Origin of the sequence: Mesorhizobium sp. M7A.F.Ca.US.008.03.1.1 (genome assembly GCF_003997495.1) — a bacterium.
Classification (GTDB): domain Bacteria; phylum Pseudomonadota; class Alphaproteobacteria; order Rhizobiales; family Rhizobiaceae; genus Mesorhizobium.
On the sequence record NZ_RZRU01000009.1, the window covers coordinates 1 to 111778 of the forward strand.

Annotated in this window: 113 protein-coding genes, 1 tRNA gene and 3 pseudogenes (1 of these 117 cut by a window edge); 80 read left to right on the plus strand and 37 right to left on the minus strand. The window is 62.0% G+C overall.

Annotation, left to right across the window (positions count from 1 at the left end; genetic code table 11):
- The 3 genes from EOA16_RS14110 to EOA16_RS14120 form a co-directional block, all read right to left on the minus strand.
- Nucleotides 1-825 (minus strand): TIGR01620 family protein (locus tag EOA16_RS14110; RefSeq protein WP_127258837.1); only part of this gene is annotated, 825 nt, incomplete at its 3' end.
- Complete coding sequence (locus EOA16_RS14115; RefSeq protein ID WP_127258839.1) at nucleotides 822-2300, minus strand: YcjX family protein; 1479 nt, start codon at nucleotides 2298-2300, stop codon at nucleotides 822-824. The genes EOA16_RS14110 and EOA16_RS14115, both read right to left, overlap by 4 nt.
- Before the next feature lie 63 nt (nucleotides 2301-2363).
- On the minus strand, nucleotides 2364-2867 hold the full coding sequence (locus EOA16_RS14120; RefSeq protein ID WP_127258841.1) for a histidine phosphatase family protein: 504 nt from the start codon (nucleotides 2865-2867) through the stop codon (nucleotides 2364-2366).
- 328 nt (nucleotides 2868-3195) lie between these two features.
- Here EOA16_RS14120 and dksA point away from each other — a divergent pair, with 328 nt between their 5' ends.
- A complete protein-coding gene (gene dksA, locus EOA16_RS14125; RefSeq protein WP_013531862.1) occupies nucleotides 3196-3612 on the plus strand; it encodes an RNA polymerase-binding protein DksA in 417 nt (138 codons plus the stop codon).
- A gap of 212 nt (nucleotides 3613-3824) precedes the next feature.
- Here the strand turns inward: dksA and EOA16_RS14130 are convergent, their stop codons facing one another.
- Nucleotides 3825-4571 (minus strand): flagellar biosynthetic protein FliO, encoded by a 747-nt coding sequence (locus EOA16_RS14130; protein WP_127258843.1) that lies wholly within the window; start codon nucleotides 4569-4571, stop codon nucleotides 3825-3827.
- 225 nt (nucleotides 4572-4796) lie between these two features.
- Here EOA16_RS14130 and EOA16_RS14135 point away from each other — a divergent pair, with 225 nt between their 5' ends.
- The 3 genes from EOA16_RS14135 (at nucleotide 4797) to EOA16_RS14150 (ending at nucleotide 8862) form a co-directional block, all read left to right on the plus strand.
- On the plus strand, nucleotides 4797-7370 hold the full coding sequence (locus tag EOA16_RS14135) for a PAS domain-containing sensor histidine kinase (RefSeq protein WP_127258845.1): 2574 nt from the start codon (nucleotides 4797-4799) through the stop codon (nucleotides 7368-7370).
- Nucleotides 7371-7456: 86 nt separating this feature from the next.
- Nucleotides 7457-8164: a purine-nucleoside phosphorylase gene (locus tag EOA16_RS14140; RefSeq protein ID WP_127258847.1), complete on the plus strand. Its 708-nt coding sequence runs from the start codon at nucleotides 7457-7459 to the stop codon at nucleotides 8162-8164.
- 260 nt (nucleotides 8165-8424) lie between these two features.
- Complete coding sequence (locus tag EOA16_RS14150) at nucleotides 8425-8862, plus strand: VOC family protein (protein ID WP_127258849.1); 438 nt, start codon at nucleotides 8425-8427, stop codon at nucleotides 8860-8862.
- Nucleotides 8863-8872: 10 nt separating this feature from the next.
- On the opposite strand, the gene EOA16_RS14155 is transcribed toward EOA16_RS14150, so the two are convergent.
- Nucleotides 8873-9178: a ribbon-helix-helix domain-containing protein gene (locus EOA16_RS14155; RefSeq protein ID WP_013531854.1), complete on the minus strand. Its 306-nt coding sequence runs from the start codon at nucleotides 9176-9178 to the stop codon at nucleotides 8873-8875.
- Nucleotides 9179-9386: 208 nt separating this feature from the next.
- Between EOA16_RS14155 and EOA16_RS14160 the strand changes: the two genes are divergently transcribed.
- From EOA16_RS14160 to EOA16_RS14170, 3 genes are all read left to right on the plus strand, one after another.
- Nucleotides 9387-9782, plus strand: coding sequence for a VOC family protein (locus EOA16_RS14160; RefSeq protein ID WP_127258851.1), 396 nt, complete (start codon nucleotides 9387-9389; stop codon nucleotides 9780-9782).
- Between the two features lie 81 nt (nucleotides 9783-9863).
- Entirely contained in the window at nucleotides 9864-10394 is a 531-nt protein-coding gene (locus EOA16_RS14165; protein WP_127258853.1) for a gluconate 2-dehydrogenase subunit 3 family protein, read from the plus strand.
- 46 nt (nucleotides 10395-10440) lie between these two features.
- Nucleotides 10441-12012 (plus strand): GMC family oxidoreductase, encoded by a 1572-nt coding sequence (locus EOA16_RS14170; RefSeq protein WP_127258855.1) that lies wholly within the window; start codon nucleotides 10441-10443, stop codon nucleotides 12010-12012.
- Between the two features lie 64 nt (nucleotides 12013-12076).
- Here EOA16_RS14170 and EOA16_RS14175 read toward each other — a convergent pair whose 3' ends face one another.
- Nucleotides 12077-12490 (minus strand): hypothetical protein, encoded by a 414-nt coding sequence (locus EOA16_RS14175; protein ID WP_127258857.1) that lies wholly within the window; start codon nucleotides 12488-12490, stop codon nucleotides 12077-12079.
- A 312-nt stretch (nucleotides 12491-12802) separates the two neighbouring features.
- Here EOA16_RS14175 and urtA point away from each other — a divergent pair, with 312 nt between their 5' ends.
- From urtA to EOA16_RS14205, 6 genes are all read left to right on the plus strand, one after another.
- Nucleotides 12803-14113, plus strand: coding sequence for an urea ABC transporter substrate-binding protein (gene urtA / locus EOA16_RS14180; RefSeq protein ID WP_127258859.1), 1311 nt, complete (start codon nucleotides 12803-12805; stop codon nucleotides 14111-14113).
- 98 nt (nucleotides 14114-14211) lie between these two features.
- Entirely contained in the window at nucleotides 14212-15825 is a 1614-nt protein-coding gene (gene urtB / locus EOA16_RS14185; RefSeq protein WP_127258861.1) for an urea ABC transporter permease subunit UrtB, read from the plus strand.
- Nucleotides 15822-17048 carry an urea ABC transporter permease subunit UrtC gene (gene urtC, locus EOA16_RS14190; protein ID WP_127258863.1) on the plus strand — a complete coding sequence of 409 codons (1227 nt, stop codon included), beginning with the start codon at nucleotides 15822-15824 and terminating at the stop codon, nucleotides 17046-17048. Before urtB ends, urtC begins: the two co-directional genes overlap by 4 nt.
- Before the next feature lie 6 nt (nucleotides 17049-17054).
- Complete coding sequence (gene urtD / locus EOA16_RS14195; protein WP_127258865.1) at nucleotides 17055-17801, plus strand: urea ABC transporter ATP-binding protein UrtD; 747 nt, start codon at nucleotides 17055-17057, stop codon at nucleotides 17799-17801.
- A gap of 71 nt (nucleotides 17802-17872) precedes the next feature.
- Nucleotides 17873-18568, plus strand: coding sequence for an urea ABC transporter ATP-binding subunit UrtE (gene urtE / locus EOA16_RS14200; protein WP_127258867.1), 696 nt, complete (start codon nucleotides 17873-17875; stop codon nucleotides 18566-18568).
- A 270-nt stretch (nucleotides 18569-18838) separates the two neighbouring features.
- Complete coding sequence (locus EOA16_RS14205; protein WP_081294751.1) at nucleotides 18839-19015, plus strand: hypothetical protein; 177 nt, start codon at nucleotides 18839-18841, stop codon at nucleotides 19013-19015.
- A 109-nt stretch (nucleotides 19016-19124) separates the two neighbouring features.
- Here EOA16_RS14205 and EOA16_RS14210 read toward each other — a convergent pair whose 3' ends face one another.
- The 9 genes and pseudogenes from EOA16_RS14210 to EOA16_RS14250 form a co-directional block, all read right to left on the minus strand.
- Nucleotides 19125-19394, minus strand: a complete 270-nt coding sequence (locus EOA16_RS14210; protein ID WP_127258868.1) for a hypothetical protein — start codon at nucleotides 19392-19394, stop codon at nucleotides 19125-19127.
- Nucleotides 19395-19458: 64 nt separating this feature from the next.
- Nucleotides 19459-20609: pseudogene (locus tag EOA16_RS14215) on the minus strand (GGDEF domain-containing protein).
- 115 nt (nucleotides 20610-20724) lie between these two features.
- The gene (locus tag EOA16_RS14220; RefSeq protein WP_127258871.1) at nucleotides 20725-21546 is read right to left on the minus strand and encodes a DUF72 domain-containing protein; all 822 of its coding nucleotides are present in this window, start codon (nucleotides 21544-21546) and stop codon (nucleotides 20725-20727) included.
- Nucleotides 21547-21572: 26 nt separating this feature from the next.
- On the minus strand, nucleotides 21573-22043 hold the full coding sequence (locus tag EOA16_RS14225) for a GNAT family N-acetyltransferase (RefSeq protein WP_127258873.1): 471 nt from the start codon (nucleotides 22041-22043) through the stop codon (nucleotides 21573-21575).
- 32 nt (nucleotides 22044-22075) lie between these two features.
- On the minus strand, nucleotides 22076-24997 hold the full coding sequence (gene uvrA / locus EOA16_RS14230; RefSeq protein ID WP_127258875.1) for an excinuclease ABC subunit UvrA: 2922 nt from the start codon (nucleotides 24995-24997) through the stop codon (nucleotides 22076-22078).
- Between the two features lie 721 nt (nucleotides 24998-25718).
- Entirely contained in the window at nucleotides 25719-26012 is a 294-nt protein-coding gene (locus EOA16_RS14235; RefSeq protein ID WP_127258876.1) for a hypothetical protein, read from the minus strand.
- An 88-nt stretch (nucleotides 26013-26100) separates the two neighbouring features.
- A complete protein-coding gene (locus tag EOA16_RS14240) occupies nucleotides 26101-26706 on the minus strand; it encodes an ATP-dependent Clp protease proteolytic subunit (protein WP_127258878.1) in 606 nt (201 codons plus the stop codon).
- A 21-nt stretch (nucleotides 26707-26727) separates the two neighbouring features.
- Nucleotides 26728-27216, minus strand: a complete 489-nt coding sequence (locus EOA16_RS14245) for an SRPBCC domain-containing protein (RefSeq protein WP_127258880.1) — start codon at nucleotides 27214-27216, stop codon at nucleotides 26728-26730.
- Nucleotides 27213-27527, minus strand: a complete 315-nt coding sequence (locus EOA16_RS14250; protein WP_127258882.1) for a metalloregulator ArsR/SmtB family transcription factor — start codon at nucleotides 27525-27527, stop codon at nucleotides 27213-27215. Before EOA16_RS14250 ends, EOA16_RS14245 begins: the two co-directional genes overlap by 4 nt.
- Before the next feature lie 226 nt (nucleotides 27528-27753).
- Between EOA16_RS14250 and EOA16_RS14255 the strand changes: the two genes are divergently transcribed.
- Together EOA16_RS14255 and EOA16_RS14260 are read left to right on the plus strand one after the other, a co-directional pair.
- A complete protein-coding gene (locus EOA16_RS14255; RefSeq protein ID WP_127258884.1) occupies nucleotides 27754-28278 on the plus strand; it encodes a single-stranded DNA-binding protein in 525 nt (174 codons plus the stop codon).
- Nucleotides 28279-28413: 135 nt separating this feature from the next.
- The gene (locus EOA16_RS14260) at nucleotides 28414-28839 is read left to right on the plus strand and encodes an OsmC family protein (RefSeq protein WP_127258886.1); all 426 of its coding nucleotides are present in this window, start codon (nucleotides 28414-28416) and stop codon (nucleotides 28837-28839) included.
- Nucleotides 28840-28872: 33 nt separating this feature from the next.
- Here EOA16_RS14260 and EOA16_RS14265 read toward each other — a convergent pair whose 3' ends face one another.
- The 3 genes from EOA16_RS14265 to EOA16_RS14275 form a co-directional block, all read right to left on the minus strand.
- Nucleotides 28873-29502 carry a MarC family protein gene (locus tag EOA16_RS14265; RefSeq protein WP_127258888.1) on the minus strand — a complete coding sequence of 210 codons (630 nt, stop codon included), beginning with the start codon at nucleotides 29500-29502 and terminating at the stop codon, nucleotides 28873-28875.
- A gap of 92 nt (nucleotides 29503-29594) precedes the next feature.
- Complete coding sequence (locus EOA16_RS14270) at nucleotides 29595-29972, minus strand: VOC family protein (RefSeq protein ID WP_127258890.1); 378 nt, start codon at nucleotides 29970-29972, stop codon at nucleotides 29595-29597.
- Between the two features lie 32 nt (nucleotides 29973-30004).
- The gene (locus tag EOA16_RS14275) at nucleotides 30005-30538 is read right to left on the minus strand and encodes a hypothetical protein (protein ID WP_127258892.1); all 534 of its coding nucleotides are present in this window, start codon (nucleotides 30536-30538) and stop codon (nucleotides 30005-30007) included.
- 86 nt (nucleotides 30539-30624) lie between these two features.
- Between EOA16_RS14275 and EOA16_RS14280 the strand changes: the two genes are divergently transcribed.
- Together EOA16_RS14280 and gyrA are read left to right on the plus strand one after the other, a co-directional pair.
- The gene (locus EOA16_RS14280; protein ID WP_127258894.1) at nucleotides 30625-31449 is read left to right on the plus strand and encodes an AraC family transcriptional regulator; all 825 of its coding nucleotides are present in this window, start codon (nucleotides 30625-30627) and stop codon (nucleotides 31447-31449) included.
- Nucleotides 31450-31670: 221 nt separating this feature from the next.
- Nucleotides 31671-34472 (plus strand): DNA gyrase subunit A, encoded by a 2802-nt coding sequence (gene gyrA / locus EOA16_RS14285; protein ID WP_127258895.1) that lies wholly within the window; start codon nucleotides 31671-31673, stop codon nucleotides 34470-34472.
- A 69-nt stretch (nucleotides 34473-34541) separates the two neighbouring features.
- Here the strand turns inward: gyrA and EOA16_RS14290 are convergent, their stop codons facing one another.
- A complete protein-coding gene (locus EOA16_RS14290) occupies nucleotides 34542-34694 on the minus strand; it encodes a hypothetical protein (RefSeq protein WP_081714296.1) in 153 nt (50 codons plus the stop codon).
- A 298-nt stretch (nucleotides 34695-34992) separates the two neighbouring features.
- Between EOA16_RS14290 and coaD the strand changes: the two genes are divergently transcribed.
- The 8 genes from coaD (at nucleotide 34993) to EOA16_RS14330 (ending at nucleotide 40050) form a co-directional block, all read left to right on the plus strand.
- Nucleotides 34993-35493: a pantetheine-phosphate adenylyltransferase gene (coaD, locus tag EOA16_RS14295; RefSeq protein WP_127258897.1), complete on the plus strand. Its 501-nt coding sequence runs from the start codon at nucleotides 34993-34995 to the stop codon at nucleotides 35491-35493.
- Between the two features lie 74 nt (nucleotides 35494-35567).
- Nucleotides 35568-36155: a peptidylprolyl isomerase gene (locus EOA16_RS14300; protein ID WP_127258899.1), complete on the plus strand. Its 588-nt coding sequence runs from the start codon at nucleotides 35568-35570 to the stop codon at nucleotides 36153-36155.
- A gap of 40 nt (nucleotides 36156-36195) precedes the next feature.
- Complete coding sequence (locus tag EOA16_RS14305) at nucleotides 36196-36708, plus strand: peptidylprolyl isomerase (RefSeq protein WP_127258901.1); 513 nt, start codon at nucleotides 36196-36198, stop codon at nucleotides 36706-36708.
- Between the two features lie 12 nt (nucleotides 36709-36720).
- Entirely contained in the window at nucleotides 36721-37170 is a 450-nt protein-coding gene (locus EOA16_RS14310; RefSeq protein WP_027036714.1) for a DMT family transporter, read from the plus strand.
- Complete coding sequence (gene queA / locus EOA16_RS14315; RefSeq protein ID WP_127258903.1) at nucleotides 37170-38258, plus strand: tRNA preQ1(34) S-adenosylmethionine ribosyltransferase-isomerase QueA; 1089 nt, start codon at nucleotides 37170-37172, stop codon at nucleotides 38256-38258. The genes EOA16_RS14310 and queA overlap by 1 nt, the downstream gene beginning before the upstream one ends.
- Complete coding sequence (locus tag EOA16_RS14320) at nucleotides 38248-38517, plus strand: hypothetical protein (RefSeq protein ID WP_127258905.1); 270 nt, start codon at nucleotides 38248-38250, stop codon at nucleotides 38515-38517. The genes queA and EOA16_RS14320 overlap by 11 nt, the downstream gene beginning before the upstream one ends.
- Complete coding sequence (gene tgt, locus EOA16_RS14325) at nucleotides 38510-39640, plus strand: tRNA guanosine(34) transglycosylase Tgt (RefSeq protein ID WP_127258906.1); 1131 nt, start codon at nucleotides 38510-38512, stop codon at nucleotides 39638-39640. The genes EOA16_RS14320 and tgt overlap by 8 nt, the downstream gene beginning before the upstream one ends.
- Nucleotides 39641-39759: 119 nt before the next feature.
- The gene (locus EOA16_RS14330; protein ID WP_127258908.1) at nucleotides 39760-40050 is read left to right on the plus strand and encodes a hypothetical protein; all 291 of its coding nucleotides are present in this window, start codon (nucleotides 39760-39762) and stop codon (nucleotides 40048-40050) included.
- Between the two features lie 484 nt (nucleotides 40051-40534).
- Here the strand turns inward: EOA16_RS14330 and EOA16_RS14340 are convergent, their stop codons facing one another.
- The gene (locus EOA16_RS14340; protein ID WP_127258912.1) at nucleotides 40535-40954 is read right to left on the minus strand and encodes a DUF4864 domain-containing protein; all 420 of its coding nucleotides are present in this window, start codon (nucleotides 40952-40954) and stop codon (nucleotides 40535-40537) included.
- 264 nt (nucleotides 40955-41218) lie between these two features.
- Here EOA16_RS14340 and EOA16_RS14345 point away from each other — a divergent pair, with 264 nt between their 5' ends.
- The 16 genes and pseudogenes from EOA16_RS14345 to EOA16_RS33630 all read left to right on the plus strand — a co-directional run bounded on the left by EOA16_RS14345 (nucleotide 41219) and on the right by EOA16_RS33630 (nucleotide 58036).
- A complete protein-coding gene (locus EOA16_RS14345; protein ID WP_127258914.1) occupies nucleotides 41219-41455 on the plus strand; it encodes an Lrp/AsnC ligand binding domain-containing protein in 237 nt (78 codons plus the stop codon).
- A 170-nt stretch (nucleotides 41456-41625) separates the two neighbouring features.
- On the plus strand, nucleotides 41626-43038 hold the full coding sequence (locus EOA16_RS14350) for a circularly permuted type 2 ATP-grasp protein (RefSeq protein WP_027036711.1): 1413 nt from the start codon (nucleotides 41626-41628) through the stop codon (nucleotides 43036-43038).
- Between the two features lie 140 nt (nucleotides 43039-43178).
- Nucleotides 43179-44120 (plus strand): alpha-E domain-containing protein, encoded by a 942-nt coding sequence (locus EOA16_RS14355; protein WP_127258916.1) that lies wholly within the window; start codon nucleotides 43179-43181, stop codon nucleotides 44118-44120.
- Nucleotides 44121-44199: 79 nt separating this feature from the next.
- Nucleotides 44200-44994 carry a transglutaminase family protein gene (locus EOA16_RS14360; RefSeq protein WP_127258918.1) on the plus strand — a complete coding sequence of 265 codons (795 nt, stop codon included), beginning with the start codon at nucleotides 44200-44202 and terminating at the stop codon, nucleotides 44992-44994.
- Between the two features lie 31 nt (nucleotides 44995-45025).
- On the plus strand, nucleotides 45026-45757 hold the full coding sequence (locus EOA16_RS14365; protein WP_027036708.1) for a peptidase: 732 nt from the start codon (nucleotides 45026-45028) through the stop codon (nucleotides 45755-45757).
- A 101-nt stretch (nucleotides 45758-45858) separates the two neighbouring features.
- Nucleotides 45859-47268 carry an aspartate aminotransferase family protein gene (locus EOA16_RS14370; RefSeq protein WP_127258920.1) on the plus strand — a complete coding sequence of 470 codons (1410 nt, stop codon included), beginning with the start codon at nucleotides 45859-45861 and terminating at the stop codon, nucleotides 47266-47268.
- Between the two features lie 78 nt (nucleotides 47269-47346).
- Entirely contained in the window at nucleotides 47347-48114 is a 768-nt protein-coding gene (locus EOA16_RS14375) for a DeoR/GlpR family DNA-binding transcription regulator (protein WP_127258922.1), read from the plus strand.
- A 126-nt stretch (nucleotides 48115-48240) separates the two neighbouring features.
- Nucleotides 48241-49767, plus strand: a complete 1527-nt coding sequence (gene glpD, locus EOA16_RS14380; RefSeq protein WP_127258924.1) for a glycerol-3-phosphate dehydrogenase — start codon at nucleotides 48241-48243, stop codon at nucleotides 49765-49767.
- 42 nt (nucleotides 49768-49809) lie between these two features.
- The gene (locus EOA16_RS14385; protein WP_127258926.1) at nucleotides 49810-50889 is read left to right on the plus strand and encodes an ABC transporter ATP-binding protein; all 1080 of its coding nucleotides are present in this window, start codon (nucleotides 49810-49812) and stop codon (nucleotides 50887-50889) included.
- A gap of 9 nt (nucleotides 50890-50898) precedes the next feature.
- Nucleotides 50899-51981, plus strand: a complete 1083-nt coding sequence (locus EOA16_RS14390; protein ID WP_127258928.1) for an ABC transporter ATP-binding protein — start codon at nucleotides 50899-50901, stop codon at nucleotides 51979-51981.
- On the plus strand, nucleotides 51982-52848 hold the full coding sequence (locus EOA16_RS14395; RefSeq protein WP_013531810.1) for a sugar ABC transporter permease: 867 nt from the start codon (nucleotides 51982-51984) through the stop codon (nucleotides 52846-52848).
- Between the two features lies 1 nt (nucleotide 52849).
- Nucleotides 52850-53773: a carbohydrate ABC transporter permease gene (locus tag EOA16_RS14400; RefSeq protein WP_127258930.1), complete on the plus strand. Its 924-nt coding sequence runs from the start codon at nucleotides 52850-52852 to the stop codon at nucleotides 53771-53773.
- 61 nt (nucleotides 53774-53834) lie between these two features.
- Entirely contained in the window at nucleotides 53835-54128 is a 294-nt protein-coding gene (locus EOA16_RS14405) for a DUF2160 domain-containing protein (protein WP_164754267.1), read from the plus strand.
- 78 nt (nucleotides 54129-54206) lie between these two features.
- Nucleotides 54207-55934 carry an ABC transporter substrate-binding protein gene (locus EOA16_RS14410; RefSeq protein ID WP_057145741.1) on the plus strand — a complete coding sequence of 576 codons (1728 nt, stop codon included), beginning with the start codon at nucleotides 54207-54209 and terminating at the stop codon, nucleotides 55932-55934.
- Between the two features lie 97 nt (nucleotides 55935-56031).
- A complete protein-coding gene (gene glpK, locus EOA16_RS14415; RefSeq protein WP_127258934.1) occupies nucleotides 56032-57525 on the plus strand; it encodes a glycerol kinase GlpK in 1494 nt (497 codons plus the stop codon).
- 21 nt (nucleotides 57526-57546) lie between these two features.
- Nucleotides 57547-58036 (plus strand): annotated as a pseudogene (locus EOA16_RS33630) (DUF6882 domain-containing protein).
- A gap of 72 nt (nucleotides 58037-58108) precedes the next feature.
- Here EOA16_RS33630 and EOA16_RS14425 read toward each other — a convergent pair.
- Nucleotides 58109-58576, minus strand: a complete 468-nt coding sequence (locus EOA16_RS14425; protein WP_127258936.1) for a BA14K family protein — start codon at nucleotides 58574-58576, stop codon at nucleotides 58109-58111.
- A gap of 257 nt (nucleotides 58577-58833) precedes the next feature.
- Between EOA16_RS14425 and EOA16_RS14430 the strand changes: the two genes are divergently transcribed.
- A tRNA-Lys gene (locus EOA16_RS14430) sits at nucleotides 58834-58909 on the plus strand.
- 51 nt (nucleotides 58910-58960) lie between these two features.
- On the opposite strand, the gene EOA16_RS14435 is transcribed toward EOA16_RS14430, so the two are convergent.
- The gene (locus EOA16_RS14435; protein WP_245455924.1) at nucleotides 58961-59710 is read right to left on the minus strand and encodes a hypothetical protein; all 750 of its coding nucleotides are present in this window, start codon (nucleotides 59708-59710) and stop codon (nucleotides 58961-58963) included.
- On the opposite strand from EOA16_RS14435, the gene EOA16_RS14440 reads away from it, so the two are divergent.
- Nucleotides 59690-61195 (plus strand): glycosyltransferase, encoded by a 1506-nt coding sequence (locus EOA16_RS14440; RefSeq protein ID WP_245455925.1) that lies wholly within the window; start codon nucleotides 59690-59692, stop codon nucleotides 61193-61195. The genes EOA16_RS14435 and EOA16_RS14440 overlap by 21 nt on opposite strands.
- 118 nt (nucleotides 61196-61313) lie before the next feature.
- Here EOA16_RS14440 and dprA read toward each other — a convergent pair whose 3' ends face one another.
- From dprA to EOA16_RS14460, 4 genes are read right to left on the minus strand one after another with little or no spacing between them, the layout of a single operon-like run.
- Nucleotides 61314-62447 carry a DNA-processing protein DprA gene (gene dprA / locus EOA16_RS14445; RefSeq protein WP_127259193.1) on the minus strand — a complete coding sequence of 378 codons (1134 nt, stop codon included), beginning with the start codon at nucleotides 62445-62447 and terminating at the stop codon, nucleotides 61314-61316.
- A gap of 38 nt (nucleotides 62448-62485) precedes the next feature.
- A complete protein-coding gene (plsY, locus tag EOA16_RS14450) occupies nucleotides 62486-63073 on the minus strand; it encodes a glycerol-3-phosphate 1-O-acyltransferase PlsY (RefSeq protein ID WP_127258939.1) in 588 nt (195 codons plus the stop codon).
- A gap of 58 nt (nucleotides 63074-63131) precedes the next feature.
- Nucleotides 63132-64418 carry a dihydroorotase gene (locus EOA16_RS14455; RefSeq protein WP_127258941.1) on the minus strand — a complete coding sequence of 429 codons (1287 nt, stop codon included), beginning with the start codon at nucleotides 64416-64418 and terminating at the stop codon, nucleotides 63132-63134.
- Nucleotides 64418-65371 (minus strand): aspartate carbamoyltransferase catalytic subunit, encoded by a 954-nt coding sequence (locus EOA16_RS14460; protein WP_127258942.1) that lies wholly within the window; start codon nucleotides 65369-65371, stop codon nucleotides 64418-64420. Before EOA16_RS14460 ends, EOA16_RS14455 begins: the two co-directional genes overlap by 1 nt.
- Nucleotides 65372-65564: 193 nt before the next feature.
- Here EOA16_RS14460 and EOA16_RS14465 point away from each other — a divergent pair, with 193 nt between their 5' ends.
- The 3 genes from EOA16_RS14465 (at nucleotide 65565) to EOA16_RS14475 (ending at nucleotide 68297) form a co-directional block, all read left to right on the plus strand.
- Nucleotides 65565-67193, plus strand: a complete 1629-nt coding sequence (locus EOA16_RS14465) for a DNA alkylation response protein (RefSeq protein WP_127258944.1) — start codon at nucleotides 65565-65567, stop codon at nucleotides 67191-67193.
- Between the two features lie 193 nt (nucleotides 67194-67386).
- Complete coding sequence (locus EOA16_RS14470) at nucleotides 67387-67956, plus strand: hypothetical protein (RefSeq protein WP_127258946.1); 570 nt, start codon at nucleotides 67387-67389, stop codon at nucleotides 67954-67956.
- Entirely contained in the window at nucleotides 67956-68297 is a 342-nt protein-coding gene (locus tag EOA16_RS14475; RefSeq protein WP_127258948.1) for a DUF6105 family protein, read from the plus strand. The genes EOA16_RS14470 and EOA16_RS14475 overlap by 1 nt, the downstream gene beginning before the upstream one ends.
- Here the strand turns inward: EOA16_RS14475 and ruvX are convergent.
- Entirely contained in the window at nucleotides 68215-68721 is a 507-nt protein-coding gene (ruvX, locus tag EOA16_RS14480; RefSeq protein ID WP_127258949.1) for a Holliday junction resolvase RuvX, read from the minus strand. The genes EOA16_RS14475 and ruvX overlap by 83 nt on opposite strands.
- Nucleotides 68722-68845: 124 nt before the next feature.
- Between ruvX and EOA16_RS14485 the strand changes: the two genes are divergently transcribed.
- From EOA16_RS14485 to EOA16_RS14515, 7 genes are all read left to right on the plus strand, one after another.
- Nucleotides 68846-69553 carry a metal-dependent hydrolase gene (locus tag EOA16_RS14485; RefSeq protein ID WP_127258951.1) on the plus strand — a complete coding sequence of 236 codons (708 nt, stop codon included), beginning with the start codon at nucleotides 68846-68848 and terminating at the stop codon, nucleotides 69551-69553.
- 54 nt (nucleotides 69554-69607) lie between these two features.
- Nucleotides 69608-69994 (plus strand): hypothetical protein, encoded by a 387-nt coding sequence (locus EOA16_RS14490; protein ID WP_164754268.1) that lies wholly within the window; start codon nucleotides 69608-69610, stop codon nucleotides 69992-69994.
- Between the two features lie 121 nt (nucleotides 69995-70115).
- Complete coding sequence (gatC, locus tag EOA16_RS14495; RefSeq protein ID WP_127258954.1) at nucleotides 70116-70403, plus strand: Asp-tRNA(Asn)/Glu-tRNA(Gln) amidotransferase subunit GatC; 288 nt, start codon at nucleotides 70116-70118, stop codon at nucleotides 70401-70403.
- Between the two features lie 8 nt (nucleotides 70404-70411).
- Entirely contained in the window at nucleotides 70412-70867 is a 456-nt protein-coding gene (locus tag EOA16_RS14500; protein WP_127258956.1) for a GNAT family N-acetyltransferase, read from the plus strand.
- Nucleotides 70867-72432, plus strand: a complete 1566-nt coding sequence (locus EOA16_RS14505; RefSeq protein ID WP_127258958.1) for an amidase family protein — start codon at nucleotides 70867-70869, stop codon at nucleotides 72430-72432. The genes EOA16_RS14500 and EOA16_RS14505 overlap by 1 nt, the downstream gene beginning before the upstream one ends.
- 1 nt (nucleotide 72433) lies before the next feature.
- Nucleotides 72434-72784 (plus strand): hypothetical protein, encoded by a 351-nt coding sequence (locus tag EOA16_RS14510; RefSeq protein WP_245455926.1) that lies wholly within the window; start codon nucleotides 72434-72436, stop codon nucleotides 72782-72784.
- 186 nt (nucleotides 72785-72970) lie between these two features.
- A complete protein-coding gene (locus EOA16_RS14515; RefSeq protein WP_127258959.1) occupies nucleotides 72971-73762 on the plus strand; it encodes a YdcF family protein in 792 nt (263 codons plus the stop codon).
- Here EOA16_RS14515 and EOA16_RS14520 read toward each other — a convergent pair.
- Nucleotides 73741-74454 (minus strand): DUF599 domain-containing protein, encoded by a 714-nt coding sequence (locus EOA16_RS14520; RefSeq protein ID WP_013531782.1) that lies wholly within the window; start codon nucleotides 74452-74454, stop codon nucleotides 73741-73743. The two genes, EOA16_RS14515 and EOA16_RS14520, sit on opposite strands and share 22 nt — an antisense overlap.
- A gap of 178 nt (nucleotides 74455-74632) precedes the next feature.
- On the opposite strand from EOA16_RS14520, the gene EOA16_RS14525 reads away from it, so the two are divergent.
- The 4 genes from EOA16_RS14525 to EOA16_RS14540 all read left to right on the plus strand — a co-directional run bounded on the left by EOA16_RS14525 (nucleotide 74633) and on the right by EOA16_RS14540 (nucleotide 78063).
- The gene (locus EOA16_RS14525; RefSeq protein ID WP_127258961.1) at nucleotides 74633-76036 is read left to right on the plus strand and encodes an L-serine ammonia-lyase; all 1404 of its coding nucleotides are present in this window, start codon (nucleotides 74633-74635) and stop codon (nucleotides 76034-76036) included.
- 76 nt (nucleotides 76037-76112) lie between these two features.
- On the plus strand, nucleotides 76113-76550 hold the full coding sequence (locus EOA16_RS14530) for a DUF1489 family protein (protein ID WP_127258963.1): 438 nt from the start codon (nucleotides 76113-76115) through the stop codon (nucleotides 76548-76550).
- 83 nt (nucleotides 76551-76633) lie between these two features.
- The gene (locus EOA16_RS14535; RefSeq protein ID WP_127258964.1) at nucleotides 76634-77365 is read left to right on the plus strand and encodes a VWA domain-containing protein; all 732 of its coding nucleotides are present in this window, start codon (nucleotides 76634-76636) and stop codon (nucleotides 77363-77365) included.
- On the plus strand, nucleotides 77365-78063 hold the full coding sequence (locus tag EOA16_RS14540) for a DnaJ domain-containing protein (RefSeq protein ID WP_127258966.1): 699 nt from the start codon (nucleotides 77365-77367) through the stop codon (nucleotides 78061-78063). Before EOA16_RS14535 ends, EOA16_RS14540 begins: the two co-directional genes overlap by 1 nt.
- A 46-nt stretch (nucleotides 78064-78109) precedes the next feature.
- On the opposite strand, the gene EOA16_RS14545 is transcribed toward EOA16_RS14540, so the two are convergent.
- Nucleotides 78110-79534 carry a D-alanyl-D-alanine carboxypeptidase gene (locus EOA16_RS14545; RefSeq protein ID WP_127258967.1) on the minus strand — a complete coding sequence of 475 codons (1425 nt, stop codon included), beginning with the start codon at nucleotides 79532-79534 and terminating at the stop codon, nucleotides 78110-78112.
- 285 nt (nucleotides 79535-79819) lie between these two features.
- Here EOA16_RS14545 and EOA16_RS14550 point away from each other — a divergent pair, with 285 nt between their 5' ends.
- From EOA16_RS14550 to EOA16_RS14565, 4 genes and pseudogenes are all read left to right on the plus strand, one after another.
- A complete protein-coding gene (locus EOA16_RS14550; RefSeq protein ID WP_127258969.1) occupies nucleotides 79820-80149 on the plus strand; it encodes a phasin family protein in 330 nt (109 codons plus the stop codon).
- A gap of 296 nt (nucleotides 80150-80445) precedes the next feature.
- A complete protein-coding gene (gene clpS, locus EOA16_RS14555; RefSeq protein ID WP_023812950.1) occupies nucleotides 80446-80775 on the plus strand; it encodes an ATP-dependent Clp protease adapter ClpS in 330 nt (109 codons plus the stop codon).
- Between the two features lie 6 nt (nucleotides 80776-80781).
- Nucleotides 80782-83250, plus strand: a complete 2469-nt coding sequence (clpA, locus tag EOA16_RS14560) for an ATP-dependent Clp protease ATP-binding subunit ClpA (protein ID WP_127258970.1) — start codon at nucleotides 80782-80784, stop codon at nucleotides 83248-83250.
- A gap of 59 nt (nucleotides 83251-83309) precedes the next feature.
- Nucleotides 83310-83937: pseudogene (locus tag EOA16_RS14565) on the plus strand (chloramphenicol phosphotransferase).
- Nucleotides 83938-83945: 8 nt separating this feature from the next.
- On the opposite strand, the gene EOA16_RS14570 reads toward EOA16_RS14565, so the two are convergent.
- From EOA16_RS14570 to EOA16_RS14585, 4 genes are all read right to left on the minus strand, one after another.
- Nucleotides 83946-84377, minus strand: a complete 432-nt coding sequence (locus EOA16_RS14570) for an HIT family protein (RefSeq protein ID WP_127258972.1) — start codon at nucleotides 84375-84377, stop codon at nucleotides 83946-83948.
- A gap of 88 nt (nucleotides 84378-84465) precedes the next feature.
- Nucleotides 84466-85680, minus strand: a complete 1215-nt coding sequence (locus tag EOA16_RS14575) for a GNAT family N-acetyltransferase (protein WP_127258973.1) — start codon at nucleotides 85678-85680, stop codon at nucleotides 84466-84468.
- Between the two features lie 50 nt (nucleotides 85681-85730).
- Nucleotides 85731-86459 (minus strand): glycerophosphodiester phosphodiesterase, encoded by a 729-nt coding sequence (locus EOA16_RS14580; RefSeq protein ID WP_127258975.1) that lies wholly within the window; start codon nucleotides 86457-86459, stop codon nucleotides 85731-85733.
- A 14-nt stretch (nucleotides 86460-86473) separates the two neighbouring features.
- A complete protein-coding gene (locus EOA16_RS14585) occupies nucleotides 86474-86938 on the minus strand; it encodes a RidA family protein (protein ID WP_127258976.1) in 465 nt (154 codons plus the stop codon).
- A 138-nt stretch (nucleotides 86939-87076) separates the two neighbouring features.
- Between EOA16_RS14585 and EOA16_RS14590 the strand changes: the two genes are divergently transcribed.
- The 5 genes from EOA16_RS14590 (at nucleotide 87077) to tsf (ending at nucleotide 91672) form a co-directional block, all read left to right on the plus strand.
- Nucleotides 87077-87904, plus strand: coding sequence for a cell envelope integrity EipB family protein (locus EOA16_RS14590; RefSeq protein WP_127258978.1), 828 nt, complete (start codon nucleotides 87077-87079; stop codon nucleotides 87902-87904).
- A 115-nt stretch (nucleotides 87905-88019) separates the two neighbouring features.
- Nucleotides 88020-89318 carry a hypothetical protein gene (locus EOA16_RS14595; RefSeq protein ID WP_127258979.1) on the plus strand — a complete coding sequence of 433 codons (1299 nt, stop codon included), beginning with the start codon at nucleotides 88020-88022 and terminating at the stop codon, nucleotides 89316-89318.
- A 59-nt stretch (nucleotides 89319-89377) separates the two neighbouring features.
- Nucleotides 89378-89656 carry a DUF4031 domain-containing protein gene (locus EOA16_RS14600; protein ID WP_127258981.1) on the plus strand — a complete coding sequence of 93 codons (279 nt, stop codon included), beginning with the start codon at nucleotides 89378-89380 and terminating at the stop codon, nucleotides 89654-89656.
- A gap of 203 nt (nucleotides 89657-89859) precedes the next feature.
- The gene (rpsB, locus tag EOA16_RS14605; protein ID WP_023777441.1) at nucleotides 89860-90642 is read left to right on the plus strand and encodes a 30S ribosomal protein S2; all 783 of its coding nucleotides are present in this window, start codon (nucleotides 89860-89862) and stop codon (nucleotides 90640-90642) included.
- Nucleotides 90643-90751: 109 nt separating this feature from the next.
- Complete coding sequence (gene tsf / locus EOA16_RS14610) at nucleotides 90752-91672, plus strand: translation elongation factor Ts (RefSeq protein WP_023812936.1); 921 nt, start codon at nucleotides 90752-90754, stop codon at nucleotides 91670-91672.
- A 21-nt stretch (nucleotides 91673-91693) separates the two neighbouring features.
- Here the strand turns inward: tsf and EOA16_RS14615 are convergent, their stop codons facing one another.
- Nucleotides 91694-92620, minus strand: coding sequence for a LysR family transcriptional regulator (locus EOA16_RS14615; RefSeq protein WP_127258982.1), 927 nt, complete (start codon nucleotides 92618-92620; stop codon nucleotides 91694-91696).
- A 116-nt stretch (nucleotides 92621-92736) separates the two neighbouring features.
- Between EOA16_RS14615 and EOA16_RS14620 the strand changes: the two genes are divergently transcribed.
- The 13 genes from EOA16_RS14620 to lpxB all read left to right on the plus strand — a co-directional run bounded on the left by EOA16_RS14620 (nucleotide 92737) and on the right by lpxB (nucleotide 105845).
- Nucleotides 92737-93264: a nuclear transport factor 2 family protein gene (locus EOA16_RS14620; protein ID WP_127258984.1), complete on the plus strand. Its 528-nt coding sequence runs from the start codon at nucleotides 92737-92739 to the stop codon at nucleotides 93262-93264.
- 44 nt (nucleotides 93265-93308) lie between these two features.
- A complete protein-coding gene (locus EOA16_RS14625) occupies nucleotides 93309-94418 on the plus strand; it encodes an aldo/keto reductase (RefSeq protein WP_127259194.1) in 1110 nt (369 codons plus the stop codon).
- Nucleotides 94419-94567: 149 nt separating this feature from the next.
- Nucleotides 94568-95290: a UMP kinase gene (gene pyrH, locus EOA16_RS14630; protein WP_013531760.1), complete on the plus strand. Its 723-nt coding sequence runs from the start codon at nucleotides 94568-94570 to the stop codon at nucleotides 95288-95290.
- A gap of 103 nt (nucleotides 95291-95393) precedes the next feature.
- A complete protein-coding gene (frr, locus tag EOA16_RS14635; RefSeq protein ID WP_013531759.1) occupies nucleotides 95394-95948 on the plus strand; it encodes a ribosome recycling factor in 555 nt (184 codons plus the stop codon).
- A gap of 34 nt (nucleotides 95949-95982) precedes the next feature.
- Nucleotides 95983-96717: an isoprenyl transferase gene (locus EOA16_RS14640; protein WP_027036662.1), complete on the plus strand. Its 735-nt coding sequence runs from the start codon at nucleotides 95983-95985 to the stop codon at nucleotides 96715-96717.
- Nucleotides 96714-97529 carry a phosphatidate cytidylyltransferase gene (locus tag EOA16_RS14645; RefSeq protein WP_127258985.1) on the plus strand — a complete coding sequence of 272 codons (816 nt, stop codon included), beginning with the start codon at nucleotides 96714-96716 and terminating at the stop codon, nucleotides 97527-97529. Before EOA16_RS14640 ends, EOA16_RS14645 begins: the two co-directional genes overlap by 4 nt.
- Before the next feature lie 103 nt (nucleotides 97530-97632).
- Entirely contained in the window at nucleotides 97633-98775 is a 1143-nt protein-coding gene (rseP, locus tag EOA16_RS14650; RefSeq protein ID WP_127258987.1) for an RIP metalloprotease RseP, read from the plus strand.
- Nucleotides 98776-98992: 217 nt separating this feature from the next.
- Entirely contained in the window at nucleotides 98993-101359 is a 2367-nt protein-coding gene (bamA, locus tag EOA16_RS14655; RefSeq protein ID WP_127258988.1) for an outer membrane protein assembly factor BamA, read from the plus strand.
- 75 nt (nucleotides 101360-101434) lie between these two features.
- Nucleotides 101435-102493: a UDP-3-O-(3-hydroxymyristoyl)glucosamine N-acyltransferase gene (gene lpxD / locus EOA16_RS14660; RefSeq protein ID WP_127258990.1), complete on the plus strand. Its 1059-nt coding sequence runs from the start codon at nucleotides 101435-101437 to the stop codon at nucleotides 102491-102493.
- Nucleotides 102486-102953 (plus strand): 3-hydroxyacyl-ACP dehydratase FabZ, encoded by a 468-nt coding sequence (fabZ, locus tag EOA16_RS14665; RefSeq protein ID WP_127258991.1) that lies wholly within the window; start codon nucleotides 102486-102488, stop codon nucleotides 102951-102953. The genes lpxD and fabZ overlap by 8 nt, the downstream gene beginning before the upstream one ends.
- A gap of 13 nt (nucleotides 102954-102966) precedes the next feature.
- The gene (gene lpxA, locus EOA16_RS14670; RefSeq protein WP_127258993.1) at nucleotides 102967-103800 is read left to right on the plus strand and encodes an acyl-ACP--UDP-N-acetylglucosamine O-acyltransferase; all 834 of its coding nucleotides are present in this window, start codon (nucleotides 102967-102969) and stop codon (nucleotides 103798-103800) included.
- A complete protein-coding gene (gene lpxI, locus EOA16_RS14675) occupies nucleotides 103787-104683 on the plus strand; it encodes a UDP-2,3-diacylglucosamine diphosphatase LpxI (protein WP_245455927.1) in 897 nt (298 codons plus the stop codon). Before lpxA ends, lpxI begins: the two co-directional genes overlap by 14 nt.
- Nucleotides 104673-105845 carry a lipid-A-disaccharide synthase gene (gene lpxB / locus EOA16_RS14680; protein WP_127258996.1) on the plus strand — a complete coding sequence of 391 codons (1173 nt, stop codon included), beginning with the start codon at nucleotides 104673-104675 and terminating at the stop codon, nucleotides 105843-105845. The genes lpxI and lpxB overlap by 11 nt, the downstream gene beginning before the upstream one ends.
- Before the next feature lie 31 nt (nucleotides 105846-105876).
- On the opposite strand, the gene gltA is transcribed toward lpxB, so the two are convergent.
- Nucleotides 105877-107205, minus strand: coding sequence for a citrate synthase (gltA, locus tag EOA16_RS14685; protein ID WP_109669032.1), 1329 nt, complete (start codon nucleotides 107203-107205; stop codon nucleotides 105877-105879).
- A gap of 185 nt (nucleotides 107206-107390) precedes the next feature.
- Nucleotides 107391-108815, minus strand: a complete 1425-nt coding sequence (gene gltX / locus EOA16_RS14690) for a glutamate--tRNA ligase (protein WP_127258997.1) — start codon at nucleotides 108813-108815, stop codon at nucleotides 107391-107393.
- 102 nt (nucleotides 108816-108917) lie between these two features.
- Here gltX and EOA16_RS14695 point away from each other — a divergent pair, with 102 nt between their 5' ends.
- Complete coding sequence (locus tag EOA16_RS14695; RefSeq protein WP_127258999.1) at nucleotides 108918-111380, plus strand: ComEC/Rec2 family competence protein; 2463 nt, start codon at nucleotides 108918-108920, stop codon at nucleotides 111378-111380.
- Here EOA16_RS14695 and lexA read toward each other — a convergent pair.
- Nucleotides 111374-111778, minus strand: the 3' portion of a protein-coding gene (gene lexA, locus EOA16_RS14700) for a transcriptional repressor LexA (protein ID WP_127259000.1). The gene runs 336 nt beyond the window's last position; 405 of the gene's 741 nt are visible here — the last part of the coding sequence; its start codon lies beyond the right edge, outside the window; the stop codon is at nucleotides 111374-111376. The two genes, EOA16_RS14695 and lexA, sit on opposite strands and share 7 nt — an antisense overlap.

Sequence of the window (111778 nt, forward strand, 5' to 3'; positions counted from 1 at the left end):
CGCCAGCACGCTGCGCGCCAGGCGGAAGAAACCCAATGTTCCCGGCCGCCCGCCATAGAGTTCCGAAAGGCGGCGAATGAGCCGCCCGGCCTCGAACACGACATAGGCGACATCGACCAGTGCGCGTGGACTGACCGCCGTCACCAGCGAAACGCGTTTGGCGGCTTCGAGAATCATCACCTTCGCCCTGGCATCGAGTGGGCCGAGAATTTCAGCCTCGGCCAGGCGCACGAGATTGCCGCCATCGATGATTTCGCCGCGCAGTTCGGCCAAGGCGCGCCGGCCTGCCGCGGTCTCGGGTTTGGCCGCGACAAAGGCCGACAATTCGTCGACGACAGATCGTGCAGCCTTGGGATCGTCACGCGCGATCGCGTCGAGCGCCCGCTTCTGCAGCTTTTCGACCTCGGCCAGGCGGGCGATCGCCAGGAACTCGCGGATCAGGATCGCCACAAGCGCCAGCACGGCAATGGCGGCCATGCCCGCCGCCACCCAGCCCAGCCATTCGGCGCGCGCGAAGAGATCGCGTATGAGCTGGTCGGTCCATAGGCCGACCGCCAGCGAAATCAGCACGCCGAAGGCGCCGAAGAAGATGCTGCCGAGCAGCGAGCGCTTCCTGGGGGCAATGGCCGGCGGCGGCTCGGCGGCAATGATGTCGGGCTCATCGAAGACGTCGACTTCCGCCGGTATGACCATCGCGACATCGGTTTTCATCGCGCGGGGTTTGCGCTGGGTGTCGGCCTGGGTACGGCGGGCCTCCGGCGCCTCTTGCCTTGGTTCGGCGTTCGGCTCGATGCGGAACGCTGCCGGCTTGCGGGGCGCGGTCATGCCAGATGATCTCCGATCAGGAACTGCAAGGCACGGTCGAGCCTGATATGCGGCAGCGACAGCGTAACGCCTTCGGCCGTGCGTTCGAGCTTTGGCGGACGGAAACGGACGAAGCGGATTGCAGGATCCGCGGCATCCTGCCTGTGATCGGCGCCCGAAACATCGAACACCGCATCAATTTTCTCCGGTAAATCACCGGGAAATATGGCTGTTTCAGTCTTTCCATCAAAGGTTTCGCCATTGATCTTCTCACCGGCTATCGGCGTGCCGATGATAACGGGAAGCGTCTCCCGGCCTTGCTTGACGGTGCCTTCGCGCGTCGCGCGCACCGCCGCCATGGCGACCACATCGACATCGGCGCCGGTGAAATTCGCCCGTGCCACGGCGCGGTCGGCAAGCCGCCGCACGATCGCCTGCAGCCGGTCATGGCTTTCGTGATGCAGATGGTCGGCCTTGGTCGCGGCAACCAGAATGCGGTCGATGCGCCGCGAGAACAGGTCGGTGAGGAAGCTGCCCCGGCCAGGTCGGAAACAGCTGAGGATCTCGGTCACCGCGCGTTCCAGGTCTGCCATGGCGCCGGGGCCGGCGTTCAGCGCCTGCATGGCGTCGATCAGCACGATCTGGCGATCGAGGCGGGTGATGTGTTCGCGGAAGAAGGGTTTGACGACATGCGTCTTGTAGGCCTCATAGCGCCTGTCCATCATGGCGTGCAGCGACCCCGCGCGCGGACGCCTGTCGCCAATCCCGGCCAGTGGCGCGAAGGTCAGGGCCGGTGAGCCTTCGAGATCGCCCGGCATCAGGAAGCGGCCGGGCGGCAAGGTCGAAAGCGCCCGCTCGTCGAGCTTGCAGGCCTTCAGATAGGCGGCGAAGCTTTCGGCCAGGCGGCGCGCCGTCATCTCGTCGGCGTCGGCGTTCGGGTCGATCCCGGCCGACAGCGCCCGCCAGGCTTGCGACAGGTCCTCACGCACCGGCAGAACGGCCATTTCGAAGGCTTCGTGGGAAAAATCGGCGAAAGACTTGCCGAGCAGCGGCAGATCGAGCAGCCATTCGCCGGGATAATCGACGATATCGACCGACAGTCTGCCCGAGGAAAACATGCGGCTCCAGCCGGAAGCCGATTCATATTCGATGGTCAGCCGCAGTTCCGATATGGCGCGCGTCGAATCGGGCCAGGCGCGGTCGTTGACCAGGGCGGCGATGTGGTCCTCGTACTGGAAACGCGGCACCGCGTCGTCGGGCTGCTGCTCGAGGAAGGCGCGGGCGATGCGCCCCGATTTCTGCGCTTCGAACAGCGGAAGGCGCCCGCCATGGATCAAATTGTGGACAAGGGCCGATATGAACACCGTTTTGCCGGCGCGGGACAATCCGGTCACGCCGAGGCGCAGCGATGGAGAAAAAAGCCCGGTGGCGCGGCCAGATAGCGTGTCGAGGGCAATCCTCGCCTCGTCGGTGAAGGTGGTCAGCGATGATGCCAAAATATGCTCTCTCGAACTTCGGTCCGTCCGATATAGGCTCTGTATCAGGGCTTTGAAATGGCTTCAGAGATCGGCCGGCGTCAGGAACGCTTCGAGATAGCCGGTGCCTTGGGCGGCGCTGGCAAGATCGCCGTCGAAGCGCACGACCGCCAGGCCCGCGGTCGGGAACCCATGGTTCAGCGTGGCCCGCGCAGTCTCGTCGCCGTCGCCCGAAACTGCCATGGTGAGGTCTTCCATCATCGGGTTGTGGCCAATGACCAGCAATGAGCCCGATCCGCCATTGTCGCGGATGAGGTGGAGGTAACCGGCCGCGTCGGCGCTGTAGAGCGTGTCGAAGAACAGGACCCGACCGGTGTCGGTCTGGCCGGCCAGGCCCTCCAGCGTCTCCTTGGCGCGTTTGGCATTGGAGCAGAGCGTCCGGTCCGGAACGTAGAGGCAGGAACGCATGGCGGCCCCCATCATTTCGGCATCGGCGCGGCCGGACGCATCGAGCGGACGGTCGAAATCGCGCATGCCGGGCAATGCCCAGCCAGCCTTGGCATGTCGCAACAGATAAAGCCTGCTCACCCAACCTCCTGACGCCGAAGCCTTCGATTAGCCACGAGAACGGCGTTGCGCACAATGGCCCGCGCTCTTCAAACACGGCGAATCACCCAATGCTGGCTGCCGCAAAAGGCTCTTGCGTATCAGCCCCGCGGTCACGGCGATCTCGGAAAGCATGTGCCACCGGATCCAAAGTGTCTCGGCGGAGTTTGTACCAAAGCGACCGTACGTGGCTGTAAAGACGCGTGCAGGGTACTTTAACAATTGCGTGAAACAGCGGCCGATTGCGCTTGTGCAGGCGTCGGACGACGAATATATAGGCGCCAAAATTGGGGCAGTTTGGGTGAGTCGAATGAACGACATCGTTACCGCCGATTACGTACCCTCCGAAGACGAGCCGTTCATGAACGAGCGGCAGAAATCCTACTTCCGCTCAAAGCTCGTCACCTGGAAGAATGACATATTGCGCGAAGCGCGCGAAACACTGGAAATCCTGCAGCAAGAGAACGCCAACCACCCCGATCTGGCCGATCGCGCCTCTTCGGAAACCGACCGCGCCATCGAACTCCGGGCCCGCGACCGTCAGCGCAAGCTCATTGCAAAGATCGATTCCGCCCTGCAGCGCATCGACGAAGGCACCTACGGCTATTGCGAAGAGACCGGCGAGCCGATAGCGCTGAAGCGGCTCGATGCGCGTCCGATCGCGACATTGTCGATCGAAGCGCAGGAGCGGCACGAGCGCCGCGAAAAAGTCTATCGCGACGACTGAAGGTCAAGGCCGGCGGCTCACGGCCGGCTGTCTCAAACGAACTCGATTCTGAAATGGCCGGTTTTCCGGCCATTTTTATTGGTGCGGCATCCACCGCTCAGGGCGCGCGAAGGCAGCGAACCCTTGATATTTGGCGCTTCGGACGAGCTGGTTCGGCAGCGGACCAGTGGACCGGCGACGATGTTTCGCGGGGATAGCGACCCAGGGGCCGCTCATCTCTTCTGACTGGAGAGTTCGCCGAGAAGCTTGGTCATCTCGTCGTCGAGCGACTGCGGCGCCGCCGGCTTGCCCACCGGGCCGCCCGAACGGGGCTGGTCCAGCGATACTTCGAGTTCTCTCATCAGCGTGTCGTCGATGCTGTCCTGCACCGGCTGCGGTGGTGGCGGCGCGTGCCGGGCGGTGTTGGCATTGGCAGAGCCGTAGGCGGGCAACGGCGTGACATTGGCCGGCTGGTAGCTTTGCGTTGCCGGCTTCGGTGCAGGTGCCGGCGGCGCTGTTGGACGCGGGCGGGCGGGCGGCGCGGTGTTCACCGGCTGTGGAGCGGGTGCCTGTCTTGGCGGGGGTGGCGCGGGTTGCGGCGGACGCGGCCTTGCTGCTGCCGGGGTCGCGGCGGCCGGGACCGGCTGCAAGCCGCCGTCTCCGGTCAATGCCGGCCGGCGCGGCGCCGAAAGCCGGATATCGCGCTCGACGACGACGTCGGTCGGGCCGCCGATCAGAAGCAGATGCTCGATGTCGTCGCGGCGTATCAACACCAGCCGGCGATGGCTATCGACGGCGGTGGCATCCATGACGGCCAGTCGCGTCTTGCGGTTGCGGCCGCCGGCGACGAAGGTTCCGAATGTCAGGTTGCGCACCAGCTTGATGATGACGAGAACGATGACCAGCAAAACAAGCGCTGCAAACGTCCACAACAATGCTGCGGCATAACCGGGACCTGCCACGCTATCGAGCCATTGCATTGGTTTCCCCTGATCGCCCCTTGGAAGTGACGAGACACTAGACCGTTGCAGCGGGCCACCGCAAGTTGCGTTTCACGCCGGTGAACAGCTTGAAAAACTCAGAAGGCCGAAAGACATCATTTTTATCCGACATTTGCCGCCCGGGCCTTTTCCGGACTAGGAGAATGTGATTCAACCCGGTACGGGGCGGGTGTCGGAACACCGGAATTCACGAGCAGGGGGCACATGGCCAAGGAAGCGCGCGGCGATTTCTATCCGGTACCGATCGTCGACCAGAATACGCGACCGGGCGCGGTCACCCGGCTTATCATTTTCATCGTCGTTCTGACGGGGGCGGCGATCGTCTTCGGGCTTTTCCGCGAGCGCCTCGGCGATCCTTTCCTGCTCGGCATGCTCGGCGTGCTGGCGATGATCGGCGTCGGCTTCCTGTTTGCGACGGCGATCGGCTTCGTGCAGGTCACGCCACGCTCGACAGGCGACGAACTGTCGAAATCCTTCGTCGATTCGATGTCGCAGGGGCTTCTCGTCACCGACACCAAGGGCCGCGTCGTCTACGCCAACCGCGCCTATGCGGATATGACCGGAGCATCGTCCGCTGCCGACCTGAAGACCGTCGAGGGATTGCTCTCGGATGTCCCCGAAGCCTCGGTGACGATCTATCGCCTGGCGTCCGGCTTGCGCGACGGCCAGCCAGGCGACGGCGAGTTTAGGCTCGCGCAGTCCATTCGGCCCGGTGCCGAGCCGGGTGCCCGCTGGTACAGGGCGCGCGCCCGCACGTTCAACGTGCCAGGCCAGCGGCTGCCGATGCTGGCCTGGCAGCTTGCCGATATCTCGCAGGAGCGGGCCGAGCAGGAGCGTTTCTTCCTCGATCTGCAGAAGGCGATCGATCATCTCGACCACGCGCCGGCCGGCTTCTTTTCAGCCGACCAGGAAGGCCGCGTCACCTACATCAACGCCACGCTCGCCGAATGGCTGGGCATCGACCTCACCAGCTTCACGCCCGGCGCCGTGTCTCTGTCGGAGATCGTGGCCGGCGACGGCATGGCGCTGGTCCGCTCGGTCAAGGCCGACCCCGGCACCACACGCAACGCGGTGATCGATCTCGACCTGACGACCATGACGGGCGAAGCGCTGCCGGTGCGCTTCATGCACCGCGTTTCGGCTAGCCGCGAAGGATTGAACGGGCCGACACGCACGATCGTGCTCAACCGCACGCAAGGCGAGGATGCCTCTGCCGATTTGCGGGCTTCGGAAGTGCGCTTCACCCGCTTCTTCAACTCGACACCGATGGCGATCGCCGGCGTCGACCATGATGGGCGCATCCTGCGCACCAATGCTCCGTTCCTGTCGCTGTTCTCGTCTGTCGTCGATCGCGACGCCGTCGACCGCCGCGTGCGGCTCGACACGGTGATCCACGAACGCGACCGGCCGGCCTTCGCGGCGGCCTTCGAGAAAGCGCAGCAGCGGCAGGCCGATATCGAGCCGATCGACACGCTTTTGCCCGGCAACGACGACCGGCACATCCGCTTCTACGTCAACGCCGTCGCTGACGGCACCGGCGGCGAGGGCGCCGAAGAGTCGGCCATCGTCTACGCCGTCGAGACAACGGAGCAGAAAGCGCTCGAAGGGCAGATGGCGCAAAGCCAGAAGATGCAGGCGGTCGGCCAGCTTGCCGGCGGCATAGCGCATGATTTCAACAATGTGCTGACCGCCATCATCATGGCGTCCGATCTTTTGTTGACCAACCACCGCCCGTCGGACCCCTCCTTCCCCGACATCATGAACATCAAGCAGAACGCCAACCGGGCGGCTTCGCTGGTGCGGCAGCTTCTGGCCTTCTCGCGCAAGCAGACATTGCGGCCGGAAGTGCTCAACCTGACCGACGTGCTCGCCGATCTCAGGATGCTGCTCGCCCGGCTGGTCGGCAACGACATCAAGCTGAAGGTCGACCATGGCCGCGATCTGTGGCCGGTCAAGGTCGATATCGGACAATTCGAACAGGTGGTGGTCAACCTTGCGGTCAATGCGCGCGATGCTATGCCGGCGGGCGGCGATCTCACCGTGCGCACCCGCAATGTCACCGCCGAGGAGTGCAAGGCCTTTTCCTATCGTGAACTCACCCCGGCCGACTATGTCGTGGTCGAAGTCGAAGACACCGGCAGCGGCATCGCGCCCGACGTGCTGAAGAAGATTTTCGAGCCCTTCTTCACCACCAAGGAAGTCGGCAAGGGCACCGGCCTTGGCCTGTCGATGGTCTACGGTATCATCAAGCAGACCGGCGGCTTCATCTTCTGCGATTCCGAAGTCGGCAAAGGCTCGACTTTCCGCATTTTCCTGCCGCGTCACATCCCCGAAGCGAAAAAAGCAGGCGAGCCCGGCGATGCGCCGGCGGCGCCGGCAAAGATCGCCGATCCGGCCAAGGATCTGTCGGGCTCGGCCACGGTGCTGCTCGTCGAGGACGAGGATGCCGTGCGCATGGGCGGCATGCGGGCGCTGACCTCGCGTGGCTACACCGTGCACGAGGCATCGTCGGGCGTCGAGGCGCTGGAAGTGTTCGAGGCGCTGGGCGGCAAGGTCGATATCGTCGTTTCCGACGTGGTGATGCCGGAAATGGACGGACCGACACTGCTTGGCGAATTGCGCAAGCGCCAGCCGGACATCAAGTTCGTCTTCGTGTCCGGCTACGCCGAGGACGCATTCGCCAGAAACCTGCCGGCAGATGCGCATTTCGGCTTTCTGCCCAAGCCGTTTTCGCTCAAGCAACTGGCGACGATCGTCAAGGACGTTCTGGAGTCCTAAAGCCTTCCCCATGTTCCTCCTTGCGCAACGCCGTGACAACGCCATGATTGCGGGTGAAACGGCAGGAAGGCTTGGGGGAGCAAGTGGTGACGCCGCACAACGAAGCGGACAAGGACGACTACGCCGACACGGTTTTGTTGCCGGGCGACCCGCAGCGCGCCGAATGGATGGCGCAAACGTTCCTGGAAGCGCCGCGCTGCATCAATCGCCGCCGCGGCGCGCTTGGCTTCACCGGGCTGTTTCGTGGCAAGTCCATCAGCATTCAAGCGACGGGCATCGGCGTTTCATCGTTTCTGATCTATGCGCATGAATTGCTGGACCATTATGGCGCCCGGACGTTGATCCGCACCGGCACCTGCGGCAGCCTGACCGCAAAGGCAAAACTGCGCAGCCTTGTCATCTCGCAATCGGCACAGGCGGAAAGCGCCCAGAGCGGCCAGGTTTTCGGCCTTTATGAACCGGCTGGCCCAGACCCGGCGCTCCTCGCATCGTCGCTGGCCAAAGCGGTAGAGTTTGGCATCGATCATCATGCCGGCCTGACGGTGTGCAGCGACATCTTCTATCACCCGGAAGGGCGCGCCCGTTTTGCCGATGCGCGGGCGGAAGGAGCCCTGGCCGTGGACATGGAAACCAGCGCGCTCTATCGCATATCAGAGCATTTCGGGGCGCGTGCGCTGTCGATGTGTGTCGTGGTCGACAACATCGAGACCGGCGAACAGACCGGCTATTCCGAGCGCCAGGAGTTGTTCGCAGACATGAGCCGGCTGGCGCTCGCTGTCGCAGCAGAGAGCTAGGGTGCGGGTCTACCGGGTCAGTCCCTTACGTACGGCAGTGACATCGTCTGAGGAGACCGCCGGGGCGGCGTTGCTCCAACTGGCGCACATAGACCAGGACTTCGGCGACCTCCTGGTCTTTCGGCGCCAGGCCAGGGAGGGCATGGCGGGCGGCGTCGGTAAGCGCACAGCAGCACCAGATCGGCCGGCTGGAAGTATTCCTCAACTGGCAAGCAGGCTGATGAGTTTACGACCTGGACGACGTCTTGTAGACTGAACACATGGCGCTCAAACGGATGGACAACATAGGAATCGTCGTCGATGACCTCGAAGGGACGATTGGTTTCTTTGGCGAGCTCGGCCTTGAGCTCGAAGGGCGGGCTACGATCGAAGGAGAATGGGCCGGACGTGTCACTGGACTGGGCGATCAGCGCGTCGAGATTGCCATGATGCGGACGCCGGACGGCCACAGCCGGCTAGAACTATCCCGTTTCCTCACGCCGCCTGTCGTCGCGGATCACCGCAACGCCCCGGTAAACGCCCTAGGCTACCTCCGCGTCATGTTCACCGTGGACGACATTGACGGGACGCTCGAAAGGCTCCGCAATCGCGGTGCGCGGCTCGAAGGCGAAGTCGTCCAGTATAAAGACGTGTATCGGCTCTGCTACATTCGAGGGCCTGGAGGGCTTCTGATAGGGCTCGCGCAAGAACTCAGCTGAGCGCAATGCGCTAAGCAGCCTCCCGCTTCGGCACCATCTGCTCATCCATCCCCGGCCGATGGCCGCGCAGATAGAGCGCGCAGGTGGTGCGTAGCATCGACGCGAAGTTCGGGATGGCGCCGTTGATCTCTATGGCTTCGTCATAGAGCTTGGAGATGAATTTCGGCGTCGTCAGGTTCTGGTTTTCGGCGATTTCGTCGAGCAACGCCCAGAATGTCGCTTCGAGCTGGATGCTGGTCGAATGACCGTCGATGCGAATCGAGCGGTTGATCTGGCGATAGCCTTCGGGGTCCTGGCCCGCAAACACCCTGCACATCCGACAAACCTCCCATGATTGTTGGTCTTGGGTGGACGGGCGTGCAGTTTGATACTGCTTGACCTGTCCCCGCATGCATTCTCGGTCAAAATTGCCGGTCCGGCAATCGGACTTTCGTCCCGTTCGCGGCTGCGGGCGTGGTAACCGGCTGCCACCACCTTTTGTCGGTGCCGCGCATAATCGCCTCCACACCAGCGCGGAGACTGATTTGGCCAAGGCGATACACAGTATGATCCGGGTTCTCGACGAGGCCCGATCGGTCGATTTCTACAGAAACGCCTTCGGGCTCGATGTGGCCGACAGGCTGGACTTCGAGACATTCACGCTCCTTTACCTCAGCAATGCCGAGGCAGGGTTCGAGCTTGAACTGACCGTGAACAAGGACCGGCAGCAGCCTTATGGGCTCGGCGATGGCTACGGCCACCTCGCGGTTTCGGTCGCCGACCTCGATAGCGAACATGACCGTCTCGGCGCGCTCGGGCTCAATCCGAAGAAGATCATCGAGTTCAACCGCGACGGGTCGCTGATCGCCCGCTTTTTCTTCATCGAGGATCCGGACGGCTATAAGATCGAGGTTCTGCAGCGCGGAGGTCGCTTCCAATAGGAGACATAGCAACCGCGCCGGTAGGTGCGGCGCCAGCAACGGCGCTTACCAGAGCGCAGATAGCAAGCAGGGAGGAATAAAATGGTCACGATCTATGACGCGAAGCCCGGGCTTTCACGTCGCGAGCTTCTCAAACGCGGTGGCATCGGCGCGCTGCTCGTCATCTCCGGCAGTGCCGTCATCAGCCCCGAACATGCCTGGGGGCTCGAGACATCGGCACTCAAGCCCGAAACCATGGCGACGCTGATCCAGATGGCGCGCGACATCTATCCGCACGATCAGGTCCCCGACAAATACTACGCCATTGCGGTGAAGGGCCATGACGAGCAGGCCGGCAAGGACACCGCCTACAAGGCGATGATCGAAGACGGCATCGCCGACCTCGACAAGAAGTCCGGTAACGGCGGCTACCGCGGTCTCGGCTGGGAGGACCAACGCGTCGGCGTGCTGAAGCAGATCGAGGCGACGCCGTTCTTCCAGGCCATCCGTGGCGGGCTCGTCGTCAGCCTCTACAACCAGAAGGAGGTGTGGCCGATCTTCGGTTACGAAGGCGAGTCCTATTCCAAGGGTGGCTACATCGCGCGCGGTTTCAACGACATAGAGTGGCTCTGAGCCCCGTCGTTCCTGAACCCGCAAACAGAAATCATGGGAGGAAACCATGGCAGCTTCATTTGATCTGAACAACGACGGTGTGGTCGTCATCATCGGCTCGGGCGCCGGCGGCGGCACGCTCGGCAACGAACTGGCGCAGAAGGGTGTCGACGTCGTCATCCTGGAAGCCGGCGCGCGCCACGAATATGAGGATTTCGTCAATGACGAGTGGGGTTCGTTCGCCCAGCTCGCCTGGACCGACAAGCGCACCACCTCTGGTGACTGGCGTGTGGCCAAGGATTTTCCGAACCTGCCGGCCTGGATCGTCAAGTCGGTCGGCGGTTCGACCACGCATTGGGCGGGAGCTTCGCTGCGCTTCCAGGAGCATGAGTTCAAGACGCTGTCGACCTACGGCAAACTGGAAGGCGCCAACCTGCTCGACTGGCCGATCACGCTGGTCGAGATGGAGCCTTATTACGCCAAGGCCGAAGCCAAGATGGGTGTCACCGGCACCAATGACTGGCCAAGGCTGCCGGGCAACAACAATTTCAAGGTGTTGAAGGCCGGCGCCGACAAGCTCGGCTACAAGGAATGCCACACCGGCAACATGGCGATCAACTCGGTCGATCGCGACGACCGCATGTCCTGCCAGCAGACCGGCTTCTGCTTCCAGGGCTGCAAATGGGGCGCCAAATGGTCGACGCTCTACACCGAGATCCCCAAGGGCGAGGCGACAGGCCATCTCGAAGTCAGGCCGAATGCCATGGCGATCAAGATCAACCATGACGCTAGCGGAAAGGTGACCGGCGTCGTTTATGCCGACAAGGACGGCAAGCTGCAGGAGCAGAAGGCGCGCATCATCGCCGTTGCGGGGAATTCGATCGAGAGCCCAAGGCTGCTGCTCAATTCGGCGTCGGGCAAATTCCCCGATGGGCTTGCCAACTCGTCGGGGCAGGTCGGCAAGAACTACATGCGCCACACCACCGGCTCGGTCTATGCCATCTTCGACAGACCGGTGCACATGTATCGCGGCACCACCATGGCCGGCATCATCCGCGACGAGGCGCGCCATGATCCCTCACGCGGGTTCGTCGGCGGCTACGAGTTCGAGACGCTGTCACTCGGCCTGCCGTTCATGGCGGCCTTCCTCGATCCCGGCGCCTGGGGCCGCTCGTTCACCACCGCACTCGACCACTACGATCACATGGCCGGCCTGTGGATTGTCGGCGAGGACATGCCGCGCGCGGAGAACCGCATCACGCTGCATGCCGACGAGAAGGACGCGCACGGCATGCCGATCGCCGACGTGCATTTCGACGACCATCCGAACGACACCGCGATGCGCAACCACGCCTACAAGCAGGCCACGGCGCTCTATGCGGCGGTTGGTGCCACGCGCACCTTCCCGACGCCGCCCTATCCGTCGACCCACAATCTCGGCACCAACCGGATGAGCGAAAAGGCGGCCGACGGCGTCGTCAACAAGCACGGCCAGACGCATGACATCAAGAACCTCTTCGTGTCGGACGGCAGCCAGTTCACCACGGGTGCCGCCGAAAACCCGACCCTGACGATCGTATCGCTGGCGATCCGCCAGGCCGACTACATTGCCGCCCAGATGTCGGCAAAGACGATCTAGTCACATCCTCCCGACAGACTGCTGGCGCGGAACCCGAAAGGTTCCGCGCCTTTTTCTTGCCGCCTCATTGCTTGGTGCAGGTCGAGGCGGTGAAGGCACCGTCGGGTTGCTTCATGATGATGTCGAAGGAGGGCACGCTCTGGCCGTCCAGCGTTGCCTGGGTCAGCGACAGCGAATTGCCGCCGGCAGTGTAGCCGCCCAATGGCCCCAGCCAGGAGATCACGCCGTTTGCATCCATTTGATAATTGTACCCCTGCTGCGCGGTGCCGAAGGTGCCAAGGCCGGTGTAAACTGGGCCGCTGTAGACGTTTCCCTTGATGGTGATGTCGCCGAGGCTGAGGAACATGCCGAGAAGGTAGACCTCGCAGTGATAGGTGCCGTCGGGCATCTTGCCGTCGCTGAAGCCGGCTCGTGCGGAGCCAGTCGCTGCCGCCAGAAGCAATATGCCGACAAAAATGCGTGAAATGCAGGAAGCCATGACGTCGCTCGCTTGAAGAGCGAGCTTGCCCTATTTTTGTACCGCGCCGCAACATCGGTCGTCGGTGATCCGCCTGAGAAGACCAAAATCTAGGCACTTGGCAAAATTGGGCGAAAAATAGGCAATTGCCCCGCGCGCTGCGCAAATTTCTCTCAGTCGATTTTAACCGGCTCTCTTTGTTTTGGTAAGCCTAATATTTCAAGCCGCTGATAATGCTTGATTTACTGGTCTCCCTTTGGCGTCCCCAAGCGGTTGGCATGGGGGTTGCATTGTACTGTTGCGTTGCAATCAACTAGCTTGGGAGTCTGTAATATGAGGGGTAATTTCTCGACCATAACAAAAATGTTTTCGGCGAGCGTGGTTGCCGCCGGCCTGTTGATGTCCGCTCCCGCCAAGGCTGCCGACGACACGATCAAGGTCGGCATTCTCCATTCGCTGTCGGGGACCATGGCGATTTCGGAGACGACGCTGAAGGACGCCATGCTGATGCTCATCGACGAGCAGAACGCCAAGGGCGGCTTGCTCGGCAAGAAACTCGAGGCGGTCGTCGTCGATCCGGCGTCCAACTGGCCGCTGTTCGCCGAAAAGGCGCGCGAGCTGATCTCCAAGGACAAGGTCGCGGCGGTGTTCGGCTGCTGGACCTCGGTGTCGCGCAAGTCGGTGCTGCCGGTGTTCTCCGAACTCGACAACATCCTGTTCTATCCGGTCCAGTACGAGGGCGAGGAGAGCGAGCGCAACGTGTTCTACACGGGTGCGGCGCCGAACCAGCAGGCAATCCCGGCGGTCGACTATCTGATGAGCGAGGATGGCGGTTCGGTGAAGCGCTGGGTGCTGGAAGGCACCGATTACGTCTATCCGCGCACCACCAACAAGATCCTCGAGGCCTATCTGAAGGCCAAGGGCGTGGCTGCGGAAGACATCATGGTCAACTACACGCCGTTCGGCTTCTCCGACTGGCAGACCGAGGTTTCGGCGATCAAGAAGTTCGGTTCGGCCGGCAAAAAGACCGCCGTCGTCTCGACCGTCAACGGCGACGCCAACGTGCCGTTCTACAAGGAACTCGGCAACCAGGGTATCAAGGCCGAGGACATCCCGGTCATGGCCTTCTCGGTCGGCGAGGAAGAGCTTGCCGGTCTCGACACCGCGCCGCTGGTCGGCCATCTCGCCGCCTGGAACTACTTTGAGAGCATCGACACACCCGAAAACAAGAAGTTCATCGCCGACTGGCACAAGTTCATCAAGAACGACAAGCGCACCACCAACGACCCGATGGAGGCCCACTATATCGGCTTCAACATGTGGGTGAAGGCGGTCGAGAAGGCCGGCACCACCGATCCGGACAAGGTGATCGACGCCATGATCGGTGTCTCGGTGCCGAACCTGACCGGCGGCTATTCGACGATGATGCCGAACCACCACATCACCAAGCCGGTGCTGATCGGTGAAATCCAGGCCGACGGCCAGTTCGAAACCGTGTCGCGCACGCCGGGCCTGGTGATGGGCGACGAATGGTCCGACTATCTGCCGGACTCCAAGGACCTGATCTCCGATTGGCGCGCCCCTCTGTCCTGCGGCAACTTCAACGTTGCCACCGGCAAGTGCGGCGGCAAGGGCACGAATTGATCCCTCCCAGGGCTGACCTAGTCAGACCGCGCGCGTCCGGACGGCTACTACCGCCGTCCGGACGCCCACTTCAACCTTCAAGGGGCTAACGGAAGCCGATGACCTTTATCCGCGCGGGCCTGACGCTGTTGTTCCTGCTGGCGACGCTGTCGTCTTCGGGCGCTGGCGAAGCCGATCTGCGCGGCATCATCGCCAAATTCGCCACGGCCAAGGGCTTTTCCGAGATCGGAGCCGTCGTCCACGAACTGGCTGCTGCCGGCGATCCGGCGGTGGAGCGGCCGCTTGCGGCATTGGCCGACGGCAATCTCTATCTCCGCAAGGCCGATTCCCTGGTGTTTGTCGGTAAGGAAGCGGGCGAAAGCGTCCAGCTTTCCGACCCGTTGAGCGGCGAGGCCTCGGGCGAGGCAGCCAAGGACGACATCACCAAGATCAAGGTCAACAACACGCTGCGTCGCGTCATCCGCGATGCGTTGGGCACGCTGACGCTTGGCGCCAAGGATCCGGCCGTGCGCATTGCCGCCGCCGACACCATGTTCAAGACACCCGACGCCGCAAACATCGGACCGCTCGATGCGGCAATCGCCAGCGAGACCGTGTCGAGCGTCAAGGCTCTTCTAGAACAGGCCCGTGCCGCCTCTGTGCTGGTCTCCGATCGGCCGGATGGCGACAAGCTGGCTGCTATCGCATTGATCGGCGCGCGTGGCGACCGCGATGCGGTTTCCCTGCTCACCTCGGTCGAGGCGAATTCCACCGACGCGGTCAGGCAAGCGGCGACAGCCGCGATCGCCAACATCAATTCGACATTGGCCTTCTGGGATGCCGGGCAGAACATCTGGTACGGCATTTCGCTGGGCTCGGTGCTGCTGCTGGCAGCAATCGGCCTCGCCATCACCTTCGGCGTCATGGGCGTCATCAACATGGCGCATGGCGAGATGGTCATGCTCGGCGCCTACACGACCTTCGTCGTCCAGCAGGTGATCCGCACCTCCTTTCCCGGCCTGTTCGACTGGTCGCTGGTCATCGCGCTGCCGCTCGCTTTCCTCGTCTCGGCCTTGGTCGGCCTGATCATCGAGCGCGGCGTCATCCGTTTCCTCTATGGCCGGCCGCTTGAAACGCTGCTGGCGACATGGGGCGTCTCGCTGATCCTGCAACAGGCCGTGCGCTCAATCTTCGGGCCGACCAACCAGGAGGTCGGCAACCCATCCTGGATGTCGGGCTCGTTCAATGTCGGACAGTTGGCGATCACCTGGAACCGCCTGTGGATCCTGGTTTTCGCGCTCGCTGTCTTCGCCATCCTGCTCTACGTGATGAAGCGCACGCCCTGGGGCCTGCAGATGCGCGCCGTCACCGCCAACCGGCGCATGGCCGCCTCGATGGGCATCAGGACGCCATGGGTAGACGCGCTGACTTTCGCGCTCGGCTCCGGCATTGCCGGGATAGCCGGTGTCGCGCTCAGCCAGATCGACAACGTCTCTCCCAATCTCGGTCGCGGCTACATCATCGACAGCTTCATGGTCGTCGTCTTCGGCGGCGTAGGCAATCTGTGGGGCACGCTGGTCGGCGCCTTCTCGCTCGGCATCGTCAACAAGTTCCTCGAGCCCTATGCGGGCGCGGTGCTGGGCAAGATCGTCGTGCTGGTGCTGATCATCCTGTTCATCCAGAAGCGCCCGCGCGGCCTGTTCGCGCTCAAGGGCAGGGCGGTGGAAGCATGATCACGGGACGCTTCTTTGCCGCCGGCGCGGACCGCCGCATCGCCATCACGATCTTCATCCTGCTGGCGGTGGCCGTCATCGTGCCGTTGCTCAACCTTGCGGTGTCTCCCACCAGCGCCTTCTACATCCCATCCTACATTGTCGCGCTGACCGGCAAATATCTCTGCTATGCGCTGCTCGCCTTGGCGCTCGATCTTGTCTGGGGCTATTGCGGCATCCTTTCGCTCGGCCACGGCGCCTTCTTCGCGCTCGGCGGCTATGCGATGGGCATGTATCTGATGCGCCAGATCGGTTCGCGCGGCGTCTATGGCAACCCCGTCTTGCCCGACTTCATGGTGTTTCTGAACTACAAGGAACTGCCATGGTTCTGGTATGGCTTCGACCATTTCTGGTTCGCCGGGCTCATGGTGCTGGCGGTGCCTGGCCTGCTCGCTTTCGTCTTCGGCTGGTTCGCCTTCCGCAGCCGCGTCACGGGCGTCTATCTCTCGATCATCACCCAGGCGATGACTTATGCGCTGCTGCTTGCCTTTTTCCGCAACGACATGGGGTTCGGCGGCAACAACGGCCTGACCGATTTCAAGGATATTCTCGGCTTCAACGTGCAGGCCGACGCGACGCGTTCGGCACTGTTTGCCGCCAGCGCCGTGATGCTCGCGCTCGCCGTCTTCGTCACCTGGGCGATCGTCGGCTCCAAATACGGCAAGCTCTTGATGGCGGTACGCGATGCCGAGAGCCGCACGCGCTTCCTTGGCTGGCGGGCGGAGAACGTAAAACTGTTCGCCTTCACCGTCTCGGCGGTCATGGCCGGCATTGCCGGCGCGCTCTACGTACCGCAGGTCGGCATCATCAATCCGGGTGAATTCGAGCCAGCCAATTCGATTGAAGTCGTCGTCTGGGCAGCTGTCGGCGGGCGCGGCACCATTGTCGGGCCGATCATCGGTGCGTTGCTGGTCAATGCCGGCAAATCCTGGTTCACCGGCGTGATGCCGGAATTCTGGCTGTTTGCATTGGGTGGGCTGTTCGTCGCCGTCACGCTTTTGCTGCCCAAGGGCATCATCGGCATGTGGGACAGCTGGCGCGGCAGGGCGTTGCGGGCAGCTTCCGTTGCCGAGGAAGCCGGCAGCGACCCCGACGTCCCGCCGCCGGCGAAAATCGTCCGCAGCGAGGCGAGAAAACCCGGCGATTGGTCCGCCAGCAACCCCGAACCGCAGCCGGCGGAGTGAGCGACGATGTCGAAGTCGAACACGATCCTTTATCTCGACGGCGTCTCGGTCTCCTTCGACGGCTTTCGCGCCATCAACAATCTGTCGCTGGTGCTCGACAAGGGCGAGATGCGCGCCATCATCGGCCCCAATGGCGCCGGCAAGACGACGATGATGGACATCGTTACCGGCAAGACGCGGCCCGACGAGGGCGAGGTGTTCTTCGACGGCCAGGTCGATCTCACCAAGCACGATGAGGCCGAGATCGCCATGATGGGCATCGGCCGCAAGTTCCAGAAGCCGACCGTGTTCGAAAGCCACACGATCGAGGAAAACCTGATGCTGGCGCTGAAGGGACCGCGCTCGATCTTCCCGGCGCTGTTCCATCGCCGCTCGGCCGCCGAGACGCGGCAGATCGACGACATCCTCGGCATCATCCGGCTTGGCGACAAGCGCAACGAATTGGCAACCAATCTCAGCCACGGACAAAAGCAGTGGCTCGAGATCGGCATGCTGCTGGCGCAGGATCCGAAGCTGCTTCTGGTCGACGAGCCGGTCGCCGGCATGACCGATGCCGAGACCGAGGAAACCGCGCGGCTGCTCAAGGATATCGCGCGCGACCATTCGGTCATCGTCGTCGAGCACGACATGCATTTCGTGCGCGAGCTAGGCGTCAAGGTCACCTGCCTGCATGAGGGCTCGGTGCTTAGCGAAGGCACACTCGATTTCGTGTCGGCCGACGAGCGCGTCGTCGAAGTCTATCTGGGGAGATGAGCATGGTCTGGCGGGTTCAATTCCATCGCTTCGATCTGTCGTTTCTCCGGTTCTGGAAAAGGCGCTGAGAGATGCTCGAAGTTTCGAATGCCACACTACACTACGGCGCCGCCCAGGCGCTGCGCGGCGTGTCGCTGAAAGCGGGCGCCGGCAAGATCACTTGCGTGCTCGGCCGCAACGGCGTCGGCAAGACCAGTTTGATGAGATCGATCGTCGGCCATCACCGGCTGACGAGCGGAAGCGTTGCCTTCGAGGGGAAGGCGCTCGACCGGAGCGCGGCGTATGACCGCGCCCGGTCGGGCATCGCATTCGTGCCGCAGGGCAGGGAGGTCTTTCCGCTGCTCACCGTGCGGGAGAACCTGGAATCAGGCTTTGCGCCGCTGAAACGGGCCGACCGCAACATTCCGGCGCATGTCTTCGAGCTGTTTCCGGTACTGAAACAGATGCTCGGCCGCCGTGGCGGCGACCTTTCCGGGGGGCAGCAGCAGCAGCTTGCCATCGGCAGGGCATTGGTGATGCGGCCGAAGCTGCTGGTGCTCGACGAGCCGACGGAAGGCATCCAGCCGTCGATCATCAAGGATATCGGCCGCGCCATCCGCTATCTGCGCGACCAGGCCGGCATCGCCGTGCTTTTGGTCGAACAATATCTCGATTTCTGCCGCGAGCTCGCCGACGAGGTCAACATCATGGACCGGGGTCTGATCGTCCATACCGGCCCGGCGGAAGATTTGGACCGTGCTGATGTCAGGAAGTTCCTGACGGTCTAGAATCGTCGTTGGACTTCAGTTGACGGTCCGAAATCCTTGGCAAGTCTAATATTTTTCCGATCCAGCCCTCTGCGTCACTGGCGCACCATGGGCTGCGTGCTAGTCTTTCCCATGGCTTTTGTGAGTCGGCCGCTTCCGTATCAGTCTGGTTATCGCAGATCGAGGGCGCGGCTAGCACCGGGCAAGTTTCACGCAAGCAAAGCTTCCTAGCTTCCCTCCTGCGATCTCTGTCGTTCAAACGCGTTTGGGCACACAGGCTAAGGGACAGCCATGGAACGTTACGTCGAGGACTACCAGAAGCGGCGACTTACCGAACGTGTCGATATCATCGCCGCCATCAACATCTTGAGGTCACAGGGCTGCGAATACGACGACCTGATCGAGGAAATCACGAAGGTTTTCTACGTCGATCTCGATGCCTTCAATGAAATCGTCATGGCGGCGTAGACGCTGCTTCGATCGCAATCAGTTCGTGCGACAGACGCGGCGAACAGATGGTCGCTCTGCGGCGGCTCAACCATCCGCCCAGAGCTCCAACATACCGTGATGCCTCCATCTAGTTGTCCTGCCGGCGCATCTCAATTTGGTAGGTCAGCCAGCGACAGAACATTCCGATGATGGATAGTGCCGCGCCGCCAATCAAACAGGCGATGAGAACAGGGCTTTTTGAGGCACTCGACCAGCTCACGATGGCGAGCAGGGCTACACTTCCGGTCGAGATCGAATAACCGATCCCCTTCAGAAGGTGCAGAGAAGCGTTTGTCATGCACGGGTTCTCCCGAAAGGTTTTATCCTTCGGAACATTCTCCACGTTGTGAAGTTCCATCGCGGCCACCGGGCCGTGCGAATTGCGCCGGATGATTGGCAATAAGATATCAAGGCTGACCAGTCTAACCCGCGCGCCGGAATGCCGAGGCGGTGACACGGTTGCGGCCTCCGCGCTTGGCGTCATAGAGCGCCTTGTCGGCGGCGTTGAGCACCTTGTCGAAGCCGAGGCCTTCCTTGGTGCCGAAAGCAAATCCGGCACTGACCGTGCATATCAGCGAGCCTGTCTCGGTTTCGATGCGGTGCGCGGCGAAAGCGGCCCGTATGGCCTCGGCGGTGGCCTCCACCGTTTCGGGCAAGGTCCGCTTCAGCACCAGCGCGAACTCCTCGCCGCCCATGCGCGCGGCGACGTCGGCCGGGCGGAGATTGCCGGCGAGTTCCCGCCCGAACACCTTCAGCACCTCATCGCCGGGGCGTGGCCGAATTCGTCGTTGATGGCCTTGAAGTTGTCGAGATCGAAGACGACCACCGCCGTGAAGGCGCCGACCGGCGCATCGCCGTGCAGGTCGAACAGGGCGCGGCGGTTGAGCAGGCCGGTCAGCGGGTCGGTCAGGGCATTGTGGCGGTGATGCCGGGCCAGACGTCCCTGGTTCAGGGCCAGGGAAAGCGCCCCGATCCCGGTCATGCTGGCGATGACGATGATGAGGCTCAGTTCCTCGGCCCAGTTGCTTGGCGCATGTCCAAGGACCAGCATTCCATCCGAGGCTAGAACCATGGCGCAGAGAGCGAAGGATGCGGCCGTGGCAGAATAGAGCGCGGTGATGCCGATCGTCAGGGCAGGGGCTTCGTCGCGGCCTTTCCAGTATTCGACCGCCGTTGCGAACAGAAGCAAGGCGGCGAAGGCATTTTCGAATAGGAAGCCCAGCCCGTCATAGCCTAGAGCCATGGGAGGCAACGTCACGGCCAGCGAAATGGCGCTGCCAAGCACCGTTCGCGGCACTGGCGAGCCGCCGGTTCTGAACTGGTAGGCCGCGCCCAGCATTGTCGAGAAACCGAGCAGGAGGAAAGCCAGCGTGGCGATGCCCAGCAGGCGCCCGGGCATATCGATATAGGCGTCATAGACAAAAATATCGCCGACCACGAACACCAGGCTGATCGCCCATGTCAGCAGGAATTTCTCCGAGCGAGCGGTCAGCCACATGCCAAACAATGTCAGGCTCAGGCAGGCAGCGGAAAAACCGACAGCCAGCAGAAGTGAAGTGTAGTCGAGCGACATGCCCCTCGTCCTTGCCCGCGGAGGTCCAGATCTGCGACTGGTTTAGCTGGATTCATGCAGCAAGGAAGTATCGATATGGTTACGACGGTGGCGAAGATGCCATGATTCCGCTGCGTCAGTGCACCGGCAGATCCTGGTCCACTCGCTTCATCAGTGCCATGGCGCCGAACGGCGCGCGCACCTTGCCCTCGGTGATGAAGTAGACGAACACGTCGCGCGGCTTTACCGGCGCATCGGTGGCGGGGTCGGCGCGCCGCAGGTCGGCCGGCTGCTTGCCTTGCGCCCAGGTCTTTACCCGCGCGGCCCATTCGTCGAGGCCTTTCTGCGTGTAACAGTCGGGATTGTCATCGCTGCCGGTCTGCAGCCGAGCGTAGACGAAATCGGCGGTGATGTCGGCGATATCGGGATATTTGGCATGGTCGGCGTAAACGATCGCGGCCTTGTATTTTCGGGCAAGTGCCGCGAATTCCGGCACGATAAAACTGTCGTTGCGGACTTCGAGCGCATGGCGCAGCGCAACGCCGTCCTGCCTTTCCGGCAGCAGTTTCAGGAAGGCTTCGAAATCGTCCGGATCGAATTTCTTGGTCGGCGCGAACTGCCACAGGATCGGCCCGAGCTTTTCGCCGAGCGCCGCCACGCCGGAGCCGAGGAAGCGCGTCATCGATTCGCCGGCCTCGCCCAGCACGCGCCGGTTGGTGACGAAGCGGTTGCCCTTGAGCGCATAGACAAAGCCGTCCGGCGCCTCGCTGGCCCATTTGACGAAGGTCGGCTCCTTGAAGCTCGAATAGTAAGTGCCGTTGACCTCGATGCTCGGCACCTGGCGAGTGGCGTAGTTCAGTTGCTTGGCCTTGGAAAGCTTGTCGGGATAGAAGGACGTATCCCAGGGCTCGAACGTCCAGCCGCCCATGCCGGCGCGGATTGTTCCCGATGTGCTCATTGTCATCCTCCAAGTGCTGAAAAAGATCAGGCCACGGTGATCTCATCGACGGTTTTGGCCATGTCGACGAGCACCCATCCTGCCCGGTAGGGATTGGGCCTGCGACCCGTTTCATGGAAACCGTAGGACAGATAGAGCGCGATGTTCCGCTCCATCCTGGCGTTGGTGTAAAGCTGCACCTCGGACAAACCCCACAGGCGCGTCTGCTCGTCCGCATGTTTGAGGAGTGCGATGCCGAAGCCTTTGCCCTGAAAGTCGGGGGAGACCGCGATGGAGAAGATCATCGCGTGATCGTCGTGCCGTTCCAGTGTGAGCACTCCGGCAATTTCGCTGCCGCTCTCCAACACCCACACCTCGCCGCCCTCAATGCGCGGCGCATAGTCCTCGGTGACCGGGATCGGCGGTGCGCCTAACTGTGCGGTGTAAGGCGCATAGGCCGCTTGCGTCAGCGAGACGACAGTTTGGAGATTACCGGCAAGCGCTTTTCTGATTGTCATTCAAAAGCTCCAGGCACCAACCGGTCCGATCATCACTCCGCCGCTTCGCGCTTGCCTCCCGGGCGCCGTTCCAGCAGTTCCTTGAGGAACTGGCCGGTGTAGCTGCGCTTCTCTCGCACGATCGCTTCCGGCGTGCCGGAGGCGACCAGCTCGCCGCCGCCGTCGCCGCCTTCGGGGCCGAGGTCGAGCACCCAGTCGGCGGTCTTGATGACCTCGAGATTGTGCTCGATGACGACCACCGTGTTGCCCTGGTCGACCAGTTCATGCAGCACTTCCAAAAGCTTGGCGACGTCGTGGAAATGCAGGCCGGTGGTCGGCTCGTCGAGGATGTAGAGCGTCTTGCCGGTCGCCTTGCGCGACAGTTCCTTGGCGAGCTTGATGCGCTGCGCCTCGCCGCCCGACAGCGTCGTCGCCTGCTGGCCGATGTGGATGTAGCCGAGGCCGACCTGCTTCAGCGTTTCGAGCTTGTCGCGCACGCCGGGCACGGCGGCGAAGAAGTCGACGCCTTCCTCGACCGTCATGTCGAGCACGTCGGCGATCGACTTGCCCTTGAACACGACGTCGAGCGTCTCTCTGTTATAGCGCTTGCCGTGGCAGACGTCGCAGGTGACGTAGACGTCGGGCAGGAAGTGCATCTCGATCTTGATGACGCCGTCACCCTGGCAGGCCTCGCAGCGGCCGCCCTTGACGTTGAAGGAGAAGCGTCCCGGCTGGTAGCCGCGCGCCTTGGCTTCGGGCAGGCCGGCGAACCAGTCCCGGATCGGCGTGAAGGCGCCGGTATAAGTGGCGGGATTCGAACGCGGCGTGCGGCCGATCGGCGACTGGTCGATGTCGATGACCTTGTCGAGGAATTCGAGGCCCTCGATGCGGTCGTGATCGGCCGGATGTTCGCGCGAGCCCATGACGCGGCGCGACGCCGCCTTGAACAGCGTCTCGATCAGGAAGGTCGACTTGCCGCCGCCCGACACGCCGGTCACGGCGGTGAAGGTGCCGAGCGGGATTTCGGCGGTGACGTTCTTCAGATTGTTGCCACGCGCGCCGACGATCTTGAGGCGCCGGTTCTTCTTCGCTTCACGGCGCACGCCGGGCGTCGCCACCTCGAGTGCGCCCGACAGATACTTGCCGGTGATCGAATTGGGGTTGGCCATGACCTGCTGCGGCGTGCCCTGGGCGATGATCTCACCGCCATGGATGCCGGCGGCAGGACCCATGTCGACGACATAGTCGGCATGCAGAATGGCGTCCTCGTCATGCTCGACGACGATCACCGTGTTGCCAATGTCGCGCAGGTGCTTGAGCGTGTCGAGCAAGCGGGCATTGTCGCGCTGGTGCAGGCCGATCGACGGTTCGTCCAGCACATAGAGCACGCCGGTGAGGCCGGAGCCGATCTGCGAGGCCAGCCGGATGCGCTGGCTCTCGCCGCCCGACAGCGTGCCGGAATTGCGCGACAGCGTCAGATAGTCGAGCCCGACATCGTTGAGGAAGCGCAGCCGTTCGCGGATTTCCTTGAGCACGCGCACCGCGATCTCGTTCTGCTTGTCGTTGAGCGACGCGGGCAGATCGGTGAACCACTGGTCGGCCTTGCGGATGGAAAGCTCGGTGACTTCGCCGATGTGCTTGCCGGCAATCTTGACGGCCAGCGACTCCGGCTTCAGCCGATAGCCCTTGCAGACCGGGCAAGGCGTCGCCGACATGAAGCGCTCGATCTCCTCGCGCATCCAGGCGGATTCAGTCTCTTTCCAGCGCCGCTCGAGATTGGGGATGACGCCTTCGAAGGTTTTCGTCGTCTTGTAGGAGCGCAGGCCGTCATCATACTGGAAGGTGATCTCGCGCTCGCCGGTGCCGCGCAGGACGGCCTCCTTGGCCTCTTCGGACAAATCCTTGAACTTGTCGCCGAGCTTGAAGCCATAGGCCTTGCCCAGCGCTTCAAGCGTCTGCGCGTAATAGGGTGAGGTCGACTTCGCCCACGGGCTGACGGCTCCGTCGCGCAGCGAGACGTTTTCGTCCGGCACGATCAGATTGCCGTCGATAGCGCGCTGGCTGCCGAGGCCGTCGCAGGTCGGGCAGGCGCCGAACGGATTGTTGAACGAGAACAGGCGCGGTTCGATTTCCGGAATGGTGAATCCGGAGACCGGGCAGGCGAACTTTTCCGAGAACAGGATGCGCTCATGCGTCTCGTTCTTCGACTTGTTGACCGAATCCTCGCCGGTCTGGCTGGAATCCAGCGGCTTGTCGGCGAATTCGGCCACGGCAAGCCCATCGGCCAGCTTCAGCGCCGTTTCGATGGAATCGGCAAGCCGCGTCGCCAGATCGCCGCGCACGACGATGCGGTCGACGACGACATCGAGGTCATGCTTGTACTTCTTGTCCAGCGCCGGCACGTCGGCGATCTCATAGAAGACGCCGTCGACCTTGACGCGCTGAAAGCCCTTCTTCTGCAACTCCAGCAATTCCTTGCGGTACTCGCCTTTGCGGCCGCGCACCATCGGCGCCAGGATGAACAGGCGCGTGCCTTCCTCGACCGCCAGCACGCGGTCGACCATCTGCGAAACCGTCTGGCTCTCGATCGGCAGGCCGGTGGCCGGCGAATAGGGGATGCCGACGCGCGCAAAAAGCAGGCGCATATAGTCGTAGATCTCGGTGACGGTGCCGACCGTCGAACGCGGGTTCTTCGAGGTGGTCTTCTGCTCGATGGAAATGGCGGGCGACAGGCCGTCGATCTGGTCGACGTCAGGCTTCTGCATCATTTCGAGGAATTGCCGCGCGTAGGCCGACAGGCTTTCGACGTAGCGGCGCTGGCCCTCGGCATAGATCGTGTCGAAGGCAAGCGACGACTTGCCGGACCCCGACAGGCCGGTCATGACGATCAGGCTGTCACGCGGCAGGTCGAGATCGACATTCTTCAGATTGTGTTCGCGCGCCCCGCGAATGGAAAGATATTTATGGTCGGCCATAGCCGGTCGCCGCCTCAGAATCTGGAATTTCCTGGAATGGCGGGTTTTCCCGGCCATCCCTTATGTAGGTAGTTTTGCCGCCACGTCGAGAGACGCCACAATTCCCGACAAAAGCGTTTAAGCGTCTTTCACGTGGCCGGGCAAGCGGAAAGAACAAAGGCTGAACACGCTCCTGACAAAGCTATGCAGAAACTGACTTGTACGTAACCTCCCCGCGATCACGTTTTTCGGTAACCGGCTATTGATGGTTGACGCGACGGACTCACGGGCGCAGTCTCCAGCAGTCAACGAAGCCGGCCGTCTTTCGATGGCCTCGCCGCCCAGAGGCGGCCTGCGAGACGCCGCAGGCATTCGCGATGTGTGCTTCGAGTTGACAACAATCGCAACGGACAGAGGAGCGGAGCTATGACGCCACCGGATCGTCCCCTAGGGTTCCAGTTGTCACTGGAGCCGAGGCAGGCATAAGTGCCAGGGTTCAGCGTTTTCGCCAGCCGGCAAACCGTGACCTGCCATCTTCCGTAAAAATCAGAGACTGCTAGTCGGATCGTCGGCTGAATGCCGCGGTGCATCCGAAATCAAACGCCGGCAGTACACTCCCGGCAAAATTGGATTTGAGATCCAAAAAGGCCCCGTCCGTTTGCCCCAAGGCACGGCGGGGCCGTTTTCATGTGCGGATTGTTGTTGACGATAGGCGCAACGCAGCAAGCGCCGGCACGCACTGTCAGTGGCGCGGCGGCCCGATCGAGCCGGCGCCGACATCGACGGTGATGCTGCCGGAAATCCTGACATCCGTATCGCCGATCTTGAATGTGCCGTTCTCGCCGGCTGGCAGCGCATCATCCGGCTCGGGAGCCGGCTTGGCGATGCGGTAGTCGCCGGTCACGCCGGGCAGGGCGCCTTTCTGCGCCGGCGAACTGTCCTCGGCGAGCGCCACGCCGCTCACGAGGCCGGCAAAAGCGAGCGCAGCAACGGCGATGACGCGGTGCAATGATCTGGACGAATGAGTGTCGGTCATCCCAGGACTATAGTGGCGCGCCCCCGATGGAACCAGACCGGCATCGTCAAATCTTCGACAGCCGGCCGGACTCCGATCCGGCTCTGGCTTACGCGGCCTTTTTTCGCGTATCGAAAACATGGTCGACGATGCCCCATGCCTGGGCCTCGCGGGCGGTCATGAAGTGGTCGCGGTCCAACGTTCGCTCGACCTCTTCATAGCTGCGGCCGCAATGCTGCGCGTAGAGTTCGGCCATGTGCTGTTTCGTCCTGCCGATGCGCTCGGCATGTCGCTGGATGTCGGAGGCCTGGCCCTGGAACCCGCCCAGCGGCTGATGCAGCAGGATGGTGGCGTTCGGCAGGGAAATCCGGCGACCCGGTGTGCCTGCCATCAGCAGGAACGAGCCCATCGATGCGGCAAAGCCCATGCATACGGTCGACACCGGGCAGCTGATATATTGCATCGTGTCGTAGATGGCGAAGCCGCTGGTGACCACGCCGCCCGGCGAGTTGATGTAGAGCGAGATCTCCTTGTCGGGATTGTCCGATTCCAGCGACAGCAGCTGCGCGCAGACCAGCGCCGAGATGTCGTCGTTGATCTCCCCGTTGATGAAGACGATGCGCTCGCGCAGCAGCCGCGAAAAGATGTCGAAGGCGCGTTCGCCGCGGCTCGATTGCTCGATGACCATCGGCACCAGACTGGCAACACCGCTCATTTCTCTTCTCCGATTTTCGTATTATGCCGCGCGCAGCAGGCGCGGTGCGTTCGCGGCGATGGGCTTTCCAATTGCGCGCAAACCGAGCGAAAGCCGGCAGCCGGCGCCTGCCATGGCGATGGCAGGCATGGCCTTGCGGGCAAAGCCGTCATGGACGACACGCAGATGCGTGCCGCCGGAAACGGTTCGGGCGAGTGTGAAGGTGACGGTACTGTCGAGCGGATCCTGCCTGGCTGCGTCGCCCGGCTGCTCCCGCCAGGAATAGCGCAGCAGCTTCTCGGGTTCGGCGTCGAGAATTTCGCATTCGATCGGCGCGCCCGTCCCTGCGAAGGCAAAACGGTTGCCGATTTCGGGTCTCATGTCGTTCGGCATCATCCATGCGGCGAGCAATTCCGGTACGGTCAGGGCCCGCCAGACCTTTTCCGGCGGTTCAGCAAGGTCGTACTCGAACTCGAGCGCATCCGCGGCGTCGCTTTGGCCTTCGTTGGTCGTTGATCCCGCCTTCTTCATTGATCGATGTCCTTCAAAACCGCCTTCAGCCTTTCAATGCGTTCCGGCCAGAAGGTCCGGTAGCGTTCGATCCAGGAGAGCAAGGGGACGAGCCCCTGCGGATCGGCGCGGTAATAGGCGTTGCGGCCGGCTCGCCGCTCGACCACCAGCCCGGCGCCACGCAGCACCGCCAGATGCTGCGACACCGCAGGCTGCGACACCGTCATACCGGTGCGCAATTCCGACACGCTCATCTCGCCGGCGGCGAGCCGCTCAAAGACGGCGCGGCGCGTCGGGTCGGCCAGTGCGCGAAAAATCTCTGCTTCGATCATGCCGAAAGCATAAGTGCATACTTATTGATTTGGCAAGCGGTCTTTTCAAACCCATATGATTAGCTTCAGCGTTGCTGCCATTCCTTGACAATAAGCAGCGATGCAGATAAGAACAAAAAGGGAACAAAAACCTTGTGGGTAAAGGCAGCCATGGCAAGCGGCGATCGCCTGCAGCCTGTAAGGTGCTGCGACAAAAATTTGTTTCGGATGAGCGCGGAGAAATATCATGGCGGGTAGCGTCAACAAGGTCATTCTGGTCGGCAATCTCGGCGCGGATCCCGAAATCCGTCGCCTGAATTCGGGCGAGCCGGTCGTCAACATCCGCATCGCCACATCGGAAAGCTGGCGCGACAAGAATTCCGGCGAACGCAAGGAAAAAACCGAGTGGCACAACGTCGTCATTTTCAATGAGGGCATCGCCAAGGTCGCCGAGCAATATCTGAAGAAGGGTATGAAGGTCTATGTCGAGGGTCAGTTGCAGACGCGCAAGTGGCAGGACCAGACCGGCGCCGACAAGTACACGACGGAAGTCGTGCTGCAGAAATTCCGCGGCGAGCTGCAGATGCTCGACGCGCGCGGCCAAGGCGAAGGCGGCCAGGTCGGCGGTTATTCCGGCGGCAGCAGCCGGGGATCCGATTTCGGCCAGTCCAGCCCGAGCGAAGGCTTAAATCGCGGTGGTGGCGGCAACGCGCCAAGGGGCGGCGGTGGCGGCGGCTCGTCGCGCGAACTGGACGATGAAATCCCGTTCTGATCGCAACAGCAGATGTTATTTTTGGCTTAAGTCAAACATTGCGCCCCGAGAGTCCCTCATGGACTTTCGGGGTTTTGCATTGTCGAATTGAACGCTGACTTGGCGATCAACGAAATATGGCGAAGGACGAGTTCGATGAAAGCACGCGTAAAATGGGTCGAGGAACGGACCTTCATCGGCGAGTCCGGCAGCGGCCACAAGGTCGTGCTCGGAACCGCGCCCGGACCGGAAGGCAGGACGCCGGGACCGAGCCCGATGGAGCTGGTGCTGATCGGCACCGGCGGCTGTTCGGCCTATGATGTCGTGCATATCCTCGAAAAGGGCCGCGAGGCGATCGAGGACTGCGTCGTCGAACTCGACTCCGACCGGGCCGAAACCGAGCCAAAGGTGTTCACCCGCATCCATATGCATTTCGTCGTCAAGGGCAGGGCGCTCTCCAGCGACAAGGTGAAACGCGCGATCGACCTTTCGATCGAAAAATATTGCTCGGCCTCCGCGATGCTTGCCAAGACCGCCACGATTACCCACGATTTCGAGGTCATCGACACGACGGCGAAATAGAACCGGCTTCGGGATTCTCGCCACGTCAGCCTGTCAGCCCGCTATCAGCGCCTTGATGCCGTCGGCGACGAATTGCACGGCCAGTGCCGCCAGGATGACGCCGAGCAGACGGGTCAGGATCGAGCGGCCGGTCTGGCCGAGGAAGCGGTCTATGCGTTCCGACAGCACGAACACCAGATAGGTGATGGCGAGGCAGACGAAGATGATGCCGACCAGTGCCGCCTGCGCGGCAAAGCCTTGAAACGAGCCGGAAAGCAGTACTGTTGCCGAAATGGCACCGGGGCCGGCGATCAGCGGGATCGCCAGCGGGAAGGCGGCGATGTTGTGGATCATGTCCTTGGTGATGGCGACGTCGCCGATCTTTTCCTTGCGGTCCTGCCGGCGCTCAAACACCATTTCGAAGGCGATGAAGAACAGCAGGAAGCCGCCGGCGACGCGGAAAGCCGGCAGCGTGATGCCGAACACCGACAGGATCGAGGCGCCTGCCACCGCAAACAGCGCCATCACCAGGAAGCCGATGATCGAGGCGCGGACGGAAACCTGCTGGCGCTCCTCGCGGTTCATGCCGCGTGTGACGGCGAGGAACAGCGGCGCCAGGCCGGGCGGATCGATGGTCACGAGAATGGTGACGAAGGCATTGAACAGGCTGTCGAAACTCGGCATCTCTGACCCTCCCGCCGGGCCGTGCCCGTACCAGGATAATTGGTAGAGCAAAGCCCGTTCGGTGGGAACTGTTCGTGAGAGCGAAACCGGGTTTAGCCGGGAGCGCTGCAATAGGCCTCGATGCGATAGCCGTCCGGATCGATGACAAAGGCGGCATAGTAGTTATCGCCATAGTCGGCGCGCAGACCCGGCGCGCCGTTGTCACTACCGCCTTCACGCAGGGCGCCGGCGTGGAAGGCGTCGACGCTGCCCCGCGTTGGCGCGGCGAAGCAGAAATGCAGGCCGGATTTGTCGTCGGCCGGCACAGGCCGCGCCGCGTCGTTCACCCATAACGCGACGCTCTGGGCTCCATAGCCCAACGAGCCCGGCGACTGGCTGAGACAGCTGTAGCCAAGCGACTGCAGCGCCGCATCGTAGAAGCGCTTGGATGCGGCGGCGTCGCGGACCCCGATCGAGATGTGATCAAACATGGTTTTCTCCATTGTTACAAGAGTTTGGGGTGTCATCTTGCAGATTGACGGCGCGCCAGGAACTCGACTTCGAGGTGCCAGTCCGCGCCGTCGTGCGAGCGCTCGCCCAGCCATCGGAAGGAGTTTTCGGTGATACGGGAAAAACTCCAGCGCACCGATGAACCGGTGCCGTCGGCGCCCACTTGCACGATCGTGCCACCCTCGGCACGGCCGAGCTGGCGGCTAAAGTACTGGTTGCGCGGATCGCTCCAGAAGATGTGCCAGGCGTCCTGGCCGGGATCATAGACACGCAGCGTCGTGCCGTAGAACGTCCAGGCGCCGAGCGAAGGCTGGGAGCCAGTGTCCCGCGCGGGCAGGATCCAGACGTCCTGGATCGCCCGGCCTTCCAGCACCCAGCCGAAATGCACCTCGCCACGCCCTGTCAGGACCGTACCGTCCTCGAGATGGCGCGAGGCGTCGAACGCCCAGGCGCCGACGAAGCGGCCGTAAAGGCTCAGCTTTTCAGCAAGCCCCTCTGGTGGTCCGGCGCTGTGCAGGGCTTCGGCAAACGAAGATTGATCGAACATGGTTGTGGCCTCTTCTTGTCAGGAGACTGGGAGGGAGTAGGCGGTGATGGGGTTCTGGGCTTGGGAAAAATTGCTATATTCGGGTCATGACAGCGACCACGCATAGGCTCGCATACGGACCCGGCTGGCATGTGACGGATGTGATCTGCACGGCTGGTGCCGGCGATCGGCCGTTCGAGGAAGCGCATCAGGATTTCTGTGTGGCCGCCGTCACCAGCGGCACGTTCCGCTACCGCGCCCAACAAGGCACGGCGATGCTGGCGCCCGGCGCGCTCCTGCTTGGCAATCCCGGCACATGTTACGAATGCGGGCACGAGCATGGTAGCGGCGACCGTTGCCTCTCGTTCCACTTCAGGCCGTCCTACATGGAACGGATCGCGGCTGGCGTGCCGGGCGCCAGGAAGCTGGCTTTCGAGGCGGCGCGCCTGCCGCCTTTGCCGGTCCTGGCGCCACTGCTGGCCGAGGCGGAGACCGCGCGCGAGATGGCCGACATCGACGCCTTCGAGGAACTCTCCCAGCGCATGGCCGGTGCTGCCGTCGCTACAGCCTCTGGCGCTACGCATGTCAGGCGCGCACCAAGCCGCCGCGATCAGAAGCGGGTGGCCGAGGCCGTGCGGCGGATCGAACTCGATGCCGACGGGACGGTCTCGCTTTCAGCGCTTGCCGATGACACGGCGACCAGCCCGTATCATTTCCTGCGCATCTTCCGGCAGGTAGCGGGCATGACGCCCTACCAATTCCTGCTCAAGACGCGATTGCACAGGGCCGCGGTGCGGCTGCGCATGTCGAACGATGCGGTTTCGGCGATCGCCTTCGACGCCGGCTTCAACGATCTGTCGACCTTCAATCGTCGTTTTCGACGGATCATGGGCGAGACGCCGGGCCACTATCGCAGCCGCCGTGGCGCATAGCCCGTTTCTGCTTCGTGAATCGGCCCCGTGCCCGCAAAAGGCAGACACGCAGGCTTTTGCGTCGGGGCGGCGAAAACCGCCTTGGCCATATCGTCGCAATCGGTGGTATCCATTTGAAATTACCATCAAAAATGACACTGGAAAACTGCCGTGAAGGTTGGAGTTTCTGGCTTGCTTCCTATATAAGCACCAAGTGATTCCTGATTAGATTGTGATCCGATTTGACCGACCAGAAGACACCGCGCGGCGCCGACGGCGGCCCCACCGGCATCGAGCCGATATCCATCGTCGAGGAGATGCAGCGCTCCTATCTCGATTACGCCATGAGCGTGATCGTCAGCCGTGCGCTGCCCGACGTGCGCGACGGCCTGAAGCCAGTGCATCGCCGCATTCTCTTCGCCGCCCATGAGAGCGGCTACCACTGGAACCGCAAATACGTGAAGTCGGCGCGTCCTGTCGCCGACGTGATGGGTAAATACCATCCGCATGGCGACGCCTCCATCTATGACGCCTTGGTACGCATGGCACAGGACTGGTCGCTGCGCGTTCCGTTGATCGACGGGCAGGGCAATTTTGGCTCCATCGACGGCGATCCGCCGGCGGCGATGCGCTACACCGAAGCGCGGCTGACCAAGGTCGCTCACGAGCTTTTGGAGGATATCGATAAGGACACTGTCGATTTCCAGGACACGTACGATGCGTCGGGCAGCGAACCGAAGGTTCTGCCGGCACGGTTTCCCAACCTTCTGGTCAACGGTTCGGGCGGCATCGCCGTCGGCATGGCGACCAACATCCCGCCACACAATCTCAGCGAAATCTGCAACGGCGCCATCGCCCTCATCGACAATCCCGCGATCGACCTGCCGGCGTTGATGGAGATCATTCCGGGACCGGATTTCCCGACCGGCGGCATCGTGCTTGGCCGTTCGGGCATCTACAACGCCTATTCGACCGGCCGCGGCTCCATCGTCATGCGCGGCAAGGTCAACATCGAACAGCGCGGCAACGACCGCGAGTCCATCATCATCACCGAAGTTCCCTACCAGGTGAACAAGTCGTCGATGATCGAGAAGATGGCTGAACTGGTACGCGACAAGCGCATCGAGGGCATTTCCGATATCCGCGACGAGAGCGACCGCCAAGGCTACCGCGTCGTCATCGAATTGAAGCGCGACGCCGTTGCCGACGTCATCCTCAACCAGCTCTACCGTTTCACGCCGCTGCAGACCTCTTTCGGCGCCAATATGGTGGCACTGAATGGCGGCAAGCCGGAAGTGATGAACCTGACCGATATGCTGAAGGCGTTCGTCGCCTTCCGCGAGGAGGTGATCACAAGGCGGACCAAATTCCTGCTGCGCAAGGCTCGCGATCGCGCCCATGTGCTGGTCGGTCTCGCCATCGCCGTCGCCAACATCGACGAGATCATCAAGCTGATCCGCACCGCGCCGGATCCGCAGACGGCACGTGAGCAGTTGATGGAGCGGCGCTGGCCCTCCGGCGACGTGGAATCTCTGATCCTCCTGATCGATGATCCGCGCCACCGGATCAACGAGGACGGCACCTACAATCTGTCCGAGGAACAGGCGCGCGCCATCCTCGAGCTGCGCCTGCAGCGCCTCACCGCGCTCGGCCGCGATGAGATCGCCGACGAGTTGAACACGATCGGCGCCGAAATCATCGATTATCTGGACATTTTGTCGTCCCGCGCGCGCGTCCAGCAGATCGTCAAGGACGAGCTTGCCGCTGTGCGCGACGAGTTTGGCACGCTGCGCCGCACCGAACTCTCGGAAGGCGGTTCGGACATGGAAGACGAGGATCTGATCCAGCGCGAAGACATGGTCGTGACGGTGAGCCATTCCGGCTACATCAAGCGCGTGCCGCTGTCGCTCTACCGGGCGCAGCGCCGCGGCGGCAAGGGCCGCTCCGGCATGTCGACCAAGGAAGAGGATTTCGTCACCCGGCTGTTCGTGGCCAACACGCATACGCCGGTGCTGTTCTTCTCCTCGCGCGGCATCGTCTACAAGGAAAAGGTCTGGCGGCTGCCGATCGGCAATCCGCAGTCACGCGGCAAGGCGCTGATCAACATGCTGCCGCTGGAGCAGGGCGAGCGCATCACCACCATCATGCCGCTGCCGGAGGACGAGGCCAGCTGGGGCGAACTCTACGTTATGTTTGCCACCACGCGCGGCACCGTGCGCCGCAACGATCTATCCGACTTCGTCCAGGTCAACCGCAACGGCAAGATCGCCATGAAGCTGGAGGAAGAAGGCGACGAGATCCTCGGCGTCGAGACCTGCACCGACAAGGACGACGTGCTGCTGACCGCCAGTTCCGGCCAGTGCATACGGTTCTCCGTCGGCGACGTGCGCGTCTTCCAGAGCCGCAATTCGGTCGGTGTGCGCGGCATAACCATGGCCGAGACCGACCGCATCATCTCGATGTCGGTGATCGAGCATGTCGATGCTTCGCCGGCGGAACGCGCCGCGTACCTGAAGCGCGCGGCGGCGGAGCGGCGTCTGGCCACAGAAACGGCCGGCGAAGAGGAAGAGATCGCGCTGACCAATGAGGAGATCGGCGAGGAGACGGAGCTTTCCGACAGCCGATACGAAGAGCTCAAGGCGCACGAACAGTATGTGCTGACGGTGACCGAATTCGGCTACGGCAAGCGTTCGTCGTCCTATGATTTCCGGCTGACCGGACGCGGCGGCAAAGGCATCCGGGCCACCGATGTGTCGAAGGCTGCCGAGATTGGCAGGCTGGTGGCGACGTTCCCGGTCGGCAATGACGACCAGATCATGCTGGTGTCGGACGGCGGCACCGTCATCCGGGTTCCGGTCAATGGCATCCGTTTCGCCAGCCGCGCCACCAAGGGCGTGACCATCTTCAACACGGCTGAAGGCGAGAAGGTGGTTTCGGTCGAGCGGATCTCGGAACCGCAAGCGGACGAAGAAAGCGAAGAGACGTTCGAGGGCGGTGCCGATGCCGCTCCGGCGCCTGACGCCGGTCCGGAGGTTGCGGACTAACTCCGGAACCCGGGTTTCGACATAGCAACGCCGGCCAGTTGGCCGGCGCGGCAGCAAGTTCAGGCTTTATCAGTAGTGGCGATATGGCTTGCGCGGGCCGAAGCCTTCGAAGCGCTTGGTGTTTGCCTTGACGCGGATGCGTTGTGCCTCCTGATGCAGCCCAAATACGGTGGCGATCAGCATGGCGACGGTCATTGCGGTGGCGAGCATGTAGATCAGCATGTGCGTGTTCTCCTGCGCCTAACAACGGATAGATGGGATTTTGGTTTCATCTTATTAAGGTGCAACCTAGTGAACGCTGCGTGAAGGCTTCGTGATCAGCGTGTTCATCTGTCGTTCATGCGCCGGAAAAGGTTCACGGCCGGCGCGCCGATCGGATTTGCCTTTGCGAGAGAGGCTCGCTAGAGCCTGTTCCATCTTGATGGACGGAAGATGGAACAGGCTCTAGCTTTCATTTGAGCATGATCTTTTCCAAAAACCGGTTTCCACTTTTTGGGATCATGCATTAGAAGCACCAGCCATGACTGAACGCATCGCCCTCTATGCCGGCTCCTTCGACCCGCTGACCAACGGCCATCTCGACGTGCTGAAGGCGTCGCTGGCCGTGGCCGATATCGTTTATGCGGCGATCGGCATTCATCCGGGCAAGCAACCGCTGTTTTCCTTCGAGGAGCGGGTGAAGCTGATCGAGACGGCGACGAAGACGGAATTCGGCAGCGACGGCGCCCGCATCCAGGTCGTCGCCTTCGACGGGCTGGTGATCGACGCGGCCAGGAAGCACGACGCCTCGATCATGATTCGCGGCCTGCGCGACGGCACCGACCTCGACTACGAGATGCAGATGGCCGGCATGAACGAGACCATGGCGCCTGAGCTGCAGACGGTTTTTCTGCCCGCCAGCCCCTCTGTACGCACCATTACCGCCACACTCGTCCGCCAGATTGCCTCGATGGGGGGTGACATCCGCCCCTTCGTTCCGGCGGCTGTCGCCGGCGCACTCACCGCCAAATTCAAGAAATGATGCATGTCGCTCAAAAGTGGAAGCCGGTTTTGGGGCAACGACATGCATAAACACAAAAATCCCCGGAGACAGATATGCAGCTGAAAAAGCTCGCCTCGTTCCTCGTTGTGCTTGCCGGCCTTGTGACCGCATCGGTCTCGGCCTTCGCCGCCGACCCGGAAAACACCATGATCATCACGCTGAAGGACGGCGACGTCACCATTGCGCTTCGGCCCGATCTGGCGCCCAAAAACGTCGCGCAGATCAAGAAGCTGGTGCGCCAGGGCGTCTATGACAACGTCGCTTTCCACCGCGTCATAGACGGCTTCATGGCGCAGACCGGCGACGTCAAGTTCGGCAACATCAAGAAGGGTTTTAGCGCCCAGGCCGTCGGCACCGGCGGTTCCGACCTGCCCGACCTGCCGGCCGAATTCTCGCAGAGCGAACACTACAAGCGCGGCGTGGTCGGCATGGCCCGCTCGCAGGACCCCAACTCCGCCAATTCGCAGTTCTTCATCATGTTCGCGCCGGCGCCGCCGCTCGATGGCCAGTACACCATCGTCGGCAACGTCGTCAGCGGTATGGAACTGGTGGACCAAATCAAGAAGGGCGACGCAGCGGACAATGGCACGGTCACCGACCCCGATCAGATGATCAAGGTGCGCATCGCCGCAGACAAGTAAAATTGTCAAATAACTCTGTTTTCTCAAAAGGATATCTGACATGGCCGAAATCAAGGACCGCGAGAACGCGCTCATCATGGAAACGACCAAGGGCACGGTCGTCATCGAACTTTTCCCCGACCTGGCGCCGGGCCATGTGGCCCGCATCAAGGAACTGGCTAGGGAGGGCGCCTATGATGGCGTGGTCTTCCACCGCGTCATCGAAGGCTTCATGGCGCAGACCGGCGACGTCAAGTTCGGCAATTCCTCGAAGCCTTCCTTCGCGCCGTCCCGCGCGGGCATGGGCGGCTCTGAAAAGCCGGATTTGAAGGCCGAATTTTCCAACGCCAACCATGCTCGCGGCACCTGCTCGATGGCCCGCTCGCAGAACCCGAACTCGGCCAATTCGCAGTTCTTCATCTGCTTCGACGATGCCGCTTTCCTCAATCGCCAGTACACGGTCTGGGGCCAGGTCATCGAAGGCATGGACAATGTCGACAAGATCAAGCGCGGCGAGCCGGTGCAGGATCCTGACAAGATCGTGTCGCTGAAGGTCGCGGCCGACGTCAAGTAAGGGCAAACGACAATGATGGGCGTCGTCTGGTCGCTTCTCGGCATCCTGTCCGGCGCCTTCATTGCCATTCAGGCGCCGATCAATTCGCAGCTCGCGCGCGGCCTGGGTCTCCCGGTCGCGGCGGCTGCGTTTTCGTTCCTGTCGGGCGCGATCGTGCTCGGCATCATCTCCGTTACGGTGGTCAAGCTGCAAGGCATCTCGCTCGACTGGAAGGCGCCGGCGCCCTGGCTGTTCGTGGCCGGCGGCATGCTCGGCGGCTTCTATGTCACGCTGTCGACGATCCTGACGCCACGCATCGGCGCCGCCGCGCTGATGGCGTTTCTGGTGGCCGGCCAGTTGCTGGCCGGCATGCTCATCGACCGCATTGGCTTCCTCGGCGTCGCGGTGCGTGAAATCTCGCTCGGCCGCATCGCCGGCGCGGTGCTGCTGCTGGCCGGAGCGCTGCTCGTCCGGCTCTACTGATGCGCGTCGATCTCTTTGACTTCGATCTGCCGGAGGAGCGCATCGCGCTTCGCCCGGCGGAGCCGCGCGACAGCGCCAAGATGCTGGTGGTCAAATCAGGCGAAGGGCTCGACGACCGCAGGGTTGGCGACCTGCCGTCCTTGCTCAGGGCCGGCGACGTGCTGGTGTTCAACGACACCAAGGTCATTCCAGCGCAGCTCAAAGGCATCCGGCGGCGGGGCGAGGCGACGGCGCAGGTCGAAGCCACACTGCACATGCGCATGGCGCCGGGCCGCTGGCTGGCCTTCATGCGGCCGGGCAAGCGCATCGCAGCCGGCGACCGCATCCATTTCGGCCATGACGGCAATTCCTGTTTCCTCGGTCAGCTCGACGCCACTGTGATCGAGAAAGGCGAGGGCGGCGAGGCGCTGCTTGGCTTCGACCTGTCGGGCCCCTTCCTCGACGAAGCGCTGCACGCGGTCGGCCACATTCCGCTGCCGCCCTACATCGCCTCGAAGCGCGATGACGACGAACGCGACCGAGCCGATTACCAGACTATCTATGCCCGCGAGGAAGGCGCCGTCGCTGCCCCCACGGCGGGCCTGCATTTCACGCCGGAACTCTTTGCGGCGCTTGATGCCAAGGGCATCGAACGCCGCTTCGTCACCTTGCATGTCGGCGCCGGCACGTTCCTGCCGGTGAAGGCGGACGACACCGCCGACCACAAGATGCATGCCGAAACCGGTTCGGTTAGCGCAGAAACAGCCGACGCGCTCAATGCGGCCAAGGCAAGGGGCGGGCGCATTGTCGCCGTCGGCACCACCTCGCTGCGTCTGCTGGAGAGCGCGGCGCGTGAGGACGGCACTCTGGCTGCGTGGTCCGGTCCGACTGATATCTTCATCACGCCCGGCTACCGTTTTCGCACCGCCGACATTCTGATGACCAATTTCCATCTGCCGCGCTCGACGCTGTTCATGCTGGTTTCGGCCTTCAGCGGCCTCGACACGATGCGTGCGGCCTATGCCCATGCGATCGAGAACCGCTACAGGTTCTATTCCTATGGCGACGCAAGCCTGCTTTTCCGAGCGGAGACGAGCGATGGACGATGATCTGCAAGCCTTTGACCGCGATGCGCTGATCGCGGAGGTGAAAAAACTGCGCGCCGGTATTCGCCAGCATCGCGACGCAACCGGCCATGAACTGTGCTGGCATCACCCCGATCTGTGGGACCTCCTGCCGGAAAAAACCGAACCGGCAATCGCCGTGCCGCCCTGGCCAAAATTCATGCGCGGCTGCATCCACTACCGCCAGTCGCTCGACAATCAGGCGCCGGACGCCCCGATCCACGACAAGGAATTCAATGGCTAAGCCGTTCAGCTTCAAGGTTCTGGCAACCGACGGCAAGGCGCGGCGCGGCGTGATCGACATGCCGCGTGGCGAAATCCGCACGCCGGCTTTCATGCCGGTCGGCACCGGCGGTACCGTCAAGGCGATGTATATGGACCAGGTGCGCGGTGTCGGCGCCGACATCATCCTGGGCAACACCTATCATCTGATGCTGCGACCCGGCGCCGAGCGCGTGGCGCGGCTCGGCGGCTTGCATGAATTTGCCCGCTGGCCGCATCCGATCCTGACCGACAGCGGCGGTTTCCAGGTGATGTCGCTGTCGAAGCTGAGGAAGCTGACGGAAAAGGGCGTCACCTTCCGCTCGCATATCGATGGCGCCGCCTACGAGATGTCGCCGGAGCGGTCCATCGATATCCAGGGGCTGCTCGATTCCGACATCCAGATGCAACTCGACGAATGCACGGCGCTGCCGGCCGAATTGAAGGAGATCGAGCGCGCCATGGAGCTGTCGCTGCGCTGGGCCGAGCGCTGCAAGACGGCGTTCGGCGACCAGCCTGGCAAGGCGATGTTCGGCATCGTGCAGGGCGGCGACAATGCAGCGCTGCGGGTGCGTTCGGCGCAGGCGCTGAGCGCGATGGATCTGAAGGGGTATGCGGTCGGCGGCCTGGCCGTCGGCGAGCCGCAGGCAGTGATGCTCGAAATGCTCGACGTCACCTGTCCGGAACTGCCGGCCGACAAACCACGCTACCTCATGGGTGTCGGCACGCCGGACGATATTTTGAAATCGGTGGCGCGCGGCATCGACATGTTCGACTGCGTGATGCCGACGCGGGCCGGCCGCCACGGCCTTGCCTATACCAGGCGGGGCAAGGTCAATCTGCGCAACGCCCGCCATGCCGACGATCCTAGGCCGCTCGACGAGGAAAGCGACTGCCCTGCCGCCCGGGACTACTCACGCGCCTATCTGCATCATTTGGTGCGCTCGCAGGAGGCGCTCGGCGCGATGCTTTTGACCTGGAACAACCTTTCTTACTATCAAAAGCTGATGCAGGACATTCGCGCTGCGATCGAGGCAGGCGCCTTCGAGGCGCGCGGCGCGGAAATCACCGAGGGCTGGGCGAGGGGCGATTTAGCAGCTCTATGAATCGTATGTGGTACCACCAGTCGTCTAAGAGGCGACAATTCCCTTGAATTGTGTAAAGCTTTTACCGATCTAGGATTGACGATGGGTTGTGCCAACGCCTCCCGAGGAAAGTACCCGCTATGGTAGCCGACGAAAAAGTAAAATCTGCGATCTCAAAGGTAGTTCGAGACAAAATTCACAGCGGAAAGATTCTGAATGTCGTGGTTAACCGTGATACTACGACCGATGGAGACAATATTCTAAACGTTTATGTGATATTTGATAGCAAAAATAATAAGATAGATGCAAGAGAGACAATAGGAATTACTCGCCAAGTCCGAAATAATCTATCTGAAATTGGTGAGGATAGCTTCCCTATTTTCTTCTATGTGGCGAAATCGGAAGCGGGAGATTTAGCTGAAGCCAAGTGATCTTCTCAATACGGCGAAATCTCTAGCAACTGCCGGGAAAGGCAAGCCGTCTCAGGTCAATCTGCGGCGTTCAGCCAGTACGATATATTACGCAATGTTTCATTGCTTAGCTGGTACCTGTGCGGACCTGTTGATAGGAGGCAGTGGCTCGGAGAGGAGCAAACACGCTTGGGTCGAAGTTTACCGCTCGCTTGCGCATGGAACTGCTAAAAGTGCTTGTGAAGATAAAAAAACGATCGGCAAATTCCCTGCGTCGATTGACGATTTCGCCAATAAATTTGTAGAGACCCAAAGCAAGCGGCATGAGGCGGATTATAATCCGTTGGCAAGGTTCTACAGGTCTGACGTCCTTGCTGACATAGAAAGCGTTAAAATTGTAATCGAGAATTTTTCGAAGGCTCCTGCAAAGGACCGGAGAGCGTTCGCTTCCTGGGTTCTTTTTAAAAATACCAAAAGGAATTAGCGCGGGGGGAACATCGCTGCCTCAAGTGCTGAGCGAATTCGAGGCGCGCAGGCTGCAGCCGGTGATCTGGAACGTGCCGTCGGGCTGTTGCTGCAACGTATAGACCGCTTCGTAATCCTTGCCGTCCGGTCCGACGATCAGCACCTGCTGGACGATCGAACCCGGAGTGGTCTCCTCGACCTTGCCGAAGGAATAGGTCCGCGGCTTGCGCACCGGCGGGTAGCCATTGGTCACCATGTTCATGAAGGCATCGACGGTCGGGAAGATCCGTTTCACATTCGGAGCGGCGAAGCTGTAGGCGGTGGCGCCGTCATTGGCGATGAGGGCCTTTAGCTGACCGTCGATGACAGACTGGCCTGCCTTGATCTCGGCATCGCCGGCCAATGCCGACGACACAAAGAGGAATGGAACGACTGCAATTGCGAAAAAGGCGCGGCGCATGGCCTGTCTCCGTTGTCCCGCGAAATATCTTCCCTCGAAATAGCGCTGTCCGAAGGCGCATCATAACATACGCTTGGCAGCGCATCGCGGTTTCAGCGATTGCGAATAATCGTTGGCGATCGGCGGCAGGTTGCATGCTGGTGCAGAGCTGCGGCAGGTCGTAGCCCACGTCGCGGGTCGACTGAGCATTCATTCCAGCGCTTGAAAGCCCGCCTCCAGTCTGCCAGAAGGGCGCTGGACTTGGACGTTTAGCGGGACGAAGCCATGAAGGCGTTTTTCGTGCAGATCAAATGCGAGCTGGGTAAATCCTATGAGGTTGCCAGCGCGCTTGCCGATGCCGAGATCGCCTCGGAAATCTACTCCACCGCCGGCAACTACGACCTGCTCGCCAAATTCTATGTCGACGACGAGGAAGACGTCGGCCATTTCGTCAACGAAAGGGTGCAGATTCTCCCCGGCATCAAGGACACGTTCACCGTCGTCACGTTCCGCGCTTTCTAGCCGCTAACCCACTTGCCCGGACACAAGGCAAAGCCTGACTACTGTCATATTTCGACTGCCTCAATTTTAGGCAGGCGCAACATACTGATCGCCCGTATCTCCCAAATCACCGATTGCGCTTGATTTTCTCCGGCGAGGCCAGTGAAATGGCGTCACAGGGGAGTATGCGATTGGCAGCGTTCGATGAAATGCTTCCGGAAGTCTCCGGATTGAGAAGACCGTATTCGGCTTATGATCGCTGGCTGAAGGAGCAGGATCCGGCCAGGTTGACCGAGAAGATGCAAGACGCCGAACGCGTCTTCCGCAAGACCGGCATCACCTTCGCCGTTTATGGCGAGCAGGAGGCTTCCGAGCGGCTGATCCCGTTCGATATCGTTCCCCGCATCATTTCAGGCAATGAATGGCGGCGCCTTACGCAAGGCATCGAGCAGCGCGTGCAGGCGCTGAACGCCTTCCTCGACGATATATACCATCGGCAGGAGATCCTGCGGGCAGGGCGCGTTCCCAGGGAGTTGATCGCCAGGAACGAGGCATTCCTGCCGGAGATGATCGGGGTAAGGCCGCCGGCCGGCGTCTATACCCACATCATCGGCGTCGACATCGTCCGCATCTCGGAGGACGAGTTCTACGTGCTGGAGGACAACGCGCGCACGCCGTCGGGTGTCTCCTACATGCTGGAGAACCGCGAGACGATGATGCAGCTGTTTCCCGAGCTGTTCCAGAAGATCAAGGTGCGACCGGTGGAAAACTACCCGCAGCTTCTGCGCCAGTCGCTGGCGGCGGTGCGGCCGCAAAGCACCAAAGGCGCGCCGACCATTGCGGTGCTGACGCCCGGCAGTTTCAACTCCGCCTATTTCGAACACGCCTTCCTCGCCGACCAGATGGGCGTGCAGTTGGTCGAAGGCCAGGACCTGCGCGTGGTCGACGGCCATGTCGCGATGCGCACGACCGAAGGCTACAAGCAGATCGATGTGCTTTACCGCCGCGTCGATGATTCTTATCTGGACCCGCTGACGTTCCGTCCGGACTCCGCTCTTGGAATACCCGGCATCATGGATGTCTATCGCGCCGGCAACATCACCATCGCCAATGCGCCGGGCACGGGCATTGCCGATGACAAGGCGATCTATTCCTACATGCCCGAGATCATCGAATTCTACACCGGCCGCAAGGCGATCCTCGGCAACATTCCGACCTGGCGCTGCTCTGAGCCGGACAGCCTGAAATACGTGCTCGAACACATCGACGAACTGGTGATCAAGGAAGTGCACGGTTCCGGCGGCTACGGCATGCTGGTCGGACCGGCGGCTACCAAGAAGGAATGCGAGACGTTTGCCAAGAAACTCCAGGCAAAACCCTCGAATTATATCGCCCAGCCGACGCTGGCGCTGTCGACATGCCCGATCCTGACGGAAAAAGGGTTGGCGCCGCGCCATGTCGATCTCAGGCCTTATGTGCTGGTCTCCGATCGCATCCAGATCGTGCCCGGCGGGCTGACCCGCGTCGCGCTCAAGGAAGGCTCGCTGGTCGTGAACTCCTCGCAAGGCGGCGGCACCAAGGACACATGGGTACTGGATGATTGAAGTTAGTGAGTAGGGAATAGTCAGTAGTCAGTAGTGACTGGTGGAAGTAGAGGAACAGGAAATGCCATATTCCATTGAGATTCAAACCCATACTATTCCCCACTCACTATTCCCTACTCACTAGCCCGAAGGGCCATTCCATGCTTCTCGGCCGCACTGCCAACGGGCTCTATTGGATGAATCGCTATATCGAGCGGGCGGAAAACATGGCACGCTTGGTCGATGCCGGCCTGCGCATGGCGCTTACCCGCACCCAGAGCGCCTCGGAAGAGTGGAATTCGGTGCTGCTCAGCGCTGGTTCCGACGTCACCTTCAGCCAGAAATACTCTGACTATACCGCCGCCAACGTCGCCGACTTCCTGTTGCGCGACACGTCGAACCCGTCGAGCACGATGGCGTCGATCGAGACAGCCCGCAACAATGCCCGCATGGTGCGTACCGCGCTGACGCGCGAGACCTGGGAGAGCATCAACGAAGCCTGGATGTCGCTGAAGCGGATGCTGGCCAGGCCGATCGACGAGCGCGACCTGCCCAGCGTGCTCGACGCTATCAAGCGCGAGACGGCGCTGATCCGCGGCTCATTCTACGGCACCATGCTGCGCAACGAGATCTTCGATTTCTCGCAGCTCGGCACTTATGTCGAGCGCGCGGACAACACGGCGCGTATCCTAGACGTAAAATATTATGTGCTGCTGCCGTCGATCTCCTGGGTCGGCTCGACGCTCGACAATTATCAGTGGGAATCGATCCTGCGTTCGGTCTCGGCGCATCGCTCCTATCGCTGGGTCTACGACGCCGATTACAAGCCGACCAACATTGCCGATTATCTGATCCTCAATGTCCGCATGCCGCGTTCGCTGATGTTCTGCTATCGCTTCCTGTCGGAGCATCTGGAATTCCTCGGCGACGATTACGGCGAACGCCATGCCTGCCACGCAACGGCCGAGAAGACGCAGACAATGCTGAGAGCCGGGTCGATCAAGGGCATATTCGACGCGGGCTTGCATGAGTTCCTGGCCAATTTCATTCGCGACAACACCAAGCTGGGCGAAGAGATCGCACAAGATTATCGGTTCAATTGAGCATGGTCCCGAAAGGTGGGAGCCGGTATTCTCAGACAACCGTTTGTCCGGAGATCGTGCTCACAAACGGAATAGAAGCATGCGGCTGAAGATTACCCACCGGACCGAGTACCGTTACGATGCGCCGGTGCACTATCTGTTGCAGCGGCTGCGGCTGCTTCCAGTCAGCGGGTCGACGCAGACCGTTCTGTCCTGGGCTCTGGCGATCGAAGGCGCACGCGAAGAGGTCCGCTTTGTCGACCATTTCGGCAACGACACAAGGCTGTTGAGCGTCGAGGGCGAGCGCGACTTCATCACGGTGGAGGCGTCGGGCGAGGTGGTGACGCGCGACACCGCGGGTGTCTCGGGACCACACCAGGGCTTTACGCCGCTCTGGCTGTACAGCCAAGAGACACCATTGACGACGATCGGCAGCGGTGTTCGCGATCTCGCCGCATCGGTCGACAAGGGCAGCGACATTGAAAGGCTGCACCGGCTGATGGCCATCATTGGCGAACGCGTCGCCTACACGCCCGGCACCACCAATGCGACGACGCCGGCGGAGGAAGCCTTGGCGCTGAAAACCGGTGTCTGCCAGGATCACACCCATATCTTTGCCGCCGCGGCGCGCGCCATGGGCTTTCCGGCTCGCTATGTCAGCGGCTATCTGATGCTGGATGCCACGGTCGAGCAGGCAGCCAGCCATGCCTGGGCCGAAGCGCACGTTTCGGGTCTCGGCTGGGTTGCCTTTGATGCCGCCAATGGCATTTCACCCGACGAGCGTTATGTAAAGGTGGCAACGGGCTGCGATTACCGCGACGCCACGCCGGTGTCGGGAATTCGGCTGGGACAGGCGGAAGAACAGCTTGCGGTCACCGTCACGGTGGAGCAGTAATCCGCCAGCATTTGCCGTTAGAAGAGATTCCATGACTTATTGCGTTGGCCTGAAGATCGATCGCGGGCTCGTGTTCATGTCGGACACGCGCACCAATGCAGGCATGGATTCCATCTCCACCTTTCGCAAGATGCATGTCTGGGAAGAGCCGGGCGAGCGTGTCATCGTTTTGATGTCGGCGGGCAATCTGGCGACGACGCAGGCCGTGGTCAGCCTGCTTGACGAGCGCACCAAGGCGATCTCCGAAAGACATTCCACGCTGCTCGAAACGCCGTCGATGTACCAAACGGTCCGCATTGTTGGCGACACGGTCAAGGAGGTCATCGCCAATTCGTCACCCGCTGGCGAGAAGGCGGATTCCTATTTCAATGCGTCCTTTATCCTAGGCGGCCAGATCAAGGGCAGCGAGCCGCGCCTGTTCATGATCTATCCCGAAGGCAATTTCATCGAGTCGACCGATGACACGCCGTTTTTCCAGATCGGCGAGACCAAATATGGCAAGCCGATCATCATCCGCGCCTACGAAAGGACGATGAGCCTCGCCGAGACGGTGAAGCTGCTTTTGGTGTCGTTCGATTCGACGTTGAAGTCGAACCTGTCCGTCGGCCTGCCGCTCGACCTGCTCTTCCTGGAGAAGGACGCCTTCAAGGTCGGGTTGAAGAAGCGGATTGGCCAGGACGACCAGTATTACCGCACGATCTCCGACGGCTGGTCGAATGCGCTGAAGACGGCTTTCGCCAGCCTGCCGGATTTTCCTGGCTGAGGCACGCCGCATTCGCTGGCGGTTGCATATATTTCACGCGTTAATTAGTAAAGAAGCCAGCCGCGATGGGTGGCGGCGAGGGATCATGTCGGGAGGACAGGATGAACAACGATGAGTTCCGGCAATGGTCGCGGCGCGCCGCCGACTGGGGCGCCGACTACCGCAACTCGCTGCGCGAGCGGCCGGTGCGGCCGCTGGTCGAACCGGGCGACATTTTTCGAAGCATAGAGGTTTCGCCGCCCGAAGACGCCGAACCGATGGACCGGATTTTCGCCGATTTCGAGGAGAAGATCTTGCCGGGGATGACGCATTGGCAGCATCCGCGCTTCTTCGCCTATTTCCCGGCCAATGCGGCGCCCGTCTCTGTAGTGGCGGAGTATCTGGTCTCGGCGATGGCCGCACAGTGCATGCTTTGGCAGACGTCGCCGGCGGCGACCGAGCTGGAAATGCGCACCGTCGACTGGATGCGCCAGGCGCTCGGCCTGCCGAAAGGTTTCTCGGGCGTAATCCAGGATTCAGCCTCATCGGCGACGTTGGCCGCGGTGCTGACCATGCGCGAACGGGCACTCGACTGGCAAGGCAACAAACAAGGCTTGGCAGGGCAGGCGCGGCTGCGCATTTATTCCTCCGACCAGGTCCACACTTCGATCGACCGGGCGATCTGGGTGTCAGGCATCGGCGAGGACAATCTCGTGCGCATTCCGGTAGGCGGCCGCTTTCGCGCCATGGACACGGCAGCGCTCGAGGCGGCAATCATCGGAGACCGGGAAGCCGGCATGCTGCCGGCGGGCATCATCGCTTGCGTCGGCGGCACCAGCACCGGCGGCACCGACGACATCGCGGCGGTGGCAGAGGTGGCGCGGCGGCATGGGCTTTATCTCCATGTCGACGCCGCCTGGGCGGGATCGGCGATGATCTGTCCGGAGTATCGGCATTTCTGGACAGGCGTCGAAGGCGCCGATTCGATCGTTTTCAACCCGCACAAATGGCTGGGCGCACAGTTCGACTGCTCGATCCAGTTCCTGCGCGATCCACAGAGCCATGTCAGGACGCTGGCTATCAAACCGGACTATCTGAAGACGCACGGTCATGACGGCATCATCAACTATTCAGAATGGTCGGTACCGCTCGGCAGGCGATTTCGCGCGCTGAAATTATGGTTCCTGCTGCGCGCCCATGGCCTGGAACGCCTGCGCACGATGATCCGCAATCATGTCGCCTGGAGCGAAGGGCTGGCAGCGCGGCTGGCAAGGGAGCCGGATTTCGAGATCGTCAGCGAACCGATGCTGTCGTTGTTCTCGTTCCGGCACAAGACCGCAACCGACGCGGACGAGCACAACCTGCGCCTTGTCAATGCGATCAACGACGATGGCCGCATCTACCTGACGCAGACGAAGGTTGATGGACTGATAGCGATCCGTTTCCAGGTCGGACAGTTCGAGGCGACCGCCGCCGATGTCGAAACGGCTTTTGTGGTAATTACTGAAATGGCACGTGGCTTGGATCGCTGATTTCGTTAGCCGGCTTATGCCTTTTCATCGGTTTCGTTTTCGACTATAGACAAGAAAAACGAAAACGGGAGGTTGCCCATGTATCTTTCGCCGCGCCATGCCGAGATTATTCAGATGGCCAAGGATCATGGCCGCGTACTGGTCGATGATCTGGCCACCCACTTCAATGTGACGCCGCAGACCATACGCAAGGACCTCAACGATTTGTGCGACCAGCGGCTGCTCTCGCGCATCCATGGCGGCGCGCTGTACCCCTCCGGCATCGAGAACATGGAGTATGAGGCGAGACGCAAGATCGCCGCCGACGAGAAGGAGGCGATCGGCCGCGCCGCCGCCAGGCTGATCCCCGACAACGCCTCGCTGTTCATCAACATCGGCACCACGACCGAGTCGGTCAGCAAGGCGTTGCTCGATCATAACGGTCTCATGGTCATCACCAATAACATCAATGTTGCCAATAGGATGCGGATATATCCGTCGATTGAGGTGGTGATTGCCGGTGGGGTCGTGCGCGGTTCCGATGGCGGTGTGGTGGGCGAGGCGGCGGTCGACTTCATCAGGCAGTTCAAGGTCGATTACGCGGTGATCGGCGCATCCGCCATCGACCATGACGGTGCCTTGCTCGACTTCGATTTTCGCGAGGTCAAGGTGGCGCAGGCGATCATCGCCAATGCAAGACATGTCATCCTGGTTTCCGACCAGACCAAATTCGAGCGAACCGCACCGGTGCGCATCGGCCATCTGTCGCAGGTCAACACCTTCATCACCGATCGTTGCGACATCCCGTCGGTGCGCAAGATCTGCCAGGAGGCTGAGGTTCAACTGATCGAGACGTCGCTCGCCTAGGCGGTTTTCACCTGATATCACGCGCTCGTGATATTTCGTTTGACATTCGTTATCATTTCGAAATAATTCCGACACGGTTTCGTAAAAGCCCAAAAATGGTGCAATGCGAAATCGCTGGAGGAATTTGTGGACGCATCTCCGATCCGTGACATTTTCGTCATTGGTGGCGGCATCAATGGCTGCGGTATCGCCCGCGATGCCGTCGGGCGTGGCTTTTCCGTCTTTCTCGCCGAGATGAACGATCTCGCCAGCGGGACCTCGTCGGGTTCGACCAAATTGATCCATGGCGGCCTGCGCTATCTCGAATTCTACGAATTCCGCCTGGTGCGCGAGGCACTGATGGAGCGCGAGGTTCTGTGGAAGAACGCGCCGCACATCATCTGGCCGATGCGCTTCGTGCTGCCCTATGCCAAGGGCCTGCGCCCGGCCTGGCTGATCAGGCTCGGTCTCTTCCTCTACGACCACATTGGCGGGCGCAAATTGCTGCCGGCGACCCGGACGCTGGACATGGCCAGGGATCCGGCCGGCAAGCCTTTGAAGCCGCTGTTCAAGAAGGCCTTCGAATATTCGGATGGCTGGGTCAACGATGCGCGGCTGGTGGCGCTGAACGCGCGTGATGCCGCCGACCGCGGCGCAACGGTCCGCACCCGCACGAAAGTGACCGGCGCGCGCCGCGAAAACGGCCTGTGGACGATCCAGATCGAGGATCTGCAGACCGGCGAGACCGAGGAGATCAAGGCGCGACTGCTGGTCAATGCCGCCGGCCCCTGGGTCGATCATGTGCTGTCCGGCGTCGTCGGCCTCAACGATGTGCACAATGTCCGCCTTGTGCAGGGCAGCCACATCGTCATCGCCAAGAAGTTCGACGATCCGCGCGCCTATTTCTTCCAGAACAGGGATGGCCGCATCATCTTCGCCATTCCCTATGAGGAAGAGTTCACGCTGATCGGCACCACCGATCAGGATTATCCCGGCGATCCGCATGACGTGAAGATCAGCGACACCGAGATCGACTACCTCTGCGCCGCGGCAAGCGAATATTTCGCGCAACCGGTCAAGCGCTCGGACATTGTCTGGACCTATTCGGCCGTCCGTCCGCTCTATGACGACGGAGCCTCCAAGGCGCAGGAAGCGACGCGCGACTATGTGCTCAAGGCCGATGGCGGCGAGGGCGCAGCCCCGATCGTCAACGCCTTTGGCGGCAAGATCACCACCTATCGCAGGCTGGCGGAATCGATGCTGGACAAGATCGAGGGTTTTCTTGGCAAACGCGGCAAGCCGTGGACGGCGAACGCGCCGTTGCCGGGCGGCGATTTCCCGGCCACCGGTTTCGATGCCGAAGTGGCGAAACTGAAGACCGCCTATCCATTCCTCGACGCGCGCCTCGCCCGCCGGCTGACCCGGCTCTATGGCACCCGCGCAAGGATGCTGTTGGGGCTGGCCAAATCGAACGTCGATCTCGGCCGCAACTTCGGCGCCGATCTCTACGAGGCCGAGGTGCGCTATCTCGTTCAAAACGAATGGGCCGTCACGTCAGAAGATGTATTGTGGCGCCGGACCAAGCGCGGTCTGCATCTCAGCCGCGAGCAGGTGGTGGCTCTTGATGAATTCATGCGCGGCATAAGCCGGCGCCATGTCGCGGCTGCCGAATGAAGAGGGGTTTGAGCTGATGCGGAAGGCCTGGGAGGAGGCATCATGCTGGAACTGAGAAACGTCACCAAAGCGGTCGGTGCGGTCGCGCATATAAGCGACGTGTCGCTGACGCTCCAGCACGGCTCGCTCAACGTCCTGCTCGGGCCTACGCTCTCGGGCAAGACCAGCCTGATGCGGCTGATGGCCGGTCTAGACGTGCCGACCTCCGGTTCCATCTGGTTCGACGGCCAGAACGTCACCGGCGTGCCGGTGCAGAAGCGCAAGATCGCCATGGTCTACCAGCAGTTCATCAACTATCCGGCGATGACCGTTTATGAGAACATCGCCTCGCCGCTCAGGGTGGCGGGAACCGATCAGGCGAAAATCGACAAGGAAGTGCGCAATGCCGCCGCGCTTCTCAAGCTGACGCCCTATCTCGACCGCACGCCGCTCAGCCTGTCCGGCGGCCAGCAGCAGCGCACCGCGCTCGCCCGCGCCATCGTCAAAAACGCCAGCCTGGTCCTTCTCGACGAGCCGCTTGCCAATCTCGACTACAAGCTGCGCGAGGAACTGCGCGCCGAATTGCCCAGGATCTTCGCCGCCGCCGGCACCATCTTCGTCTACGCCACGACCGAGCCGCATGAGGCCCTGCTGCTCGGCGGCAACACAGCGACGCTTTCTGAAGGGCGTATCACCCAGTTCGGACCGACCATCGAGGTGTTCCGCAAGCCGGCCGACCTAGTGACAGCCCGGACGTTTTCCGATCCGCCGCTCAACACCATCGTGCTCGCCAAGAAGGGCCGGGATTTCCTGCTGGAGGGTGGCGTGAACCTGCCGGTGCCGGCCGAGCTCTCCGGCATTGCCGACGCCATCTATACGGTCGGCTTTCAGCCGCATCACCTGTCGCTCGATCGGCCCAACGCGGCGGCGGTGCCGGTGCGGGCCAAGGTGACGATCACCGAGATCACCGGGTCGGAGAGTTTCATCCATCTCGATTTCGCCGATGCGCGCTGGGTCATGCTGACCCACGGTATCAGGCATTTCGAGCCGGACGAGGTGGTCGAGGTCTTCATCGATCCACGCCACATCATGGTTTTCGACGAGCACGGCCGCGCCGTGAGCACGCCGAAGCTGGCGGCTTGAGGGAAAGAGATGGCGCGCATCGACGTCAACCATGTCAGGCATTCCTATCTGCCGAACCCGCAGAAGGATGCCGATTTCGCGCTGCGGGAAGTGCATCATGTCTTCGAAGACGGCGGTGCCTATGCGCTGCTCGGGCCTTCGGGCTGCGGCAAGACCACGCTGCTCAACATCATTTCGGGATTGCTTCATCCCTCGCATGGCCAGTTGCTGTTCAACGGCAAGGACGTGACCAGTCTGTCGACTCAGGAGCGCAACATCGCGCAGGTATTCCAGTTCCCGGTCATCTACGACACCATGACCGTCTACGACAATCTGGCCTTTCCGCTGCGCAATCGCGGCGTGCCGGAAGCCGATGTCGACCGCAAGGTGCGCGAGACGCTGGAGATGATCGACCTGGCGTCATGGGCCAAGAAGAAGGCGAGGGGCCTGACCGCCGACCAGAAGCAGAAGATATCGCTCGGCCGCGGGCTAGTGCGCTCCGACGTCAATGCCATCCTGTTCGACGAGCCGCTGACCGTCATCGACCCGCATATGAAATGGGTGCTGCGCTCGCAGCTGAAGCAACTGCACCGCCGGTTCGGCTACACCATGGTCTATGTGACCCACGACCAGACCGAGGCGCTGACCTTCGCCGACCAGGTCGTGGTGATGTATGATGGCGGCATTGTGCAGATCGGCACGCCGGCCGAACTGTTCGAGCGGCCGCGCCATACTTTTGTCGGTTATTTCATCGGCTCGCCCGGCATGAACGTCATGCCGGTGGCGATCGACGGCAAGACGGCGACGCTCGGGTCGCAGCGGATCGAACTGCCCGGTGCGCCCAAGGCTGCTGCCGGGAAGGCGGGCAGCGGCGCCATCGAACTCGGCATCCGCCCCGAATATGTCAGGCTCGGCAATGACGGCATGCCGGTGACGATCAGCAAAGTCGAGGATCTCGGCCGCCACAAGGTGGTCCGCGCCAAGCTCGAAGGCCGCGACATCGCGGCCGTCATCGGCGAGGATGAGAGCGTTCCCGCCGATCCGAAGGTGCGCTTCGATCCGGCCGGCATCAACATCTACGCCGATTCCTGGCGCGTCGAGATGGAGGCGTAGATGGAAAAGACCTGGAACAACAAGGCCTGGTTCCTGGTGCTGCCGGTGCTGGTGCTGGTGGCGTTCTCGGCCGTTATCCCGCTGATGACGGTGGTCAACTATTCGGTACAGGACACTTTCGGCAACAACGTCTTCTTCTGGGCCGGCACCGAGTGGTTCGAGGAACTGCTCTCTTCAAGCCGCTTCTGGGAGGCGATGGTCCGCAACCTGATCTTCTCCTTCATCATCCTCGCCATCGAAGTGCCGCTCGGGATCTTCATCGCCCTCAACATGCCGAAAAAGGGCTGGGGCGTGCCGGTCTGCCTGGTGCTGATGGCGCTGCCGCTGTTGATCCCGTGGAACGTCGTCGGCACCATCTGGCAGGTCTTCGGGCGCAACGACATCGGCCTGCTCGGCTATTACGTCAACGCGCTGGGCATCGACTACAACTACGTGCAGGACCCGTTCGACGCCTGGGTCACTGTCATCATCATGGATGTCTGGCACTGGACCAGCCTCGTCGTGCTGCTCTGCTATGCCGGTCTGGTCTCCATTCCGGACGCCTTTTATCAGGCAGCCAAGATCGACGGCGCCTCACGCTGGGCCGTGTTCCGCTACATCCAGCTGCCGAAGATGAACCGGGTGCTGCTGATCGCCGTGCTGCTGCGCTTCATGGACTCATTCATGATCTACACCGAGCCCTTCGTGGTGACGGGCGGCGGCCCCGGCAACTCGACGACGTTCCTGTCGATCGACCTCGTTAAGACCGCGCTTGGCCAGTTCGACCTCGGTCCGGCCGCGGCCATGTCGCTGGTCTACTTCCTCATCGTCCTTCTGCTGTCATGGGTCTTCTACACCGTGATGACCAACTACGACGCGGAGCGCTGAGATGAGCGGCGCCAATGAAAGAACGACGAGGCAGGACAGAGTGAGCGAAACGACGGCTTCGGAAGGACTTGCCAGCGCAATGTCGCAGGACCAGATCGCGCGGCTGATGCGCCGTCGCGGCGAGGAATCGCGCTGGTGGTGGATCGTGCCGACGGTCTACATCATCGTGCTTTTGCTGCCGATCTACTGGCTCATCAACATGAGCTTCAAGACCAATGCGGAGATCGTCTCCTCGCTGACGCTCTATCCGCATGCGCCTACGATCGCCAACTACGTCACCATCTTCACCGATGCGTCCTGGTATTCGGGCTATATCAACTCGATCACCTATGTGGTGATGAACATGGTGATCTCGGTGGCAGCGGCGCTGCCGGCGGCCTATGCTTTCTCGCGCTACCGGTTCCTCGGCGACAAGCACCTCTTCTTCTGGCTGTTGACAAACCGCATGGCGCCGCCGGCGGTGTTCGCGCTGCCGTTCTTCCAGCTCTATTCGGCATTCGGCCTGATCGACACCCATATCGCGGTGGCGCTGGCGCACTGCCTGTTCAACGTGCCGCTGGCAGTGTGGATCCTCGAAGGCTTCATGTCGGGTGTGCCGAAGGAAATCGACGAGACCGCCTATATTGACGGCTATTCGTTCCCACGCTTCTTCGTCAGGATCTTCATGCCGCTGATCGCGAGCGGCATCGGCGTCGCCTGCTTCTTCTGTTTCATGTTCTCGTGGGTGGAACTGCTGATCGCCCGCACGCTGACCACCACCGACGCCAAGCCGATCGCCGCCACAATGACCCGCACCGTTTCGGCCGCAGGCATGGACTGGGGCCTGCTCGCCGCCGCCGGCGTGCTGACGCTGATCCCCGGTGCACTCGTCATCTGGTTCGTGCGCAACTACATCGCCAAGGGCTTCGCCCTGGGGAGGGTATGATGAAACAAACGCACCAGTTCATCCGCAACACCATCGCCGAGGGCTTCGCCCTTGGGAGGATATGACCATGAATTTCGACCTCACCTGGATGGCGTGGACGTGGCCGACGGCGGCCTTTTTCGGGACCATTCTTCTGCTGCTGTGCGGCATGGCGGCGTGGGAATACGCCTCGCCGGGCGGCAATCCGCGCGTCGGCGTGCTACGCTTCGAGACGACGCGCGGCGATCGTCTTTTCCTGTCGCTGCTTGGCAGCGCCTTTATCCATCTCGCTTGGTTGGGTCTTGTCGGATCCAATTTGTGGTGGGCTCTCGCTCTCTCCGTGGTCTACGCCGTTGGCGTGTTCCGCTACGTATAGAGGGGGAAACTGTTGGAGCGACCGCGTGCCGGCGGCCGCTCCAGATCGCACTTGAAACCTGTAACGTGGAGGAAACACATGCGACGGCAATTTTTAACATCAACGACCGCCCTTGTCCTGTTGCTCGGGGTCGGCAATGCCTATGCCGGGATGGACGAGGCAAAAGCCTTCCTGGACAAGGAAATCGGCCCGCTTTCGACGCTCGACCGCGCCGGCCAGGAAGCCGAAATGCAGTGGTTCATCGATGCCGCGAAGCCTTTCGCCGGCATGGACATCAAGGTCGTTTCGGAAACCATCGCCACCCACCAGTATGAATCACAGGTGCTGGCCCCTGCCTTTACCGCCATCACCGGCATCAAGATCACGCATGACGTCATCCAGGAAGGCGACGTCGTGGAGAAGATCCAGACCCAGATGCAGACCGGCCAGAACCTCTATGACGGCTGGGTCAACGATTCCGACCTGATCGGCACCCACTGGCGCTACCAGCAGGTGCGCAACCTGACAGACTGGATGGCGGGCGAGGGCAAGGATGTCACCAACCCGAACCTCGACCTGAAGGACTTTATCGGCACCTCGTTCACGACGGCTCCGGATAAGAAACTCTACCAGCTTCCCGACCAGCAGTTCGCGAACCTCTACTGGTTCCGTTACGACTGGTTCAACGACGAGAAGAACAAGGCGGACTTCAAGGCCAAATACGGCTACGACCTCGGCGTTCCCGTCAACTGGTCGGCCTATGAGGACATCGCCGAATTCTTCACCGGCCGTGAGATCGACGGCAAGAAGGTCTATGGCCACATGGACTACGGCAAGAAGGACCCGTCGCTCGGCTGGCGGTTCACCGACGCCTGGCTGTCCATGGCCGGCAATGGCGACAAGGGCCTGCCGAACGGTCTGCCGGTCGACGAATGGGGCATCAAGGTCGACGAGAACTCTCGGCCCGTCGGCTCCTGCACGGCGCGCGGCGGCGACACCAACGGCCCTGCCGCCGTCTATTCGATCCAGAAGTACCTCGACTGGCTGAAGGCCTACGCTCCGGCCGAAGCGCAGGGCATGACCTTCTCTGAATCCGGCCCGGTTCCGGCTCAGGGCGCGGTTGCCCAGCAGATCTTCTGGTACACCGCCTTCACTGCCTCGATGGTCGATGCCGGCGCAAAGGCAGTTCTGAACGACGACGGTACGCCGAAGTGGCGTATGGCGCCGTCGCCGCATGGTGTCTACTGGAAGGACGGCATGAAGCTCGGCTATCAGGACGTCGGTTCCTGGACACTGATGAAGTCGACACCGACCGACCGCGCCAAGGCCGCCTGGCTCTACGCGCAGTTCGTGACCTCGAAGACCGTCGACGTGAAGAAGAGCCATGTCGGCTTGACCTTCATCCGGCAGAGCACGATCGACGACAAGAGCTTCACCGAGCGCGCTCCGAAGCTCGGCGGCCTGATCGAGTTCTATCGTTCGCCGGCCCGCGTGCAGTGGTCGCCAACCGGCACCAACGTGCCTGACTATCCGAAGCTGGCACAGCTTTGGTGGCAGGCGATCGGCGATGCTTCGTCGGGTGCCAAGACAGCGCAGGAAGCGATGGACTCGCTCTGCGGCGAGCAGGAAAAGGTGATGAGCCGCATCGAGAAATCGGGCGTCCAGGGCGATATCGGCCCGAAGATGGCCGAAGAACATGACCTTGCCTACTGGAACGCCGACGCGGTCAAGAAAGGCAATCTCGCTCCTCAGTTAAAGATTGAGAACGAGAAGGAAAAGCCGATCACCATCAACTACGACGAACTGGTGAAGAGCTGGCAGAAGTAATCTAGGTGTTGGCGTTCGCGCCCGCATCATGAGAATAGGGGGAGGCGGCATCTTGCCGTCTCCCCTGTCTGTGTAAAAGACTAAGCGGGGAGGCATAATGACCGGATATATCCTTGCCATCGACCAGGGCACGACTTCGACCCGGGCGATCCTGTTCGATGGCCAGATGAAGCTCGCCGGCAGCGGGCAAAAGGAATTCATCCAGCATTATCCGGCCTCCGGTTGGGTCGAGCATGATCCCGAGGATATCTGGGCGAGCGTGGTGTCGACCGTGAAGGCGGCGCTGAAGCAGGCCGGCCGGAATGCATCCGAAGTGGTCGCGCTCGGCATCACCAACCAGCGCGAAACCGTCGTCATCTGGGATGGGGCGACCGGCAAGCCGATCCACAATGCCATTGTCTGGCAGGACCGGCGCACCGCGCCGCTGTGCCAGAAACTCAAGAAGCAGGGGTTGGAGAAGAAGTTCACCCGCAAGACCGGCTTGCTGCTCGATCCCTATTTTTCCGGCACCAAGATCGCCTGGATGCTCGACAAGGTGAAAGGCGCGAGAAAACGCGCCGAGAAAGGCGAATTGCTGGCCGGCACCATCGACAGCTTTTTGATCTGGCGGCTGACCGGCGGCAAGGTTCACGCCACCGACGCCACCAACGCCTCGCGCACGCTGGTCTACAACATCGCAGAGAATGCCTGGGATGACGAGCTGCTGGCTATTCTCAACATCCCGGCAAAAATGCTTCCTGAGGTAAAGGACTGCGCCGATGACTATGGAATCACTGAGAAAAATCTCTTTGGCGCCGAAATAAAGATCCTCGGTGTCGCCGGCGACCAGCATGCCGCGACCATTGGCCAGGCCTGTTTTGAGCCAGGCATGATGAAATCCACCTATGGCACCGGCTGTTTTGCACTGCTGAACACCGGCAGCGACCTAGTGCGTTCGAAGAACCGGCTCTTGACCACCATTGCCTACAGGCTGAACGGCAAAACAACCTATGCGCTGGAAGGCTCGATCTTCATTGCCGGAGCGGCCGTGCAATGGCTGCGCGATGGCATCAAGGTGATCGGCAAGGCCGAGCAGAGCGGCAAACTGGCTGATGAAGCCGATCCGACCCAAAATGTCTATCTGGTGCCGGCCTTCGTCGGGCTCGGCGCGCCGCATTGGGACGCAGAGGCACGCGGCGCCATTTTCGGGCTGACGCGCAATTCCGGTCCGGCGGAGTTTGCCCGCGCCGCGCTGGAAGCCGTCGCCTACCAGACGCGCGACCTGCTCGACGCCATGCGCAAAGACTGGAAGAGCGCTTCGGCCAAGACTGTGCTGCGGGTCGATGGCGGCATGGTGGCGTCGGACTGGACCATGCAGCGTCTGGCCGACATCCTCGATGCACCGGTCGACCGCCCGACCATTCTCGAGACGACGGCGCTCGGTGCCGCCTGGCTGGCTGGCTCGAAAGCAGGTGTGTGGCCAGATGCCAAGAAGTTCGCGAAAAGCTGGGCACTCGAACGGCGCTTCCAGCCTGACATGGATGCCCCAAAGCGCGCAGCTAAGCTCGCTGGCTGGCGCGATGCTGTGCGCAGGACGCTGAGCGTGCCATAAGCAGCTATCAGGTGGTGAGTGATGGGGCCGAGGGGGTTGAAGCCAGACTGGTATCCTGCGTGGCGCGACGAGGCTATCGAACAGCTGAATGCCAAGAATGCACGCTTGAACAAAGATTTCCACCTCGGCAGCTGGTCGCGCTATGATTATGACCTTACGGCCGGAAAGCTCCTGTTCTCGGATGAAGGAGGCGTCAAGATCGTCACCGAGATCCAAATTGCGGACTCTACGAGCCAAGGCCAGCAACTGGCTGTGGGCTTGGGCAAATTCGAATTTGCCCGGCGAGCTTCTCAGCGACGCCAAGCTGGTTCGCTCCTTCGGCGAGAAGAACAGTATAGATGAGTTGACGCAGGCCTACGTGACCGACGCCGGCAATGACCTGGAAGCGCTGGGCTGGGAGTTGACTGGAGCGACGGCTCGAATTTGCGATGCTCTTGGGGCGTACCGTTCACCGCGTGGTGAGGGTGGAGCGCTATATTTGATTTTTAAGAGCATCGACTGGGCGATCTGACAACGACTTTCCTCGATAGAAAGCCCGCGCTGTTTCCGACGCGGGCTTTTTACTCACCACCCACACTTTGGATCAGTAAGGCGAACGGCACTCTCGGCGAGGGCCGTAATTCGGCTGGAACGTGTTGTCCGAAGCGCGGTAGCTGCGATAGTGGTCATAGCACCACTGCACATGCGAGTTGCCTTCATAGACACGGTTGTTTTCGCTGTTGACGATCGCGCCGGTGATCAGCGCGCCGGTGGCGAATGCAGCCAGCGGAAACCAATGATCGCCATGGCGGCGATAGCCGGGGCGATATTCGCGATAGCCGCGATGGCCATTCCAATACGCGCCGCGATTGCGGGAAAAACTGCGGTCACGCGAAAAATTGCGATTGTAGCGGTCCTTGCGCCACTCCCGGTACTGGACTGTCTGCACATCCGGCACCGCGGCCTGGGACTGCGGCACATAGTTCGGCTGGGCGTTAACCGACGCCGCCTCCGCCGCAACGAATGTGACGGAGAGAGTGGCCGCCAGCAGGCTCGTTGTGATTCTGTTCATTGGTCTTCTCCTCGATGGTTGGCGGACGTCCCTGTGCCGGGAAAACGAGCGGCGCATACAATTGTTCCCCAGACTGGATGCCGCTGTCTGGAAGAAATGGTAGTGTTTCTTGGCAGTTCTCCCACCGGCGGCGCGGCGGGCAAGTGTCACAACAGGGCGAAGCCCCCGTGGTTGCGAGCCCTCTTTTTCCGGTTGACCGGTCGCGGCACTCTCCCTATGTTCCGCGCAATTTCGAGGGCCGCCTTTCGCGCCCGAGGGAGCGCGTAGCTCAGCCGGTAGAGCAACTGACTTTTAATCAGTAGGTCATGGGTTCGAATCCCATCGCGCTCACCAAAAATCCGGGTGACTGCAGATCGTCTGGAAGACGGAGAGCTTGGCTCTTTGCTACGTGTGGTTTCGGTCGTTTCCCGACAAGAGTTGCTGCGCAAGCGGCTGCACATTTTCCCAGTAGGTAATGCACCTGTCGTAAACTTTGTTCGCCACGCGCTCTCTGCCAATTCGCTCCCACTCCGGCGTCCAGGGCGTATCCCAGTCAAAGTGCTGCGAGATGAGCAGTTCCCTGTCAAAGCACCGCGGATCCCGCTCTAGAATCTGGCGGGCCTCGTCCGCCAATGGTGTATAGGCTTTGACCGCAGCCATCTTCCTGGCGCGAGCAGCAGAATCCAATTGAATGTCCACTTCGACAAGCCCCGGCACGTTGGGAACCGCGGCAGTGCAAAGCTGCTTGTGCCCCGGCCGTATGCTTTGCAGCATCCCGTTGAGGGCATTGCCGAATGCATATGCCAGATCGTGCATCGGATTGTAGCCATCAACCGCGTCCGAGACGATTTGCACGTCCTGCATATCCGACACATCGACGCTGATTCTTTCCAGCACATCGGCAAAAACGACAAAGTCCCTGGCCAAAAGCGCCTTATACCAAGCGCTGTCCGGAATATCGCCAAACACCGCCCCAGCGGTTGCGCCAGCCGCTTCCACCACGTCGCGTGAATATTGGGTTCGCGCAGAGTGGCGACCGCCTGAACCATCCGTCAGAAGGTAGATTCGCGGTTTCTTAAGCTCAAGCCAGTGATGAATCCTAAGCTCATGCCCTGGATGTGCAAGGATCAGCACATGTTGCAATTTTTCGGGCAAGCAACGGCTCCAATCCAGGTTTCGGCATGCATCCGCGTTTCAGATTGCATCCAAGGCGGCGACCAGGCATCAAGGGTTCCCAACATCGAGTTGGCGCCAAGTCAATTTGCCCAAACTTGTCTGGTCAATGCCTTCAAACTAAGAACGCTGCGTAGCATCTGTTATCCTCGCCGCCAATGCGGCGATTGCGAAACAGGCAGGAGGCGGCATTTGCGGGTTCTCATCACCAATCTGTTCGTGTCGCATAACAGCGGTACCGAAGCCGTTGTCGAATTGCTGGCCGACGGGCTTCGCGGCGCCGGTCATCAAACCATGTTGCTGGCTCCAACCCTTGGCGACATGGCCGACAGAATGCGCAGGCGAGGACACCATGTGGTGGACCGAATTGCGGAGATCGTCGAAAAGCCCGATATAATCCATGGTCAGCATTTGACGCCTTGCCTGACCGCGCTGGCGCGGTTTCCCGATGTGCCAGCCGTGTTTTCCTGCCATAGCGCTTTCTTTGAGGTCGAAGCTCCCATGCTTCATCCGCAAATACGCCGCTGGATCGCGGTCGACGAAGCGTGCAGGGCCAAATGCCTGTCGCGCGGTGTACCTGCGGACAAATTGGACCTCATCTACAACGCGGTCGACCTTCAACGTTTCAAGCCCCGCCTGCCACTGCCTTCCAGACCCGCCAAAGGGCTGCTGCTGACCAAGAATCTTGAACACCAACAGGCGGTGCGCGAAGCCTGCTCGAAACGCAGCATTCAACTGGATGAGTTGGGTCCGGCCACGGGACGTTTTTCCCATCAGCTCGAAAAGGATTTGCTCGAATACGACATCGTGTTTGCAACTGCGCGCATGGCCATCGAAGCCGCCGCGGTGGGATGCTCGGTCGTCGTCTGCGACGCGCGTGGCTTCGCCGGCCTTCTGGATACGGCAAACATGCAGGCATGGCGGCAAATGAACCTTGGGGTTGGTCTCCTGACGAGGCCGACCACCGTCGAAAATCTGACGGATGCGATTTCGCGGTTCGATGCCGGCGATGCCGCCAAGGTTTCCGCCTATTTTCGTGACGTGGCTGATGTCTCGCACTTCGTCGAAGAGCATATCAGGGTCTACAGCCTGGCCATCCAGGCCGGTACGAACACGACCGCTGACGAGCGGTCACTAGCAACCGCGTGCTGGATCGAGGAAATCGGCGTGTCGCTTTCGCCGCGCAGATGGGCCTCCATCGTGAAGGAGATGCATGGATGGGAAATTTCGCCGGATCAGGCCGCGCTTGTGGAATTGCTGCGATCAAACACAAAAACGCTAGAGAGCAATGCCGCGTCGTTGATGGTGCTTGGCGAGCAGGTCAAATCCATTGGACCCGAATTTGCAAAAATTGATGCAGAGCTTTTGGTCCTTTCAAATTTCGTCAATGAGAGCAAACGGCTCTACAACGGTATGATCCCGTTGTTTATGAGAAAAATGTTTCTTCGGGCTCGCCGGCGAGGTTAAAGCTGCGGTGGCCTGCGCGGCTGCTCAATTTGTACAATCCACATACGCTGGATCTTGCATAGAGTTGCCTGCTGCGACGGTGATGAGCGTCGAATGGATCAGGGATCGACGCTACCCCTCAGGAACCTTCGAACACCAGCGATACATTGCCTCCCGCATGGCGCTCGAGGCGGCCGGCGAGGTCGAGTTCCAGCAGCACCATGAAGACCTGGGCTGGGTGCAGGCCGGTATGGCGGATGATCTCGTCGACCGACACTGGCGTTGGGCCGAGCGCCTCGATGACGCGGGTGCGGTCGCTTTCGCCGGGCGGTGGCGTGGCCAAGAAGTCGGGCGGCTCTTCGAATGGTGGCACGTCGGGCGCCCGCATGCCGGTCAGCGGGGCGATAGCCCGCGAAATGTCCGAGGCCTCGGTGACCAGGGTGGCGCCATCCTTGAGCAGGCCGTTGGTGCCGGCGGCACGTGGATCGAGCGGTGAGCCCGGTACGGCGAAGACCAGCCGGCCCATTTCGCCGGCAAGCCTGGCGCTGATCAGGGATCCCGAGCGTTGCGCTGCCTCGACCACCACCAGCCCAAGGACCGCACCCGCAACAAGACGGTTGCGGCGCGGGAAATCCTGCGCGCGCGGCTGCCAGCCGAACGGCATCTCCGAAACGATGGCGCCGCGCTCGGCAATCTCGTCGCACAGGCCGGCATTTTCAGGCGGGTAGGGCAGGTCGAGGCCCCCGGCCAGCACGCCGATCGTGCCGGTCGCCAGACTGCCCTGATGCGCCGCTGTGTCGATGCCGCGCGCCAGCCCGGAGACGATTGCGTAGCCGTCGCGGCCAAGATCCGCCGCCAGCATGCGCGCCATCTTGATGCCGGCCAGCGATGCGTTACGCGCGCCGACGATGGCGACGCCCGGCAGCCGGAAGACAGCGGCATTGCCTTTGACCGCCAGCAGCGGCGGCGGATGGTCCATGTTGCGCAAGAGCTGGGGATAGTCTGTTTCACCGATGCCGACAAAGCGTGCGCCAGCCTTTCGGGCTGCTTCCAGTTCGGCCTCGGCTTCGGCGACCGAAGGGATGCGGGCGATCCGGCGGGCGCCGCCCGAAATCATCAGTTCCGGCAGCATTTCGAGCGCCACCTCGGCCGAACCGAAACGGTTGATCAGGTCGCGAAAGGAGGCGGGGCCGACATTCTGGGTGCGGATCAGCCGAAGCCAGTTCAGCCGCTGCCGGTCGCTGAGGCGCGGCCCGGCGGCCGGCTCGCTCACCGCGGTGGCGCGATCGCTCACCTCGGTGGCGCGCTCGCTCACCCCTTGGCTCCGATCTTGCCCTCGGTGCCGGCAAGCAGGCGCGAAATGTTTTCCCGGTGCTTGATGAAAACGATGATGCTCATCACCACGAACAGGGCCGCATTCTGCGGTGTGCTCAGGACATAGAGAACGATCGGCACGATGACGGCTGCCGTCAGCGCCGCCAGCGAGGAGTAACGGAACAGGAAAGCCATCACCAGCCAGACGACGGCGAAGATCAGCGCCACCTGCCAGGCAAGGCCGATCAGCACCCCGAGATAGGTTGCGACGCCCTTGCCGCCCTTGAACCCGAGCCAGACCGGGAAGAGATGGCCGAGAAAGGCCCCGAGACCGGCCGAGATCGCCAGGTCAGGCGCGAAATGGCCTGCTATCAGCACGGCGGCCGTGCCCTTCAGCGCATCGAGCAGCAGCGTCGCGGCGGCAAGGCCTTTGTTGCCGGTGCGCAGAACATTGGTGGCGCCGATATTGCCGGAGCCGATCTTGCGTACATCGCCAAGCCCGGCGGCGCGGGTGAGCAGGAGCCCAAAAGGAATCGAGCCCAGGAGATAGCCAAACACGAGCGCTGGGATGAGGCTGTAAGTCATTGGTTCCCCTGCATTTCCCCTGACGGACCGGCGTCAGGCGCGATGCGCGGTGGCCGGCTCAGACGGAGAACACTGTGCGGCCCGCAACCAGCGTTTGCAAGACCTTGCCTTGCAGTCGCGCGCCTTCGAAACAGGTGTTTTTCGAGCGCGAACGAATGCCGCTTTCGCTGACGATCCAGGGTTCGTCGAGGTCGACAAGCGCAAGATCGGCGACAGCGCCGGGCTTCAGCGTGCCGCCGGGCAGTCCGAACAGTTTTGCGGGAGCGGTGGACAAGGTCTCGATCAGCCGGAGCAACGGCACATCGCCATTGTGGTAGAGCCGCAATGCGGCGCCCAGAAGCGTCTCCAACCCGACGGCGCCAGCCGCCGCATCGGCGAAGGGCAGGCGCTTGGTGTCGACGTCCTGCGGATCGTGCGAGGAGACAATGATGTCAATCGTGCCGTCCCTGACCGCCTCGATCATCGCGAGCCGATCTTCCTCGGCGCGCAAAGGCGGCGTCAGGCGGAAGAAGGTGCGGTATTCGCCGACGTCGTTTTCATTGAGCGACAGATTGTGGATCGCGACGCCTGATGTGACGGCCGCACCATCTGACTTCGCACGCGTGACGGCGTTTGCCGCCATCGCCGTCGAGATCTTTGCCGCGTGGTACGAACCGCGCGTGAGCCGCGCCAGCGCAAGGTCGCGCTCCAGCGGGATGGATTCGGCTTCACGCGGAATGCCGGAAAGGCCGAGCCAGCTTGCGTAGAGCCCCTCGTTCATCACGCCGGATGAACCGAGGTCCGCATCCTGCGTCTCATGCACGATGGTGGCGCCGAAGTCGCGCGCATAGGTCAGCGCGCGGCGCATCACCAGCGCACTCGATATGGTGTGGCGGCCATCGGTGAAGGCGACAGCGCCGGCTTCGCGCAGCAGGCCGAACTCGGTCATCTCGCGCCCGTCGAGGCCCTTGGTGATCGCCGCAGCCGGAAAGACATTGACGATCGCCGTGTCCTTGGCGGTGCGCAGCACGAATTCGACCAGCGCGACATTGTCGATCACCGGGTCGGTGTCGGGCATCATGACGAGGGAGGTGACGCCGCCGGCCGCCGCCGCGACACTTGCCGATGCGATGGTCTCGCGGTGCTCGCCGCCCGGCTCGCCGATGAAGACGCGGCCGTCGATCAGGCCTGGAATGATCGCCTTGCCGGCGCAGTCGATGACGGTTGCGCCCTCGGGGACGCCCTGGTTCAGCGCTGCCTTGCCGGCGGCAACGATCTCGCGGCCATCGACGATGACAGCGCCGATCTCGTCAACGCCGCGCGAGGGGTCGACAATGCGAGCGCGCTCAAAGACCGTCGTGCTCATCACGCAACCTCGCGATTGCGACGGGGGTCGAGCAGCGCTTCCATGACCGCCATGCGCACGGCGACGCCCATCTCGACCTGTTCCTGGATGGCGCTTTGAGGACCGTCGGCGATTTCCGAGGCGATCTCGACGCCGCGGTTCATCGGCCCGGGATGCATCACCAGCGCGTCGTCCTTGGCCGCCTTCAGCTTCTCGGCATCGAGGCCGAAATAACGGAAATATTCGCGCACCGAAGGCACGAAGGCGCCTTCCATCCGCTCGCGCTGCAGGCGCAGCATCATCACCACATCGGCGCCCTTGAGACCCTCGGCCATCGAGCGGGTGACGATGACGCCCATCTTCTCGATGCCGGTGGGCAGCAGCGTCGACGGCGCGACGACGCGCACCTGCGCGCCGAGCGCGTTGAGCAGCATGATGTTGGAACGCGCCACGCGCGAATGCAGGATGTCGCCACAGATGGCGACGATGAGCTTCGACAGCGGACCCTTGGCGCGGCGGATGGTCAGCGCGTCGAGCAGCGCCTGTGTCGGGTGTTCATGCGCGCCGTCGCCGGCATTGACGACAGAGCAACCGACCTTCTGCGCCAGAAGGGCTGCCGCACCGGCCGATTGGTGGCGGATGATCAGAATGTCGGGGCGCATCGCGTTCAGCGTCATCGCCGTGTCGATGAGCGTTTCGCCCTTCTTCACCGAGGAACTCGCAACCGACATGTTCATGACATCGGCGCCAAGCCGCTTTCCGGCCAACTCGAACGACGACTGCGTGCGCGTCGATGCCTCATAGAAGAGGTTGATCTGGGTGCGGCCGCGCAGCGTCGAGGTTTTTTTCTCTGACTGCCGCGAGATCGCGACCGCTCGATCCGCCCTGTCGAGCAACAGCTCGATGTCGGCGGGAGAAAGATCGCGGATGCCCAGAAGATGGCGGTGAGGGTAGGGGGACGAAGCGTCGGTCATCTCAAGGCGCTGCTATAGGGTGGAGACTTTGCGGCTGCAAGCGCCAGCTTTGCATTGGAGCCGTTCTCCTCTATTTTTTCGCGTAGATGGCCGATTAAATCGGCCGGTATTTTCGTCGCGCGCGCTGCATGGCTTGGCTATATCTAGCCGACAGCCTCGGATTCGTGGCTTTCTGACGATAGAAGGATTGGGCGTGACCGACGACGTGACGAACCAGCCGCCGCCGCTGACGGGCGGCAACGCCTGGCGGGGCGATCCGTTGCTGATCCAGCTCGCGGAGCGTTTTTCCGAGCCGGTGCGCAAGGAACTCGACGGTCTCGGCCGTTTCGTGCTGACACAGGAGGCGCAGGAACTGGCGCGCCTCGCCAATGTCGAGACGCCGAAGCTGAGGACCCATGATCGCCAGGGACGGCGCATCGACGTGGTCGAGTTCCATCCCGCCTATCACGCCTTGATGCGCCGCTCGGTGGCCAACGGGCTGCATTCCTCGGTGTGGGAGAACGGCGACACCGAGATCGGCCGCCGCCATCAGGTCCGTGCCGCCCGGTTTTATCTGACGGCTGAGCTCGAGACTGGGCATCTGTGCCCCATCACCATGACCAACGCTTCGCTCGCCGCCCTGATGGCCAGCCCAAAGCTGTTTCGCGAATGGGCGCCGCGCGTGACGACGCGCAAATATGACCAGAGCCAGAAGCCGCCCGTCGAGAAGACCGGGCTGACGCTCGGCATGGGCATGACGGAGAAACAAGGCGGCACCGATGTGCGCGCCAATGTGACGAGGGCGGAACGCGCCGGCAGCGGTTTTTATCGGTTGACCGGGCACAAATGGTTCATGTCGGCGCCGATGTCGGATGCCTTCCTGGTGCTGGCGCAGGCGCCGGAGGGGCTGTCGTGCTTCCTCGTGCCGCGCGTTCTCGGTGACGGCTCGGGCAACGGTTTCCGCTTCCAGCGGCTGAAGGACAAGCTCGGCAACCGATCCAACGCATCCTCCGAAGTCGAATTCGTCAATGCCATCGGCGAGATGGTCGGCGAACCCGGTGCCGGTGTGAAGACGATCATGGACATGGTCACCCTGACCCGGCTCGATTGTGCCATCGCATCGTCGGCGATCATGCGCGCGGGCCTCGCCGAGGCCGTTCATCACGCCCGCCATCGTCAGGTGTTCGGTTCAACCCTGATCGAGCAGCCGTTGATGCAGCGCGTGCTGGCCGACATGGCGCTCGATGTCGCCGCCGCCACCGCGCTGTCGTTCCGGCTGGCGCGCTCCTTCGACGAGGCGGCCAGCGATCGCGGCGAGGCGGCGTTTGCCCGCGCCATGACGCCGGTCGTCAAATACTGGGTCTGCAAGATCGCCCCCCCGCTGCTCTATGAGGCGATGGAGTGCCTCGGTGGCAATGGCTATGTAGAGGAGGCGCCACTCGCCCGCTACTATCGCGAGGCGCCGGTGAACGCGATCTGGGAAGGCTCGGGCAATGTCATGGCGCTCGACGTGCTGCGCGTTCTTGGCCGCGCGCCCGGCCTGTTCGAGGATGTGCTGGCCGGCATCGACCGTGATCTCGGCGCCGGCGGACGCGGCACGATCGGCGTTCTGAAGGCGGCGATGCAGGTCGCTTCAACCGACGAAGGTTCGGCCCGCCTGCTGACCGAGCAACTGGCACTGTCGGCTGCGGCAGCGGAGTTGCGCCGGCTGGGGGCAGGGCGGATCGCCGACGCTTTCGTCGAGACGCGATTGGCCGGTCAGTGGCGCAACACCTATGGCATGCTCGATTCGCGCCACGATGCGCGCATGATCATTGACACGCTCTATCCGCCGGTGAATTGAGCCGCGATCGTCGCAAAAACCGGCGCCATCCACAGCTTTGAGGCGTTGGTGGGTACCCTCACGCGTATGGCTAATCGCCGTTAACCTTAACAAATGGTTTCCGTTGCAGCGACGAGCGGCAAAGCCCACTGTCCTGGCGAAGCAGGGAATGGCTCAAATTGGTCGTCCCTTGCTTGGCGAAGCAGGAACACCGATGCGACAGGTACTAACCTCTTTTCTGGCCTTGCACTGGGCGATCGTTTTCGCCCTGCTTGCGCTCATCTGCATCGACGGAAACCGTGGTGTGGCGGCGGCGCTGGGCGTGCTGGGTGCCACTATCGAGGGTACCCGCTTCATCGACCTCGACAACGTCGTTGTCGTGGCGCCGCTAGCCACCGCATTGCTTGTCGTCGCGGTTCTGTTTTTCTGGGCCTTTGTCGAAGCCCTGGTCAACGACGCGACCAGCGCGGGCGCCGACAGCGTTGCCCGCATCGCCTTCATCTGCGCGTCCGGCGTGTTGTCGCTGATCGTCATCGGTGGCACCGCACAAGGCATCAACGGGCTGTTCATGGCTGTCGCCGTGCAGCTGACAGCACTTCTGGCGTCCTATGTCGCCATGCTTGCCGAACGGCGATCCGTGGTTGCGACAGCGGCTTCGGGCGAAGGCGAGATCCATGCCATCGCGCACGGCATGGCAAAAGCCGCAGCCCACAATTCTCTGCTTTCACTTATATCAGGCCGAACGGTGTCCAAGACCGGCTCCCATCCCAGGGGAGGCCGCTGATGCGCTACATCTTCGGATTCTGGGCGGCGCCGATGGCGATTTTCTGGGGCTGGTTCTATCTGTCGGCCAATGACATCAATTTCGGCTACACGATGCTCAGCCGACAGATGCACGACTTCTTCTTCCAGCTGTATGGTCAGATGCTCGGCATCGACCCGGCGATCATCCCCGGCATGGTGGCGAAGACGTGTGTCTTCGACGGGTTTCTGCTGATGGCGCTTTGGGCCTTCCGCCGTCGCCGCGAAATCGCCGGCTGGGTCAGACAGCGCTCGGCGGGTCGGGTTCCGTTCGAGCGGATGCGTGGAGCGACTGAAGCCGGTCCAAAACTCCCTGCAGAATAAACGCGGCTGCCGCCGAATCGATCTTGCCGGCGCGCTTGCGGCGCGAGAAATCCATCTCGATCAGCGTCCTTTCGGCCGCGACCGTCGATAGTCTTTCATCCCAGAGCACGAACGGCAGGTCGCTCATCTGTGCCATGTTGCGGACGAAGGCGCGCGATTTCTGCGCACGCGGACCTTCCGAGCCGTCCATGTTGATCGGCAGCCCAATCACCACCGCGCCGGCATTCTCTTTCTGCAGCAAGGCGAGCAGCACCGCCGCATCGAGCGAGAATTTCCTTCGCATGATGACCGGACGCGGATGGGCGAAGGAAAACCTCTGGTCCGAGACCGCGACGCCGATCGTCTTGTCGCCGAGGTCAAGCCCCGCCAGCGTCTTGCCGCCGGTTAGCCGCGCCGGCAATTCCTCGATCGTGATAATCCCCACCGGCCGTCCTTCGTCCTTTCACCACCACGTGTTTTGTCAAACGCGTGGCGGACACAGTAACCCTTTGATCTCGGGGCCATCGGCGTTCTATCCTTTGGCAAGCCAAAAATCGAGGAATGCATTCATGAAACTGACCTGGTACGGCCACTCGGCCTTTCGCATCGAAACGGCCGACGCCAAGATCCTCGTCGACCCCTATCTGATCGGCAATCCGTCCTGGACGGGCGGCTGGGAGGGACCGGCCGAGGGGATCACGCACGTGCTGCTGACGCATGGCCACAGCGACCACATCAGCGGCGCGCTGGAAGTGCTCGGCAAAAGCGGCGCGCAGCTGGTCGCCAATTTCGAGATCTGCATGTATCTGGTTGGCAAGGGCGTCAGCGACAAGAAGATCAACCCGGGCAATATCGGCGGCACCGTCGATTGCGGCAGCTTCACCACCACTTTCGTCCAGGCGCTGCACTCATCCTCGTTCCCGGGCGAGGGCGGCCAGAACACCTATCTCGGCAATCCGGGCGGCCTCGTCCTGCATTTCCCGGACGACAAAACGCTCTATCACATGGGCGACACCGACATCTTTTCCGACATGGCGCTGATCAACGAGTTGCATGAACCGAAGGTCGGCCTGGTGCCGATCGGCGACCGCTTCACCATGGGCGGCGCGGTGGCGGCACTTGCCTGCCGCCGCTTCTTCAAGTTCGACACCGTGGTTCCCTGTCACTTCGGCACGTTTCCGATGATCGACCCGACCGCCGACAAGTTCGAGGCCGGCATGGAAGGGTCCGGCGTAAAGGTGGCATTGCCTGGCATCGGTGAGACGATTACGATCTAGGCGCGGCTAAAGTGAAATAAAACCATGGCTTTAAGGCAATCTCTTTGTGTATCGATGCTGGTCGCGGCGTCGCCCGCGCTCGCCGCGGATGATTTCATCGAAGGCGTCTACTTGCAGTCCGAAGAGCTTTGCAAACAGGCCAAAAAGGACACGCTGCAAACGCTGATCGACGCCGGCAACATCGTGCTTTCGGCGCACGGCCTGCAGAGCGTCGAATACAATTGCGAGTTTCTGCAAATCAGCAAGGCGACGGCTTCGCCGAGCTGGGCGGTGACGGCCATCTGCCAGGAACCGGGCTATGTCTTCCCGGATGTCCTCTCGGTGACGCAAATGAACGCGAAGCAGATCGATCTCGTGTCGGTCCGGCGCGTCGACGACGAAAGCGAAGCAAGCGGCAACAGCGGCAGCTACTATCTATGCGAAGGCGTTGCCCTGCCATAGACAGCACCCTGTAGACCACTGACCGAAGAGCCGGCCGCCAACACGGCCTGCCGCACGATGCATGTTGCGCAGCGCGCGCGGCGCCGCTATAGCCCGAACTGGTTTTCCCCGAGGCAAAAACATGTCCGTAGATCTTCAGACAGTGAAGCGCGTCGCGCATCTCGCCCGCATCGCGGTGAGCGAAGAAGATGCCGAACGGATGACCGGCGAGCTGAACGCCATTCTGGGCTTCGTCGAACAGCTGAACGAGGTGGATGTTTCCGGCGTCGAACCAATGACCTCAGTGACGCCGATGGAGATGAAGAAGCGCAGGGATGTTGTCACCGAGGGCGGCAAGGCAGCCGACATCGTCGCCAACGCGCCGGCGACCGAAGAGAATTTCTTCCTCGTGCCGAAGGTCGTGGAGTAAAACGGCCGATGGCAATCGACATCGCCATTGAAACGCCATTGCAGGACGACGTGCGCGGTCTGGTCAAGGAACTCAACGAGACCTTGCTCGAACTGACGCCGCCGGAGCATTGCTACCATTTGACGGTCGAGCAGATGGCCGGTGTGGATACGACTGTTTTCATCGCCCGCGACAATGGCATGGCCATCGGCTGCGGCGCGCTGAAGCGCCATGATGGCGCCATCGGCGAGGTCAAGCGCATGTACACGCGGCCTTCGCATCGTGGCCGCAAGATTGGCGCTAGCATCGTCGAGCGGGTCGAGGCGCTGGCGCGAAATGAGGGGCTGAAGCGTCTGGTGCTGGAGACGGGCGATCGTCATCCCGCGGCGTGGACAGTCTATGAACGTGCCGGGTTCTCGCGCTGCGGCCCGGTGCTGGATTATCCCGATTCCGAGTGGTCGGTGTTTTACGAAAAGAGCCTTTGATGAGCGACCTGACCCAGCTGACGATTTCACAGGCCCGCACCAAGCTGCGTGGCAAGGAAATCACCGCGACCGAGATCACCGAGGCCTACCTCTCGGCCATCGATCGCGCCAATCCCGCGCTCAATGCCTATGTCGCTGTGACCGGCGACAAGGCGCGCGACATGGCCAAGGCGTCCGACGCAAGGCTGGTCAAGGGCGAGGGCGGTGCGCTGGAAGGCATCCCGCTCGGGATCAAGGACCTGTTCGGCACCGAAGGCGTCCATACGCAGGCCTGCAGTCATGTGCTCGACGGGTTCAAGCCGCGCTACGAATCGACCGTTACGTCAAATCTGTGGGCCGACGGCGCCGTTATGCTCGGCAAGCTCAACATGGACGAGTTCGCCATGGGCTCGTCCAACGAGACGTCCTACTATGGCCCGGTCATCAATCCGTGGCGGCGTTCGCGCGTCGACACGGTGGTGATGCCGACGACGCATCAGGGCGACGGCGGCTTCGTCTCGTCCGGTGGCATCAGGACCGCGCGCAGCCTCGACAATGCGCAGCTGGTGCCGGGCGGTTCTTCCGGCGGTTCGGCAACCGCAGTCTCCGCCTTCCTGTGTGCCGGCGCGACCGCGACGGATACCGGCGGTTCGATCCGCCAGCCCGCCGCCTTCACCGGCACGGTCGGCATCAAGCCGACCTATGGCCGCTGCTCGCGTTGGGGCATCGTCGCCTTCGCTTCGTCGCTCGATCAGGCCGGACCGATCGCGCGGGACGTGCGCGACGCCGCGATCTTGCTGAAGTCGATGGCCTCCGTCGATCCGAAGGACACGACGTCGGTCGACCGGCCGGTGCCGGATTATGAGGCGGTGATCGGCAAGCCGATCAAGGGCATGAAGGTAGGCATTCCCAGAGAGTACCGCGTCGACGGCATGCCCGAAGAGATCGAGGCGCTGTGGCAGAAGGGCATTGCCTGGCTGAAAGACGCCGGCGCCGAGATCGTCGACATTTCCCTGCCGCATACCAAATATGCGCTGCCGGCCTACTATATCGTGGCGCCGGCCGAGGCTTCGTCCAACCTCGCCCGCTACGATGGCGTCCGTTACGGATTGCGCGTGCCGGGCAAGGATATCGTCGACATGTATGAGAAGACCCGTGCCGCCGGTTTCGGCCGCGAGGTCAAGCGCCGTATCATGATCGGCACCTATGTGCTGTCGGCCGGCTACTACGACGCCTACTATCTGCAGGCGCAGAAGGTGCGCAATCTGATCAAGCGGGATTTCGAGACGGTCTTCGCCTCCGGCGTCGACGTCATCCTGACCCCGGCAACGCCGTCCGCCGCCTTCGGCGTTGCCGATGAGGACATGGCAGCCGATCCGGTCAAGATGTACCTGAACGACATCTTCACGGTCACCGTGAACATGGCCGGCCTGCCGGGCATTGCCGTGCCCGCCGGGCTCGACGCCAAGGGCCTGCCGCTCGGCCTGCAACTGATCGGCCGGCCGTTCGATGAGGAAACCCTGTTCCAGACCGCTGCCGTCATCGAGCAGGCCGCGGGCACCTTCCAGCCGGAGAAGTGGTGGTAGCATGCCGCCCCCGTCTCGCATTTCCATCGTCGAGACGGGAGACGAACTGCTGATAACCAACCCACCACGCACGTCGGATTTCAGGACGGCCTTCGCCCTGATTGGGGCCGGGATCGTTGCCTACACCGGCTACATGGGATTGACCGACACGTCGCCCGCAACCGTCGCCAGCGGCACTCTCGGACTGCTGTCGTTCACGGCGATCATTGCCCTCTTCACCTATTTCCTCGGCAAGGATTTCATCTGGCTGGTATTCGGCAAGGAAACCCTGCGGCTAACCAACGCCGCAGCCGTGCGCGACGTCAGGGGGGGTGCGAAATCGTTCGTCATTGCCTTTGAAAGGGCACCTTGAGGCCGAAATCCTCGACCATACCTATCCAACGGATGAAGCGGGTCTGTCGGAAGTCATCAGGTTGACCAACACCAACGGCGTCCTTGTTTTCGGCAGGGAGTTGAGTCGGCCCGAGGCCGAGGCTGTGACGAGTGCCGTCGAGCACTTCATCGATCGCCAGAATTCGAGTCGACGATAAGGCAGCCAATGTTCTTCTACCTTTCAAAGATATTCTGGTTCTTCATCCAGCCGCTCAACCTGGCGATCTTCCTGCTGCTGGCGGGACTGCTTTCAGCCATGATCGGCCGCCGGCGGCTGGCGGCCACCGGGAGCGTGCTGGCATTTCTGGTCCTTGCGCTGTCAGCCTGGACGTCGCTCGGCGCCATGATGCTCAATCCGCTCGAAGAGCGCTTCGCCCGCCCGCCGCTGCCGGAAAAAGTCGACGGCATCATCGTGCTCGGCGGCGGCTTCGAGGGCGCCATCAATCTGGTGCGCGGCGGCTATGAGTTGAACAGCAGCGGCGATCGGATGGTCGAGACCGCGATTCTCGCCCGGCGCTTTCCCACCGCCAAGGTGGTCGTGTCCGGCGGCACCGGCGCGTTGTTTCTTGATGGCGAGGGCGATGCGGCAACCGCGCCGCGCCTGCTCACCGCGCTTGGCGTGGCCGCCGATCGTCTGATCCTGGAGAACAAGTCCCGCAACACCTATGAGAACGCGGTCTTCTCCAAGGAGTTGGTAACGCCGAAGCCCGGCGAGACCTGGCTGCTGGTCACCTCGGCCTTCCATATGCCGCGCGCCAAGGCGCTGTTCGACAAGGCCGGCTTTGCGACGGTTCCCTGGCCGGTCGACTATCGCACCTCGGGCAAAGAAGGCATTGGCCTGTTCCGCGACAATCCAGCCGATTCGCTGCAGGCCACCAGCATGGCCATCCGCGAATGGATCGGGCTTTTTGCCTACTGGCTGTCAGGCCGGATCGATCAGCCTTTTCCGGGCGGCTGACCGATCACCGCCTGCCTGGCGGCCGAGAAGAACTGGCGCCGCACCAGCACGGCCAGCAGCAACAGCGTCGACAACACGAACACCATGGGGTCGACGAACCAGCCAAGATAACCGATCGAGAAGAACACGCCGCGCAGGCCGGAATTGAAGTGCTTTCCGGCGAGCATGTTCATCTGTGCAGCCCGCCACACCGCCGTTTCGGTGACCGGATTGCGTGAGGCTTCGCCATGCGGGATCGGCACGGCGCCGATCAGGATCGTGCAATAGTTGAACAGCCGGTATGCCCAGCCGAATTTGAAGAACGAAAACGCCAGGATCAGCACCAGTCCGAACACCTTTATCTGAAAGGCCGCGCGCGACGGCGCGCCACCCAGGGGCAGGTCGCTGAGCACTTCAAGAACCCGGTCGGACGCGCCGAGCAGGGCAAAGCAGCCGCCGATGGCGATCAGCGAGCTGGAGGCGAAGAAGGCGGTGCCTTGCTGCAGCCCGCTCATGATGGCGGTGTCGACGATGCGGATCTCGCGCTCGGCCATGGTCCGCATCCAGGCTTGCCGCTGTGCATTCATCGCCGTCGTCAGCGACACGCGGCTGACCAGCTTGCCGTCGGAGGCAAACGTGTGCAGCAGCCACGCGACGAGAAAGAAGGCCAGCGCCGCGAGATCGGCTGTCGAAAGATCGAGGGAATCGCCCATGGCCTGAATTTATCACATTCAGCGCGATCGCTTCGATGTCCGCATACAGCGATCGTACCAATGTCGCTGCCGGAGCAAACAAGGTCGGCGGGTGCAGCGCCGCGATTTCCAAAAGAGCGGAAACATCGTGGGAATTCCTATATATAGTCCTCGCCCTGACTCCAGGAGACTACGCCGCGTGTTCCTTTCGGTTTTCGACCTGTTCAAGATCGGCATCGGACCGTCGAGTTCTCATACGATGGGGCCGATGACCGCTGCGGCGCGGTTTCTCGACGAGGTCGCGGGAAATGACTGGCCGCGCCCGGCGGGTGTGAAGGTCGACCGGCTTGGCGCCAGCCTGCACGGATCGCTCGCCTACACCGGCATCGGCCACGGCAGTGATCGGGCCGTCATGCTCGGCCTTGCCGGCCTTACGCCGCAGACGGTCGATCCCGACCAGGCCGATGGCATTGCCAGCCGCATCGCCGCCGAAAAGCGCATTTCGCCGGCCGGCCATCCCGCCTATCGCTTCGATCCGGCCACCGACCTCGTGCTGGACCGCAAGACGCCGCTCACCGGCCACGCCAACGGCATGGCGTTCTACGCCTATGATGCCGGCGGCCGCCTGCTGCTCAAGCGCATCTATTATTCGATCGGCGGCGGCTTCGTGGTTTCGGAAGAAGAACTGCAGCGGATGAAAGCCAAGGGATCGGTAACGACAGAAGGCAAGAAAGTGCCTTATCCGTTCAAGAATGCGGTCGAGATGCTGGCCATGGCCGGCAAAAGCGGTCTTTCCATCGCCGACATGAAACGCGTCAACGAGGAGACGCAGATGACGCGCGAGGAGCTCGACGCCGGCCTCGACGGCATCTGGAGCGCCATGAAAGGCTGCATCGACCGAGGCCTGTCGCAGGACGGCATCATGCCGGGCGGGTTGAAGGTGCGCCGCCGTGCCCGCATGCTGCACGACAAGCTGCAGGAGCAATGGCAGCAGAACAAGCCCAATCCCTTGCTCGCCAATGACTGGCTGTCGATCTACGCCATGGCGGTGAACGAGGAAAACGCCGCCGGTGGCCGGGTCGTCACAGCGCCGACTAACGGTGCGGCCGGCACGCTGCCGGCGGTGCTGCGCTACTGGCTGCATTTCCATCCCGAAGCGGACCAGCCGAGCATTCGTGATTTCCTGCTGACGGCTGCTGCCGTCGGCGGCATCATCAAGACCAATGCTTCGATCTCCGGCGCCGAGGTCGGCTGTCAGGGCGAGGTCGGGTCGGCATCGGCGATGGCGGCGGCCGGCCTGTGCGCCGTCATGGGCGGCACGCCCGAGCAGGTCGAGAATGCCGCCGAGATCGCGCTCGAACATCATCTCGGCATGACCTGCGATCCGGTTGGCGGGCTGGTTCAGGTGCCTTGCATCGAGCGCAATGCGCTGGGTGCGGTCAAGGCGGTGACGGCGGCATCATTGGCCATCAAGGGCGACGGCACCCATTTCGTACCACTCGACGCGGCGATCGAGACCATGCGCCAGACCGGCCTCGACATGAACGAGAAGTACAAGGAAACCAGCCTTGGCGGGCTCGCCGTCAATGTCGTGGAATGCTGAAGGCTGGCCTAAACCGCCACTGTGGAGAAGTCGATCCGGTCGTTGACGCGTCCGCGTGCGGGACTAACCTTAAGCGATGTCTCTCAATCTCATAAAACTCTGTGTCGGCTGCGACAGCGTCGAGGATCTCGAAGATTGGATCGCCTTCCGCCTCGACGAGCGGCGGCGCGCCGGTGAGCCGGTCGAGCAGTATCACACCACCCGCATGATGCCGACGCGCGGCGCCGAGGTCACCGATGGCGGTTCGCTCTATTGGGTGATCAAAGGCAATGTGCAGTGCCGCCAACTGATCACCGAGATCCGGCCGTTCACCGACAGTGAGGGCATCGGCCGCTGTCACCTGATTCTCGACCCCGAGATTGTTCGAACCGACTGGCAGCCGCGCCGGGCATTTCAGGGCTGGCGCTATCTGAAACCGGCTGACGCGCCGCTCGATCTCGGCAAGGGCAAGGCCGGACTGATCGAGATGCCGCCGAAACTCAGGCGCGAGCTTGCCGATCTCGGCCTGCTCTGACCCCAGGTGGCATCACCGTCTGGCCCTTCGTGCCACCCGATGTGGGGCTTGCAAGCGATGTAACAACGCCACATCTTGCTTTCATGAGCGACAAGAAGCAGCCCGTGCCCGCGAGGGCCAATCCTGCGCCGATCAAGCCTCAATCCAACGCCGGCGAGATCGACGCCTTCATTCGTCAGGCGAAGACACTTGCCGCGTCGGCGACCGGTTCGGGCAGGCTGATTCTTGCCGTCGACGCGACGATGAGCCGCCAGCCGACATGGGATCTGGCCTGCACGCTGCAGGGCCAGATGTTCGACGCCGTCGGCAAGGCCGGAACCCTCAGCGTGCAACTGGTTTATTTTCGCGGTCTCGGCGAGTGCCGTTCGTCCGCTTTCGTGAGCGACACCAATGCCTTGAAGCAGCTGATGACGCGGATCGAATGCCGCAGCGGTCACACCCAGATCGGCAAGGTGCTGGCGCATGCGCTGAAACAGACGGCGGCCGCCAAGGTCAATGCGTTGGTCTATATCGGCGATGCGATGGAAGAGAATATCGACGATCTGGCCGTAAAGGCCGGCAGCCTCGGTCTGCATGGCGTTCCTGTCTTCGTCTTTCAGGAAGGCCATAATTCTAGCGCGGAAAAGGCGTTCAAGGAGGTTGCGCGGCTGTCCAAAGGGGCATGGTTCCGATTTGATCGGCGGGCTGCCGCGACCCTGGCAGGACTGCTTTCGGCCGTCGCCGTGTTTGCGACCGGCGGGTTGAAGGCCCTCGAAGCCAGGGGCAGGCCGGAAGACCGGCTGATGATCGAGCATCTGCGGGGCGGCGGAAAATAATGGGCGCAACCATCGCTCTTGTCGCGTTGCTGCTGCTGCTTCTTGGCGCGGTGACGATCTTTCTGCGCGCCGAGCCAGCGAAACTGGCGGGCACGCTGCGAACGCTCGGGCCGGCTCTTCTGGCAGTTGTCGGCGTCGCCGTGCTTGTGGTCGGCCGTGAAGGCGTCGGCGGCATAATCCTCACTGCGGCAATCGCCTGGTATGGGTCCATGCGCATGAAACGCCAGCCGGCCGGGCTGGCACCGGGCAAACGTTCGACGGTGCGCACAGCGGCATTGGAAATGGAGCTTGATCACGATACCGGCGGCCTCGAAGGACTGGTCCTGGCTGGCCGCCACGAAGGCAAGATGCTTGGTGCAATGGGGCTGACGGAGTTGCAGCATCTCTACCGGGAACTCTCCGGCGATCCGGAGAGCCGGCAGCTGCTAGAGACGTATCTTGACGGCAGATTTCCCGTCTGGCGCAAAAACACTGAGACGAACGGTGGCGAAGGGCTGGGTGTTGCGCCAGGTTCGGGCGCCATGACTAAGGAGGAGGCCTACAAGGTCCTTGGTCTTGAAGCGGGGGCCGCCGCGGCGGATGTCCGCAAGGCGCACCGCCGCCTGATGCAGCGCCTGCACCCCGATATCGGCGGCACGTCTTTCCTGGCGGCGCGGATTAACGAAGCCAAGGACGTCTTGCTCTCCAATCACAACTAGTCTCCTTCGATGCAGAACTTTTCCGGGAGATGACTTCCACGCCGTCCTATTGCTGGACGGCGTAGCACTCGATGTTCTTCTTCTTCAAAGCGGTGCAGGCCTTCCAGGCCGCGGTCTTCGAACCGAAGCCGCCGAAGCGGGCGCGGTAGTAGGTGACGCCGTCCTTATCGAAGGCGACGGTGAAGCCGGACGCGTCGGCCAGCACCTTGGGTGCCTGCTTGGTGGTCTTGTCGAGGAAGGCCTGGGCCTCGGCCTGCTTTGGCGACGAGGCGACCTGAATGGCCCAGCCCGACGGCACAGACGCCGTATTGACCGGGTCGACGGCCGCTGGCGTTGGCTCGGCGTAGGCAGCGACGACCTGGGCAGTGGCGACCTGGGGGGCGGACACGATCACGGTCTTGACCTTCCTGGTCTTGACGACAGGCGCTGTCTCCTCGACAGCATCTGTTGTCTGCTCGTCGGCCGCGGCGTCCGTGGCCGTCGGATCGTCGTTGGACGCCACGGCATCGTCTTCGACCATCGGCTTGTCGTCCGGCGTCGGCGCGTCATGCTTGGGCAGCAGCACCTTGGCAAGGGCTGTGATCGGGTTGTTGCCGCCGGCCTTGGCCACAAGGTCGCCACCGCCACGCGTCGAAGCCCTCGGCAGATAGGTGTTGATCAAGCTGGCCATCTGATTGTCGCGGCTGCCGCCGGAGGTGCCGCCCATGACCACGCCGACGATGCGGCGATTGCCGTCGGAAACCGACGAGACGAGGTTGAAGCCGGAAGCGCGGGTGTATCCCGTCTTGATGCCGTCGACACCCTTGATGCGTCCGAGCAGGCGATTGTGGCCGTTGATGCGCTGGCGTCCATAGAGAAAGGAGCGCTGCGAGAAATAGCCGTAATACTGGGGAAAATGCTCGCGCAGCGCGATGCCGAGCGTCGCCATGTCGCGCGCGGTGGTGAACTGGCCGGGGTCGGGCAGGCCATTGGCGTTGCGGAACACGGTGCCGTTCATGCCCAGCGCACGCGCCTTGGCGGTCATCATGCGGGCAAAGGTGGTTTCATTGCCGCCGAGCATTTCGCCGAGCGCGGTGGCCGAGTCATTCGCCGACTTGGTGACGATCGACAGGATCGCGGTCTCGACCGTGACCGAACCGCCCGGCTTCACGCCAAGTTTCGTCGGCGCCTCGGCGGAGGCCTTGGCGGAAAACACCACTGGCGTGTTCCGGCTGATCTTGCCCTTCGCCATCGCTTCGAAGGTCAGGTACAGCGTCATCATCTTGGTCAGCGAAGCCGGATAGCGCCTGCCGTTGGCATCTGCGGAGTAAAGCACCTTGCCAGTCTTGGCATCCACGACGATGGCCGCCTGCCTGGCCGCCAGCGACGAGGCGACGTCGCCAAAAACGAATGTCATCGCCAAGGCGATGATCATCATCGTTTTGAGAGGGGAGGTGGATTTGGAAACGATGCCCAACAACGCCTTACGCACTGGTACTTCCCTTGGATTTCTTCGTTGCGTTGGAGGCGGCAAAGGGTCCTGCCTCGCTTCCGGTCAAGCTACCGGCGCAGCGTTACCAATCCGTTTATGGTAACCGCCGCGTTCACCATTTTCTTCGGGCTTGAAGCTCTCTTTATTCGATTTTTAGCCTTTGGCTGCGCAGGCGGGTCCGCAAGCCCGCGAAATCTTGACTTTTGTGCGGCGCACAATATATTACCTTGCATTGCACAAGGGCGCCCCGAAGAAGGACGTCTCAACCGTCAAGGGAATCGTGAAATGACCCAGACCTATGAGGACTTCAGCAAATACGGCAAAGAGTTCGCCGACACCGGATTGAAGAGCTTCGCGTCGCTCTCCAAGGGCGCACAGGCGATAGCTACCGAGGCTGGTGAATACACCAAGAAGAGTTTTGAAACCGGCAGCGCCACTGTGGAGAAGCTGTTTTCAGCCAAGTCGCTGGAAAAGGCGATCGAGATCCAGTCGGACTATGCCAAGCAGTCCTATGAGGCGTTCGTCGCCGAGGCCACCAAGATGGGCGATCTCTATGCCGAACTCGCCAAGGAAGCTTACAAGCCATTCGAATCGATCGTTGCCAAGGCGAAGTAATTTCGCCCGGGCGAGCTAATTTCGCCTGACGTGACCCGGATTGAGCCTTTGAACCCGAGAAAAAGCCCGGCCGTGGAAACGCGGCCGGGCTTTTTCGTGTCAATTTCCGTTCCAGAGCCTCGCGCCCCTTCACGATTGCGAAAATCGTCCAAGTTTGGTGACCTAGCCATATTGTCAGCTAACCAGAAGGGCTTAAAATCGTACATCGAACACCTACATGTCGAACTCGCATGGGGAATCGAAAGAGGCAGGAATACGTGACGATCGGTTTGACTGCCACGAGACGAGTGGTGCGGATGCAAGACGGCGACGGTAACGGCAATGGGGCCGGCCGTGGGACGGCCGTCATCACGCGCACCAAAACCAAGACCAAGAAGCCCAGCCTTTATCGGGTCCTCATCCTCAACGACGACTACACTCCGATGGAGTTCGTGGTTCACGTGCTGGAGCGTTTTTTCCAGAAGGATCGCGAAGCCGCCACACGCATCATGCTTCATGTTCACAATCATGGAGTGGGCGAGTGCGGGGTCTATACATTCGAGGTGGCCGAGACCAAAGTGTCCCAGGTCATGGATTTCGCCCGACAGAATCAGCATCCGCTGCAATGCGTGATGGAGAAGAAGTGAGGTAACATGCCGGCTTTCTCCCAAGGCCTGGAAAAGGCGCTTCACCAGGCGCTGACGCTCGCCAATGAGCGGCACCATGAATATGCAACCCTAGAACATCTGCTGCTCGCGCTCATCGACGACACGGAGGCGGCCGCCGTCATGCGCGCCTGCAATGTCGATCTCGATGAGCTCAAGCATACGGTTCTCACCTATATCGACACCGAGCTCGATAACCTCGTCACCGGTTACGACGAGGACTCCAAGCCGACGGCCGGTTTCCAGCGCGTCATCCAGCGCGCGGTGATCCATGTACAGTCGTCTGGCCGCGAGGAAGTGTCGGGCGCCAACGTACTCGTTGCCATCTTCGCCGAGCGCGAGAGCCATGCCGCCTATTTCCTGCAGGAACAGCAGATGACCCGCTACGATGCGGTCAACTACATCTCGCACGGTATTGCCAAGCGTCCGGGCGCGTCGGAGACACGCTCGCCGCGCGGCGCTGACGACGAGCAGGGCGGCCAGAACGGCGCCGAGCCGCAAGAGGAAGGCGGCAAGAAGAAGCAGCAGCAGGACGCGCTGACAGCTTATTGCGTCAATCTCAACAACAAGGCCAAGGCCGGCAAGATCGACCCGCTGATCGGCCGCGAGTCCGAGATCAACCGCACCATCCAAGTGCTGTGCCGCCGCTCCAAGAACAACCCGCTCTATGTCGGTGACCCCGGCGTCGGCAAGACGGCGATCGCCGAGGGCCTGGCCAAGCGCATTGTCGAGGGCGACGTTCCCGAAGTGCTGCACAATGCCACCATCTTCGCGCTCGACATGGGCACGCTGCTCGCCGGCACGCGCTATCGCGGCGATTTCGAGGAACGGCTGAAGCAGGTCGTCAAGGAGCTCGAGGATTATCCTGGCGCCGTGCTCTTCATCGATGAGATCCACACGGTCATCGGGGCAGGGGCTACATCAGGCGGCGCCATGGATGCGTCCAACCTGTTGAAGCCGGCGCTGTCGTCGGGTGCGATCCGCTGCATCGGCTCGACCACCTACAAGGAATTCCGCCAGTTCTTCGAGAAGGACCGTGCATTGGTGCGGCGCTTCCAGAAGATCGACGTCAACGAGCCGACCATCGAGGACGCCATCGAGATCATGAAGGGCCTCAAGCCCTATTATGAGGAGTTCCACAAGGTGAAGTTCACCAACGAGGCGATCAAGGCCTCGGTGGAGCTGTCGGCGCGCTACATCAACGACCGCAAGCTGCCGGACAAGGCGATCGACGTGATCGACGAGACCGGTGCCTCGCAGATGCTGGTGCCGGAAGCCAAGCGCAAGAAGACCATCGGCATCAAGGAGATCGAGGCGACGATCGCCACCATGGCCCGCATCCCGCCGAAGACGGTTTCGGCCGACGACGAGAAGGTGCTGCAGGGCCTCGATATCGAGCTGAAGCGCGTCGTCTATGGCCAGGACACCGCGATCACCGCGCTGACCTCGGCGATCAAGCTGGCGCGTGCCGGCCTGCGCGAACCGGAGAAGCCGATCGGCTCCTACCTGTTCTCGGGCCCGACCGGCGTCGGCAAGACCGAAGTGGCCAAGCAGTTGGCAGCGTCGCTCGGCGTCGAGCTGATCCGCTTCGACATGTCGGAATATATGGAACGCCACACCGTCTCGCGGCTGATCGGTGCTCCTCCCGGTTATGTCGGCTTCGACCAGGGCGGTCTTTTGACCGACGGCGTCGACCAGCATCCGCACTGCGTGCTGTTGCTGGACGAAGTCGAGAAGGCGCATCCGGACCTGTTCAACATCCTGTTGCAGGTTATGGACCATGGCAAGCTGACCGACCATAACGGCAAGCAGATCGATTTCCGCAATGTGATCCTGATCATGACCACCAATGCGGGTGCGTCGGACGCGCAACGCGCGGCGATCGGCTTCGGCTCGACCAAGCGCGAAGGCGACGATGTCGAGGCGATCAACCGGCTGTTCACGCCGGAGTTCCGCAACCGTCTCGATGCGATCATCCCGTTCGGCTCGCTGCCGGTGCCGGTTATCCATCAGGTGGTGCAGAAGTTCGTCATGCAGTTGGAGGCCCAGCTTTCCGAGCGTGGCGTCACCTTCGATCTGTCGGCGGATGCGATCGCCTGGCTCGCCGACAAGGGCTATGATGAGCGCATGGGAGCGCGGCCGCTTGGCCGTGTGATCCAGGAGCACATCAAGAAGCCGTTGGCCGACGAGGTGCTGTTCGGCAAGCTCAAGAAGGGCGGCACGGTGCGTGTCACCGTCGAGAAGAAGGAAACCGGCGAAACCGGCCTGAAGCTCGAATCGCTCGCCGACGAGGCGCCGGTGAAGCCGAAAAAGGAAGAGCCGGAAGAAACGCCGAAGCCCAGAAAGGCTGTCGCGAAGAAGCCCGCGGCCAAGAAGCTGGTGGCGCAGAAGCCCGAAGCCAAGGGCAAGGACGGCGGCAAGCGCAGCCTGGTGCCGCAACTGCCCCGAAAGAACTGAGCTTTACGAAAGTCAAAAAAGCCCCGGAGACGGGGCTTTTTTATTGGAGCGAGGAACACATGGCCGGGCAGATCATCGTCCTGAACGGTGCGCCGCGATCGGGAAAGACAAGCATCGCCAGAGCTGTTCAGAAGCTCTTCGATGGCGTCTGGATCAATCTCGGCGTCGACGTTTACGAGCAGGCCACGCCGGCACGCTATCGGCCTGGAATTGGGTTGCGCCCGGGTGGCGAGCGTCCGGATCTCGAAAGCGTCGTGCCCGGACTATACGCAGCGCTATACGAATCTATAGCCGCTCACAGCCGGCTGGGGCTGAATGTCGTTGCGGATGTCGGGCCACCACGATGCCTATTCGAAACCCCTCAACTGCCTGGTCGATTGCGCCCGCCGTCTCGCCGGCCTGCCGGTGCTGCTTGTCGGCGTTCGCTGCCCGATCGAAATCATCATGGAGAGGCGAGCCGCCAGGGCGGCGGACAAGGGATATGTGACCGCCTCGCCTGACGATCCCGCGCCATTGCCCGTGCGTCTGTGGCAGGAAGAGGTGCACCGCCCAGGCGTGTACGATCTGGAAGTCGACACTTCGCTTCTGAGCCCAGAGCAATGCGCGGATACGATCCGCCGGCGGCTGGAGCAAGGCATCGCACGACCTAGTGCAATCGAGCAACTGACCGATATGTCGGCCAGCTAATTGCTGCGTCAGCTTTGCAGCGCCGCCCGTATCTTTTTTGCGTTCTCGGCCAAGATTTCAGGCTTCTCCATCCCGCCCGTGTGCGGCTTCAGGGGAACGCCGTCGAAGCGCGGGATGACATGCACATGCAGATGATAGACGGTCTGCCCCGAGGCCGGCTCATTGAACTGCATGACGGTGACGCCATCGGCGCCGAAGGCCTTTTTCACCGCCAGCGCCACTTTCTGAACGACGCTCAAGAGATGGCCGAAAATTGACGGGTCGGCGTCGAGCAGGTTGCGCGACAGCGCTTTCGGCACCACCAGCGTATGGCCGGGCCCCTGCGGCATCACATCCATGAAGGCGATGACCGCGTCGTCCTCGTAGATGCGGTGCGAGGGAATTTCGCCGCGCAGGATCTTGGCGAAAATGTTGTCGGTATCGTAGGCGGCCTCAGTCATGGCGAACGCTCCGGATTGTGCCTTTCGTGTAGCGAAGGCGTCGAAATTCGGCAAGATGATCGTCGCCCCCCATCAGGCCAGCCGGCCGCTACTCTTCAATATCCTTGCGGAACGGGGTGTGCTCTTCCAGGTATTCGCTCATCCGCTCCACCTCTTGCCGTTCGCGCCTGAGATAGTCGGCAACGGCGTTGCGCAAGCCCGGATGGGCAATGTAGTGCGCGGAATGCATGGTCACCGGCCGATAGCCGCGCGCCAGCTTGTGCTCGCCCTGCGCGCCCGCCTCGACCACCTTCAGCTTGCGCTCGATGGCGAAGTCGATCGCCTGATGGTAGCAGACCTCGAAATGCAGGAAGGGATGGTCTTCGATGCAGCCCCAGTTGCGGCCATAGAGTGCGTCGGAGCCGATGAAATTGATGGCGCCGGCGATATAGCGCCCATTGCGTTTGGCCATCACCAGCAGGATGTCGTCGGCCATGCGTTCGCCGATCAGCGAGAAGAATTGACGGTTGAGATAGGGCCGCCCCCATTTGCGGCTGCCGGTGTCCATGTAGAAGGCGAAGAAATCGTCCCAGGCCTTTTCGGTGAGGTTCTTGCCGGTCAGCCGGTCGATCGAAATGCCGTTGGCAAGCGCTTCGCGCCTTTCCTTCTTCATCGCCTTTCGCTTGCGCGAAGCTAGGGTGGCGAGGAAGTCGTCATAGGTTGAAAAGCCTTCGTTGAAGAAATGGAATTGCTGATCGGTGCGGTGCAGGAAACCGGCCGCTTCCAGCACCTCCACATCGCTCTCCTGCGCGAAGGTGACATGCGCGGAAGAGACACCTAGCTTTTGCGTCACCGCCTTCAGGCCCGCCGCGAGACCGGCCTTCACCCCGGCACTGTCCTCGCCCCTGGTGACCAGCAGGCGAGGGCCGGTGACCGGGGAGAACGGCACGGCACTTTGCAGTTTGGGATAATAACGGCCACCGGCGCGCTCGAACGCATCCGACCAGCCATGGTCGAACACATATTCGCCCTGGCTGTGCGATTTGAGATAACAGGGCACCGCGCCCAGCAATCTGCCTTGCCCATCCTCCAGCCTGAGGTGGTGGCCCTGCCAACCGGTGCGCCGCACGGCGCATCCAGAATCTTCGAGCGCGCTTAGAAAAGCGAAGGAAACCAAAGGATTGTAACTGGTTTCTACATCGCCGCGCGCGGTTCCGGCAAAGCCGTTCCATTCATCATAGGTGAAGGCGCCGATGCCGGCGGCGACGCGGATCGAATAGTCCGCATTGGCCGTTTGTCCGTCACCCTCGTCGCCCTGATCCATGAGGCTTATTTAAGCTCCGTCCGGCTTGGTACAAGTCACGTTTCAGACACTCAGGCGACTTTGACCAGATCGGGTTCGAACCCTTCGAACGTCATCTGGTCGGCATATCTGAAGGTCAGGTCGACCGCCGGCTGGTCATGCACCGTCCAGGTGATAACAGGCATTTTCAGCCTCTCACGCACGAAGCTGACAAATGGGTTTGGCAGGTCGCCGGCGGCGTAGGAGGTGAAGGCGATCTCATGCGCCAGCATGGCGAAATGCGCCTCGATCAGCTTGACGTCCTTGCCGTAGGCGGTGAGACCCCCTGGGATACCCGGCGCGTCCTTCGGAAAATCGCGGACCAGCCAATGGTCGAACGACATGATCGCCGCTTTGCCCTTGTATCGCTTGAGCATCTTGCCGACGCTTGCCACCAGGCCTTCGTCATAGCCGGGCGTGCCTTTCAACTCGACGACCAGCGGCACGCGGCCGTCGACCAGGTCGAGCGCTTCCTGCAGCGTCGGCACATGGTCCGCCGTGCCACCGACCCTGAGCGCCGCGAGTTCAGCTGCGGTACGCTGCCAGATGAAACCATCCTGGCCGGTCAGGCGCTTGAGATCGCCGTCATGGATGATGACGGGAACACGGTCGGACGACAGGTGCACGTCGCATTCGATGGCATAGCCGCGCTCGGCCGCCGCGGCGAAGGCCGACAGCGTGTTTTCCCAGCGAGTCTTATTCATGTCGTGGAAGCCGCGATGGGCGACGGGCCGGGCGGTCAGCCAGGATAGGTCGGTCATATCTGTCCCCTGGCTCATTCGACTTCGAAGATGGCTTCGATTTCCACTGCGGCATTAAGCGGCAGGCAGGCCGTGCCGACGGCGGAGCGTGCATGCTTGCCGCGCTCGCCAAGGGCCGCGACCAGGAAATCGGAGGCGCCGTTGGCAACCAGATGCTGCTCGCCGAACTCAGGTGTCGAGGCAACGAAAACGGTGATCTTCACCAGACGGCTAATCTTCTCGAGGTCGCCGAGTGCTGCCTTGGCCTGCGCCAGGATGTTGATCGCGCAGTATTTTGCCGCCTCCTTGCCGCCTGCGGTATCGAGATCGCGGCCTAGCTGCCCGCTAGCCTGTAGCTTGCCGTCCTTGAGCGGCAATTGCCCGGCAGTGAACAGCAAGTTGCCGGTCCTGCAATAGGGCACGTAGTTGGCGGCGGGCGCGGCGGCGACGGGAAGCGTCACACCCAGATCGCTTAGCCGCTTTTCGATTGTTTCACTCATGGTATTTCCCTATTGCTTGGTGACGCCGCGCCGGCCGGGCCGAAATTGCTATTTTTGCCTCGCTTCCGCCACGACTTTTTTTAAGCTGGACCATCTTTCCCTGCGGCCTGCCATCAGTCGCGACGATCGGAGTACCTCATGCGCGCAACGCGCCTCGCATTCCATGCCGTCCTGCTGTCGGGGGTCTGCTCGATAGGCCCCGCCTTTGCCGCGCCGGCGCTGCAAGCCCACCGCGCCGTCTACGACCTTACCTTGAAAAAGGCTTCCGATCAGTCCGGCATCACGGGCATATCCGGCCGCATGGTCTATGAGTTCAATGGCTCGGCCTGCGAAGGGTATACGGTGAAATTCCGCTTCGTCACCCAGATCGTCACCGCCGACAACACCAGATTGACCGACCAGCAGACGACCACTTTCGAGGATGCCGAGGGCAAGACCTTTTCGTTCGTGACAAAATCCTTCGTCGACCAGAATCTCGACAAGGAGGTCAAGGGCATCGCCACGAAAGAAACCAAGGGCCTGAAGGTCGACATCGACAAGCCTGAAAAGAACAGCGTCGAGCTCGCGACAACCCAATTCCCGACCCAGCATCTGGTCGAACTGATCGGCAAGGCCGAAAAGGGCGAAAATTTTTACGAAACCAACCTGTTCGATGGTTCCGAAGACGCCAACAAGGTGATGACCACCACCGTCGTCGTCGGCAAGAAAACGGATGCCGACAAGGCCGACCCGGAGGCTCCCGCACTGGCAAAGCTCGCCACCGACAAATACTGGCCGGTCGACATCGCCTATTTCGACGACACCGACAAGACGGGCGAAGAGGTCCCGGAATACCGTATCAGCTTCAAGCTGCATGAGAACGGCATCACCCGCGATCTCGTCATGGACTATGGCGACTTCTCGATGACCGGCAAGCTGGTCAACCTGTCTCTGTTCGACCAGACTAAACCTTGTCCCGCCAAATAGTGCCTGTCTAGGCAGTTGATTTACCACGACACGGCGCGGTCGTAACGAACGACTTGAGCGTGCCGCAATCGTCTCCCAACCTGCTTGCCAGCGTCCAGGCGCGAGGGGGATCAGCTTGAGCAGGATCGATACATTCGTGGCGCCGCGGCCCAACCCGGCACTGATCAGGGCCATGACATCCGTCAACCGGATCGTCATGCTGCGCGGCATTCCCGGATTTCGGGATTTGTTGCCGTTCAATCGCCTGGCCGGTCTGCGCGGTGTCGCCAATGTCCGTCACATCGATTTTCCCGACGCCGATCTTGAGCGGCTGAGGGCCAGTTGCGGGGCAGGGAAGGCGACCTTCATCACGCCCAATCATCCCGAGTTCTTCACCGACTGGATGATCGACAAGGAAATCGTGTCGCAGGTCAGCCCGCTCACGGCCTCATGGGCAACCAATGGTGTCGTCAACGGCCTTGGCCGGCTGATGCAGAAGTTCTGGCTGGCCAACAATCTGATCGCCCAGATTCCCGGCAACAGCGGGGCGGCCAAGGAACATTCCGTCGCCTGGGCCTTGAAAGGCCATGGTGTGCTGCTTCATCCCGAAGGCGGCGTCGGCTGGCATGCCAACATCGTTGCGCCGCTGCTGCCGGGTGCCGTCGAGATGGGGCTGGAGGCCCTCAAGCGCGGTCGGGCCACGGATCCCGATTTCAAGGTTTGGATCGCGCCAGTCGTCTGGAAGCTTGCCTTCACCGGGAATGTCGAAGCGGCGCTGGCGAAGGAATGCGCCTATGTCGAGAAAAGCCTGAAAATAGAACCCCGCGCGACCGACACGCTGCCGCAACGCATCCACCATGTCTATTCGACGCTGCTGGCCCGCGATGAGGCCGCATGGGGCATGCCGTCTGACGAAGGCGCGACCTATGCCGAGCGCCGGCAGAGGTTGATCACCGAACTCGGCCGCCGGCTCGGCGAAGGCATCTCACCCGAAGCTGCCATCACCGACACCACCGAGCTTCTGCGACGTGCGCGTCGCTGGCAGCGCGAAAACACTGGCGATGCGGAACGGCAAAGGCAGGTCCGCGCGCTCGCCGATAGGGTTCAGAGGCTGCAACGCGTCGGACCTTGGGCCTCGGCCAATCCGCGCATCACTCAGGAGGAGATCGCCGAACATCTGAAGCGGATCCGCAACGACTATTGTCGGGGCGGACTGCGCGACACGATGAACCGGTTCGTTCCGCAGCCGGCCGGACCGCGTCGCGCCCATATCCGGGTGCCGGAGGCGCTGGGCCTGCATGAATATGCGGGCTCGATCAACGATGCGGTTGCCGAGCTGCACCGTCGCATGCAGGATACAGTCACCAACATTGTGGCCGAGCTTGCGGCCAAGGGCGGCTTCATTTTCTATCCGAATCCATTCTATCGTCCCTGATATCCTGGCGGGCCATGCGGCCGGCTGTGGTGAAGGATGGAAGGCAAACAGCAAGCTTCATGGCGGTCTATGTCGACGCAGCGATCTGGAACTGGGCCGGCCATCGCTGGTGCCATCTGTTGGCCGACGACACCGACGAGTTGCATCGCTTTGCCGCCCGGCTCGGGGTCAAGCGCTCATCCTACCAGGGGCCGCCCATGACATCGGCGCCGCATTATGACATAACCGGCTTCGAGCGCGACCGAGCGGTGCGGCTCGGCGCCATCGAATCCAGCCGCGAGGAGATCGTCGCGGTCTTCCGGCGGGTGCGGGTGCCGAACGGGAAGATAAAGCGCTGACGGCAGGGCGCCGATCGTCGCACGCCGCACCACAGATCCTGCGGCGCTTGCGTTTATCGCGCATCCCCTTTATATGCGCGCTCATTCCACACACGGACTTTGGTGTCTGCCCGGGAGAAATCCGGCTGAAACCTCCGGTGGCGTTCGAGGACAAAGTCCAAAAATGCCTGTGTCCGTGGAGGCTAACCGGAAAGGAACTTTGAATGGCACTGCCTGATTTCAGCATGCGCCAGCTTTTGGAAGCTGGCATTCACTTCGGCCACCAGACCCACCGCTGGAACCCGAAGATGGCGCCTTACATCTATGGCGCCCGCAACAACATCCACATCATCGACCTGTCGCAGACGGTGCCCTTGCTGCACCAGGCGTTGAAGCAGGTTTCCGACACTGTCGCCAAGGGCGGCCGCGTGTTGTTCGTCGGCACCAAGCGCCAGGCGTCCGACATCGTCGCCGATGCGGCACAGCGTTCGGCTCAGTATTATGTCAACTCGCGTTGGCTCGGCGGTATGCTGACCAACTGGAAGACGATCTCGAACTCGATCCAGCGCCTGCGCAAGCTCGACGAGATGCTGGCCGGCGAGGCGCAAGGGTTGACCAAGAAGGAACGCCTGAACCTCGACCGCGAGCGCGAGAAGCTCGACAAGGCGCTCGGCGGCATCAAGGACATGGGCTCGACGCCCGACCTGATGTTCGTGATCGACACCAACAAGGAAGCGATCGCCATCCTCGAGGCCAAGCGCCTCGGCATCCCGGTCGTCGCCATCATCGATTCGAACTGCGATCCGGACAAGATCGACTTCCCGATCCCCGGCAATGACGACGCGGCCCGCGCCATCCAGCTTTATTGCGATCTGATCGCCAAGGCTGCGATCGACGGCATCGCCCGCCAGCAGGGCGCGCTCGGCGTCGACATCGGCGCTTCGGTCGAAGCTCCGGTCGAACCCGCGCTCGACCCGGCTCCGGCGTCGGAAGCCCCCGAAGCTTGATAAGCGAAGGCCGGTTGCGGCCTTCATCTTTCTCATATTCCGGCACGCTAAACAGACGCACCGTCGAACACCGATGGTGCGTCGGTGCATTTAAACCAAAGAGGCGACAATGAGCATTTCGGCTGCACAGGTCAAAGAACTCCGCGACTTGACCGGCGCGGGCATGATGGATTGCAAGGCGGCGTTGACCGAGACCAACGGCAACATGGAAGAGGCCGTCGACTGGCTGCGCAAGAAGGGTATCTCCAAGGCCGACAAGAAGGCCGGCCGCACCGCGGCTGAAGGCCTGATCGGCGTCGACAATGGCGTGCGCGAGGCTGCCGTCGTCGAGGTCAATTCCGAGACCGACTTCGTTGCCCGCAACGCCGCGTTTCAGGAAATCGTCGCCAACGTTGCCAAGGTTGCCCTGGCCTATGGCACGACCGAAGCTGTGGCCGCCGCAAAGTATCCGGGTTCCGACAAATCTGTTGCCGACACCATCAAAGACGCTGTCGGCACCATCGGCGAAAACATGGGCTTCCGCCGTTCGGCCAAGCTCACGGTTCCGCACGGCGCTGTCGCTACCTACGTCCACAACGCAGTTGCCGACGGCCTTGGCAAACTCGGCGTGCTGGTCGCGATCGAGACCACGGGCAATGAGCATGCCGCCAACGCCTTTGGCCGCCAGGTGGCCATGCATGTTGCCGCCACCAACCCTCTGGCGCTGACCGCAGAGCAGATCGATCCGGCCGCGGTCGAACGCGAGAAGGCGATCTTCTCCGACCAGGCGCGCCAGTCGGGCAAGCCGGAAGCGATCATCGAGAAGATGGTCGAGGGCCGTCTGCGCAAGTTCTACGAGGAAGTCGTGCTCCTGAAGCAGGCCTTCGTGCTCAATCCCGACATCACTGTCGAGAAGGCGCTGAAGGATGCCGAGAAGGAGATCGGTGCGCCGGCCAAGATCACCGCCTACCTGCGCTTTGCGCTGGGCGAGGGCATCGAGAAGGAAGAGACCGATTTCGCCGCGGAAGTCGCTGCAGCGGTCAAGAAATAGCCCTTTCCAGGGCTTACGAACTCAGGCAACTCGGCCGGGTGTCCGCAAGGAGGCCCGGCCGATTTCTTGTGCGGTGTCGATAAAGGCCCTGAGCTTCGGCGCCATCGCCGCCCGGCGCGGAAAATAGAGGAATAGCCCCGGTTCCTCAATCGCCGTCTGCTGCAGCACCTGGACGAGGCGGCCCGCGGCAAGATCGGCGCGCGCCAGCGGCTCGAACACATAGGCAAGCCCGACGCCTGCAAGCGCAAGATCGATTGCTGCGAGCGAATCCGTCACGACAACGCTGCCCCGCGTCTCCACCGCGATGTCCTTGCCATCCTCGATCAAATCCCAGCGATACAGCGCACCGGAGCGGACGAGCCGGTAGCCAATACAATTGTGGTTCGCCAGGTCGGCAACGCCGCCGGGACGGCCGTGCCTTCCGATATAGGCGGGCGAGGCGACGATGACGACGGAGAATGGCGGCGTCAGCCTGACCGCGATCATGTCTTGGGCGATCATCTCGCCAAGCCGGATGCCGGCATCGAAGCCTTCACCGACGATATCAACCAGACCCTGGTCAGCGAAGACCTCGACCGTAACCTCCGGATAGCGCTCGGCCATCGCCGCGACCACCGGCGTCACCGCCAATGGCATCGCGATGTTGGAGGCGTTGATCCTGAGCAGGCCAGACGGCCTGCCTTTGACGCTGCGGATGCGGTCCATCCGCTCGGCAATATCCTGGAGGGCCGGAGCCGCCGTTTCCACCAGCGCCTTGCCGGCCTCGGTGAGCGAAACGCTGCGCGTCGTTCGGGCGAACAAGGGCTGGCCGATCCGCTCTTCGACAATGCGCACCGCATGGCTGACCGCCGAAGGGCTCATGCCGAGTTCGGCGGCGGCAAGCGCGAAGCCGCCACGCCGGGCAACTGCGACCACGACAGGAAGATGGCTGAGCAGATCGCGATCCATTCATGAATGATATCGCATGGTCTTTGCCAACAATGCAACCTTATCGATGCCAAGGCGGTGGTCCACATTGTCGCCAACTCATCGGCGATCGGCTGATGGCACTGAGGAGACGAGACATGAACACGTTAAAGCACGTAACTTTCGCGGCAGGCATGGCGTTGGCGCCGATGGATGCCGGCGGGGCGGAGCCGTCAGACTGGCGGGCCCTTGCAGACGAACGCGCGGTCATTCGCATTGCCGACGCCATCGACCGGGCCGTTGACGCCCAGGACTGGAAACTTGCACGCGGCTATTTTGCGGATCGGATCACCGCCGACTTCAGCAGTCTCTCCGGACAGCCGGCGGCCAACATCGCCTCCGACGATCTGGTTGGCGCTTGGGCGGCCAACCTCAAGGGCAGCAAGACAAGCCTGCATCTGCGCACCAATCACCAGGTCGTTATCAAGGCGGACACGGCGACTGTCCTGTCGAACGGCTATGCCTGGAACCGGATGGAAGGCAACGGCGACCCGCTTTGGGAGGTCTGGGGCAGCTACGAGCATCACCTGACGCGTTTTGCGGATGGCTGGAAGGTCGATGGCTTCGCGTTCCACATGACACACGAGCGCGGCAATCCCTGGGTCAAGAACACTCCGGGCCAGTGACGCGCGGGGTATCTATCACCAAGCATTGGAAGACGATTATGACCATGACCATGACCTACTACACTCTTGGCAACAGCGGCCTCAGGGTAAGCCGGCTGGCACTGGGCACGATGACTTTCGGCAAGGAATGGGGCTGGGGAGCCGACAGGGATACGGCGCGGGCGATTTTCGACGCCTATGTCGAGGCGGGCGGCAATGTCTTCGACACGGCGGATCTCTACACAGACGGCACGGCCGAAGCCTGGCTTGGTGAATTCATCGCCGAGCGCGGGCTGCGCGACACGGCGGTGATCGCCAGCAAGTTCACCATGAACATGCAGCCCGGCAATCCGAATGCCGGCGGCAACGGCCGCAAGAACATCATGCGGGCCGTCGACGCTTCGCTGAAACGGTTGGGGACCGACTATATCGATCTCTATCTCATGCATGTGTGGGACAGACTGACCCCGGCTGAAGAGGTCATGCGCACGCTGGACGACCTCGTTCGGATGGGCAAGGTGCGCCATGTCGGCCTTTCCGATGTGCCCGCCTGGTATGCGGGCCGCGCGCAGGCGATCGCCGAATTACGCGGATATGAGCCGGTTTCGACGCTACAGCTCGAATATTCGTTGGCCGAACGCGCGATCGAGAACGAGTTCGTGCCATTCGGCACACGCCATGGCGCCGGCATCATGGTGTGGAGCCCGCTGGCCAGCGGACTGCTGAGCGGCAAGTATCGGCCGGCTCAGGCCGGAAACGCGGGCCGGCTCGACGGATTTCGCAACTCGACACATCCGGGTTTCCAAAAGTTCACCCAACGCAACTGGGCTATCGTGGCCGAACTCGAGAAGGTCGCATCCGAGATCGGCCGCAGCATGCCTCAGGTCGCGCTCAACTGGGTGGCGACGCAGCCCGGGATCGCAACCGTCATCCTCGGCGCGACGACACTCAGCCAAATGCATGACAATCTTGGCGCGCTGGATTTCGAGATTCCGAAAGCGCATCGCGACCGGCTGGAGAGAGTCAGCAGAATTCCAGCGCCGTTTCCCTATTCCTATTTCGGCTCGCAGATACAGGCGCGCGTTACCGGCGGCGCTACAACCGGCGACAAGCCCTCCAACTACGCGTCACCGGTGCTCATCGAAGGAGCGTCGGCCAGCGTGTCCACCAATTGATTGATGGGACAGGAAACCGCGAATTTGCCGTTTGGGCGCCGCGTGACATCGCGGCGCCCTTCGTGTATCGGAACGCCATTGTTTCGAGGCGGCACCTGCGCGAGGGTAGCCTCCTGGAACGCGCCACACGCAAAAATGACGAGGCCCAGATGACGGTGAAGCCCCTCTACCGACGTGTCTTGCTGAAAGCGTCGGGCGAAGCATTGATGGGCGAGCAGCATTTCGGCATCGACGTTTCAGTGGTGGATCGCATCGCCGGCGACATCGCCGAGGCGCGTGCATTGGGCATCGAGGTCGGCGTTGTCATCGGCGGCGGCAACATTTTTCGCGGCGTGGCCGTTGCCTCCAAGGGCGGCGACCGTGTCACGGGCGACCACATGGGCATGCTTGCCACGGTGATCAATTCGTTGGCGCTGCGCACGTCATTGAACAAGATCGGCGTCGACGCCGTGGTGCTTTCGGCGATCGCCATGCCTGAACTTTGCGAGAGCTTTTCGCAGCGCCAAGCGACCGCCTACATGAACCAGGGCAAGGTGGTGATCTTTGCCGGCGGCACCGGTAATCCGTTCTTCACCACTGATTCGGCCGCCGCCCTCCGCGCGGCTGAAATCGGCGCCGACGCTCTGTTCAAGGGCACTCAGGTCGACGGCGTCTACTCGGCGGACCCGAAAAAGGATCCGAATGCGACGCGTTTCGAGCGCATCAGCCATGGCGAAGTCATAAATCGCGGCCTTTCCATCATGGATACCGCAGCGATTGCACTTGCGCGCGAAAACAACATTCCGATAATCGTTTATTCGATCCACGAAAAAGGTGGTTTCGGCGATATTCTAAGGGGCGGCGGCCGCTGCACGGTCGTCGCCGACGATTGATCGGCGGTCTGACCCCAAAAGGGGAAGCCGGTTTTCGAAAATCCGGTTCGATAAGGCCGCCCCGAAGCAGTGAACCCGCATTAGACGGGTCGAGGAGATAAAGATGAGTGGTGAGTACGACGATCTCAAGCGGCGCATGGATGGGGCTATTGCCGCGTTCAAGCATGATCTGGCCTCGCTGCGGACCGGTCGCGCCTCCAGCAATCTGCTCGATGCGATCCAGGTGCAGGCCTATGGCACCACCATGCCGATCAATCAGGTCGCCAACGTCTCGGTGCCGGAGCCGCGCATGATCTCGGTGTCGGTCTGGGACAAGTCGATGGTCGGCGCGGTCGACCGTGCGATCCGCGAATCCAATTTGGGGTTCAACCCGATCGTAGACGGCACCAACCTCAGGATTCCGCTGCCCGAACTCAACGAACAGCGCCGCAAGGAACTGGTCAAGATCTCGCACACCTACGCCGAGAACGCCCGTGTCGCCGCGCGCCATGTGCGCCGCGACGGCATGGACTTCCTGAAGAAGGCGGAGAAGGACGGCGACATCAGCGAAGACGATCAGCGCAAGCGCTCGGACCAGGTCCAGAAACTTACCGACGAGACGATCAGCACCATCGACCACCTGCTTTCCGATAAGGAAGCTGAAATCATGCAGGTTTAGGGTCTTGGCCGCCGGCTGACCCGAAAGCGAGAACATGGCAACGCCCGCGCATGTCGCGATCATCATGGACGGAAACGGACGCTGGGCCAAGGCGCGCGGCATGCCCCGTCTTGCGGGCCACCGTGCCGGCGTCGAGGCGCTGCGCAAGACAGTGCGCGCGGCACCCGGGCTCGGCATCTCCTACCTGACCGTCTATGCTTTCTCATCGGAGAACTGGTCGCGGCCGAAGTCCGAGGTCAGCGACCTGATGGGCCTCCTGAAAATGTTCATCCGCCGCGACCTTGCCGAACTGCACCAGAGCGGTGTGCGGGTTAGAATCATCGGTGACCGGGCAGGGCTGCAGCCCGATATCAGGGGACTGCTCGACGAGGCCGAAACGCTGACTGCCGCAAACGAATCTCTGACGCTGGTGATCGCCTTCAACTATGGCGGCCGCGACGAAATCGTTCGCACGGCACAAAAGCTTGCGGCGGCCGTGGCGCGTGGCGAACTCGACGCCGAGGCGATATCAGCCGAAAGCTTTGCCGGCGCGCTCGATACGCAAGGCATTCCCGACCCGGAACTGGTCATCCGCACCAGCGGCGAGCTTCGGCTGTCGAATTTCCTTCTGTGGCAAGCCGCCTATAGCGAGCTCGTCTTCCTGCCTTGCTACTGGCCCGACTTCAGCCGCGAGCACCTTGCCGAAGCCCTGCGTGAGTTTGCTGGCCGCGAACGCCGTTTCGGCGGACTTGGAGGCCAGGACGTCGCTTCGCGACCGGCCGCGGGATGAGCAATCTCCAGCTTCGTGTCGTTTCGGCGATCGTGCTCGCCATCATCACTCTCGGCTTGACCTGGATCGGCGGTCTGCCGTTCCGGCTGCTGTGCGCCGTAATATCGGCGGCGATCTTTTATGAATGGACCCGCATGTCCCGCCCGACCGGGGCCACGGGGCTGGGCTTCCTGCCGGAAGCGCTGCTGGTTGTCTTCATCGGCGCCTTGATTGGCGGCCTGGCCGCCTCTTGGCTGCTGCCGCTTGTGGCCGCCACTGTTGCCGCAACGGCGATAGCCGCCTCGGTTCGCAAGACCGGACAATGGGATGCGAGTGGCCTTGCCTATGCCGCGGTTTCAGGCCTGTCGCTCGCCTTGCTGCGCGATGGCGATCGTTCAGGCCTCATTGCCATCCTGTTCCTGTTCGCGGTCGTCTGGGCCACCGATATCCTTGCCTATTTCGTGGGGCGCGCCGTCGGCGGCCCGAAACTGGCGCCGGCGATCTCGCCCGGCAAGACACGCAGCGGCGCGCTGGGCGGCGCTGTCGGCGGGGTCGTCGCGGGGCTGATCCTCGCCGTAGCTGCCGGTGTCGGCAATCTGGCATTGCTCGGCCTGGTGGCGCTCGTGCTGTCGATTGTCTCGCAGGCAGGCGACCTGTTTGAATCCTGGGTCAAGCGCCGCCATGGCCGCAAGGACTCAGGCGCGCTCATCCCGGGTCATGGCGGCGTCATGGATCGTGTCGATGGGCTTGTCGCAGCGGCATTCGCCCTGTACGTCATCGGCTGGATTTCGGCGAACGCCGATCATCCGGCGCAGGGGCTGTTTCCCGTTTGAGTGGTGTCATTTCAGGTCCTTTGCGCGGTGCGCCTTGGATTCGCCCGGATTGGTGTCACAGTCGCGGCGCAGTCTGCGCCGTGGAAGAATTTGAGGGTTTGTCTTGAACGAGATTCTTCACGCGCTTTTCAGCACACAAGGCTTTGTCCTCGGCACGCTGGTGCCATTCCTGTTCGTGCTGACCGTGGTCGTGTTCGTCCACGAAATGGGCCATTACCTTGTCGGGCGCTGGTGCGGCATCGGCGTCAGGGCTTTCTCGATCGGCTTCGGCCCGGAACTCTTCGGCTTCAACGACAGCCACGGCACGCGCTGGAAACTGTGTGCGATACCGCTTGGCGGCTATGTCAAATTCGTCGGCGACATGAACGCCACATCGAGCCAGCCCACGTCGGAAGAAATTGAAACGCTGACCGAGGAAGAGCGCAAGGTCGCCTTCCACACGCAGCCGATCTGGAAGCGCGCGGCGACGGTGGTGGCCGGGCCGTTGTTCAATTTCCTGCTGACGATCGTCGTCTTTTCCGTGCTGTTCACCGCCTATGGCCGCTATGTCGCCGAGCCCATGGTGGCCGAGGTGACCGCCGACAGCCCGGCGGCGAAGGCCGGCATCCTTCCCGGCGACCGATTCGTCAGCGTCGACGGCAACAAGGTCGAAACCTTTGGCGACGTCCAACGCCTGGTCTCGGGCCGTGCCGACGACGCAATCACCTTCGTCATGCTGCGCGACGGTCAGGAGGTCACTGTGACCGCGGCGCCGCGGCTGATGGAACAGGAAGACGCGCTCGGCAACAAGGTCAAGGTCGCTGTGATCGGTGTCGTCAACAACAAGGAACTCGGCCAGCCGAGGCTCATCACCTACACGCCGGTCGGAGCGGTCGCGGCGGCGGTCGAGGAAACCGGTCACGTCATCCAGCGCACCGGCCAGTTCCTGCAGCGCTTTGTTGTCGGGCGCGAAGACAAATGTCAGCTGGGCGGTCCGGTGAAGATCGCCGACATGGCGGGCAGGGCTGCGAAACTGGGATTCGAATGGCTCGTGCAGCTGGTTGCACTGCTATCCGTTGGCATCGGAATTCTGAACCTTTTGCCGATTCCCCCCCTCGACGGCGGTCACCTCTTGTTCTACGGGGTGGAGGCTGTCATTCGCCGTCCGGTGTCGGAACGGATGATGGAAATGGCCTATCGGGCCGGGTTGCTTCTGGTGCTGTGCTTCATGGGGTTCGTTTTTTGGAACGATCTGTTTGGGTGCTGAAATCATGAAGAAATTTGGCCTCTGCATGGACGATGTTGAGACGCCGTTTACCATGCAAGGGGATATGAGTGACGCGAAAGCCACGCCGCAGGGTTAAGTAAATACAAATTAACCAGAAGCCTTGCGTGTAGGGAAAATCCGGTTAATACGGTAGGGGAAATTACCGCACGTCCGGTTTTCTCGCCGTGGGGACTACGAGAAAAGGTTATTAAGCCCGATGAAGGCAGCATCCAAGTTTCTAAGCGCCGCGTCCGCGGTGACCCTGTCCGCGGCCATGGTCGTGCCAGGCGCGCTCGCAGTGCAGTTCGTTGCCACATCGGCGGCTGAAGCCGCTGTCGTCAGCAGAGTCGAGGTGAGCGGCAACCAGCGTATCGACGCTGAGACCATCCGCAATTACATCACCATCAAGCCGGGCAAGGCTTTCTCCAGTTCCGACATCGACGGTGCGGTCAAGGCACTGTTCGGCACCGGCCTGTTTTCGGACGTGCAGATCAACCAGGTCGGCTCGACGCTGGTGGTCAAGGTTGCCGAGTACCAGGTTGTCAACCAGGTGCTGTTCCAGAACAACAAGAAGCTCAAGGACAATGCGCTTGCGGCCGCGGTGCAGTTGAAGCCGCGCGGAACGTTCTCGCAGGCGACGCTGGACGCCGACGTGGAATCGGTCAAGGCTGCCTACCGGCGCATTGGTCGCGACGATGTGACTGTGACCACGCAGGTCATGCAACTTGGCGATAATCGCGTAAATGTTGTCTTCAACGTCGCTGAAGGCGATCGTACGCAGATCGCGGCGGTCAATTTCGTCGGCAACAGCGCCTATTCCAGTCGCCGTCTGGCGGATATCATCAACACCAAGCGCTCGTCCTGGCTTTCCTTCGTCCTGCGCGACGACGTCTATGACGATGACAAGCTGCGCGCGGACCAGGAGCTGCTGCGCCGCTTCTACTACAATCACGGCTATGCCGACTTCCAGGTCGTGTCCGCCGTCGGCGAGCTCGACAGCGCGACGAACAAGTACACGGTCACCATCACCGTCCAGGAAGGCGACCGCTACACGTTCGGCGATGTCAGCGTCGAGAGCTCGATCCCTGAAGTAGACGGCAAGTCGCTGGAATCGGTGATCGAGACTCACAAGGGTGACGTCTACAACGCCAAGAACGTCGAGGATTCCATCATCGCGCTGACCGAGAAGGTGGCCGGTTCCGGCTATGCCTTCGCGCAGGTCACGCCGCGCGGCGACCGCAATTTCGAGAACCACACCATTTCGGTTGTCTACACGATCGACCAGGGCACCAAGGCCTATATCGAGCGCATCGAGATCCGCGGCAACGACCGCACGCGTGACTATGTCATCCGCCGCGAGTTCGATGTCAGCGAAGGCGACGCCTTCAACCAGGTGCTCATCCAGCGCGCGAAAAAGCGCCTGGAAAATCTGAATTACTTTGAGAAAGTCGACATCTCGACCGTGCCGGGCTCGCAGCCCGACCAGGTCGTTCTGGTGGTCGATGTGGTTGAGAAGTCGACCGGCGAGTTCTCGGTGGGCGCTGGTTATTCGACCGGTGGCGACACGGCCGGCCCGTCGGTCGAAGGATCGGTCACCGAGCGCAACTTCCTCGGTCGTGGCCAGTTCATCAAGGTGTCGGCGGGCGGCGGCAAGAATTCACGCGACTACAGCCTGTCCTTCACAGAGCCTTATTTCCTCGGACGGCGCATCGCCGCCGGCTTCGACATCTTCAAGCAGACGCGGGAATACGACAATTACAACAGCGATACCGTGGGTGCGACGGTGCGCTTCGGTCTACCGATCACCGACAGCATTACGACACAGCTCGCGTACAACATCGCGCAGGAGAAATACGAACTCGAAGATGATTGTGTGACCGGCGGGATTTATGATCCGTCCAAGTGCGATGTTTCCACCGCCATCCTGGATGGCATAGATCAAAGTCCATGGCTCAAGTCGTCTGTCAGCCTCGGATTGGTCTACAACACCATAGACGACATGAAGAACCCGCATGAGGGCATCTATGCCACCACGACCGTGGAGGTCGCAGGCCTCGGCGGTGATGCCAAGTTCGTGAAGATCACGGGACGCGGCAGCATCTATCAGACGCTGTCGGAGCAGTACGACCTTGTTGGGCTCATTTCAGGCGGCGCGGGCCATGTCGAGGGGTACGGCAGTGACGGTTTGCGCATCTTTGATCAGTTCCAGAGCTCCGACCGCATGATCCGTGGCTTCGCCTATGGCGGCATCGGTCCTGTCGATACTGCTACGGGCGACCATCTCGGCGGCACGACCTATTTCAATGCGTCGGCGGAGGCCCAGTTCCCGCTCCCGGTCATTCCGGAGAGCTTCGGCTTGCGTGGCGCAGTCTTCGCGGACGCGGCAACGCTCTATGGAAGCAAGGTCGACACCGCTGGAGTCAATCAGGACTCGGTCGGCATGAAGTTGCGTGCCTCGGTCGGCCTCGGCCTGATGTGGGCGTCGCCGTTCGGTCCGATCCGTATCGACTATGCGATTCCGGTCAAGAAGGAAGCGCGCGACGACGTGCAGGAATTCAACTTCGGCATATCGACCCGCTTCTGATCGGCGGCCAACGATGCTCCCGGGTCTTCAGGGTCCGGGAGAAATGTTCCGACCTAGCTGGATATAGCTTCTGGAATGACCGATCCGGTGTTCTTCGCGCCATCACGCCGGTATACGGCGGGCGAAGTCGCGAATCTGACCGGCTCGGTGCTCGTCGATTCCGGCCACTCCAATATTTCGATCGAAGCACTCGCGCCGGCCAGTGAGGGCGGCGAGAATGCGCTCGTCTTTGTCGACGGCAAGCGTAATTCCGCGCTGATGCCGGCGCTGCGGGCAGCCGCGGTCCTGTGCCCGGCGGAATTTGCCGGCAAGGCGCCGGCAAGCGTTGCCGTTCTGGTTCATCCGCGTCCGCAACAGGCCTTCGCGCTGATCGGACGCCTGCTGTTTCCGAGGGCGGCGACACCGGGGCCGATGACCAGTGAAACCGGCGTCTCGCCGCACGCTCATGTCGATGCGACCGCGCATGTCGAAGCCGGTGCCGTCATCGAGGCCGGCGCGGTTATCGGGCCAGGTGCTTCGATCGGCAGCGGTACCGTCATCGCCCCAAATGCGGTTATCGGACAATCCTGCCAGATCGGCCGCGACGGCTATGTCGGTCCAGGCGCCAGCATCCAGTATGCCTTGATCGGCAATCGCGTCATCATTCATGGCGGCGCCAGGATAGGACAGGATGGTTTTGGGTTCGTCGGCGGGGCCAAGGGTCCTGAGCGCGTGCCGCAGATCGGCCGCGTCGTTATCCAGGACGACGTCGAGATCGGCTCCAACACCACCGTCGATCGTGGCGCCATGTCCGATACGATCATCGGCCAAGGCACCAAGATCGACAATCTCGTGCAGATCGCCCATAACGTCCGCATCGGCCGCAATTGCATAATAGCCGGGCTTTCGGGTATTTCGGGTTCAGTGGTCGTGGGTGACAATGTCACCATGGGCGGCGGCGTCGGGCTTGCGGATCACCTGACCATAGGGACAGGGGCCAAGCTTGCCGCCAGAAGTGGATTTATGAGCAATGTCCCTGCAGGCGAGATCTGGGGCGGCTATCCGGCACAGCCGATGGCGGAAGCCATGCGGGAGATAGCCATGCTGCGCAAGCTCGCCAGGACCCGCAAACAGGGCGAGGGAGGCAATGGCTGACATGATCGCGTCGACGACGCTGGAAGCGGTCGACATCATGGGGTTGATGAAGCTCCTGCCGCACCGCTATCCGTTCCTGATGATCGATCGTATCGTCGACATCGATGGCGACGAATCCGCCGTCGGCATCAAGAACGTGACCATAAACGAGCCGCATTTTCAGGGCCATTTCCCTGAGCAGCCGGTCATGCCGGGTGTGCTCATCATCGAGGCGATGGCGCAGACGGCCGGCGCCATCTGTATCCGCAGCCTGGGTACCGAAAAGCCTTCGCTGGTCTATTTCCTGACCATAGACAACGCCAAATTCCGCAAACCGGTCGTTCCCGGCGACCAGCTGAAGATCCATGTCAAGAAAATCAAGAAACGCGGCAACCTGCTCAAATTCGCTTGTGAAGCCATGGTCGACGGTGCCAAGGCGGCCGAGGCCGAGATTTCAGCCATGATGGTCACCAGCGACTGACGATCGAGTGTTTATGAAAATCAAGACATCCATCCATGCTTCCTCCGTTGTGGAGGAAGGCGCTCAAATCGGCCAAGGTGTGCGCATCGGACCGTTTTGTCATGTCGGTGCCGAAGCGGTGATCGGCGACGACGTCGAACTGGTCAGTCATGTCTCCGTGATGGGGGCGACGTCAATCGGCGCCTCGACCAAGGTCTATCCGATGGCGACATTGGGCGCGCCGCCGCAGAACACCAAGCACAAGGGCGGCCGAACCACCCTGGTCATCGGCAGGAACTGCACGATCCGCGAAGGCGTGACCATGCATCTCGGTACCGATTCCAGCCGCGGTGAGACGACGGTCGGCGACAACGGCAATTTCCTCGCCTACGCCCATATCGCCCATGATTGCGTCGTCGGCAACAATGCGACGTTCGCCAATGGCGCAACGCTGGGCGGCCACTGCGAGGTCGGCAACAATGTCTATATCGGCGGCCTGACCGCAGTGCATCAGTTTGTCCGCATCGGCGACAACGCCTTTCTGGGCGGCTGCTCCGCGATCGTCGGCGATGTGATCCCCTTTGCCATAGCGGTCGGCAACCGCGCCAGCCTGCGCGGTCTCAACATCATCGGCCTCAAGCGCTCCGGCCTGCCGAGGTCCGAAATCCTTGTGCTGCGCAAGGCTTACAGGATGATCTTCGATCGTTCCCGCACTGTTGGAGAGAACATCGAGTTCGCCAAGGCGGAGTTCGCGTCGTCGCCGACCGCCATGAAGATCATCGATTTCATCACCAGTCGCGGCAAGCGGCACTATGCTGTGCCGTCGCTCAAGGGCGGCGATGGCGGCGATGTCGATGACGAAGACTGAGACCGCTGGTCTCGTTCTCGCACCAGGCGCCAAGGTAGGCGTCATCGCCGGCGGTGGTCATCTTCCGGTGGAAGTCGCCGAAGGTCTCGAGAGACATCGACATCCACCTTTCATCGTCATGGTCGAAGGCGAGGTCGACCGTGGATCGGAACTTTACAGATATGAGCATGAGAGCCTTGCTCTCGAACAGATCGGCGCGCTGGCTTCATTGCTGAAACGCCGGAAGATCACCCACCTTGTGCTGGCCGGTGAGATCAGACGCCGGCCGAAACTGACCGACATGCGGTTGAGCTTCGGCCTGCTTTCGCTGATACCCACACTGATGGTGGCGCTCGCCCGCGGCGACGACGGCTTGCTGAAGCTCCTGACACGCGGTCTCGAGGCTCGCGGTATCAAGGTCGTCGGCGCCCATCAGGTCGTGCCGGATCTTGTCGCTGTCGAGGGTGTGCTGACCAAGGCTGCGCCTCTGAAATCGGATCGACGTGACATCGAAGCCGCTTATGCGGCGGCGAAAGCCATCGGCGCGCTCGATATCGGCCAGGCGGCGATCGCTATTGGTGGTCGCGCCATCGCCCTGGAGGGCATCGAGGGGACTGATGGGCTGCTCCAGCGGACAAAGGAACTGCGCAGCCATGGCAGGCTCGCCGGCAGGACGCGTGGCGTCCTTGTCAAATGCGCGAAGCCTGGGCAGGAATTGCGAGCCGATCTGCCTTCGATAGGTCCGCAAACGGTCGAGGCAGCGCATTCTGCCGGACTGGTCGGCATTGCCGTCGAAGCCGGCCACTCACTGGTTCTGGAAGGTCCTGTCGTCATTGCGCGCGCCGATGCGCTTGGCCTGTTCGTGATCGGTCTGCCTGCCATGGAGCGTGCGCATGGCCGGTGAAACCCCACTGAAGATCGCCATCGTCGCCGGAGAGGAATCCGGCGACCTGCTCGGCGCCGACGTTATCGGGGCGTTGAAGCGTGCAACCGGTCGCGATATCAGGCTTGTCGGCATTGGCGGGCGTCATTTGCAGGCGCTTGGACTGGTCCCGCTATTCGACGGGGCTGATATCGCGCTGATGGGGCTCAGCGCCATCCTGCGCGATCTGCCGCGTCTGATGCGGCGGATCAGCCAGACGGCAAGTGCTGTCGCGGCTGAAAAACCCGACTGTCTCATCACCATCGACAGCCCCGATTTTTCGCTGCGTGTGGCCAGGAAGGTCCGCGCCACGGATCCGGCCATACCGATCATCCACTATGTCTGCCCAAGTGTCTGGGCGTGGCGACCGGGCAGGGCGGTGGCAATGAAGCCCTATGTTGATCATGTTCTCTGCATACTGCCTTTCGAAGTGAAGGAACTGAGCCGCCTGAGCGGCCCGCCCGGCACTTATGTCGGACATCGCCTTGCGCATGATCCAGGCGTGCTGGGTGCTGCCAAGGCGCAAAGCCTGCCGCGCGACCTGTCGGGGGATCGCGTCAAGACACTGCTTGTCCTGCCCGGCTCGCGGCGCAGCGAGGTGAGCAGGCTTATCGGTCCGTTCGGCGAGACAGTATCGATCCTGCGTGCGCGCGGACACCGCTTGCGCCTGCTTCTGCCGACGGTGCCGCATGTCGCCGATCTGGTCAGGACCTCGGTCGCGCGCTGGGATGAAAAACCAGAGATCATCCTCGATCCAGAGCGCAAATGGCAGACCTTCGGCAAGGCAGATGCGGCGCTGATCGCATCGGGAACCGTGTCGCTGGAGTTGGCCCTGTCGGGCGTGCCGATGATCTCTTGCTACAGGCTTGATCCAGTCATGCGGATGGTCCAGGGGCTGGTCACGGTGTGGAGTGCTGCGTTGCCCAACCTGATCGCGGACCAGCCGCTCGTGCCGGAGCACTACAACCAATATGTGCGGCCGCGCTATCTGGCGCGACAGCTCGAGGCGCTGTTCTCAGACACCGCCTATCGCGCCTGGCAGAAGCAAGGCTTTGCCGACATCACGCGGCGTATGACGACCGACAAGCCTTCCGGCGAGATAGCGGCAGGCGTTGTGCTTCGTCACATAAAAAAAGCGCCCTGAGGGCGCCTTTTTTCAGTCCAGACAGCCTCGATCACCGCTTGGCGATCGGCACGTAATCACGTTCCGGCGCACCGGTATAGAGCTGGCGCGGGCGGCCGATCTTCTGGCGCGGATCCTCGATCATCTCTTTCCACTGCGCGATCCAGCCGACGGTGCGGGCGACGGCGAACAGCACGGTGAACATGGTGGTGGGGAAGCCCAGCGCCTTCAGCGTAATGCCGGAATAGAAGTCGACATTCGGGTAGAGCTTCTTCTCGATGAAATAGGAATCGGTCAGCGCGATCTTTTCCAGCTCCATGGCGATGTCGAGCAGCGGATCGTCCTTGATGCCGAGCTCGCCCAGAACCTCATGTGCCGTCTTCTGCATGATCTTGGCGCGCGGATCGTAGTTCTTGTAGACGCGATGGCCGAAGCCCATCAGGCGGAACGGGTCGTCCTTGTCCTTGGCGCGGGCGATGAACTCGGGGATGTGATCGACATGGCCGATCTCGCCAAGCATGTTGAGCGCCGCTTCATTGGCGCCGCCATGCGCGGGTCCCCACAGGCAGGCTATGCCGGCGGCGATGCACGCGAACGGGTTGGCGCCCGACGAGCCAGCGAGACGAACGGTCGAGGTCGAAGCATTCTGCTCGTGGTCGGCATGCAGGATGAAGATGCGCTCCATGGCGCGCGCCAGCACCGGGTTGATCTTGTATTCCTCGCACGGCACGGCAAAGCACATGTGCAGGAAGTTGGCGGCAAAGTTCAGCTCGTTCTTCGGGTAAATGAAGGGCTGGCCGATGTGGTATTTGTAGGCCATCGCCGCGATCGTCGGCATCTTGGCGATCAGCCGCATGGAGGCAACCATGCGCTGGTAGGGGTCGGAGATGTCGGTGGAGTCGTGGTAGAAGGCCGACAGCGCGCCGACCACTCCGCACATCACCGCCATCGGGTGCGCGTCGCGGCGGAAGCCGGTGAAAAAGCGCGACATCTGCTCATGCACCATAGTGTGGCGCGTCACGCGGTAATCGAAATCATCTTTCTGCGCCTTGGTCGGCAATTCACCGTAGAGCAGGAGATAACAGACCTCGAGGAAATCGCCGTGTTCGGCCAACTGGTCGATCGGATAGCCGCGGTGCAACAGGATCCCGGCGTCGCCGTCGATGAAGGTGATTTCGGATTCGCAGCTTGCCGTCGAGGTGAAGCCGGGATCGTAGGTGAAGGCGCCGGTGGTGGAGTAGAGCGAGGCGATGTCGATGACATCGGGCCCGACCGAACCGCTTCGCACCTTGAATTCATGGGTCTTGCCGGCGAATTCAAGCGTTGCCGTGGCCTCCTGGGTCTTGCCGCCCAAATCCAGTTTTTTCGCAGCTTCGGTCATTGCAAACTCCTTCTTGTTTCCTCATGCCGGCAAAGGCAAAATTCTGCAGAGCGACACGTCGAAAATCACCGCAATGCGCGTATTCGCCACCGCATTTCAGGAGGTGCGTGCCAGATTGGGCCAAGGCCTAATGTTGCACTGCGAAACCCGCCTTTCAATGCCAATCTTCTTGGGCCAGTTTGCTCCTAATCGATTTGATCTGAGATGCGCGCCAGGCTTTCCTCGCGGCCGAGCACGGCGAGCACATCGAACACGCCCGGCGAGGTGCTTTTGCCGGTCAAAGCGGCACGCAAAGGCTGGGCCACCGCGCCGAGCTTGTAGCTGCCGGCTGCTGCCACCTCGCGGATCGCCGCCTCCGCCGATGCGGCGGTCCAGTCACTCGCAAGCCCGTTCAAAGCTTCGTGAGCACTGCGCAGGATGTTGCGGGCATCGTCGGTCAGCAGAAGAGCTGCCTTGTCGTCGATCGGCAGCGGTCGCGTGGCGAACAGGAAGGCTGCGCCGTCGACGAGCTCGACCAGCGTCTTGGCGCGCTCCTTCAGGCCCGGAAGCGCCGCCAGCAACTGCGCCTTGGTGCTGTCGTTCAGGCGCGCGGCGATCGCCGGGCCACCTTCGAGATAGGGCAGGGTGGCGATGAAGATGTCGAACAGTTCGGCATCGCTCATGCGGCGCATATGCGCGCCGTTGATCGCCTCCAGCTTGGCGAAGTCGAAGCGCGCCGCGCCCTTGTTGACGTCGCCTATATCGAACCACGAGATCATATCCTTGATCGACATGATCTCGTCGTCGCCATGGCTCCAGCCGAGGCGCGCCAGATAGTTGAGCAGCGCCTCCGGCAGGTAGCCCATGGCGCGATAGGCCTCGACGCCAAGCGCGCCGTGCCGTTTCGACAGCTTGGCGCCATCGGCGCCGTGGATCAGCGGGATATGCGACATGGACGGCACGTCCCAACCCATGGCGTTGTAGATGACGGTCTGGCGGGCGGCATTGGTCAGATGATCATCGCCGCGAATGATGTGGGTGACGGCCATGTCATGATCGTCGACGACGACGGCATGCATGTAGGTCGGGTTACCGTCCGAACGCAGGATGATGAAGTCGTCGAGATCCTTGTTGGGAAAGCGCACCTCGCCCTGGACACGGTCATAAACGATGGTCTCGCCTTCGGTCGGCGCCTTGATGCGGATGGCGCCCTTGGCGCCTGCGGGCGCCTCAGAGGGGTCGCGGTCGCGCCAGCGGCCGTCGTAGCGGGGCGGCAGCCCCTTGGCTCTGGCGGCCTCGCGCATGGCCTCCAGTTCGGCTGGCGTGGCATAGCAATAATAGGCCTTGCCCATGCGTACGAGTTCCTCGGCCACCTCGCGGTGGCGCGGCGCACGCTTGAACTGCGAAACCGGCTCGCCGTCCCAGCTCAGGCCAAGCCAGGAAAGCCCGTCGAGGATGGCAGCCGTCGCGGCTTCATTGGAGCGTTCGCGGTCCGTGTCCTCGATGCGCAGCAGCATCGTGCCGCCGGTGTGCTTTGCATACAGCCAGTTGAACAGCGCCGTGCGCGCGCCGCCTATATGCAAATAGCCGGTGGGCGAAGGGGCAAAACGGGTGACGACCTTGTCGGACATGGAACTCTCGGAAACCATCTGAAGCGGGGTGCGGTCGCGCGGACTTTCGCGCTTTGCGCGTTCATGTAGCATAGGGTGTCGAGGGCGCAAGGGGCAGACCCGATGGCTGGACGAAGCTGGGGCTCGGATCAGGGCGAGGACGCTGCCATTGGCGTCAGCGAACGGTCCCTGTTTGCGCCTCTGCCAGCCTCATTGCCGCCGCCGTCGCCCCTTGTGCCGGATCCCGGCAAGGCGCCCTTGCAAACGGATGTCGCCGCCTCTGTTCCTGTTGCCGAAACCGGCAGGATCGTGCGCGTGCGCCGGCAGATCGGCCTGACATCACTGCCTCGCCTGCGCCACAGCGTGAACATGGCGGCGAGCCTGAAACTCGACCGGGGTGTAGCCTTCCTGCTGGTGCCGGTCTGCCTGGCGATCGGAGCGATCGGTTATTTTTCGCTGGCGGCGGAGCCTGACTTTGCGAGACCTGTCGCGGTTGTCATTCTGACGGGGATCTACGCGCTGGTCTCGCGTTCATGGCCAAAGATCCATCTGTGCGCCATGGCCGCACTTTTGTGCGCGCTCGGCCTGCTCGCTGCAAAGGTCGAGACATGGCGGGCGGGAACGCAGATGCTCGGTTCGGAAATCTCGACGCAGGTGACCGGCCGCGTCGTTTCGCTCGATCGTATGGAGAGCGGCCGTATCCGGCTGACCATCGACGTGACCTCGACCGCTCGGCCGAAACTGCGCTATGCGCCGGAACGGGTGCGGCTTTCGGCACGCAAGGTCCCGGCTGGCGTGACCGCCGGCTCCCTCATCACTGGATATGCCAAGCTTTTGCCGCCGACCGGGCCGGTGCGGCCGGACAGCTATGATTTCTCCTTCGACAGCTATTTTGCCGGCATCGGCGGCAGCGGATTCTTTCTCGGCAATCCAAAGCTTGTCGTCGGCGATGATGGCGACATGCCGCTGTCGGCCCGAATATCCTCTAGCGTGGAAAATGCCCGTGAAGGCATCGCCGACCATATCAGGGCGAGCGTCGGCGGCGCCGAAGGCGAGATCGCCGCGGCGCTCATCGTCGGCGTGCGCGCCGGCATTCCCGATGACGTCAATGAGGCGATGCGACGTACCGGCATCTACCACATCATCTCCATTTCGGGACTACACATGGCGCTGGTCGCCGGCACCATCATGGGTTTGCTGCGCGGCGCCTTCGCCTTGTTTCCCGACTTTTCCGCGCGTCGCCCGGTCAAGAAGTATGCCGCTGCCGCCGCACTGTTCTCGATCGCCGCCTATCTCATCATCTCTGGAGTCGTCGTTGCCGCCGAGCGCAGCTTCATCATGCTGGCGGTGATGCTGATTGCCGTGCTGTTCGATCGAGCAGCACTCACCATGCGCAATCTGGCGATCTCTGCGATCGCCGTCATCGTGGTGTCGCCGCACGAGGTGGTCGGCCCGAGTTTCCAGATGTCGTTCGCCGCGACCGCGGCTCTGGTCGGCGCCTATGCCGGCTGGGCGGATCACCGCGCGGGAAAAGCAAGACCGCCGCCGCCGAAACGATCCTTGCCCGGTTTCCTGACGCGAAAATTCCTGCTGGCGGCAGGCGGCCTTGCCATGACCTCCATCATCGCAGGAAGCGCCACCACGCTGTTTGCCATCTGGCATTTTCAGCGTGTGTCGCCGCTCAGCCTGTTCGCCAATCTGGCGGTCATGCCGATCGTGACCCTCGTCATGTTCCTGGCCGTCGCCAGCGCGCTGCTAATGCCTTTCGGATTGGATTGGCCAGCTCTCTACCTGATGGGTAAGGGCCTGACGATGATGATCGCCATATCGGGCTGGATCTCCGAGCGTTCGCCGGTCGATGGGGTCGGGCTGATTTCGCAACAGTCGGTCCTGCTGGTGGCAATTGCCCTGGTCATCGCGACGATGGCGACGACATGGCTGCGGCTTGCGGCTCTTCCGTTCGCTATTGCCGGACTGCTGACCGTCTCGGATACGCGCACGCCGGATGTGCTGATCTCGGAAGACGCCCGGCTGGTGGCGTTGCCGATCGGTGGCGGTGAGCTTGCCGTCAGCCGGGAACGGCCGAACGAATTCACCGTCGACAACTGGAAACGCGCGCTGACATCAGAAACCATCGTCGTTCCGGAGGTATTCGACAACAGCGACGGGCAATTCGACGTCGCGGATGCCGTTGAGCTACCGCCGGGATCGCCGTTCTATTGCTCCTCAGGCGTTTGCGTGGCCAGGCACATGTCCGGTGCGATCATTGCCTATGTCGAGGATCGCAAGGACACCTGGAAAGCCTGCGGCTTCGCCGAGCTGATCGTCATCAATGACGCCACCGCCTATGACGCCTGTCACAACCCGCTGGTTCTCGTCATCACCAAGCGGCAACTGGCTCGCAAAGGCAGTGCCGCGGTCTTCTTCGATCGCCAATCGGCGACCACGCCGGCGACGATCAGCTTCGCGGTGGACAGTCCATATCGGCCCTGGCACACGCAACGCAAATACTCTCGCGAGGCGAGGGGGCTGGCACCCTTCAAGAAACCCGAGAAGCCAGTGGCCAACCCGCAGCCGCCTCAGTAGCGGCGGATCAGACCAACGAGCTTGCCTTGCACCTTGACCCTGTCCGGGCCGAAAATACGGGTTTCATAGGCCGGATTGGCGGCTTCGAGCGCAATCGAGGCGCCCTTGCGGCGGAACCGCTTCAGCGTCGCTTCCTCTTCATCGACCAGCGCCACGATGATCTCGCCGGGGCTCGCCGTGTCGGCATTGCGGATGATGACGGTGTCACCGTCGAAGATGCCGGCGTCGATCATCGAATCACCCTTGACCTCCAGCGCATAGTGCGCGCCGCCCATGATCATGTCCGGCGGCACCGAGATCGAATGCGTCTGATGCTGGATGGCATCGATCGGCACGCCGGCGGCGATGCGGCCCATCACCGGTATCGACACGGCGGAGACCGCATCGTCGTCATTGCC

Bases quoted from the DNA above. Each gene is read 5' to 3' on its own strand.
- EOA16_RS14280 (WP_127258894.1), top strand. From the start codon at position 30,625: ATGACAGCGACCACGCATAGGCTCGCATACGGACCCGGCTGGCATGTG.
- EOA16_RS14270 (WP_127258890.1), bottom strand. From the start codon at position 29,972: ATGTTTGATCACATCTCGATCGGGGTCCGCGACGCCGCCGCATCCAAG.
- urtB (WP_127258861.1), top strand. From the start codon at position 14,212: ATGACCTTTATCCGCGCGGGCCTGACGCTGTTGTTCCTGCTGGCGACG.
- rpsB (WP_023777441.1), top strand. From the start codon at position 89,860: ATGGCACTGCCTGATTTCAGCATGCGCCAGCTTTTGGAAGCTGGCATT.
- coaD (WP_127258897.1), top strand. From the start codon at position 34,993: ATGACTGAACGCATCGCCCTCTATGCCGGCTCCTTCGACCCGCTGACC.
- frr (WP_013531759.1), top strand. From the start codon at position 95,394: ATGAGTGGTGAGTACGACGATCTCAAGCGGCGCATGGATGGGGCTATT.
- EOA16_RS14370 (WP_127258920.1), top strand. From the start codon at position 45,859: ATGAACAACGATGAGTTCCGGCAATGGTCGCGGCGCGCCGCCGACTGG.
- EOA16_RS14640 (WP_027036662.1), top strand. From the start codon at position 95,983: ATGGCAACGCCCGCGCATGTCGCGATCATCATGGACGGAAACGGACGC.
- fabZ (WP_127258991.1), top strand. From the start codon at position 102,486: ATGGCTGACATGATCGCGTCGACGACGCTGGAAGCGGTCGACATCATG.
- queA (WP_127258903.1), top strand. From the start codon at position 37,170: ATGCGCGTCGATCTCTTTGACTTCGATCTGCCGGAGGAGCGCATCGCG.
- EOA16_RS14600 (WP_127258981.1), top strand. From the start codon at position 89,378: ATGGCGGTCTATGTCGACGCAGCGATCTGGAACTGGGCCGGCCATCGC.
- EOA16_RS14320 (WP_127258905.1), top strand. From the start codon at position 38,248: ATGGACGATGATCTGCAAGCCTTTGACCGCGATGCGCTGATCGCGGAG.
- EOA16_RS14530 (WP_127258963.1), top strand. From the start codon at position 76,113: ATGTCTCTCAATCTCATAAAACTCTGTGTCGGCTGCGACAGCGTCGAG.
- EOA16_RS14485 (WP_127258951.1), top strand. From the start codon at position 68,846: ATGAAACTGACCTGGTACGGCCACTCGGCCTTTCGCATCGAAACGGCC.
- EOA16_RS14520 (WP_013531782.1), bottom strand. From the start codon at position 74,454: ATGGGCGATTCCCTCGATCTTTCGACAGCCGATCTCGCGGCGCTGGCC.
- EOA16_RS14340 (WP_127258912.1), bottom strand. From the start codon at position 40,954: ATGCGCCGCGCCTTTTTCGCAATTGCAGTCGTTCCATTCCTCTTTGTG.
- plsY (WP_127258939.1), bottom strand. From the start codon at position 63,073: ATGACTTACAGCCTCATCCCAGCGCTCGTGTTTGGCTATCTCCTGGGC.
- urtE (WP_127258867.1), top strand. From the start codon at position 17,873: ATGCTCGAAGTTTCGAATGCCACACTACACTACGGCGCCGCCCAGGCG.
- lpxB (WP_127258996.1), top strand. From the start codon at position 104,673: ATGGCCGGTGAAACCCCACTGAAGATCGCCATCGTCGCCGGAGAGGAA.
- EOA16_RS14240 (WP_127258878.1), bottom strand. From the start codon at position 26,706: ATGAGCGGTGTTGCCAGTCTGGTGCCGATGGTCATCGAGCAATCGAGC.
- EOA16_RS14400 (WP_127258930.1), top strand. From the start codon at position 52,850: ATGAGCGGCGCCAATGAAAGAACGACGAGGCAGGACAGAGTGAGCGAA.
- EOA16_RS14355 (WP_127258916.1), top strand. From the start codon at position 43,179: ATGCTTCTCGGCCGCACTGCCAACGGGCTCTATTGGATGAATCGCTAT.
- EOA16_RS14695 (WP_127258999.1), top strand. From the start codon at position 108,918: ATGGCTGGACGAAGCTGGGGCTCGGATCAGGGCGAGGACGCTGCCATT.
- EOA16_RS14155 (WP_013531854.1), bottom strand. From the start codon at position 9,178: ATGTGCAGGGTGTTTGCGGGCCAGGACCCCGAAGGCTATCGCCAGATC.
- EOA16_RS14440 (WP_245455925.1), top strand. From the start codon at position 59,690: ATGTTGCAATTTTTCGGGCAAGCAACGGCTCCAATCCAGGTTTCGGCA.
- EOA16_RS14210 (WP_127258868.1), bottom strand. From the start codon at position 19,394: ATGGAACTTCACAACGTGGAGAATGTTCCGAAGGATAAAACCTTTCGG.
- clpS (WP_023812950.1), top strand. From the start codon at position 80,446: ATGCAAGACGGCGACGGTAACGGCAATGGGGCCGGCCGTGGGACGGCC.
- EOA16_RS14330 (WP_127258908.1), top strand. From the start codon at position 39,760: ATGGTAGCCGACGAAAAAGTAAAATCTGCGATCTCAAAGGTAGTTCGA.
- EOA16_RS14395 (WP_013531810.1), top strand. From the start codon at position 51,982: ATGGAAAAGACCTGGAACAACAAGGCCTGGTTCCTGGTGCTGCCGGTG.
- urtD (WP_127258865.1), top strand. From the start codon at position 17,055: ATGTCGAAGTCGAACACGATCCTTTATCTCGACGGCGTCTCGGTCTCC.
- EOA16_RS14475 (WP_127258948.1), top strand. From the start codon at position 67,956: ATGCGCTACATCTTCGGATTCTGGGCGGCGCCGATGGCGATTTTCTGG.
- EOA16_RS14575 (WP_127258973.1), bottom strand. From the start codon at position 85,680: ATGGATCAGGGCGACGAGGGTGACGGACAAACGGCCAATGCGGACTAT.
- EOA16_RS14500 (WP_127258956.1), top strand. From the start codon at position 70,412: ATGGCAATCGACATCGCCATTGAAACGCCATTGCAGGACGACGTGCGC.
- EOA16_RS14130 (WP_127258843.1), bottom strand. From the start codon at position 4,571: ATGCAATGGCTCGATAGCGTGGCAGGTCCCGGTTATGCCGCAGCATTG.
- EOA16_RS14225 (WP_127258873.1), bottom strand. From the start codon at position 22,043: ATGACAATCAGAAAAGCGCTTGCCGGTAATCTCCAAACTGTCGTCTCG.
- EOA16_RS14550 (WP_127258969.1), top strand. From the start codon at position 79,820: ATGACCCAGACCTATGAGGACTTCAGCAAATACGGCAAAGAGTTCGCC.
- lpxD (WP_127258990.1), top strand. From the start codon at position 101,435: ATGACCGATCCGGTGTTCTTCGCGCCATCACGCCGGTATACGGCGGGC.
- EOA16_RS14540 (WP_127258966.1), top strand. From the start codon at position 77,365: ATGGGCGCAACCATCGCTCTTGTCGCGTTGCTGCTGCTGCTTCTTGGC.
- EOA16_RS14625 (WP_127259194.1), top strand. From the start codon at position 93,309: ATGACCATGACCTACTACACTCTTGGCAACAGCGGCCTCAGGGTAAGC.
- EOA16_RS14290 (WP_081714296.1), bottom strand. From the start codon at position 34,694: ATGCTGATCTACATGCTCGCCACCGCAATGACCGTCGCCATGCTGATC.
- EOA16_RS14260 (WP_127258886.1), top strand. From the start codon at position 28,414: ATGAAAGCACGCGTAAAATGGGTCGAGGAACGGACCTTCATCGGCGAG.
- lpxI (WP_245455927.1), top strand. From the start codon at position 103,787: ATGACGAAGACTGAGACCGCTGGTCTCGTTCTCGCACCAGGCGCCAAG.
- EOA16_RS14310 (WP_027036714.1), top strand. From the start codon at position 36,721: ATGATGGGCGTCGTCTGGTCGCTTCTCGGCATCCTGTCCGGCGCCTTC.
- gltA (WP_109669032.1), bottom strand. From the start codon at position 107,205: ATGACCGAAGCTGCGAAAAAACTGGATTTGGGCGGCAAGACCCAGGAG.
- EOA16_RS14375 (WP_127258922.1), top strand. From the start codon at position 47,347: ATGTATCTTTCGCCGCGCCATGCCGAGATTATTCAGATGGCCAAGGAT.
- EOA16_RS14515 (WP_127258959.1), top strand. From the start codon at position 72,971: ATGTTCTTCTACCTTTCAAAGATATTCTGGTTCTTCATCCAGCCGCTC.
- EOA16_RS14205 (WP_081294751.1), top strand. From the start codon at position 18,839: ATGGAACGTTACGTCGAGGACTACCAGAAGCGGCGACTTACCGAACGT.
- EOA16_RS14410 (WP_057145741.1), top strand. From the start codon at position 54,207: ATGCGACGGCAATTTTTAACATCAACGACCGCCCTTGTCCTGTTGCTC.
- EOA16_RS14165 (WP_127258853.1), top strand. From the start codon at position 9,864: ATGGTCACGATCTATGACGCGAAGCCCGGGCTTTCACGTCGCGAGCTT.
- EOA16_RS14175 (WP_127258857.1), bottom strand. From the start codon at position 12,490: ATGGCTTCCTGCATTTCACGCATTTTTGTCGGCATATTGCTTCTGGCG.
- EOA16_RS14455 (WP_127258941.1), bottom strand. From the start codon at position 64,418: ATGAGCACGACGGTCTTTGAGCGCGCTCGCATTGTCGACCCCTCGCGC.
- EOA16_RS14275 (WP_127258892.1), bottom strand. From the start codon at position 30,538: ATGTTCGATCAATCTTCGTTTGCCGAAGCCCTGCACAGCGCCGGACCA.
- EOA16_RS14365 (WP_027036708.1), top strand. From the start codon at position 45,026: ATGACTTATTGCGTTGGCCTGAAGATCGATCGCGGGCTCGTGTTCATG.
- EOA16_RS14220 (WP_127258871.1), bottom strand. From the start codon at position 21,546: ATGAGCACATCGGGAACAATCCGCGCCGGCATGGGCGGCTGGACGTTC.
- EOA16_RS14510 (WP_245455926.1), top strand. From the start codon at position 72,434: ATGCCGCCCCCGTCTCGCATTTCCATCGTCGAGACGGGAGACGAACTG.
- EOA16_RS14490 (WP_164754268.1), top strand. From the start codon at position 69,608: ATGCTGGTCGCGGCGTCGCCCGCGCTCGCCGCGGATGATTTCATCGAA.
- dksA (WP_013531862.1), top strand. From the start codon at position 3,196: ATGAACGACATCGTTACCGCCGATTACGTACCCTCCGAAGACGAGCCG.
- EOA16_RS14170 (WP_127258855.1), top strand. From the start codon at position 10,441: ATGGCAGCTTCATTTGATCTGAACAACGACGGTGTGGTCGTCATCATC.
- EOA16_RS14300 (WP_127258899.1), top strand. From the start codon at position 35,568: ATGCAGCTGAAAAAGCTCGCCTCGTTCCTCGTTGTGCTTGCCGGCCTT.
- EOA16_RS14245 (WP_127258880.1), bottom strand. From the start codon at position 27,216: ATGAAGAAGGCGGGATCAACGACCAACGAAGGCCAAAGCGACGCCGCG.
- lpxA (WP_127258993.1), top strand. From the start codon at position 102,967: ATGAAAATCAAGACATCCATCCATGCTTCCTCCGTTGTGGAGGAAGGC.
- EOA16_RS14425 (WP_127258936.1), bottom strand. From the start codon at position 58,576: ATGAACAGAATCACAACGAGCCTGCTGGCGGCCACTCTCTCCGTCACA.
- tsf (WP_023812936.1), top strand. From the start codon at position 90,752: ATGAGCATTTCGGCTGCACAGGTCAAAGAACTCCGCGACTTGACCGGC.
- urtA (WP_127258859.1), top strand. From the start codon at position 12,803: ATGAGGGGTAATTTCTCGACCATAACAAAAATGTTTTCGGCGAGCGTG.
- urtC (WP_127258863.1), top strand. From the start codon at position 15,822: ATGATCACGGGACGCTTCTTTGCCGCCGGCGCGGACCGCCGCATCGCC.
- EOA16_RS14645 (WP_127258985.1), top strand. From the start codon at position 96,714: ATGAGCAATCTCCAGCTTCGTGTCGTTTCGGCGATCGTGCTCGCCATC.
- uvrA (WP_127258875.1), bottom strand. From the start codon at position 24,997: ATGGCCGACCATAAATATCTTTCCATTCGCGGGGCGCGCGAACACAAT.
- EOA16_RS14460 (WP_127258942.1), bottom strand. From the start codon at position 65,371: ATGACCGACGCTTCGTCCCCCTACCCTCACCGCCATCTTCTGGGCATC.
- tgt (WP_127258906.1), top strand. From the start codon at position 38,510: ATGGCTAAGCCGTTCAGCTTCAAGGTTCTGGCAACCGACGGCAAGGCG.
- EOA16_RS14505 (WP_127258958.1), top strand. From the start codon at position 70,867: ATGAGCGACCTGACCCAGCTGACGATTTCACAGGCCCGCACCAAGCTG.
- EOA16_RS14150 (WP_127258849.1), top strand. From the start codon at position 8,425: ATGGCGCTCAAACGGATGGACAACATAGGAATCGTCGTCGATGACCTC.
- EOA16_RS14265 (WP_127258888.1), bottom strand. From the start codon at position 29,502: ATGCCGAGTTTCGACAGCCTGTTCAATGCCTTCGTCACCATTCTCGTG.
- EOA16_RS14255 (WP_127258884.1), top strand. From the start codon at position 27,754: ATGGCGGGTAGCGTCAACAAGGTCATTCTGGTCGGCAATCTCGGCGCG.
- EOA16_RS14580 (WP_127258975.1), bottom strand. From the start codon at position 86,459: ATGACCGACCTATCCTGGCTGACCGCCCGGCCCGTCGCCCATCGCGGC.
- glpK (WP_127258934.1), top strand. From the start codon at position 56,032: ATGACCGGATATATCCTTGCCATCGACCAGGGCACGACTTCGACCCGG.
- gatC (WP_127258954.1), top strand. From the start codon at position 70,116: ATGTCCGTAGATCTTCAGACAGTGAAGCGCGTCGCGCATCTCGCCCGC.
- EOA16_RS14235 (WP_127258876.1), bottom strand. From the start codon at position 26,012: ATGACCGACACTCATTCGTCCAGATCATTGCACCGCGTCATCGCCGTT.
- EOA16_RS14305 (WP_127258901.1), top strand. From the start codon at position 36,196: ATGGCCGAAATCAAGGACCGCGAGAACGCGCTCATCATGGAAACGACC.
- EOA16_RS14590 (WP_127258978.1), top strand. From the start codon at position 87,077: ATGCGCGCAACGCGCCTCGCATTCCATGCCGTCCTGCTGTCGGGGGTC.
- EOA16_RS14390 (WP_127258928.1), top strand. From the start codon at position 50,899: ATGGCGCGCATCGACGTCAACCATGTCAGGCATTCCTATCTGCCGAAC.
- EOA16_RS14135 (WP_127258845.1), top strand. From the start codon at position 4,797: ATGGCCAAGGAAGCGCGCGGCGATTTCTATCCGGTACCGATCGTCGAC.
- EOA16_RS14620 (WP_127258984.1), top strand. From the start codon at position 92,737: ATGAACACGTTAAAGCACGTAACTTTCGCGGCAGGCATGGCGTTGGCG.
- EOA16_RS14385 (WP_127258926.1), top strand. From the start codon at position 49,810: ATGCTGGAACTGAGAAACGTCACCAAAGCGGTCGGTGCGGTCGCGCAT.
- EOA16_RS14535 (WP_127258964.1), top strand. From the start codon at position 76,634: ATGAGCGACAAGAAGCAGCCCGTGCCCGCGAGGGCCAATCCTGCGCCG.
- EOA16_RS14360 (WP_127258918.1), top strand. From the start codon at position 44,200: ATGCGGCTGAAGATTACCCACCGGACCGAGTACCGTTACGATGCGCCG.
- pyrH (WP_013531760.1), top strand. From the start codon at position 94,568: ATGACGGTGAAGCCCCTCTACCGACGTGTCTTGCTGAAAGCGTCGGGC.
- EOA16_RS14570 (WP_127258972.1), bottom strand. From the start codon at position 84,377: ATGACTGAGGCCGCCTACGATACCGACAACATTTTCGCCAAGATCCTG.
- EOA16_RS14615 (WP_127258982.1), bottom strand. From the start codon at position 92,620: ATGGATCGCGATCTGCTCAGCCATCTTCCTGTCGTGGTCGCAGTTGCC.
- gltX (WP_127258997.1), bottom strand. From the start codon at position 108,815: ATGTCCGACAAGGTCGTCACCCGTTTTGCCCCTTCGCCCACCGGCTAT.
- clpA (WP_127258970.1), top strand. From the start codon at position 80,782: ATGCCGGCTTTCTCCCAAGGCCTGGAAAAGGCGCTTCACCAGGCGCTG.
- EOA16_RS14585 (WP_127258976.1), bottom strand. From the start codon at position 86,938: ATGAGTGAAACAATCGAAAAGCGGCTAAGCGATCTGGGTGTGACGCTT.
- bamA (WP_127258988.1), top strand. From the start codon at position 98,993: ATGAAGGCAGCATCCAAGTTTCTAAGCGCCGCGTCCGCGGTGACCCTG.
- EOA16_RS14470 (WP_127258946.1), top strand. From the start codon at position 67,387: ATGCGACAGGTACTAACCTCTTTTCTGGCCTTGCACTGGGCGATCGTT.
- EOA16_RS14405 (WP_164754267.1), top strand. From the start codon at position 53,835: ATGACCATGAATTTCGACCTCACCTGGATGGCGTGGACGTGGCCGACG.
- EOA16_RS14250 (WP_127258882.1), bottom strand. From the start codon at position 27,527: ATGATCGAAGCAGAGATTTTTCGCGCACTGGCCGACCCGACGCGCCGC.
- EOA16_RS14345 (WP_127258914.1), top strand. From the start codon at position 41,219: ATGAAGGCGTTTTTCGTGCAGATCAAATGCGAGCTGGGTAAATCCTAT.